The sequence below is a fragment of the Nocardia neocaledoniensis genome (assembly GCF_003182135.1).
Classification (GTDB): domain Bacteria; phylum Actinomycetota; class Actinomycetes; order Mycobacteriales; family Mycobacteriaceae; genus Nocardia; species Nocardia neocaledoniensis.
The window spans coordinates 681,348-794,323 of record NZ_QGTL01000002.1 but is presented as its reverse complement, the minus strand read 5'-3'; the positions used below and the strand labels follow the sequence as shown (position 1 = coordinate 794,323).

At 69.1% G+C, this 112,976-nt stretch carries 109 protein-coding genes, 1 tRNA gene and 1 riboswitch (2 of these 111 cut by a window edge); of the genes, 46 read left to right on the top strand and 64 right to left on the bottom strand.

Features of this window, described 5'->3' with window-relative positions:
- From DFR69_RS35115 to DFR69_RS33875, 4 genes are all read left to right on the top strand, one after another.
- The coding region annotated (locus DFR69_RS35115) for a tetratricopeptide repeat protein (RefSeq protein ID WP_146229225.1) crosses the window boundary (this coding region is incomplete at its 5' end): on the top strand, positions 1-210 show 210 of its 767 nt. Its footprint begins 557 nt before the window's first position.
- A gap of 1,139 nt (positions 211-1,349) precedes the next feature.
- Complete coding sequence (locus DFR69_RS33880; protein WP_146229224.1) at positions 1,350-1,904, top strand: hypothetical protein; 555 nt, start codon at positions 1,350-1,352, stop codon at positions 1,902-1,904.
- Between the two features lie 180 nt (positions 1,905-2,084).
- Complete coding sequence (locus DFR69_RS08025) at positions 2,085-2,705, top strand: alpha/beta hydrolase (protein ID WP_110036908.1); 621 nt, start codon at positions 2,085-2,087, stop codon at positions 2,703-2,705.
- A gap of 484 nt (positions 2,706-3,189) precedes the next feature.
- On the top strand, positions 3,190-3,378 hold the full coding sequence (locus DFR69_RS33875; protein WP_146229223.1) for a hypothetical protein: 189 nt from the start codon (positions 3,190-3,192) through the stop codon (positions 3,376-3,378).
- 465 nt (positions 3,379-3,843) lie between these two features.
- Here the strand turns inward: DFR69_RS33875 and DFR69_RS08020 are convergent, their stop codons facing one another.
- A complete protein-coding gene (locus DFR69_RS08020; protein WP_110036760.1) occupies positions 3,844-4,047 on the bottom strand; it encodes a hypothetical protein in 204 nt (67 codons plus the stop codon).
- A gap of 657 nt (positions 4,048-4,704) precedes the next feature.
- Between DFR69_RS08020 and DFR69_RS35510 the strand changes: the two genes are divergently transcribed.
- Together DFR69_RS35510 and DFR69_RS08005 are read left to right on the top strand one after the other, a co-directional pair.
- Positions 4,705-5,889 (top strand): hypothetical protein, encoded by a 1,185-nt coding sequence (locus DFR69_RS35510; RefSeq protein WP_110036758.1) that lies wholly within the window; start codon positions 4,705-4,707, stop codon positions 5,887-5,889.
- Positions 5,890-5,973: 84 nt separating this feature from the next.
- Positions 5,974-6,456 (top strand): hypothetical protein, encoded by a 483-nt coding sequence (locus tag DFR69_RS08005; RefSeq protein WP_110036757.1) that lies wholly within the window; start codon positions 5,974-5,976, stop codon positions 6,454-6,456.
- A gap of 90 nt (positions 6,457-6,546) precedes the next feature.
- Here DFR69_RS08005 and DFR69_RS08000 read toward each other — a convergent pair whose 3' ends face one another.
- The 6 genes from DFR69_RS08000 to DFR69_RS07975 all read right to left on the bottom strand — a co-directional run bounded on the left by DFR69_RS08000 (position 6,547) and on the right by DFR69_RS07975 (position 14,177).
- Positions 6,547-7,980, bottom strand: a complete 1,434-nt coding sequence (locus tag DFR69_RS08000) for a cutinase family protein (protein WP_110036756.1) — start codon at positions 7,978-7,980, stop codon at positions 6,547-6,549.
- Between the two features lie 29 nt (positions 7,981-8,009).
- Positions 8,010-9,017, bottom strand: a complete 1,008-nt coding sequence (locus DFR69_RS07995) for a C40 family peptidase (RefSeq protein ID WP_110036755.1) — start codon at positions 9,015-9,017, stop codon at positions 8,010-8,012.
- A gap of 7 nt (positions 9,018-9,024) precedes the next feature.
- Positions 9,025-9,927 (bottom strand): replication-relaxation family protein, encoded by a 903-nt coding sequence (locus DFR69_RS07990; RefSeq protein ID WP_167456189.1) that lies wholly within the window; start codon positions 9,925-9,927, stop codon positions 9,025-9,027.
- 107 nt (positions 9,928-10,034) lie between these two features.
- Positions 10,035-12,473, bottom strand: coding sequence for a type IV secretory system conjugative DNA transfer family protein (locus tag DFR69_RS07985; protein WP_110036753.1), 2,439 nt, complete (start codon positions 12,471-12,473; stop codon positions 10,035-10,037).
- Positions 12,470-13,486, bottom strand: a complete 1,017-nt coding sequence (locus tag DFR69_RS07980) for a TRM11 family SAM-dependent methyltransferase (protein WP_110036752.1) — start codon at positions 13,484-13,486, stop codon at positions 12,470-12,472. Before DFR69_RS07980 ends, DFR69_RS07985 begins: the two co-directional genes overlap by 4 nt.
- Before the next feature lie 49 nt (positions 13,487-13,535).
- On the bottom strand, positions 13,536-14,177 hold the full coding sequence (locus DFR69_RS07975) for a hypothetical protein (protein ID WP_146229222.1): 642 nt from the start codon (positions 14,175-14,177) through the stop codon (positions 13,536-13,538).
- A 490-nt stretch (positions 14,178-14,667) separates the two neighbouring features.
- Between DFR69_RS07975 and DFR69_RS07970 the strand changes: the two genes are divergently transcribed.
- Both DFR69_RS07970 and DFR69_RS07965 read left to right on the top strand, forming a co-directional pair.
- A complete protein-coding gene (locus DFR69_RS07970) occupies positions 14,668-15,585 on the top strand; it encodes a hypothetical protein (protein WP_146229221.1) in 918 nt (305 codons plus the stop codon).
- Positions 15,582-15,974, top strand: a complete 393-nt coding sequence (locus DFR69_RS07965; RefSeq protein WP_244198142.1) for a pilin — start codon at positions 15,582-15,584, stop codon at positions 15,972-15,974. Before DFR69_RS07970 ends, DFR69_RS07965 begins: the two co-directional genes overlap by 4 nt.
- Here the strand turns inward: DFR69_RS07965 and DFR69_RS33870 are convergent.
- Complete coding sequence (locus tag DFR69_RS33870) at positions 15,961-16,317, bottom strand: hypothetical protein (RefSeq protein WP_146229220.1); 357 nt, start codon at positions 16,315-16,317, stop codon at positions 15,961-15,963. The two genes, DFR69_RS07965 and DFR69_RS33870, sit on opposite strands and share 14 nt — an antisense overlap.
- Between DFR69_RS33870 and DFR69_RS07960 the strand changes: the two genes are divergently transcribed.
- The 4 genes from DFR69_RS07960 (at position 16,307) to DFR69_RS07945 (ending at position 22,768) form a co-directional block, all read left to right on the top strand.
- On the top strand, positions 16,307-17,845 hold the full coding sequence (locus tag DFR69_RS07960; protein WP_146229219.1) for a TrbL/VirB6 family protein: 1,539 nt from the start codon (positions 16,307-16,309) through the stop codon (positions 17,843-17,845). The genes DFR69_RS33870 and DFR69_RS07960 overlap by 11 nt on opposite strands.
- A complete protein-coding gene (locus DFR69_RS07955; RefSeq protein ID WP_110036748.1) occupies positions 17,842-20,787 on the top strand; it encodes a PrgI family protein in 2,946 nt (981 codons plus the stop codon). The genes DFR69_RS07960 and DFR69_RS07955 overlap by 4 nt, the downstream gene beginning before the upstream one ends.
- A gap of 411 nt (positions 20,788-21,198) precedes the next feature.
- The gene (locus DFR69_RS07950; RefSeq protein WP_208643926.1) at positions 21,199-21,438 is read left to right on the top strand and encodes a helix-turn-helix domain-containing protein; all 240 of its coding nucleotides are present in this window, start codon (positions 21,199-21,201) and stop codon (positions 21,436-21,438) included.
- Positions 21,439-21,466: 28 nt separating this feature from the next.
- Positions 21,467-22,768, top strand: a complete 1,302-nt coding sequence (locus DFR69_RS07945) for a tyrosine-type recombinase/integrase (RefSeq protein WP_167456188.1) — start codon at positions 21,467-21,469, stop codon at positions 22,766-22,768.
- A gap of 104 nt (positions 22,769-22,872) precedes the next feature.
- On the opposite strand, the gene DFR69_RS07940 is transcribed toward DFR69_RS07945, so the two are convergent.
- The 3 genes from DFR69_RS07940 to DFR69_RS07930 form a co-directional block, all read right to left on the bottom strand.
- Positions 22,873-22,949, bottom strand: a tRNA-Leu gene (locus DFR69_RS07940).
- A 104-nt stretch (positions 22,950-23,053) separates the two neighbouring features.
- The gene (locus DFR69_RS07935; protein ID WP_110036746.1) at positions 23,054-24,559 is read right to left on the bottom strand and encodes an amino acid permease; all 1,506 of its coding nucleotides are present in this window, start codon (positions 24,557-24,559) and stop codon (positions 23,054-23,056) included.
- Between the two features lie 49 nt (positions 24,560-24,608).
- On the bottom strand, positions 24,609-26,096 hold the full coding sequence (locus DFR69_RS07930; RefSeq protein WP_244198141.1) for a peptide MFS transporter: 1,488 nt from the start codon (positions 26,094-26,096) through the stop codon (positions 24,609-24,611).
- A 160-nt stretch (positions 26,097-26,256) separates the two neighbouring features.
- Here DFR69_RS07930 and DFR69_RS07925 point away from each other — a divergent pair, with 160 nt between their 5' ends.
- Positions 26,257-26,697 carry an SRPBCC family protein gene (locus tag DFR69_RS07925; protein WP_110036745.1) on the top strand — a complete coding sequence of 147 codons (441 nt, stop codon included), beginning with the start codon at positions 26,257-26,259 and terminating at the stop codon, positions 26,695-26,697.
- Position 26,698: 1 nt separating this feature from the next.
- On the opposite strand, the gene DFR69_RS07920 is transcribed toward DFR69_RS07925, so the two are convergent.
- The 3 genes from DFR69_RS07920 to DFR69_RS07915 form a co-directional block, all read right to left on the bottom strand.
- A complete protein-coding gene (locus DFR69_RS07920; RefSeq protein WP_110036744.1) occupies positions 26,699-26,914 on the bottom strand; it encodes a hypothetical protein in 216 nt (71 codons plus the stop codon).
- A 27-nt stretch (positions 26,915-26,941) separates the two neighbouring features.
- Entirely contained in the window at positions 26,942-27,097 is a 156-nt protein-coding gene (locus tag DFR69_RS34370; RefSeq protein ID WP_167456187.1) for a DUF6131 family protein, read from the bottom strand.
- 117 nt (positions 27,098-27,214) lie between these two features.
- Complete coding sequence (locus DFR69_RS07915) at positions 27,215-27,799, bottom strand: TetR/AcrR family transcriptional regulator (protein WP_110036743.1); 585 nt, start codon at positions 27,797-27,799, stop codon at positions 27,215-27,217.
- 63 nt (positions 27,800-27,862) lie between these two features.
- Between DFR69_RS07915 and DFR69_RS07910 the strand changes: the two genes are divergently transcribed.
- Entirely contained in the window at positions 27,863-29,431 is a 1,569-nt protein-coding gene (locus tag DFR69_RS07910) for a GMC oxidoreductase (protein WP_110036742.1), read from the top strand.
- 21 nt (positions 29,432-29,452) lie between these two features.
- Entirely contained in the window at positions 29,453-30,274 is an 822-nt protein-coding gene (locus tag DFR69_RS07905) for a hypothetical protein (RefSeq protein ID WP_110036741.1), read from the top strand.
- Positions 30,275-30,332: 58 nt separating this feature from the next.
- Here DFR69_RS07905 and DFR69_RS33865 read toward each other — a convergent pair whose 3' ends face one another.
- From DFR69_RS33865 to DFR69_RS07865, 8 genes are all read right to left on the bottom strand, one after another.
- The gene (locus DFR69_RS33865) at positions 30,333-30,617 is read right to left on the bottom strand and encodes a hypothetical protein (RefSeq protein WP_146229218.1); all 285 of its coding nucleotides are present in this window, start codon (positions 30,615-30,617) and stop codon (positions 30,333-30,335) included.
- Between the two features lie 63 nt (positions 30,618-30,680).
- Entirely contained in the window at positions 30,681-31,412 is a 732-nt protein-coding gene (locus DFR69_RS07895) for a GntR family transcriptional regulator (protein ID WP_110036739.1), read from the bottom strand.
- A 166-nt stretch (positions 31,413-31,578) separates the two neighbouring features.
- Positions 31,579-31,953 carry an SHOCT domain-containing protein gene (locus DFR69_RS07890; RefSeq protein WP_110036738.1) on the bottom strand — a complete coding sequence of 125 codons (375 nt, stop codon included), beginning with the start codon at positions 31,951-31,953 and terminating at the stop codon, positions 31,579-31,581.
- A gap of 170 nt (positions 31,954-32,123) precedes the next feature.
- Positions 32,124-33,452: a serine hydrolase domain-containing protein gene (locus DFR69_RS07885; RefSeq protein ID WP_244198140.1), complete on the bottom strand. Its 1,329-nt coding sequence runs from the start codon at positions 33,450-33,452 to the stop codon at positions 32,124-32,126.
- 64 nt (positions 33,453-33,516) lie between these two features.
- Positions 33,517-34,035: a hypothetical protein gene (locus DFR69_RS07880; RefSeq protein ID WP_167456186.1), complete on the bottom strand. Its 519-nt coding sequence runs from the start codon at positions 34,033-34,035 to the stop codon at positions 33,517-33,519.
- A 165-nt stretch (positions 34,036-34,200) separates the two neighbouring features.
- Positions 34,201-34,824 (bottom strand): DUF305 domain-containing protein, encoded by a 624-nt coding sequence (locus tag DFR69_RS07875; protein WP_110036736.1) that lies wholly within the window; start codon positions 34,822-34,824, stop codon positions 34,201-34,203.
- A gap of 77 nt (positions 34,825-34,901) precedes the next feature.
- Positions 34,902-35,654, bottom strand: a complete 753-nt coding sequence (locus DFR69_RS07870) for a DUF6153 family protein (protein ID WP_110036735.1) — start codon at positions 35,652-35,654, stop codon at positions 34,902-34,904.
- A 60-nt stretch (positions 35,655-35,714) separates the two neighbouring features.
- Positions 35,715-36,293: an AMIN-like domain-containing (lipo)protein gene (locus DFR69_RS07865; protein ID WP_110036734.1), complete on the bottom strand. Its 579-nt coding sequence runs from the start codon at positions 36,291-36,293 to the stop codon at positions 35,715-35,717.
- Positions 36,294-36,694: 401 nt separating this feature from the next.
- Here DFR69_RS07865 and DFR69_RS07860 point away from each other — a divergent pair, with 401 nt between their 5' ends.
- Both DFR69_RS07860 and DFR69_RS07855 read left to right on the top strand, forming a co-directional pair.
- Positions 36,695-37,843 carry a class I SAM-dependent methyltransferase gene (locus tag DFR69_RS07860; RefSeq protein WP_110036733.1) on the top strand — a complete coding sequence of 383 codons (1,149 nt, stop codon included), beginning with the start codon at positions 36,695-36,697 and terminating at the stop codon, positions 37,841-37,843.
- Positions 37,844-37,995: 152 nt separating this feature from the next.
- Complete coding sequence (locus DFR69_RS07855; protein WP_110036732.1) at positions 37,996-38,853, top strand: Bax inhibitor-1/YccA family protein; 858 nt, start codon at positions 37,996-37,998, stop codon at positions 38,851-38,853.
- Between the two features lie 59 nt (positions 38,854-38,912).
- Here DFR69_RS07855 and DFR69_RS07850 read toward each other — a convergent pair whose 3' ends face one another.
- Both DFR69_RS07850 and DFR69_RS07845 read right to left on the bottom strand, forming a co-directional pair.
- Positions 38,913-40,133 (bottom strand): acetyl-CoA C-acetyltransferase, encoded by a 1,221-nt coding sequence (locus DFR69_RS07850; protein WP_110036731.1) that lies wholly within the window; start codon positions 40,131-40,133, stop codon positions 38,913-38,915.
- A gap of 58 nt (positions 40,134-40,191) precedes the next feature.
- Positions 40,192-41,061, bottom strand: a complete 870-nt coding sequence (locus DFR69_RS07845) for an SGNH/GDSL hydrolase family protein (RefSeq protein WP_110036730.1) — start codon at positions 41,059-41,061, stop codon at positions 40,192-40,194.
- Positions 41,062-41,288: 227 nt separating this feature from the next.
- On the opposite strand from DFR69_RS07845, the gene DFR69_RS07840 reads away from it, so the two are divergent.
- Positions 41,289-42,671 (top strand): cystathionine beta-synthase, encoded by a 1,383-nt coding sequence (locus DFR69_RS07840; protein WP_110036729.1) that lies wholly within the window; start codon positions 41,289-41,291, stop codon positions 42,669-42,671.
- Between the two features lie 47 nt (positions 42,672-42,718).
- On the opposite strand, the gene erm is transcribed toward DFR69_RS07840, so the two are convergent.
- From erm to DFR69_RS07825, 3 genes are all read right to left on the bottom strand, one after another.
- On the bottom strand, positions 42,719-43,459 hold the full coding sequence (erm, locus tag DFR69_RS07835) for an ErmE/ErmH/ErmO/ErmR family 23S rRNA (adenine(2058)-N(6))-methyltransferase (protein ID WP_373866992.1): 741 nt from the start codon (positions 43,457-43,459) through the stop codon (positions 42,719-42,721).
- A gap of 321 nt (positions 43,460-43,780) precedes the next feature.
- Positions 43,781-44,959: an FAD-dependent oxidoreductase gene (locus DFR69_RS07830; protein WP_110036727.1), complete on the bottom strand. Its 1,179-nt coding sequence runs from the start codon at positions 44,957-44,959 to the stop codon at positions 43,781-43,783.
- A complete protein-coding gene (locus DFR69_RS07825) occupies positions 44,956-45,627 on the bottom strand; it encodes a TetR/AcrR family transcriptional regulator (RefSeq protein ID WP_110036726.1) in 672 nt (223 codons plus the stop codon). The genes DFR69_RS07830 and DFR69_RS07825 overlap by 4 nt, the downstream gene beginning before the upstream one ends.
- Positions 45,628-45,793: 166 nt before the next feature.
- Here DFR69_RS07825 and DFR69_RS07820 point away from each other — a divergent pair, with 166 nt between their 5' ends.
- A complete protein-coding gene (locus DFR69_RS07820; protein WP_110036725.1) occupies positions 45,794-46,645 on the top strand; it encodes a mechanosensitive ion channel family protein in 852 nt (283 codons plus the stop codon).
- A 56-nt stretch (positions 46,646-46,701) separates the two neighbouring features.
- Here the strand turns inward: DFR69_RS07820 and DFR69_RS07815 are convergent, their stop codons facing one another.
- The gene (locus DFR69_RS07815) at positions 46,702-46,983 is read right to left on the bottom strand and encodes a DUF6401 family natural product biosynthesis protein (protein ID WP_244198139.1); all 282 of its coding nucleotides are present in this window, start codon (positions 46,981-46,983) and stop codon (positions 46,702-46,704) included.
- A 190-nt stretch (positions 46,984-47,173) separates the two neighbouring features.
- Here DFR69_RS07815 and DFR69_RS07810 point away from each other — a divergent pair, with 190 nt between their 5' ends.
- Complete coding sequence (locus tag DFR69_RS07810) at positions 47,174-48,460, top strand: NtaA/DmoA family FMN-dependent monooxygenase (protein WP_110036723.1); 1,287 nt, start codon at positions 47,174-47,176, stop codon at positions 48,458-48,460.
- A gap of 3 nt (positions 48,461-48,463) precedes the next feature.
- Here DFR69_RS07810 and DFR69_RS07805 read toward each other — a convergent pair whose 3' ends face one another.
- Both DFR69_RS07805 and DFR69_RS07800 read right to left on the bottom strand, forming a co-directional pair.
- The gene (locus tag DFR69_RS07805; protein ID WP_110036722.1) at positions 48,464-49,228 is read right to left on the bottom strand and encodes a maleylpyruvate isomerase family mycothiol-dependent enzyme; all 765 of its coding nucleotides are present in this window, start codon (positions 49,226-49,228) and stop codon (positions 48,464-48,466) included.
- A complete protein-coding gene (locus tag DFR69_RS07800) occupies positions 49,225-49,839 on the bottom strand; it encodes a TetR/AcrR family transcriptional regulator (protein ID WP_167456185.1) in 615 nt (204 codons plus the stop codon). Before DFR69_RS07800 ends, DFR69_RS07805 begins: the two co-directional genes overlap by 4 nt.
- Before the next feature lie 160 nt (positions 49,840-49,999).
- Here DFR69_RS07800 and DFR69_RS07795 point away from each other — a divergent pair, with 160 nt between their 5' ends.
- Entirely contained in the window at positions 50,000-50,317 is a 318-nt protein-coding gene (locus DFR69_RS07795; protein ID WP_110036720.1) for a hypothetical protein, read from the top strand.
- Positions 50,318-50,327: 10 nt separating this feature from the next.
- Here the strand turns inward: DFR69_RS07795 and DFR69_RS07790 are convergent, their stop codons facing one another.
- The gene (locus DFR69_RS07790; RefSeq protein ID WP_110036719.1) at positions 50,328-51,509 is read right to left on the bottom strand and encodes an acyl-CoA dehydrogenase family protein; all 1,182 of its coding nucleotides are present in this window, start codon (positions 51,507-51,509) and stop codon (positions 50,328-50,330) included.
- 100 nt (positions 51,510-51,609) lie between these two features.
- Between DFR69_RS07790 and DFR69_RS07785 the strand changes: the two genes are divergently transcribed.
- Entirely contained in the window at positions 51,610-52,752 is a 1,143-nt protein-coding gene (locus DFR69_RS07785; RefSeq protein WP_110036718.1) for a cystathionine gamma-synthase, read from the top strand.
- Between the two features lie 85 nt (positions 52,753-52,837).
- On the opposite strand, the gene greA is transcribed toward DFR69_RS07785, so the two are convergent.
- Together greA and DFR69_RS07775 are read right to left on the bottom strand one after the other, a co-directional pair.
- Complete coding sequence (gene greA / locus DFR69_RS07780; RefSeq protein WP_110036717.1) at positions 52,838-53,329, bottom strand: transcription elongation factor GreA; 492 nt, start codon at positions 53,327-53,329, stop codon at positions 52,838-52,840.
- A 237-nt stretch (positions 53,330-53,566) separates the two neighbouring features.
- Positions 53,567-54,025: a DUF4307 domain-containing protein gene (locus DFR69_RS07775; RefSeq protein ID WP_110036716.1), complete on the bottom strand. Its 459-nt coding sequence runs from the start codon at positions 54,023-54,025 to the stop codon at positions 53,567-53,569.
- 121 nt (positions 54,026-54,146) lie between these two features.
- On the opposite strand from DFR69_RS07775, the gene mca reads away from it, so the two are divergent.
- Complete coding sequence (mca, locus tag DFR69_RS07770) at positions 54,147-55,007, top strand: mycothiol conjugate amidase Mca (protein WP_110036715.1); 861 nt, start codon at positions 54,147-54,149, stop codon at positions 55,005-55,007.
- The gene (locus DFR69_RS07765; protein ID WP_110036714.1) at positions 55,007-55,273 is read left to right on the top strand and encodes a hypothetical protein; all 267 of its coding nucleotides are present in this window, start codon (positions 55,007-55,009) and stop codon (positions 55,271-55,273) included. Before mca ends, DFR69_RS07765 begins: the two co-directional genes overlap by 1 nt.
- Here DFR69_RS07765 and DFR69_RS07760 read toward each other — a convergent pair.
- From DFR69_RS07760 to DFR69_RS07720, 9 genes are all read right to left on the bottom strand, one after another.
- Positions 55,270-55,470: a hypothetical protein gene (locus tag DFR69_RS07760; RefSeq protein WP_110036713.1), complete on the bottom strand. Its 201-nt coding sequence runs from the start codon at positions 55,468-55,470 to the stop codon at positions 55,270-55,272. The genes DFR69_RS07765 and DFR69_RS07760 overlap by 4 nt on opposite strands.
- A 74-nt stretch (positions 55,471-55,544) precedes the next feature.
- Positions 55,545-55,949 carry an NUDIX hydrolase gene (locus DFR69_RS07755; RefSeq protein ID WP_110036712.1) on the bottom strand — a complete coding sequence of 135 codons (405 nt, stop codon included), beginning with the start codon at positions 55,947-55,949 and terminating at the stop codon, positions 55,545-55,547.
- 77 nt (positions 55,950-56,026) lie between these two features.
- Positions 56,027-57,289 carry a haloacid dehalogenase-like hydrolase gene (locus tag DFR69_RS07750; RefSeq protein WP_110036711.1) on the bottom strand — a complete coding sequence of 421 codons (1,263 nt, stop codon included), beginning with the start codon at positions 57,287-57,289 and terminating at the stop codon, positions 56,027-56,029.
- Position 57,290: 1 nt separating this feature from the next.
- Complete coding sequence (gene eutC, locus DFR69_RS07745) at positions 57,291-58,067, bottom strand: ethanolamine ammonia-lyase subunit EutC (protein WP_244198163.1); 777 nt, start codon at positions 58,065-58,067, stop codon at positions 57,291-57,293.
- Between the two features lie 86 nt (positions 58,068-58,153).
- A complete protein-coding gene (locus DFR69_RS07740; protein ID WP_110036709.1) occupies positions 58,154-59,566 on the bottom strand; it encodes an ethanolamine ammonia-lyase subunit EutB in 1,413 nt (470 codons plus the stop codon).
- A gap of 33 nt (positions 59,567-59,599) precedes the next feature.
- Positions 59,600-61,027: an ethanolamine permease gene (gene eat / locus DFR69_RS07735; protein WP_110036708.1), complete on the bottom strand. Its 1,428-nt coding sequence runs from the start codon at positions 61,025-61,027 to the stop codon at positions 59,600-59,602.
- A gap of 163 nt (positions 61,028-61,190) precedes the next feature.
- The gene (locus DFR69_RS07730) at positions 61,191-61,586 is read right to left on the bottom strand and encodes a DUF779 domain-containing protein (protein WP_110036707.1); all 396 of its coding nucleotides are present in this window, start codon (positions 61,584-61,586) and stop codon (positions 61,191-61,193) included.
- Positions 61,586-63,103 (bottom strand): aldehyde dehydrogenase, encoded by a 1,518-nt coding sequence (adh, locus tag DFR69_RS07725; RefSeq protein WP_110036706.1) that lies wholly within the window; start codon positions 63,101-63,103, stop codon positions 61,586-61,588. The genes DFR69_RS07730 and adh overlap by 1 nt, the downstream gene beginning before the upstream one ends.
- A gap of 86 nt (positions 63,104-63,189) precedes the next feature.
- Positions 63,190-64,404: a transcriptional regulator gene (locus tag DFR69_RS07720; RefSeq protein WP_110036705.1), complete on the bottom strand. Its 1,215-nt coding sequence runs from the start codon at positions 64,402-64,404 to the stop codon at positions 63,190-63,192.
- A gap of 140 nt (positions 64,405-64,544) precedes the next feature.
- Here DFR69_RS07720 and DFR69_RS07715 point away from each other — a divergent pair, with 140 nt between their 5' ends.
- From DFR69_RS07715 to DFR69_RS07695, 5 genes are all read left to right on the top strand, one after another.
- Positions 64,545-65,552, top strand: coding sequence for an Lrp/AsnC family transcriptional regulator (locus DFR69_RS07715; RefSeq protein WP_110036704.1), 1,008 nt, complete (start codon positions 64,545-64,547; stop codon positions 65,550-65,552).
- A gap of 83 nt (positions 65,553-65,635) precedes the next feature.
- Complete coding sequence (locus tag DFR69_RS07710) at positions 65,636-66,883, top strand: alpha/beta hydrolase family protein (protein ID WP_110036703.1); 1,248 nt, start codon at positions 65,636-65,638, stop codon at positions 66,881-66,883.
- Positions 66,884-66,926: 43 nt separating this feature from the next.
- Positions 66,927-67,199 carry a type II toxin-antitoxin system Phd/YefM family antitoxin gene (locus DFR69_RS07705; protein WP_110036702.1) on the top strand — a complete coding sequence of 91 codons (273 nt, stop codon included), beginning with the start codon at positions 66,927-66,929 and terminating at the stop codon, positions 67,197-67,199.
- A complete protein-coding gene (locus tag DFR69_RS07700; protein ID WP_110036903.1) occupies positions 67,196-67,600 on the top strand; it encodes a type II toxin-antitoxin system VapC family toxin in 405 nt (134 codons plus the stop codon). Before DFR69_RS07705 ends, DFR69_RS07700 begins: the two co-directional genes overlap by 4 nt.
- A gap of 142 nt (positions 67,601-67,742) precedes the next feature.
- Positions 67,743-68,558 (top strand): CPBP family intramembrane glutamic endopeptidase, encoded by an 816-nt coding sequence (locus tag DFR69_RS07695; RefSeq protein ID WP_167456184.1) that lies wholly within the window; start codon positions 67,743-67,745, stop codon positions 68,556-68,558.
- A 34-nt stretch (positions 68,559-68,592) separates the two neighbouring features.
- Here the strand turns inward: DFR69_RS07695 and DFR69_RS07690 are convergent, their stop codons facing one another.
- From DFR69_RS07690 to DFR69_RS07650, 9 genes are all read right to left on the bottom strand, one after another.
- Complete coding sequence (locus DFR69_RS07690; RefSeq protein WP_110036700.1) at positions 68,593-70,227, bottom strand: dipeptide ABC transporter ATP-binding protein; 1,635 nt, start codon at positions 70,225-70,227, stop codon at positions 68,593-68,595.
- Positions 70,224-71,084 (bottom strand): ABC transporter permease, encoded by an 861-nt coding sequence (locus DFR69_RS07685; protein WP_110036699.1) that lies wholly within the window; start codon positions 71,082-71,084, stop codon positions 70,224-70,226. Before DFR69_RS07685 ends, DFR69_RS07690 begins: the two co-directional genes overlap by 4 nt.
- Positions 71,081-72,106, bottom strand: a complete 1,026-nt coding sequence (locus DFR69_RS07680; protein ID WP_208643925.1) for an ABC transporter permease — start codon at positions 72,104-72,106, stop codon at positions 71,081-71,083. The genes DFR69_RS07685 and DFR69_RS07680 overlap by 4 nt, the downstream gene beginning before the upstream one ends.
- Positions 72,107-72,259: 153 nt before the next feature.
- Positions 72,260-73,894, bottom strand: coding sequence for an ABC transporter substrate-binding protein (locus tag DFR69_RS07675; RefSeq protein ID WP_110036697.1), 1,635 nt, complete (start codon positions 73,892-73,894; stop codon positions 72,260-72,262).
- Positions 73,894-75,828 carry an acetyl/propionyl/methylcrotonyl-CoA carboxylase subunit alpha gene (locus DFR69_RS07670; protein ID WP_167456183.1) on the bottom strand — a complete coding sequence of 645 codons (1,935 nt, stop codon included), beginning with the start codon at positions 75,826-75,828 and terminating at the stop codon, positions 73,894-73,896. The genes DFR69_RS07675 and DFR69_RS07670 overlap by 1 nt, the downstream gene beginning before the upstream one ends.
- The gene (locus DFR69_RS07665; RefSeq protein WP_110036695.1) at positions 75,825-77,390 is read right to left on the bottom strand and encodes an acyl-CoA carboxylase subunit beta; all 1,566 of its coding nucleotides are present in this window, start codon (positions 77,388-77,390) and stop codon (positions 75,825-75,827) included. Before DFR69_RS07665 ends, DFR69_RS07670 begins: the two co-directional genes overlap by 4 nt.
- A complete protein-coding gene (locus DFR69_RS07660) occupies positions 77,387-78,616 on the bottom strand; it encodes an aminotransferase class I/II-fold pyridoxal phosphate-dependent enzyme (protein WP_110036694.1) in 1,230 nt (409 codons plus the stop codon). Before DFR69_RS07660 ends, DFR69_RS07665 begins: the two co-directional genes overlap by 4 nt.
- Positions 78,617-78,645: 29 nt before the next feature.
- Positions 78,646-79,830, bottom strand: coding sequence for an MFS transporter (locus tag DFR69_RS07655; RefSeq protein WP_110036693.1), 1,185 nt, complete (start codon positions 79,828-79,830; stop codon positions 78,646-78,648).
- 135 nt (positions 79,831-79,965) lie between these two features.
- Entirely contained in the window at positions 79,966-80,709 is a 744-nt protein-coding gene (locus tag DFR69_RS07650) for a TetR/AcrR family transcriptional regulator (RefSeq protein WP_208643923.1), read from the bottom strand.
- A gap of 106 nt (positions 80,710-80,815) precedes the next feature.
- Here DFR69_RS07650 and DFR69_RS07645 point away from each other — a divergent pair, with 106 nt between their 5' ends.
- Positions 80,816-82,006: a DUF418 domain-containing protein gene (locus DFR69_RS07645; protein WP_110036692.1), complete on the top strand. Its 1,191-nt coding sequence runs from the start codon at positions 80,816-80,818 to the stop codon at positions 82,004-82,006.
- Positions 82,007-82,070: 64 nt separating this feature from the next.
- Complete coding sequence (locus tag DFR69_RS07640) at positions 82,071-84,122, top strand: thioredoxin domain-containing protein (RefSeq protein ID WP_244198138.1); 2,052 nt, start codon at positions 82,071-82,073, stop codon at positions 84,120-84,122.
- Between the two features lie 69 nt (positions 84,123-84,191).
- Here the strand turns inward: DFR69_RS07640 and DFR69_RS07635 are convergent, their stop codons facing one another.
- Positions 84,192-85,757 (bottom strand): adenylate/guanylate cyclase domain-containing protein, encoded by a 1,566-nt coding sequence (locus DFR69_RS07635; protein ID WP_244198137.1) that lies wholly within the window; start codon positions 85,755-85,757, stop codon positions 84,192-84,194.
- Positions 85,758-85,794: 37 nt separating this feature from the next.
- A complete protein-coding gene (trhA, locus tag DFR69_RS07630) occupies positions 85,795-86,472 on the bottom strand; it encodes a PAQR family membrane homeostasis protein TrhA (RefSeq protein WP_244198136.1) in 678 nt (225 codons plus the stop codon).
- Positions 86,473-86,554: 82 nt separating this feature from the next.
- On the opposite strand from trhA, the gene DFR69_RS07625 reads away from it, so the two are divergent.
- From DFR69_RS07625 to DFR69_RS07615, 3 genes are all read left to right on the top strand, one after another.
- Positions 86,555-87,334 carry an isoprenyl transferase gene (locus DFR69_RS07625; protein WP_110036690.1) on the top strand — a complete coding sequence of 260 codons (780 nt, stop codon included), beginning with the start codon at positions 86,555-86,557 and terminating at the stop codon, positions 87,332-87,334.
- Positions 87,334-87,930 carry a hypothetical protein gene (locus tag DFR69_RS07620; RefSeq protein ID WP_110036689.1) on the top strand — a complete coding sequence of 199 codons (597 nt, stop codon included), beginning with the start codon at positions 87,334-87,336 and terminating at the stop codon, positions 87,928-87,930. Before DFR69_RS07625 ends, DFR69_RS07620 begins: the two co-directional genes overlap by 1 nt.
- Positions 87,931-88,009: 79 nt before the next feature.
- Positions 88,010-89,125: a hypothetical protein gene (locus tag DFR69_RS07615; protein ID WP_146229217.1), complete on the top strand. Its 1,116-nt coding sequence runs from the start codon at positions 88,010-88,012 to the stop codon at positions 89,123-89,125.
- On the opposite strand, the gene coaA is transcribed toward DFR69_RS07615, so the two are convergent.
- Entirely contained in the window at positions 89,122-90,054 is a 933-nt protein-coding gene (gene coaA / locus DFR69_RS07610; protein ID WP_110036687.1) for a type I pantothenate kinase, read from the bottom strand. The two genes, DFR69_RS07615 and coaA, sit on opposite strands and share 4 nt — an antisense overlap.
- Positions 90,055-90,254: 200 nt before the next feature.
- Between coaA and DFR69_RS07605 the strand changes: the two genes are divergently transcribed.
- On the top strand, positions 90,255-91,460 hold the full coding sequence (locus DFR69_RS07605) for a DUF885 domain-containing protein (RefSeq protein WP_110036686.1): 1,206 nt from the start codon (positions 90,255-90,257) through the stop codon (positions 91,458-91,460).
- On the opposite strand, the gene DFR69_RS35505 is transcribed toward DFR69_RS07605, so the two are convergent.
- Positions 91,450-91,572 carry a hypothetical protein gene (locus DFR69_RS35505; RefSeq protein ID WP_279629843.1) on the bottom strand — a complete coding sequence of 41 codons (123 nt, stop codon included), beginning with the start codon at positions 91,570-91,572 and terminating at the stop codon, positions 91,450-91,452. The genes DFR69_RS07605 and DFR69_RS35505 overlap by 11 nt on opposite strands.
- A gap of 138 nt (positions 91,573-91,710) precedes the next feature.
- Between DFR69_RS35505 and glyA the strand changes: the two genes are divergently transcribed.
- Positions 91,711-93,006: a serine hydroxymethyltransferase gene (glyA, locus tag DFR69_RS07600; RefSeq protein WP_110036685.1), complete on the top strand. Its 1,296-nt coding sequence runs from the start codon at positions 91,711-91,713 to the stop codon at positions 93,004-93,006.
- Positions 93,007-93,057: 51 nt separating this feature from the next.
- Here glyA and DFR69_RS07595 read toward each other — a convergent pair whose 3' ends face one another.
- The gene (locus DFR69_RS07595) at positions 93,058-93,681 is read right to left on the bottom strand and encodes a Uma2 family endonuclease (protein ID WP_110036684.1); all 624 of its coding nucleotides are present in this window, start codon (positions 93,679-93,681) and stop codon (positions 93,058-93,060) included.
- A 60-nt stretch (positions 93,682-93,741) separates the two neighbouring features.
- Positions 93,742-94,299 (bottom strand): hypothetical protein, encoded by a 558-nt coding sequence (locus tag DFR69_RS07590; protein WP_146229216.1) that lies wholly within the window; start codon positions 94,297-94,299, stop codon positions 93,742-93,744.
- Between the two features lie 133 nt (positions 94,300-94,432).
- Between DFR69_RS07590 and DFR69_RS07585 the strand changes: the two genes are divergently transcribed.
- The gene (locus tag DFR69_RS07585) at positions 94,433-94,813 is read left to right on the top strand and encodes a hypothetical protein (protein ID WP_146229215.1); all 381 of its coding nucleotides are present in this window, start codon (positions 94,433-94,435) and stop codon (positions 94,811-94,813) included.
- A gap of 119 nt (positions 94,814-94,932) precedes the next feature.
- Here DFR69_RS07585 and DFR69_RS07580 read toward each other — a convergent pair whose 3' ends face one another.
- From DFR69_RS07580 to DFR69_RS07570, 3 genes are all read right to left on the bottom strand, one after another.
- The gene (locus DFR69_RS07580) at positions 94,933-96,015 is read right to left on the bottom strand and encodes an RDD family protein (protein WP_167456182.1); all 1,083 of its coding nucleotides are present in this window, start codon (positions 96,013-96,015) and stop codon (positions 94,933-94,935) included.
- A gap of 397 nt (positions 96,016-96,412) precedes the next feature.
- Positions 96,413-97,396, bottom strand: a complete 984-nt coding sequence (locus tag DFR69_RS07575) for an LLM class F420-dependent oxidoreductase (RefSeq protein WP_110036680.1) — start codon at positions 97,394-97,396, stop codon at positions 96,413-96,415.
- Positions 97,397-97,429: 33 nt separating this feature from the next.
- Positions 97,430-98,602 carry an FAD-dependent monooxygenase gene (locus DFR69_RS07570; protein WP_244198134.1) on the bottom strand — a complete coding sequence of 391 codons (1,173 nt, stop codon included), beginning with the start codon at positions 98,600-98,602 and terminating at the stop codon, positions 97,430-97,432.
- A 115-nt stretch (positions 98,603-98,717) separates the two neighbouring features.
- On the opposite strand from DFR69_RS07570, the gene DFR69_RS07565 reads away from it, so the two are divergent.
- Positions 98,718-99,431, top strand: coding sequence for a TetR/AcrR family transcriptional regulator (locus tag DFR69_RS07565; protein ID WP_110036678.1), 714 nt, complete (start codon positions 98,718-98,720; stop codon positions 99,429-99,431).
- A gap of 46 nt (positions 99,432-99,477) precedes the next feature.
- On the top strand, positions 99,478-99,897 hold the full coding sequence (locus DFR69_RS07560) for a limonene-1,2-epoxide hydrolase family protein (RefSeq protein ID WP_110036677.1): 420 nt from the start codon (positions 99,478-99,480) through the stop codon (positions 99,895-99,897).
- A 1-nt stretch (position 99,898) separates the two neighbouring features.
- Here DFR69_RS07560 and DFR69_RS07555 read toward each other — a convergent pair whose 3' ends face one another.
- Positions 99,899-100,171 carry a hypothetical protein gene (locus DFR69_RS07555; RefSeq protein ID WP_110036676.1) on the bottom strand — a complete coding sequence of 91 codons (273 nt, stop codon included), beginning with the start codon at positions 100,169-100,171 and terminating at the stop codon, positions 99,899-99,901.
- A 299-nt stretch (positions 100,172-100,470) separates the two neighbouring features.
- On the opposite strand from DFR69_RS07555, the gene phoH2 reads away from it, so the two are divergent.
- The 3 genes from phoH2 to DFR69_RS07540 all read left to right on the top strand — a co-directional run bounded on the left by phoH2 (position 100,471) and on the right by DFR69_RS07540 (position 103,550).
- The gene (gene phoH2 / locus DFR69_RS07550; RefSeq protein ID WP_110036675.1) at positions 100,471-101,814 is read left to right on the top strand and encodes an RNA 5'-3' helicase PhoH2; all 1,344 of its coding nucleotides are present in this window, start codon (positions 100,471-100,473) and stop codon (positions 101,812-101,814) included.
- Positions 101,815-101,996: 182 nt separating this feature from the next.
- Positions 101,997-102,626: an LGFP repeat-containing protein gene (locus tag DFR69_RS07545; protein ID WP_167456181.1), complete on the top strand. Its 630-nt coding sequence runs from the start codon at positions 101,997-101,999 to the stop codon at positions 102,624-102,626.
- A 69-nt stretch (positions 102,627-102,695) separates the two neighbouring features.
- Positions 102,696-103,550 (top strand): acyl-ACP desaturase, encoded by an 855-nt coding sequence (locus DFR69_RS07540; protein ID WP_110036673.1) that lies wholly within the window; start codon positions 102,696-102,698, stop codon positions 103,548-103,550.
- Between the two features lie 49 nt (positions 103,551-103,599).
- Here the strand turns inward: DFR69_RS07540 and DFR69_RS07535 are convergent, their stop codons facing one another.
- Positions 103,600-105,006, bottom strand: coding sequence for a class II fumarate hydratase (locus DFR69_RS07535; protein WP_110036672.1), 1,407 nt, complete (start codon positions 105,004-105,006; stop codon positions 103,600-103,602).
- A gap of 117 nt (positions 105,007-105,123) precedes the next feature.
- Positions 105,124-105,220: riboswitch (TPP riboswitch) on the top strand.
- On the opposite strand from DFR69_RS07535, the gene DFR69_RS07530 reads away from it, so the two are divergent.
- From DFR69_RS07530 to DFR69_RS07515, 4 genes are all read left to right on the top strand, one after another.
- Positions 105,214-105,918, top strand: a complete 705-nt coding sequence (locus DFR69_RS07530) for a TenA family protein (RefSeq protein ID WP_110036899.1) — start codon at positions 105,214-105,216, stop codon at positions 105,916-105,918. It overlaps the preceding riboswitch by 7 nt.
- Positions 105,915-106,937 (top strand): ABC transporter substrate-binding protein, encoded by a 1,023-nt coding sequence (locus tag DFR69_RS07525; RefSeq protein ID WP_110036671.1) that lies wholly within the window; start codon positions 105,915-105,917, stop codon positions 106,935-106,937. The genes DFR69_RS07530 and DFR69_RS07525 overlap by 4 nt, the downstream gene beginning before the upstream one ends.
- Complete coding sequence (locus DFR69_RS07520) at positions 106,915-107,712, top strand: ABC transporter permease (RefSeq protein ID WP_110036670.1); 798 nt, start codon at positions 106,915-106,917, stop codon at positions 107,710-107,712. The genes DFR69_RS07525 and DFR69_RS07520 overlap by 23 nt, the downstream gene beginning before the upstream one ends.
- Positions 107,705-108,511, top strand: a complete 807-nt coding sequence (locus DFR69_RS07515; RefSeq protein ID WP_110036898.1) for an ABC transporter ATP-binding protein — start codon at positions 107,705-107,707, stop codon at positions 108,509-108,511. The genes DFR69_RS07520 and DFR69_RS07515 overlap by 8 nt, the downstream gene beginning before the upstream one ends.
- A 94-nt stretch (positions 108,512-108,605) precedes the next feature.
- Here DFR69_RS07515 and DFR69_RS33860 read toward each other — a convergent pair whose 3' ends face one another.
- Together DFR69_RS33860 and DFR69_RS07510 are read right to left on the bottom strand one after the other, a co-directional pair.
- On the bottom strand, positions 108,606-109,307 hold the full coding sequence (locus DFR69_RS33860; protein WP_146229214.1) for a hypothetical protein: 702 nt from the start codon (positions 109,305-109,307) through the stop codon (positions 108,606-108,608).
- Between the two features lie 10 nt (positions 109,308-109,317).
- Positions 109,318-112,976: the 3' portion of a putative T7SS-secreted protein gene (locus DFR69_RS07510; RefSeq protein ID WP_110036669.1), read on the bottom strand. 1,873 nt of this gene lie beyond the right edge of the window; only the last 3,659 of its 5,532 coding nucleotides appear in the window; its start codon lies off the right edge, out of view; its stop codon occupies positions 109,318-109,320.

Genomic DNA, 112,976 nt, shown 5'->3' with positions numbered 1-112,976 from the left:
AACACGCTCGCGATGTACAACCTCGGGTGGCTACTCGAGGACCGCGGTGAGTTGGCCGAAGCCGAAACCTGGCTCCGCCGCGCCGCCGAGAGTGGCGAAGTGCTCGCGATGCGCCACCTCGCACGAACGCTTGAGCAGCGCGGCGAGTCGGCCGAGGCCGAAACTTGGCACCGGCGCGCCGCTGAAGCCGAACGCGCGTCAGGGCAGTGAGCGTCTAAGAATTGACTAGTTTTCAACAGCAACGCGACCTCGCCCGCCCGAGCCTGTCGGGACGTCGAAAAGTGTCGCGGATCCTGGCAGCGAGCGGATTCGTGTCGCACCCTGCTATCCGGTGCGTTGGCGGTCGGGCCGGAAACCGACCAGGACCATGCCTCCCAACAGGGATCCGGCTTCGACTACTGAACACCAGTCTCGAACCACTGCCTAGCAGCTCTGGAGGGCGCGCGGTTGGGTAAGCGCAGGCTCCGACTCGTGACGAGTCGGAGTTCGAAGATATAGCCGATGAAATGGGCTAATACGGTCACCCGAAGGTCGGAATGTTCGACAGTCGTCGACGGGTCCCGCTCTGCTGGAGGAGTCCCAGCACCCACCATCAGATCGGAAAGTCCATGGCCGACAACACCAGACCTGCGCGAGATGACGCGCAGCACCCGCTGCGAACCGAACTGGCCCGAGCTGGACGGTCCACGACCGCAGCGTCCCCGCGAGGTCGCGCTTTCGCTGAAAGCATGGTCGGCGCTACGCTCGGCCGACTGTTGGGCAAGTTGGGCGAAAGGTTTCTCGACCAGCACGACTGGTTCGATTTTAGCTAAGGGCGCTTCACAATGTCTGGAAAGTCCATCTCGGCGCGGGACAAGTACCTCGCGCGGTGGCGTGCGCTGTATTCGGCAGCTGGCAGCCCCTCACCGACGGTGATCGCCAAAGCGACTGGCGGGCAGGTGTCGGCAAGCACGATAGCGGGGTGGGTGGCCCTGGACGATTCCGTAGTGATCCCACGGGACCAGGCCGGATTCGAAAGGGTGCTGCTTGCTTTGTGCGCCATGGCCGGCACGACTCCGGCGGCCCGGACTCCCGATAGACGGACCCTCGCGACTTGGCAGACCCTACATCGCAACGCTCGCCGCAGCCGACCCCCAGAAGCGCCGACCACGATCGAAGATCCCGACGTGCCCGCAGATGGCCCGGGGGGTCAAGTTCATGTGTCTGAGCAATCGACCGCAGTACCACTGAGCGCTACCGATGGCATGTCTGGCCGCGGCCCTGGGGGGCCGCCCGCAGCCATTGCAGGCCCTCCTACGCGGCGCTCCGGGTGGAGGTACCTACTGCTCGTCGCTGCGGCATTCGTGTTGATGATCCTGCTCGCCGGGGGAGATCACCGCTCGTACCCCATTGAGATCCTAACGAACCAATCGATCGAACCTGAATCATCGAAGTCGTCGATGTCAAGCGATCAGGCTCTCGAACTCGCGGCTCGTCAACGAGGTGCCGAAGATCGCCGGTACTTGCCTGCCGTCGACCTCGTGGGACATGGCACGGTCGACTTCAGGGTCAAATACACAGCAGACGTCGATGTCAGCGGTGTGGCGATCAGGTTGTGGCTGCCCGATCAGCTCCAGCTTGAGCACTCGAACTTCGGCATTCTCAACTCGAACAACCCGGGTGGCGCGGTGCTCTCAGAGGCCTCCGTCAGCGAGTCCCTTCAGGAAGTACAAGTCGAGATCGGGAGCTACGTAGCCGGCTCCGATGCTCTTGTGGTGTTCCCTGTGAACCTACGTCGCCCGCAGGAGCTTCCATGCGGGACGAGTGTGTACATGGTCAGGGCAAGCGTAGGCCGCGCGACCACAACCGATCATTTTTCGAACGTAGTGCGACTGAGCTACCACCGGGACGGACCCGGCTGCTGAGTACCTGCCAGGTGAGGTGAGTCGGTAGACCGGCACCAACCCTCGATGGGCGGTTTTCCGAACGATTCGTCCCGGGGGGCTGCCTCCGAGCCCTAGCGAGTCGGTGTTCGGCAAACGGTCGTTTCCGAACATGGCGCTCGCGCCAGAATGGAGTTGCGCGACGTCCGTAGCCTTACTGGTATGTCGATACCGACACATACCCACCGCTTCATAGTCGGGACAGGTGCTGCCAGGCGACCGCTCGTTCTGCTGCATGGTTCTCATGGGAACGAATCCGACCTGATGGCTCTGGCCGCCGAGCTCGCGCCGGGCGCGGCACGGCTCGGAATCCGCGGAACTGTCGACATGAATCCCGGACATGCCTTCTTTCATCGCCGACCGGATCGCAGTGTCGACGAGGCAGACCTTGCCACCCGAGCGCCGAAGTTGGCGGAGTTCATCGCGACCGCTTGCGCAAGCTACGGGATCGCAAACCAGCCAGTGGCCGTTGGCTTCTCCAACGGAGCGATCATGGCTGCCGCACTGCTGATGACCCAGCCGGATCTCCTGGCGGGAGCGATCTTGTTCCGACCGCTCCTGCCCTTCAGCAGCGAACCGCAGTACCGCCTGGACGGCACGCCTGTGCTGATAGTTGACGGAGCGAAGGACACCCGCCGGTCCCCAGGCGATGGTCTGCAGCTCGCCCGCCAGCTACGCCATGCCGGCGCGGCCGTCACGTACCACCTGCTGCCAGTCGGTCATGCAGTGACTGCCGAGGACTCAGCAATCGGAAGCGGATGGCTTCAGGTACTCGACCTGTGATCGAAGGAGATCGGGAACTCACGCAAGCCGCTCCCGACGACGCGGGTTCACCAACGGGTGGCCGGAAGTCAGCACATGCAGACGGTCGTTTTCCGAACACCCGCCGCGAACTTCTTGTCAGCCAGCTTCCTCGGGGTTGCCCTCGGCCTCCTCGTTGAGTGTGATGCTGGTCTCTCTTTTGGGTTGCCGACTGCTGTCGTTCGATGCAAAGAATTATCAGCGATTATCAGCGATTGTCGTTTGGGAGCGATTTCGGCGATCGCTACCGCGCTGGGTTCTCACCACAGGTTTGCGCGGTGACATAGACTCTGTCCGGGAGTTCGATCGTGGACGGTTCCACGGGAAAACTCCTGCCGCATCTGTGATCTCGCACCGCCGATACTGCGGGTGGCGAGCTCCGGCCATGGGCCGTAGCTTCCCGTCCTCCGTATCCACCGTGAAGGACAACTTCGCGTACGTGAGGCAGTGAGGAAGGTGAAGGCCGATGGTCGGTCGCCACCGTCGCAGAGCCGCTGGCATGATCGTGCGGACATGGAAGAAGGTTGCTCCGGCAACCCAGTTCATCCGGAACACCGTCCAGATCGTCGCTGGGTGCCTCGTCGTAAGAGACGAAGCCGCCAGCATGATCGAGATCATTGCTGACGGCATCGCGGCTATGTTGTTGTTGCCCTGACGAGTTCCTGATCTAGGGGCAACGTATGGACAGGGCCCTCGTGTGAGCGCTGCAACGCTCGGGCGAGGGCTTTGTTCTGTCCGATCAGTAATCTACACGTTTTACGTCTCAAATTATACCGATGACAAGCCCCTGGCACGTTTTTCCCTTGTCAATCAGCAAGGGTCGAGTCCGTGTCGGGCTCGGTAGCCCGTCCAGCCGCGTGCGGCCCGGACGTGAAGTGCGTTGGCCTACTTCGCGGCGGTGAGGTCGACGACCGAGTCGCCGGCGGCGTTGGTCTGGACCGGGGCGATCCCGAGGGACGACGGACGAGGAAGTCGCGGAGTTCGTCGGGTGGCCCGTGGACAAGGTCAGTGCCTGTTGAAGTGAGTGAGCGCGTCGGCGCCTGCTGTCCCAGGAGAGTCTCGGGTCGGCCTTAGCCCGTGGTTGCGGGACATCCGGCCTGTGTCACGGGAGCCTCGCCGATCAGGGAGAAAGCTGATCGGCGAGGCCGGGGTGACTGGTGCATCCCGGTTCCGCCGCGGGCGTCGCCCGCTCGGCGGCCGGTTCGCGACTGCGCAGGTGCTTGGTCTGGTCGAGTACTTCGAGCGCGCCTTCGCGGCGGGCCTTGTCGGATGTGCTGGCCGCGACGAACTGCGCGGCACCCCAACCGAACCCGAACAGGAGCACTCCGTGAAAGACACTCGCACCCACGACGAGGACGCCGTCATCAAACCGGGAGCCAAACTCAGCGGCAACGATTACGTCGTGGCGACAGCGACGACCCGCCCGGCCGAATCCTGTTGGTAGGCAGAACGTGGCGCTGCGCGCACGGCTGCACCATCTGCGTCGAGTGCGCTGAAAGCTGGGAACTCGACCACCATGTGGACTACGAGCTGACTGGCGGCGAGCGACGACTTCGCGAGGCCCTCGACACCCAACCCGCCACCGGCAACACAGAACGTGCCGAGGCCGACTCCGGCGAACCCGGCACCGACACGGCCGACTTGCCTCTGGCGCACCCGCGACCGGCTCGTGCGTCGAGTCCGCGGCTCGCGTGCCACGCGCCCGCGGCGAGGTCGCCGGCCTGAGGCGCCTCGCCATCCCTGAGTCAACACCGGCGACTCGAATTCCGCTCGCGTCGAGGCTATTACGGAATCGGACGAGAGTAATTCGCGACCGGAACCAATTTCCACATTCCGCTTGACATCACACGCCCTATCGAGCGGTCATGGAAACCGGAACGGCACCGACCGCCCGGGGAAATCGCCCCGACCGGCGCGCATTCCGTCCCCCACTCGGGGACATCACCGAATTCACCAAACCCATTTGTTGGAAGGAACCCCCATGTCGAAAACCAAGAACGCCGCCGGGGCCACCGAAACGGCCGTACCCACCCCGGAAAACGGTTCGCGGTCGGTGCCAGTGCCGCGCCGCGACAGCACCTGGGCGTTGTGGGCGGCGCTGCGCGCCCACCCTGACAACACCACCGCCGCGCTGGCCGACATCGCCGGGATCGGCCAGTCCACCGCGCGGCGGCTGCTGCCCCAGTGGGAAACCGCCGGGTGCGCCCACTCGCACACCGACCCCGCATCGCCCCGCGCGGCCAAGACCTGGACCCAGGGCACGGGCACACCCGCCACCATCGAACCGGACCCGGCCCCCACCGCGCCCGCCGATCCGTGCCCGGCCGAACCCACCGACGCGGGCCCGGCCGAACACACCGATCCGAGCGCGGTGTCTCCTGAGACGGCCGAACCGGGCGGATCGTCGCCCGAAACCGCCGACCCCGCAACCGAATCCGCCACCGTGTCGGCGGCGGAGGTGCCCGCGTTGCACAGCGCCGAAGCTCGGGCGCTGTGGAAGGCGCTGGAAACCCACCCCGGCAGCACCACCGCCGATCTGGCGGAAATGGCGGCCATCGGGACCATCGCGGCGCGGCATCTGCTGACGGAATGGGAACTCGCCGGGGCCGTGTGGGCGGCCACCGATCCGGGCAAGCCCCGGGCTGGGAAGAGCTGGACCGTCGGAGCGAAACCCGAACCGTCCCCGGCCCCGGCCGCGCCGGAAGCGGCGGCCACCACACCCGCCGAACCGGAGCCCGCACCGGCCGACCCCGTGACTCCGGAACCCGTTGTGGCCGAACCCACCGCGCCCGAACCGGCCACCCCCGCCGAACAGGCGGCCCCGGCCGACCCCGCGCCCGGCACCACCCCGGAGACGGCGGCAGCCGCCCCCACGGGCGACGATCCCGCCACCGTGGCCCCACAATCCCCGGCGGCGGCCCACAGCGGCGCTGCGGGCGACGCGGAGTCGACGGTCGAACGCCTGCCCGCCGGTGCGCTGCGCGGGCAGGTCGAGGACTTCCTGCACGAAAACCCCGGAAAGGAGTTCACCCCACACCAGATCGGCAAAGCCCTGAACCGGTCCAGCGGCGCGGTCCACAACGCCCTGGTCAAGTTGACCGATGGCGGGACCGCGCGCCAGACCAGCACGGCCCCCAAGAAATTCACCCTCGCGTCCCGAATCTGAGCGATGCCGGAATCCCCGGAGATGGTAGCTCCGGGGAGTCCGACACCGCCCTCTCAATCTAACCTTTGAGAAAGGTGCTCGACTATGTACTCCACCCCAACCCCCGCCATCCTGGGTGCGGCCCTGTACCGGGTGTTCGCCGACTCCAGCCAGGCACCCGACGGTCTCGAGCTGTGGATCTCCATCGCCGAGACGGCGGTGCGGGAGCTGCAGATGCCCGTGCTGGCCTCGCTGGTGCCGTGGGTGCCGATCGCGTTGCGCTACGAGCAGGTGAGGACCGACGGTGAGTTCTTCCCGCACAGCGGTGCGGTACGTGTCATGACCGGTCCGTTGACCGGCACCCTCTACGGCGACCTCGAGACCGCCGCCCGCGAGGTGGTCGTGGCGACCCTGGACCAGCTGCCCGAACAAGACAGCGGGGACAGCAGCGACGGCGGCAGTGACGGCGGCAATGACGGTGACGAGCAGACTGTCAAGGTGTACAGGGCGTTGCCGTCGTGGCGGTTCCGCAACGGCGGGGGCCCGGCCGCGCCGGGCCTGCGCGCGGTGCCGCCGCTCATCTCCTGACCCGCCTACTCGCTGAAACGGCCCGTGGTGCCGAGCATTCCGCTCGGCACCACGGGCCGTTTCCTGTGCGCTGTACGTGGACGGCGCGGGCTACTTGCTGCGGTCGATGGCCTGGGCGATCCAGTCGGTCAGTACGGGGGCGGCGGTGTTGTAGCCGGTGGCGTCGAACGGGGCCGTGTGGCCGTCCTGGGTGGCCGGAACGGCGGTGCCCGTAGCGGTGCCCGCCGTGCCCGTCCCGCTGGTGGTGGCGGTGTAGGTGTTGGTCAGGGTGGGGAACTGCCCGCCGGTGAACGCTGCGGCGGCGGCCGAGACGAGATCGGCGGCGACCGGTGCCAGCCCGGTCAGCGCCTGCACCGCCGCGACCGGATCACCCTCGGCGAGGGATTCCACAGCGGTCCAAGCGATCTCCTGCGCGCGGCCGACATCGGTGGCGATACGCGAGATGTCGAGTCCGGCCAGGACACCAACGATCTCGGCAGCGATCGCCGCGACCCCGGTGGTGTCCAGTGGCGCGGCCAGCGCCAGCGCCCGCGCGACCAGGCGCAGGTCGAGTCCATCGGCGAGCTCGATCAGCGGGGCGAACTGGTTGTTCAGGTCGCCGGAGACGCGGTGCACGCCGCGCACGTCTCCAGCGGTGACCAGTCCGGTCAGCTGGGCGAGGTCGTTGATGATCGCGGGCACGTTCGCGGTGAAACTGGCAAGCCCGTTCAGAACGGTGACGACCTGGGCCAGGACCTGGGACACGCTGATCTGCCCGGTCGAGTCCGACCCGATGCTGATGATCGGTGTGCTCGTCGTGGTGGCTGGGGCTTTCGTCGTGGTGGTGGGCGAGGCGCTGCTGGTCGGGGCCGGTGGGGTGGTGGTTGTCGTGGTGGCGGTGGTGAGGGCGCGGCTCACCGCGGCGAGGACGGGCGAGGACTCGGTGGTGGTCGAGCAGTAGCTGTCGCCTTCGAGGCACAGGGTGCGGACCCGGTCGGTCAGCTCGCCGAAGCCCTGCGCGCGTGGCCCGGTGACGCCCTGGCCGGAGACCGGGGTGCCGAGCTGGGCGGTGGCCGGGTCGCGGCGCGGGTCCGAGACGAGTGCGACGGCGACGACGCGGGAGACAGGGATCGGGCCGCCTCGGTTGCCGAGGGTGGTGGCGAGGTCGCCGGCGACCTCGGCGCCCTGGCCGTAGCCGGCCAAAACGACTCGCGTGTCCGAGCACAGCCCCTTCACCGCCGCGGTGAGGTCGGCTTGGCTCACCGAACCCGCACCGGCGGAGGGCGCGAGTGTGCGGACCTCGATATCGGTGCCGTAGCGGGTGGTCAGTGAGTCCCCGAGCTGGGTGAGGATCCCGATTGTGTTCTGCCCGCTGGTCGAGGTTGTCTCGTAGGTGCCCGGTGTCAGCAGCGCGGTCCAGCGCGGGCACTGGGCTGTGGTCTGGCTGGGGGTGGGTTCTGCGGTGACGACACCGGCCGTCATGGTGGTCGCGGTGACGGCCGCGCACAGGGCGATGTGCACGGTTCGAGAGTGGTTGTGGCGCATGGAGGTTCTCCGTTCGACGGTGGTGGTGTTCAGGGCGCGGCGGGCGAGGTGTTGTTGTGGGCGGGGGTGGGTCGGGTGGCGGTGTAGTAGTCATCGCCGTCCCACCGGTAGGGCGAGACCTGGACGGGTTCGTTGAAGGTGGGTGCGTGCACCATCTGGCCTGCGCCGAGGTAGATGCCGACGTGGTGGACATCGCCGCCGGTGCTGTAGAAGACGAGGTCTCCGGGGGAGAGCTGGTCCTCGGGTATCGGTGTGCCGGTGTGGACCTGGTCGTAGGTGGTGCGCGGGATGGAGATCCCGGCTGAGCGGTAGGCGGCCTGGGTGAGCCCCGAGCAGTCCCAGCCGCCGTTCACCTCGGGCCCGTTACCGCCCCACACATACGGCAGGCCGAGCTGCGCGCAGGCGAACGAGATCACTTGCGCGGCTGTCGGGTTCGGCGGTGAGGCGGTGGCGCAGTCGCCGCCGGAGGAGTCGGGTGTGGTGGTGCGGTAGCGGACCGCTTGGTCGAGGACCTGGTTGACGTACCAGTCGGCGTGGTTGTAGGCGAAGATCGCGCTGTACATGTCCTCGGGCGCACCGGAATCGCACAGGTAGAACGCGGCGGCATGGATGGCGTCGGACGGGTTGTAGCGCGAGGGTGGGCTCGCCCCACCAGTGGGAAGGGGATGGCGCGAGACAACGGAGTCGAACGTCGGGGCGAGGAACTGCATCGGGCCGCCAGCCCCGGAGGCGTTCTCGCCGGAGGACACCCCCGGCAGGGTGGAGCGGCCGTGGTCGGTCTCGATCTTGCCGATCGCGGCGAGCACCGACCAGTCGAGCCCGGGGCAGTCCCCGGCGGCGGCTTGGTAGAGCACGAGCATCTCGGCCGGGATGTCCTGGACGGCTTCGGGACTCGGGATCGAACCGGTGCCGGTCGAGGCACCCGGGGCAGGGGCGAGCGCCTGGTCGAACACCACGACGGCGCTGACCACGGTCGCGATGACGACCGTGAGGAACACAAACCCGGCGAACCCTGCCCCGAGTGCCTTGACCAGCATCGCTAGCTCACCAGTCCTCGATAGCCGGTGGCCGGGGCGAGGGCGGGGCCAGCGCGACTACCCCGGCCGAGGGTGCCCAGGTCGGTTCGGACTCGTCGCCGGTCTCCGGGGCGGTGCGCGTCGGCCAGACGCCGGTGAGCCCGTGCAGGGGCTGGCGGCCGGTGTCGGTGTGCAGTGGCAGCCACACCGCTTCGGCCGGGCTCGCGGTGAGACCGGATGCGAGGAGGTCGGCGGCAGCGGTGGCGACGGGTACCGCGCCGGGGTCGGGCAGCCGCTCCCACGTCCGGCGCAATGCCGCGCGGGCGTTCGCCTCACGGTTGGTGGTCGGCACCCACAGCAGCACTGGTGTCACGACGCCGGTGGTGCGGGCCAGCTCGGCGAACCCGTGCAGTTTGGCCGCGACACGTGACAGGGCGGTGGAGCCGAGGTCGTATTCGAGGTAGAAGTCGAGGAGGTCCTCGCCGCGGGTGTAGCGGCCGAAGGCGTCGGGTCGGGCGAGATCACCCCAGAGGCGTTGGCAGCGGGTCTGCGACCACCACCGAGACACCTGCCCGCCGCCGGGCCGGGTGATGAGGGCGGTGAACCAGTCAGCGACGCCCAGGGCGTGCTTCAAATGCAGGCTGTGGGCAACCGCGAGCGCGGTCTGATGGTTGTAGCCGAGTTCACGGACCTTACTCCCGGCCTCGCCGGCCAGCACCGAGGCTCCGGCGGGGGCGAGGGTCCAGTGGTAAGGCGAGCTGCCCTTGCTGCGCCAGGGCCGGAACCGGTCCAGGACTCCGTAGTCGTAGAGGACGGCCAGGCGGCGGCGGGCGAGTTTGGCGGTCGGGAACGCGAGCGCGGCGAGGTGGTCGGTGGTCAGGACGCGGTGTTCGTGGACCATACGCAGGATCCAGCGGTCGCGCCCGGTCAACCCACCTACGATCGGGCGCGGTTCGCGCGCCCGGTGGGGGCGAGGCTCACGGGTGTCAGCCTGGCGTTCAGGCTTGGGGATGGAGATCATCAGTGCGGCAACCTTTCTCAGAGACGGGCGCGGGCAGCGGCGGCGATCTCGCGGGCACGGCCCGGGATCGGCGGGTCCAGTGGCCGGGTGGTGAGGGTGAACGGGCGCGCGTTGCGGCCGTCGACCAGCAGGCGGGCGGCGGCGTGAAAGGCGTCCAGGTGCGACAGGTCGTGCTCGGACAGCCACGGCTCTGTGTGTCGGGCCAGGTCCCGGGCGTCGTCGGGTGACACGGCGAAGATCACCTTGTTGCGGGCATTGGCCGAGATGCCGTCGCGCAGTTCGCGCGAGAGCTGGCCAAGGTTCTGGTGCGCCAGCAGCAGCGACAGGCGCAGTCCTCGGGCTTCGGCGAGCATGTCCTCGATCGGTGTCGACAGGTTGAGGAAGTTCTGGGCCTCGTCGAGCACGAGCGCGGCGTCGGGCCGGTCGGCAGACGGCACCCGGGCGCGGGCGGTGACGGCTTGCCAGGTGCGTGCCACCAGTAGCGACCCGACCAGGCGCGAGGTTTCTTCGCCGAGTGAGCCTTTCGGCAAGCGTGCGAGGCAGATGCCGCCGTTGTCGAGGATGTCGGCGAACTCGACCGTGGAGGGTCCGCCCGCGATGGCTGCGCGGACGAACGGTCGCAGCAGGAACGCGCGCAGCTTGTTCAGTAGTGGGCCGGTGAGTTGGGCGCGGCCGGTGTCGGAGAGCTGCTCGTAGGAGTCCCAGAACCCGCGAAGGACGGGGTCTTTGGCGGTTTGGGTGATGCGGGAGCGGAAGGCGGGCTCGGTGAGCAGGCGGGGCAGGTCGGCCAGGGTCGCAGTGCCGGGTTGCGCGCAGAGGGTGAGCAGGCTGGCGCGCATGATGTCGTCGGTGCGCGGCCCCCACCACTGGTGAAAGATCCGGTGGAAAACGGTGACGAGGTTGTCGACCGCGAGGTCCATTCCCGCGCGCCCGATCCGGCCGATATCGAGCGGATTCACGCACGGCGGCGGGGCGGGGGAGTCGGCATCGAACAGCACCACCCGCTCACCCATCCGCGACGGCAGCCGCGACAAGACATCGGTGACGAGGTCGCCTTTCGGGTCGATGACGATCACTCCGCGCCCGGCCTCGGCGTCATCGAGGATCGTGCGCGCCAGCAACGTCGACTTGCCGACACCGGTGGGGCCGAGGATGTGCAGGTGATGGCGTGCGTCGGAGACTTTGACCGCGACCGGGCGGCGAGTACCGGTGTCCGCCATCCCCAGCGGCTTCGTGTGTTGCCCGCCGACCGGGATCTCCGGGGCCGGGGGCAGGGCGCGAGCCCCGGCGCGCTGCAGACCGGGTAGCCCGTCGTCGGTGGGCAGATGCGCGATCGTGGCCAGCTCCGGCACCGACAGCACGTCTCCACGCCCGAGACGCCGCTGCCGGATCAACCGCTCCAGTCGGAAGGGGCGACGGCGACGCCGGTAGTAGTTGTGATCGGTGCAGGCCCCGAACACCGTGGCCAAAGCATCGGCGCGCCCACGTGCTACTGCCCGTGCCTGCGCGGTCGAGTCGATGTCGCCGGGATCGTCGGAGACCGGGATCGAGGCGGCGTAGCGGACGACCGTCTCCCAGTGCGCGCCTCGGGCTTTGGCCGCTGCCGCGCGTGCGGCGGCACTGTACTCCAGCGACGTCTGACGGTCGGTCGCCCGCCCGCCGCCGACACCACCGGCGGCGGAGCGTGAGCGGGCGCTGCTCGCACCGGGCGTGAGCAGGTTGAGGGCCTCGCGCAGCAGTCCCGCCACGACCCCGGCCCGAGCACCCGTGCTCGCCGCGGCACGGGTGGCTCGGGCGACGCGGCGGCCGGTGACCGGTCGGGCGAGGATCTGCACGCAGGTGGCCTGGCCGGGACCGAGGTCGTCGGCGGCGGTGATCAGCTGGCGCACCAGATCACCGGTGTGATCGGTACTCAAGGGGAGCCCTTCGCGGCGCCCGAGCCGCAACTCGCCCCCGGCCACCACCCGCCGCACCCCCTTCACCGAGGTCGGCAGCGGTGGTCGGGCGGGTTCGAGGGTGTCGGTGTGCGCGCCGGGCCACGCCGAGGCGATGGCCCGTTCGATCAACCCGGGTGGGACCGCGCCCGGCACCCAGAGCCGGATCGCCGCGCCTTCCTCCGGGGTGACGGTGTACTCGAACCCGATATGCGGCTGCCCCAACACCACCCGCGCCCAGGCCGGACGGAGCTGCCCGATGAGGTGCGCCCAGAAGGTGAGTGCGCCTTTGGCATCGACCTCCGGTGGGGTGAGCACGGTGATCTGGCGAGCCCGTGCACTCAGCCGGCGTCGCCGCCACCGGAGCGTGAGATGTGCCGCGGCGAGCACCGTGACACCGGCTGCGATCACGACCAGCCCATCGGTGGGCACGAGCGCGTGGTCGAGGGTTTCGCGGAGGTCGGCCAGGGCCCGGCCGGGCGCGAGAAGCGCCCGGCCCAGCCATCCCTGCTCGGGATTCACGCGGCCACCGATCCCGGGCCGGTGATCTCGGTGGTCGGCAGCGTCGCCGCGCTGCCGAACGGGAAACGGCCCGCCGCGCGGTGGCGTGCGGTCGCCTCCTCGGCCTCGGGTTTGCGCAGGATGATGACGTCCTCGTGGGCGATGAGGTGCATCGGCAGCCCGGCCGCGCGTTGCTTGACGATGAAGTCGCGCTGGAAGAACGAGCTGCGGGCGACGAGTTCGCCCTCGGTGAGACGCCCGAGTAGCGCCACGCACCGCTCGACCGGCACCAGTCCGGCGAGCTCGCCGCAGGTGTAGAGGTGGGCGGGCAAAGGTACGAGCTCGGCGTGCTGACGCCACGGCCGCGCGGTGATCACCACATACCCGCCCGGCGCGAGGTATTCGGCGGCCCCGGCCAGGATCTTGGTGAACCCCGAGAGCAGGCGGCCGAGGCCGACGTTGGCGAGATTGCCTCGGTCCAGGAGCTGGCCGTAGCGGTGGTTCTTCTTGAGCACCGGGTCTTTGCGGTTGGCGCGCACATGCCCGTGCAGAGAATCGCCGTACGGCGGAGAGGTGATGACCAGGCGCGCCTGCCCACGGAGCTCGGCCGGGATGAGATCACCGAGTTTGCGGGCGTCGCCGTGGAAGACGTCCGCGGCGAGATCGATCCCAGCCTGGCGGGCGAGCTCGATGTTGGTGCGCGCCAACTGCGCCCACTGCGACTCGTATTCCACACCGACCGCGCGGCGGCCCAGGTGCAAGGACTCGACCAGGGTGGTGCCGATCCCGCACATCGGATCCAGGACGAGGTCCCCGGGCCGGGTGTAGGTGTTCACGGCGTGGGCGACGATGGCGGGAAACATCTTGGCCGGATGAGCGGTGCTGTCGGGGTGATACCGGCCCCGGCGCTGCGCGGTGGGCGCGGTCTGCGCGATGGCCCACACCGACACCGGCGCGACGGCCGGGCCGGTCTGTGCGGGGCTGCTGGAGTCGATGGCGGTGGTGGCGGTGGTGGTGGTCGGTTCGAGCGTCATTCGGGTGTCCTTCACGTGAGAGTTCCGGTGGGGTGCAGAGCGTGTGGGTTCAGCCGTGGGCGGGCTGGAGGAAGACGAAGACGTCGGTGTGCGCGACGGCGTGACGCGCGGCCCCCGACGGTGTCGGCGAGGCGGGCGCGGTGATCTGGTGCCCGGCGATCGGGGCGGCGATGATGTGCTGGAGATAGAGCAGATCGGCGGACTGCGCGGCGGCCACGACCGACCCGGCCGGGTCGAACAAGGTCCCGGAGTCGCTGTGTCGGCAGCGGGAGAAAACGACCAGCAACCCACCCAACGCGAGGACTTCGGTCGCCAGCGCGGTGATGTGTTCGGCGGCGGCGATCGGGTCGAGCTGATCGGCGAGCAGGCTCGCGACAACCAGATCCACCGGCTCCCCGGACCATGTCCGGCCGGTGGGTGCGTCGAGACCGTGACGGCCCAGATCCCCGACCGTCGACAGTGCGGCGGCGGTGTCGGACTCGATGATCCGCAGCGTGCCGCGCCCGGTGGGGGCGGGCCAGCCCAGCAGCATCACCCTCGCGCCCGGCGCGGAGAATTCGGTGATCGTGTGGACCAGAGCACGGTCGGGCCAGCGGTCGTCAGGGTCCAAGGGTTCAGACCCCAGCGCCCACAGAGTCGAGGGGATCGCCACGGCGGCGGTGGAACGGGGTCGGCGGGAACTGGCGGGCATTGCGGCCTCCTGTGAGAGAGCGGTGTGTACTCGCTTACTTCCGCCAAAAAGCCGAAATCGGGACACCGAACCCGAAACTTTTTCCTGAGAATTTCGTGAGCGACAATCGGTCGCCGAGATGCCTCTGAGAAGGGAACGGTCGAGAATTTTTTCGAGATTTTTCGCCACTGTTTGCCGCGCCGGATGTTGATCTATCCGCACCGCATCCGCGCCACACCCGGATCGCACCCGCAGCGCACCCAAACCACACCCAAACCACATCCGTACGCGGATATACACAGGTAAGGCGTGGATGTGCGCGACATCCGCTGTGCGGCCGGAGCCGGCTCTCCGGTGATTGCTACAGGTTCGCTGTGTAGGTGCGGATGTGTTTTGGGTGTGGTTCAGGTGTTTCGCGGGTGTGTTTTGGGGGTGGTTTGGGTGCGTTTCGGATATGGGTGCGAGCTGTCCTTGGGAGGTCGGAACTTTCGATCGATCAAGGAGATTTGTGGTGACGAATTCACGCGTCGCGAATTATCGGGGGCCTGCCGGTATATCGGGCTCGCCGTTGGCGGTGGCGTGGGCGGGCTTCGACCGGCTCGCCCACCAGACCCTGCCCGCCGATCCGCACCCGCTGCCGCCCGCCCTCGTCGCCCCGATACGGACGTGGGGGCAGTTGCGCGAGCAGCTGTGGGATCCGGCGACGCCGATGGCCGAGGTCGACGCGATCTGGGTATGGCTGCTGCGCCGAGTCCGCGCCGAGGGCGACGACGCGATGCTGGTGTGCGCCGGGCTGGCCGCGCCGATGCTGTCACGGACCGCCAGCGAGTACGTCGGCGTGACCAACACCGCCCGCCACGACATCGAGTCCGAAATCCTGACCGCTTTCCTGACCCACCTGCCGCGCGTGGGCCTGGACGAGCCCGGAGTCTGGCATCGGCTGCGGTGGGGTGCCTACCGCGCCGTCCTCAAAGCGGCAACCCAACAGCGAACCGGCGCGACGGTCGTCGGAGACATCGACGCCGACCTCGCTGGAGCGGGGCAGCAGGTCCGGGCTATCGGAGCCGGGCCGGGCCATCCCGAGGCAGTCCTGACCCAAGCAGTAGCGGCCGGGGTGATCTCTGCCGATGCCGCCGAACTCATCGCCGCGACGCGGTGGGAGGGCCGGTCACTGACCGCGCTGGCCGCCGAACGTGGTGTGTCGCTGTGGAAGTTGCGCAAGGCGCGGCCCCGCGCCGAGCGTGCACTGCTGGCGTGGCTGTCCGATCGCGCCCGCGACATCGACCCGGACCGCACCAGCACGGTCGAAGCCGAGGCGGTCACCGCCCTCACACCACCGGATAGGTCACCGCGGCGAGGTCGCCGGCCGAACCGGCACTCGGTCACTCCGACACCGTCGAGCACCGAGCACGGGCAGGTCGCGGCATGAACACCAACCACGGACACCTCAACCAGACACCACAGTCGCCTCGGCACGGGCGGCGTTGGCTGCGGATGCTCGCGGCGGCGACGAGCGTGGCGCTGCTGGTCCTGCTCGCCGGATCCGCTTCGGCGACACCACCACACACCGAGGTGCTGGCCATCGCCTCCTCTCTGGGCGAGGTGATCGACAACGCCCGCAACTGGTTAGTGGGCATCCTGGCCGGGCTCGCGACCTTGTTTCTGACCATCGCAGGAGCCCGCTATCTGCTCGGCGGCGGTGATCCCAGCGAGATCGAGAAGGCCAAAACCGCCTTCCGCGCCGCGTGCGTGGGATACGCGCTGGCGATGCTGGCACCGGTCATCGTCGCGGTCCTGAAGTCCATCATCGGAGCCTGACCGTGACCACCTCGGCCCAGACACCACCCGCCCCCACCCGGTTCACACCGGCCGCGCGCCTCGCTGCCGCCAGCACAACAGCGGTGCTCGCCGCCGTCCTGATCGTGCTCACCGGTTCCGGCGGGGCCACCGCCCAACCCACCACGCCGACACCGACTCCGCCGGTGACCACCGCACCGGCGACACCCGCGCCGACCACCACGCCACCGCCCACGACAACGCGCCGATGGGTGACACCACCCTCGACCACCGCCCCGCCGACAACGACCGCGCCCGGCACAACAGCGCCAGCACCGGCACCCGGATCTGGGTCGGGCTCGGCGGAGTGCGGGGTGACCAACATCAATAAGTGCGTGGAGAACGCCGTCGACGGATTCTTCCGGCGCATCGTGGAGACCTCACTCAACCCGCTGCTGGAACTGCTGTCGCAAACCCTGCTCACCACACCAGAACCCGGGCAGATCCCCGAGATCGGGGTGTTGTGGAACCAGTCGTGGCAGATCGTGCTCGCCCTCTACGTGCTGGTCGTGATGGCTGCCGGGGTGCTGCTGATGATGCGCGAGACCGTCCAAACCCAATGGTCGATCCGCGACCTCGCCCCCCGCCTGGTCGTCGGATTCGCCGCCGGGGGGTTGAGCATGATGATCGCCACCGCCGGAATCGGTTTCGCCAACGCCCTCGCCGGTGCCCTCGCCGGAGACGGTGTCGACTCGGGCTCGGCCGCCGACGCGCTGGCCGAGTTGGCGTTCACCAGTACCCAGAGCCTCGGTGTCCTCGTTCTGTTACAGCTGGCGCTGTCGGTGATGCTGCTCGTGCTGATCATCAGCTACCTCGTGCGGGTGACGATCACGATCTTGCTGATCGTGGGCGCACCGCTGGCGTTGATGTGTCACGGGCTGCCTGGCCTCGACGGTGTTGCGCGCTGGTGGTGGCGCTCGTTCGCCGCCTGCCTCGCGGTCCAGGTGGTGCAATCACTGACGTTGGTGACCGTGCTGCGGGTCATGCTCCGTCCCGGCGGCTGGTACGTGTTCGGGCCCGACGCCAACGAGATCGCGGACCTCACTGTCGCTTTGGCGTTGATGTTCGTGTTGATCAAGACCCCGATGTGGTTGCTGTCGGTGCTCAAGATCGGGCAGGGGCGCAGCTTCCTCGGGTCGATCGTGCGCGGGTTTCTCGCCTACAAGACCCTCGGGATGCTCAAAGGTGCCACCGCGAGCAGTGCCCGCACCGCTGCCTCGGGGACATCGGCACGGCGAAGTACGCGACCTGTCCGTGCCCCACGAGCACCTCGCAGTGCCGCCAGCAGTGGGCCGCCCGATCCGTACGCGCGGGTGCGTTCGACCCGCGACGGGCAGCTCATGCTGCCCCTGGAAGGTGTCCGCCGGGTTGCCCGGCAACCCAGCCAGACACCGGTCCAGGCGAGTGGCACGCCACCGCCGCGCCCGAATCGGTCGGCGAGGGGACGGCAGCTCGCGTTCGACTTCACCCCGCCGGACCCGTATCGGGGCATCCGCGCCGGGGCCGGGGGACAGTACCCGCTCCCGATCCCGGTGCGCCGGGTCCGCCCAACACCACCGCCACCCGAGCTGCCGCCGCAGCGGCCCGGTCGCCGGGCGACACCGCAACAGCTCGCCTTCGACTTCTCCGAACCCAGCCCGCCCGACCCGTACGCGCGTGTTCGCCCGAACCGTAGCGGCCAGTACCCGCTGCCGTTCCCGGTCACCCGGGTCAGACCCGTTGCACCGCCACCGAACCCACCACAACCACCCGCACCGGCACGTCCAGCAGGACGGCAGCTGCATCTGCCCATGCCGGATCTGCCCGTGCGCCGCCGAGCGCCCCGCGCACCGAGAGGAGGAACCCTGAAATGAGCACTATCGTGCGCATCCCTGCCGACGTCGACCGCTCCGACCGGCTGCTGGGCCCGTTCACCGCCCGCCAGCTCACTGTCCTGGCCACCACTGCCGCGCTGTTGTATTCGACCTGGACCGCGACCCGAACCGTGGTGCCTCTGCCGGTGTTCGCCGCCACTGCTGCCCTGGTGTTCGTCGTTGTCGCGGTCGCGGTCCTCACCCGCCGCGATGGCCTGTCGGCGGATCTGCTGCTCGTGGCTGCCGTTCGTCATCGCCTGCGCCCACGCCACCTCGTCCGGTCACACGGCACTACTCGGGCCCACGCACCGCGCTGGATCACTACCCGCACCAACAGTCGACGTCCCCGGCTACCAGTGTCCTCGGAACTGTCGGCGACTCAGGCCCGCCTGCCCGAGTCGGTGTCGAGCAGCGGCAGCGGCGGGGTCGGGGTGATCGACCTCGGCGCCGACGGCCTCGCCGCCATCGCCGTCGCCGGAACCCTCAACCTGTCGCTGCGGACCCCGGCCGAACAAGACAGTCTCGTCGGCCAGCTCGCGGGCTGGCTGCACACCCTGCGCCAACCCGTACAGATCCTCATCCGCTCGGCCCGCCTGGACTTGACCGAACACATCACCGGCCTGCACACCGCCGCCACCCAGATGTCGGCCGACCTCGCCGCGGCAGCCCTCGACCACGCCGACCACCTCGCGACACTCGCCGCCCACGAAGACCCGGTCCACCGGCAGGTGCTGCTCGTCTGGCGCGAACACACCGAGACCGTGGCGACCAGCGGGCTGCGTGCCCGGCTCCCAGGACAGCGCCGCGCCCGGTCCACGCTCTCCGGCGGTGCGCGCCGCGCGGCCGAGTCCCGGTTGCTGCGCCGGATGAACGAGGCCGCCGACGTGCTGTCGCCGCTGGGGATCTCGGTGACCGCCCTCGACCACGACGCCGCGACCGCTGTGCTGGCCAGTTGCACCAACCCCGGGGGGTTGGTCTCGGCCGCCGCAGACATCACCCCCGCCGACACTGTCATCAGCACCGACCCAGATACTCCGACGCCGGACCCGTTTGCCGGGGACGGGCTCGACCGGTTCGCCCCGGAATCTCTGACCATCGGCACCCGGCACCTCGAGATCGGCTCGGATTGGAGTGCGACTCTCGCGGTGACCGGCTACCCGCGCGAGGTGACGGCCGGCTGGCTCGCGCCCCTGCTGTCGCACCCGGGCAGAGTCGAGGTCGCCGTCCATGTCGAGCCGGTCGACCCGGCCACCGCCGCGACCCGACTGCGCCGCCAGCAGGCCCGCCTCGAATCTTCCCGAATGCACGACCTGGGCCGAGGCCGTCTCACCGATCCGCAGGTCGATGTCGCGGTAGAGGACGCCGCCGACCTTTCCGCGCGCGTCGCCCGCGCCGAGGCCAGGCTGTTCCGCGTCGGGGTGTACCTGACCGTGCATGCCGCCTCGGAATCCGAGTTGGCCGACGAGGTGGCTGCCGTTCGCGCGTTGGCGGCGAGTCTGCTCGTGGATACCTGCACGCTGTCCTACCGGGCAGCGCAGGCGTGGGTGACGACGTTGCCGCTCGGACTCGATCTGATCCGGGTCCAGCGGACCTTCGACACCAGCGCCCTCGCCGCGGCGTTCCCCTTCGACTCCCCGCAACTGCCCGCCGCCGACCCCGCCCAGGCCGAACGCCCGCAAGGTGTGCTCTACGGCCGCGACGCCGCCTCGGGACTGTTGTTCGTGGACCGATTCGGGACCGAGGCCCACAACCACAACCTCGTCGTCCTCGGCCGCTCGGGCGCGGGCAAGTCCTACCTGGTCAAAACCGAGATACTGCGGGCGTTGTATCGCGGGATCGAGCAGGTCGTGATCGATCCCGAGGACGAATACCGGCGCCTGAGCGAGGCCGTGGGCGGCACCAACATCCGCCTCGGCGCACCCGGAGTCCGGCTCAACCCGTTCGACCTGGAAGTCCACACCCGCCCCGACGGCCGACGCAGCGCCCCAACCGACGCTCTCGTCCGCCGGAAGCTGTTTGTGCACACCCTGATCCAGGTGCTGATGGGGGACCAGAGCGCCGCGCAGCGCGCCGCCCTTGACGCCGCCCTGGCGGCCACTTACACCGCCGCTGGGATCACCGACGACCCCGCCACCTGGACCGGACCCGCGCCGACCCTGAGCGACCTGCGCGACCAACTCGACCAGTTGGCCTCGCCCGCCGCCCTCGAGCTGGCCGCCGGGTTGCACCCCTACGTCGGGGACGGCGCGTACGCGGGGTTGATCGACGGGCCGACCACGACCGAACCCGAGGGCGGAATGATCGTGTTCTCGCTCCGGGAGCTGCCCGACGAGCTGAAAACCATCGGCACCCTCCTCGTGCTGGATGCCACCTGGCGGCGAGTGGCGAACCCTGGCCTGCGGCGGCCCCGCATGATCACCGTGGACGAGGCATGGCTGCTGCTGCGCCAACCAGCCGGAGCCGCGTTTCTGTTCCGGGCAGCCAAGAGCTTCCGCAAGCACTGGGCCGGACTCACCGTCGCGACCCAGGACTGCGCGGACGTGTGCTCGACGGAGCTGGGGCGCGCGATCATCTCCAACGCCGCGACCCAGATCCTGCTGCGCCAGGCACCTCAAGCCATCGACGAGGTCGCCACGGCCTTTCACCTCTCCGACGGTGAGCAACAGTTCCTGCTCTCCGCCGCACGGGGTTCGGGACTGCTCGCCGTCGGCGGCACCGACCGCGCGGTCTTCGGATCTCTCGCCTCACCCACCGAGAACGCCCTCATCACCACTTCTCCGGAGTTCCTGGCCGCCCTAGCCGACGACCGCGACACCGACATCGATATCGACTCACCACCGCTACGACCGAGGAACGGGTCCAGTACCTCGACCCGTGAGCGCGATGAGCCGATTTCTCACACGCCGCCCGTCGATTCGGCCGTTAACCATCTCCTCGGATGACGGCAACCCCGGCCGCGATCGCCACGCCAAGTCACCACGTACGCCCCGCCAAGCTTGGTATCTACCACCGCTAGTGAACCTGCCAATGCGCGTCCACCCCTTCAGATCGGCCCCTATCCGCCGAATCGCACACCGGTCGGCCCAATAGCTAGAACATGCCGTCGGTCCGGCAGAAGCATAGGAGGAGAAGGCATTTGACGATATGCCCGTCATGGAGCGTTCATGGACCATTGTTGGCATTCCGGCCATCGCTCCACAACGTCAGAATTCAGGAATAGCGAAACCTGTCATATCACCAATTATCCGGTTGGTGAGATGACTTGAACGAAAGGCAAAGTGTTGAGGGACAATGCACACTCCAGTCGAACGGTAGTCACGGGGCTACGTCAGGCAAACGGCCAGCGGCGATCAGTGACTGACGAGGATGAGCCGATTTCCTTGGATTCCGACTATCGGCCCTGGCTCACCCGCAAAGAAGCTGCTGTTTACATGGGAATTCACCCTCGCACGCTGGCGAACTGGGCCGCCACAGGGCGCGGTCCACGCTACTCGAAGCCATCAGGCAGCTCGTGCATGTACCGGCTCGATGACCTGGATGCGTTCCTCGAGTCGCGCTTGGTGCACACCTACGACCAGCCCGAAGCCGCCTGACTCTCATCGCAACGAATGGAGAACGCCCGTGCCGCGACCAGCAACCGAACTCGGCAGTTATGGCGACATCGGAACCAAAGAACAGCCCGACGGGAATTGGCGAGCATGGGCCACATTCCGTGGATATGACGGCAAAGGAAGGGTGGTCGACGCCTATGAGAAGACAGAGAGCAAAGCTAAATCGGCGCTGCGGAAGAAGTTGGCAGCTCGGCAGAAGCAGTACAAGGGCCAAGCGCGTGCGAAGGTCACGCGTGACACCCGACTCTCGGCTTTGATGGACATGTGGCTCGCCGAAGTGCGACACGATGAGGGTGTCGATCAGCAATCATATGACCGATACGAGGCGGAGATAGAAGCCAGCACCGACAAACGCGCGAAGAAGGACGCGATCAAACTCCGCCCTGCCTTGGGCAATCTGCGTGTCTGGGAAGCGGACACAGGTCGACTCGATGAGCATATCCAGTCCGTCGTGGCTGCGGGTCTGATTCCGAAGGCTCGCCGTCAGAAGACAATCCTGAGCGGGATCATGGGTCTCGCAGTGCGATACGGTGCCCTGCCCGAAAATCCAGTACGCGATACGTCTCGCCTGCGCAGGCGCACACCCAAGCCCCAGATCATCGATCGGGAACGTCTCGACGGCCTTCGTGGGCAACTTCGAGAGTGGTTGGCAGGAAAAGATGTTCCGGGAACCCCGAAGTACACGCACGGACCGAGACGTGATCCGCTCATCGTGGATATCGCTGACCTGATCCTGGGCTCGGGGATCCGCCCCGGTGAGGCACTAGCGGCTTCCTGGGATCAGTTCGACCTCGAAGCGAACCCTGCGACGTTCACCATCACAGCGACCGTGGTGAGACTAAAAGGCAAAGGGCTATTCCGGCAGGAATGGACCAAGTCCGACGCGGGTCGGCGAATCGTCACCCTGCCCGCGTTCGCCGTCGACATGCTGAAGCGGCTGCAAGCCGACCACGCCCACGGACGGATGTGCGCGGTGAAAGGGCTTCGAGAGGTGGGCGGCAAAGTCGAGGAGGTAGACGACAAGACGGCGCTCGTGTTCCCTGGGCGCGGTGGCGTACTGCGCGATCCCCACAACTTCAACCGGACGTGGCGGGCCGCGCGCGGCACCGTCTACAAGGACATCACCCAATACACGTTCCGCAGGACGGTCGCCACCTTGATCGCCGAGGAAGCGGACGCGAAGACCGCCGCCAAGCAACTCGGCCAATCCCGGGAAGCGGTCACCGAGCGGCACTACATCGCGTCGGCGGAGCTGGCCCCGGACTCGTCGGCTGTGTTGGAGAAGGGACTGGGTAGGGGTTCCGCCGCATGATCGGGCGGATGACGGCCGATCCCCGGGAATTCTTGGCGTATTTTTGGTCGCAGCCCGTGGCTTGCGGGATTTCGCCGCAGGCGACCGGTGCTGACCAGGCATGTTGGTGCCCCCACAGGGACTCGAACCCTGACTTGGCGGATTTTAAGTCCGCTGCCTCTGCCAATTGGGCTATAGGGGCGTCTCGGACAGCCTAGCGACTCGTACGGGTGTACCGGAATTTTGGCAGGGAACCCGGTCGGTCCGGCGTGTCGCGGGGGACCACGCCGGACCGACCGGGCGGTACTAGTCGGTGGTGCGCTTGCCGAGGAGGGAGTGGCGGCGGCCGTAGGCGAAGTAGACGGCGATGCCGATGGCCATCCAGACGATGAAGCGGATCCAGGTGTCGACCGAGAGGTTGACCATCAGCCAGAGGCAGGCCAGCACGGCCAGGATCGGGATGACGGGAACCCACGGCACGCGGAAACCGCGGGGCAGGTCGGGGCGGGTGCGCCGCAGCACGAGCACGCCCACCGAGACCAGCACGAAGGCGAACAGGGTGCCGATGTTCACCATCTCCTCGAGCGTGCCGAAGTCGACGAAACCGGCCAGCACGCAGCAGATCACGCCGACGATGGCGGTGAGCCGCACCGGGGTGCCGCGCTTGCCGGTGTGGGCCAGCCAGCGCGGCAGCAGCCCGTCGCGCGACATGGCGAACAGCACGCGGGTCTGGCCGAGGAACAGCACCATGACGACGGTGGTCAGGCCGGCCAGCGCGCCGATGGAGATGATGTTCTTGGCCCAGTGCACGCCGTGTAGCTCGAAAGCCGTTGCCAGCGTGGCATTCTCGCCGGCGAGGTCGGTGTAGGGCACCATGCCGGTGAGCACCAGGGTCACCGCGACGTAGAGCACGGTGACGATGAGCAGCGAACCGAGGATGCCGCGCGGCACCGCCTTCTGCGGGTTCTTGGTCTCCTCGGCGGCGGTCGCGACGACGTCGAAGCCGATGAACGCGAAGAACACCAGGCTCGCGGCGGCGAGCAGGCCGTACCAGCCGAAGTTGGTGTCACCGGCGCCGGTGACGAACGAGAACAGCGACTGGTGCAGGCCGCTGGCGCCGTCCTCGGCGGGCTGCGACGGCGGGATGTAGGGGCTCAGGTTCGACGCCTTGAAGTACGTGATGCCCAGCACCAGCACCAGCGCGATGACGCCGAGCTTGATCGCCACCGCGATCGCCGACACGCGCGAGGACACCTTGGTGCCGATCGCCAGCAGCACGCCGAGCACGGCGAGCAGGGTGACGGCGCCCCAGTCGAAGGTGACCGAGCCCAACTGCACGGTGGCCGTCTCGAACCCGAAGACCGTGCCGAGGTACTGCGACCAGCCCTTGGCCACCACCGAGGCGGCGAGCGCGAATTCGAGGATGAGGTCCCAGCCGATGATCCAGGCCACCAGCTCGCCGAAGGTCGCGTAGGAGTAGGTGTAGGCACTACCGGCCACCGGCACGGTCGAGGCGAACTCGGCGTAACAGACCGCGGTGAGGCCGCAGGCGATCGCGGCGAACACGAACGCCAGCGAGACCGACGGGCCTGCCACATTGCCCGCGGTGCGCGCGGTCAGCGTGAAGATGCCCGCGCCGACAACCACCGCGACGCCGAAGATCGTGAGATCCCAGGCCGTCAGATCCTTGCGGAGTTTGGAATCGGGCTCGTCGGTGTCGAGGATGGACTGCTCGACGGATTTCGTTCGGAACAACCCGCTCGCGCGGGTCGATGGGCGACCCACCCCAGGTGTGGCTTCCGGTGTCGGCACGGTCTTTCTCCTTCTGTGCGAACGTCTTCGGGGAGTACCCGGACGCAGGTCAGTGCACGCCCTGCATGTGGCGTTTGATCCAGGGCGCGCACGCGACCACGACGAGGCCCGCCGCGATGGCGGCGGCGCCACTGATGCCGAAGTAGGCGCTCTCGCTGTCGGGGCTGTAGTAGCGGGCCAGGGTACCCGCCATCGAGGTGCCGATGCCCACCGAGAAGAAGTACAGCGCCATCATCTGCGAGCGGAACGCGGCGGGTGCGAGATGGGTGGTGACGGCGAGGCCGATGGGCGAGAGCAGCAGTTCCGAGACCGCGAAGCCGCCGAGGATGGCGAACACCGCGAGCACCGGCACCGTCTTGCCGTCGAAGCCGCTCAGCAGCGCGAACAGCCAGAACGCGATGCCCATGCCGATGACGCCCAGCGCGAACTTGATCGGCGTGCTCGGCGCCCGGTTGCCCAGCTTGGTCCACATCAGCGCGAACAGCGGCGAGAGCGTGATGATCCAGACCGGCTCCACCGAGCCGATCCAGCTGGCCGGCGCCTCCCAGCCGAAGATGCGCCAGTCGACGCGCTCGTCGGAGTACACCGCGAGCATGGTGAACATCTGCTGGAACAGCGACCAGAACACCGCGTTGGCGAGGAACAGCGGGATGAACGCGCGCACCCGCGTGCGCTCGAGCTGGGTCACCTTGGCGCTGGTGAGCATCACCGCGAAGTACACGATCGAGGCGACGACGATGACGCCGGTGGTGACGTCGGAGAGGTTGTCCAGGGTGATCAGCCCGGCCAGCGCGGCGACCACCACGACGACCGCGGCGACGGCGACACCGATCAGCACCGGCGTCAGCTCGCGGCGGGTGATCGGGTTGGGCACCTCGCGTCCGTGCGTGCCGAGATTGCGCCGGAAGACCGCGTACTGGGTGAGTCCGAGCGCCATGCCGACCGCGGCGGCGCCGAAGCCCACGTGGAAGCCCCATTCGCGCTGCAACAGGCCGGTGAGCAGCGGGCCGACGAACGCGCCGAGGTTGATGCCGAGATAGAACAGCGTGAAGCCGCCGTCGACGCGCGCGTCCGAGGGCGCGTAGAGCGTGCCGAGCAGCGAGGAGGCGTTGGCCTTCAACGCGCCGCTGCCGAACGCGACGAGCACCAGACCGACCCCGACGCCGGTCAGTCCGGGCAGGATGGCCAGCGCGAGGTGACCGGCCATCACCACGACACCGCCGTAGAAGACGGTGCGCTCCATGCCCAGCACCCGGTCGGCAATCCAGCCGCCGACCACGGTGGACAGGTAGACCAGGCCGCCGTAGGCGCCCACGATGCCGAGCGCGGTGCTCTGTTCGAGGCCGAGGCCGCCGTCGGTGGTCGAGTAGTAGAGGTAGTAGCCCAGGATCGTGAGCATGCCGTAGAAGGAGAAACGCTCCCACAGCTCGACGCCGAACAGGTTGGTCAAACCGATCGGGTGGCCGAAGAAGGTGTGTTCGGCCGCCCTGTCGGCGGGGCCGGGCGGGTCGCTCAGCCGCGTTTCTTCCGTGGACATAGGGGAACGATCCCACGTCGGCTCGGTGTACAGCAATTTTCCCGCATCTTTACGATGTCGGCGTGCCGTGTCGCTCACCCCGGCGCGCGCGCCGGGCGCGGGTGGCACGCGCCGATTACGCTGGAGTGGCCGCACTTCCGCGACCGACGAGGATTCAGACATGCTGACTGCCGAGGTCACCGTGCCGGTGGACCCGTCGGCCGCGTTCGCCACGCTGGCCGACGGGTGGCTCTACGCGAGCTGGGTGGTCGGCGCCTCGCACATCGGCGAAGTGGACCCGGACTGGCCCGCGGTGGGCAGCCGGATCCACTATCGCTTCGGGCTCTGGCCGGTGCTGATCAGCGACACCACGGTGGTGCGCGCGGTCGACCCACCGCACCGCCTCGAGTTGGAGGCGCGGCTGTGGTCGGTGGGCTCGGCCTGGATCCGGCTCACCCTCGCCGAGGCCGAGCCGGGGCACACCACCATCAGGATGACCGAGCGCGCGTCCGGCGGACCAGCTCAGCTGATCCCCGGACTGGCCCAGGACCTCGTCTTCGCCGCCCGCAACCAGGAGTCGCTGGACCGGCTGGCGAACCTGATCAGGGCCCGCGCTCAGTGACCTACTGGCTGGGCTCCGGCAGCGCGCAGTCGTCCACCTTGGGATTGACGCCCATATAGTTCAGCGGACCGGCGATGATCGTCACCGCGATGGTGCCGAGCGTCGCGCAGTTCTGCTCCCGATCGGTGTAGTAGCCGCGCTGCCCACCGGCGACGACGCCGATGATCAGCCACAGCAGCACGAGGATCGAGACTATTCGGGGCACATTCGCCGTCATGACACTTCCTCCTGGAGTCGAGCTGGGTCAGAAGTAGTGACGGCGGCCGCCGACCGGGCGTCCCACGCTGCCCGCGAGGGCCAGGACGACACCGATCACCAGCAGGATCACGCCCACGGTGGAGAGCAAGGAGATGCCGAAAACGAGTCCGGCGATGAGGAGTACTGCGCCGAGAAGGATCATGGAACTCACCTGTTCGCTATGGGATCTACGTCGAGATCGCGGCGGAACCTCCGTCGCATGGTGCGTATGCCCCGCAATTCCGAGGCGAAACAGGTATCGCTTGCGCGGGAACGGATGTCAGCGTCCGCCGCGGCGTGCGGCGCTCGCGTTGTCGGCGGTCATCCGGTAGGCCGTGCGCTCCATCGTGGAGCGGATCTCGGTGATCGGCAGGGTGCCCGCCGCGAACCGCCCGATCAGCGCCAGCGCCATGTTTCCCATGATCAGACCCAGGTCGGCGAGGTAGTCGGAGTCGAGTCCGCGCAGGGCGGCCTCGGCGGCCGGGAGCACGGCGAGCAGACCCTGGGTGTCGAGGCGCTCGCCGCCGGGACCGGTGCGCGCGTGGTGGTAGGCCTCGAGCATCTTGGGATTGCGCTCCCACGGCTCGAAGACGCTGCGCAGCACCCGGATCAGGGTCTCGCGCACGGATTCGCCGGGCTCGGGTGGGGCCACGTCGGCGTAGGCGTTGGCATCCATCCACTGGGCGAGCGCGGTGATGATCAGCTCGTCCCTGGTGCGGAAGAGCCGGTAGATCTTGGCCAGCGACACGTGGGCGCGCGCGGCGACGGTGCGCAGCTGGACCGCCTCGTACCCCTCGGTGTTCAGCAGGTCCAGCACCACCGCGACGATCTTCGCCGAGGCGTCGGAATCGGTCTCCCTGGCCACCGGTGAATGGTAACGTCGCCGACCGGTAACACGGTTACCACTCCTCTGACGAAGGTTTCCCGCATGTCGAAATTGAGCCGCCGCGCCCTGCTCACCGGGGCTGCCGCCGCAGGTCTGACCCTCGCCACCACTCGGACAGCCGCCGCGCGCGTCCCGAGTACCACCGAGGAACACCGCGTGGTGGTGATCGGCTCCGGCTTCGGCGGCGGCGTGACCGCCCTGCGCCTGGCCGAGGCCGGCGTGCCGGTGCTGCTGCTCGAGCGCGGCAGGCGCTGGCCGACCGGTCCCAATGCTCAGACCTTCCCCCTGGCCACCAACCCCGACAAGCGCATGCTCTGGTACCGGTCCGACCCGATGGTGTTCGGCCGCCCGCTGGTCTTCGAGCCGTATGCCGGTCTGGTGGAAGCCGTTCCGGGCGCCGGGATGACCGCGCTGTGCGCCGCCGGCCTCGGCGGTGGCTCGCTGATCTACCAGGGCATGTCCCTGCAACCGACGCGTGAGGTGTTCGAGACGCACTTCCCGGCCGGGCTGGACTGGGACCGGATGGACCGGGTCCACTACCCGCGCGTGGCCCGCATGCTCGGCCTGGCCACCGCGCCGGACGAACTGGTCAACCACGAGAACTACACCGCGGCACGCGTTTTCGCCGAGCGCGTGCGCGCCGCCGGACTGCCGCTCGCCAAGATCCCGATGCCGATCGACTGGAACTACGCCCTGGCCGAACTACGGGGCGAGATGGCGCCGTCCTACACCAACGGTGACGGTGCGATGGGTGTGAACAACGGCGGCAAGCATTCCGTCGACGTCACCTACCTCGCCGCCGCCGAGGCGACCGGCCTCGTGGAGGTGCGCACGCTGCACGAGGTGACCGACATCGAGCGCGCCGCCGACGGCCGCTGGGTGGTACGCGTGAACCGCATCGACACCGCCGGAAACGTGCTGGAGAACAAGGTGATCGCCACCAAGGCCCTGGTTCTCGCGGCAGGCAGCCTCAACACCACCCGCCTGCTCGTGCGCGCCGGCGCCACCGGCGGGATCGCCGACCTGCCCGACGAACTCGGCCGCGGCTGGGGCACCAACGCCGACCGCATCTACGTCTGGCGCGACCCCGCCGCCGGATTCGGTGCGGCCCAGGGCGGCCCGGTCGTCTACGGCAGCAAGAACTGGGACGACCCGCATTCCGCCTTCACCGTCATCCAGGCATCGATCCCGTCCCTGCCCGTCGACCCCGGCGCCACCATGCTCGTCGGCTACGGAGTCAGTTCCAGCCGAGGCGAATTCGTCTACGACTCCCGCACCGACGCCGCCACCCTGCACTGGCCAGGCGACGGCGACCACGCCATCCAGAACAACCACATCGACCCCACCGTCCGCCGCATCGCAGGCCCCGCCAGCACTCTGATCGACACCAACACCCTGTTCCCCTCCACCTGGCACCCCCTGGGCGGCGCCAACATGGGCACCGTCTGCGACCTCGACGGCCGAGTCCACGGCCAACGCGGCCTCTACGTCCTCGACGGCGCCCTCATGCCAGGCAACACCGCCGCCTGCAACCCGTCGATGACCATCGCCGCCCTCGCCGAACGGGCCTTGGAAAACCTGGTCCGCACGGACGTGGGCACAATCATCTGACCGATCGATAGGCTGGCGGCTATGAATCCGGGTTCGCGCTCGCTCCCGACTCGCGATGAAGCGCTGCGGATCGCACGCGACCACGCGAACGATCCCGACTCCCTCGTCCCTTATCCGCATCCGGGGCTCGAAACCGCCCGCCACGGCGGCGGTTTCGCATACCTGCAAACGATCCGAACCGATGACGGTGACCTCGACGGCTACGTTCTGGTGACCACGGAAGGACGCGGCAGCGGACTGCTGTCGCGGGCCGAACGCACCATCGACATGGTGATCGATGAACATCTGGCGCGCGCCGAACACGCCAACAGATACATCGCCGACAGTGAGCTCTCTGTGGCACACCGCGCGGCGATGGCGGCGTACGACGCCGGGCTCACGCGGATCGACGAGTTGCCGGGTCGAGACGCGCTCGACCCCGAGACCGCCGACCATGCCGAGTACCTCCTCATCGCCCTGCGCAGGTACAAGATCGCGGGCTCCGCACGGAGTTTCTTCGCCCGCGACGATCAGCTGATGCGCGAACGGGAAGCCGGACGTCGATACACGCAACCCTGCCCGCTCTGCGCGCGAGCCGCGGTCCACGACCCGCGATATCCGCGCGCGGTCTGTGACCACTGCCGAGGTCGCACCACCGACCGTGCCGGTCGACGGGTGACCGGCTTCAATGTCGACTTCTCCGGCGGCATGATCGCCTACTTCACGGGCGACAGTGGTGCCCAGCGAGAAGAATGCGTCGAGGTCACCCGCACTGGTAGGTGTTTCATCGATGGCCGTCCGGCGACCATGCGGGAAGGCCGTTTCGGGGGGATCGTCATCGAAGCGGCGACCGAGGAGAGCTAGGGGTTCAGCGGACTGAGCCGAGGCCGCGGCGCGCAAACGTGCGCGCCGCGGCGGGCGATCAGCCGACCGAGCCGGGGAACGGCGGCGGGAAGACGGCGGAGCCCGTGCCGGGGAGGGGTTGGGGGGCCGAGGAGCCGAGGTCGGCGTCGAAGGAGCCGGCGCCGCTGCCCACGTCGACCGAGCCCGCGCTGCCGGTGGGTGGGCCGATCTGGACCGAGCCCGAGGGGAGCAGGTCCCAGTCGAGGCCGCCGATGGCGTTGGCGGTGCCCGCGGCGCCGAGGACGGCCGCGGCGGCGATCAGGGCCGAAAGCCCCGCGCGCGTGGTGGATCTGGGGATGGACATGGGGGGATACCTCCGAGCACTTCGCTGTGATAGCGCCCATACAGTATCTGAAATATGACTATTTCATACCGGTGATCGCTCACCGACTTCCATCTGCACGCGATAGCGGTCGGAGCGGTACCAGCTGTGGGTGTGCTCGATCGGCACCTCGGCGCTGAACGACACCCGGTCGAAGTGCAGGACCGGGGCGCCCTTGCGCACGCCGAGCAGCATCGCGACGCCGGACTCGGCGGCCTGCGCGTCCACGGTCTGCACGGCCCGCTCGATCGGCCTGCCGTAGCGGTCCGCGGTGGTGCGGTAGATCGAACTGGTGAGGTCGTGCGAGATCAGGCCGGGCAGCAGCTCGGGGTTGAACCAGGCGTCGTCCACGCTCACCGGTTCCTCGTCGGCCAGGCGGAGTCGGCGGACGTGGTAGGCGGCCGTGTCGGCGGGCAGTCGCAGTGCGCGGGCGGTGGCCTCGGGCGGCACCGCCTCCTCGGCGACCAGGACCAGTGTGGTCGGGTCGTGGCCGAGCGCGCGCATCTCCTCGGTGAACGAGGCCAGATGCAGTCGCGACTGCACCGGTCGGTGCGCCACGAAGGTGCCCTTGCCGCGCACCCGGACCAGGTAGCCCTCGTTGACCAACTGCCCGATCGCTTCGCGCACGGTGATCCGGCTGACGCCGTAGTCCTGCATCAGATTGCGCTCGCTGGTCATGAGGTCGCCCGGCTGGAGCTCGCGCGTGCATTTCTGCAACAGGATCGCGCGCAGCTGTTCGTGTTTGGGCACTGCGCTGTCGCGCAGCGGTGCGGGCATGAGGGCGGCTCCTTCTCGCGAGCGGTGCACCGGTCCCTACTGGTCCTGTCCGGTTGCTTCGAGAATACGCGACGAGGAGTCACGCGCCCAGGGCCTTTTCCCTGGCGAACGAGGAGGGTCCCGCGCACCGAGGGTAATGGTGGGCGGGACCTTCCGGAGAACGGGATCAGGCGAGCGCTTTGTTCTTCAACTGATCGAACTCGGCCTGCGTGATGGACCCCTCGTCGAACAGCTTCTTCGCGTCCGCGATCTGCGCGGCCGGGCTGGTACCCGCGGTCTCCCTGATGTAGGAGTCCTGCGCCTGTTTGATCTGCTTCGCCTCCGCGCTCGACCGCTCAGCCATGCCCTGACCACGCGCGATCAGGTACACCAGGGCGGTGATGAGCGGGAAGAAGATCAGGCAGATGATCCAGACCGCCTTCGCCCAGCCCGAGGTGTTCTTGTCCCGGAACAGGTCCCCGACGATCATGAACAGCATCATCAGATAGGCGACAAAAGCGAAGCTCACAATGATGAGCCATAGCACTTCCCAGAATGACATGACGACACACCTCGCGTTCGGGCACTCGATCGATTCGCCCCGGGTCGGGCGATCGATTGAAGCACGCGTATTGCTGGAAACTTGCCGGTCTTCGGGATGTTTCACCCACCCTGTTCAGGGCAGGTACCTGTCAGCGTAGGCGTGCGGCCGCGGAAGGGGAACCGGCGCGCTCAGCGAATGCCGGGCGTCGCCGGGTTGGTGCCGACGCACCCCAGGACCACACAGCCGGGCGGCCAGTCGGAGAACGGCGGCTTGGGTGTCTCGCCGAGGCAGTCGACGAAGCTGCAGCCGGGGTAGGCGTACGGGCCGATGCCGAAGGTGCCGAGCAGGGCGTCGGGGCGCGCGATCATCGGATCGGTGACGCTCACATCCGGCCGCTCCTGGTACGGGCCGGGATCGGGCACGTGCGTGTCGAGGAAGGCCGAGCCGAGGGTGCGCATCACGTTGTGGGTGTAGGTGGAGGAGCCGGGCGTCGCGACGCCGGTCCAGTTCACCATCAGGCCGAGGCTGGGCACGATGTAGCTGTCGTTGCGCAGCATGCCCGAGATCTTCACCGCGTCATAGGGAAGGCCAGGGAACTCGAGCCGGCAGGGTTCGCCGTTGATCACGAACAGGAAGCCGTAGCAGGGCATGCTCGCCGAGGGCGACAGCGCCGCGCGCATGTAGTCGTCCGAGATCACCTGCAGGTCGTTCCATTTACCTCGATTGCCCACCAGCAGGCCGATTTTCGCGAAGTCGTCCGGCGGCAGGATGAGATGCGCGTGGCCGTAGGTGTTTCCGGCGCGGTCGCGGGCCCAGAAGTAGTCGCTGCGCGGGATGCCCAAGGGGTCGAACAGCTTTCGCTGGGCGTAATCCTGGAAGTCCTCGCCGATGGCCTGCTGGATCACGTAGACCAGCAGGTCGACGGCGCGCTGGCTGTAGCGGAACATGGTGCCCTGCGGGCGCTCGATCGGCATGGCCAGCGCCTGGGCGACGACATTGGGATCCAGCGCGGCCAGTCCGGTCGCGCCCTCGGCGGCGACCGCCACCTCCATCCCGGAGGACTCGGTGAGCAGATTGCGCACCGTGATCGCCCGGTGCGCCTCGTCGCCGAGACCCGCGGGCAGATAGGCGCCGATCGGTTCGTCGACGCGCAGGCGGCCGTCGTCCACCGCGAGGCCCGCGACGAGCGCGACAACGCTCTTGGTGCCGCTCCACAGATTCCAGGCCACGCCACCGGATTCGGCATTGCGCGGTCCGACGCCGACCAGGCAGTTGTTGCGATAGATCTGGATGTTGAAGCGGGTGGCGTTCGTCGCCAGCTGCATCGCCTCGCCGAGCCGGGCGGGATCGAGCGCCGCCTCGACAGGCGTCGCCGACTGGGGCGTGCGCCCCGAAGTGACCTCACACTGCTTGGCGGTGACCGGTTCGGCCCGCGCCGGACCGGGCAGCAGTGCGCCCGAAGACAGCGTCAGCGCGGTAACCGCCGCTGCCACAAGGTATTTCACATAGCCGTGCACGTCGCCCTCCAGAAAGAATGTCCGGGAGGGAATCGTGAACGATCACGTTCTTGTTACGGCGGGCTCAGTTGCCGTACGGCTCGCAGACGTCGATCGCGGCGTCCTTGGCGGCGTTGAAGGTGTCGATCACGCCGTTGAGCTCGTCGGTGGGAGCGCGGCGCTCGAGGGTGTCGGCAAGGGTGTTGGTGTTGTCGCGGTAGGCACGCAACGGTTCCGAGAGCGCGGGGATCACGTCGTTGGTGAGCTTGCGGGCGAAGTCCTTGGCGTTGTTGCGCAGGGTCGTCACCGCCTCGTTCGCCTTGGTGTCGGTGTCGGGCGCCCGGTTGTTGCTGGCCTCGATGTAGGCGTTGAACGAGGCGACCGAGCTCTTGTTGGCCGCGCGCAGGCCGTCGCAGGCGTCGTCGTTGGCCTTCTGCACCCGCGCCGCCGACGAGGCCGCCACCTCGGAGGTGTAGGACGCGAGGTCGGTTTGGTTGGCCTGGGCGTCACCGGGTACCTGCTTGGTGCAGGCGCCGATCAGGACCATGCCGGTCGCCGCGGCCGCGAGTGCGGTGGCGACCCCCACTCGTTCCCGTTGTCTCATGTCTGTCTCCTCCCTCACCGACAGCCGACGCCGGTTTGCGCCCGACGCCGAACATATCGACCGTACTGGCTGCGCGCCGGTGACGTCAGCTCGCGGCGGCGATTTCGATGATCAACCGAGACGTCGGGAGCGGCGCCGGAGCCGAGGCCCCGGCGCCGCGCGTGATCAGTTCTGGCCGAGCATGCCGCGCATCGTGCTGATCTCGGCCTCCTGGGCGGACACGATCGCCGTCGCGAGCTGCTTGGACTCGGCGTTGACGCCACCGGTCAGCTCGGTGTTCGCCATGTCGACCGCGCCCTCGTGGTGCTCGATCATCATCTCCAGCCACTGCCGGTCGAACTCGGCGCCGGTGGCTGCCTCGAGCGCCGACATCTGCTCGGCGGTCATCATGCCGGGCATGCCGTGGCCCTCGTGCCCACCGCCCGTGGTCGGCGCGGGCTTGCCGAAGCTGGTCAGCAGGGTGGTGATCTGCTGCATCTCCGGCGCCTGGGCCTGCTCGACCTGCGCGGCGAGCGCGATGAGCTGCTCATTCTGGGTGCGGCTGGGCACCATCTTCGCCATCTCGACGGCCTGCGCGTGATGCGGGTACATCATCTGCAGGAAGGTCACGTCGGCGTCGTTGAAGTCGGTGCGGGCACCGGCCGTCGCGCTGGTCGGGCTCGCCGACGTGGTGGTCGAGGAGTGGTGGGCGGGGGCGTCGGAGCTGTCGTCGCTACAGCCGGCGGCGAGTAGCAGCGAGCTCGCGGCGGCGAGGGCGACGATGGTGGCACGGGTACGGGTGATGAACACGGTGATCCTCCTGGGGATGCTGGGATGAGGTGACGAGAACTGGCCGCCCGCCGGGGACACCGGGGGCGGCTGACCTGTCAGATCCGCAGGATCGCCAGTTGCGCGAGGGAGAGCACCGTCCACGGCGGCGGACGTTCGCGCCTGCCGCGCCAGGGGCGCGCGGCCGCGGCGACGATCGCGGCGAGGTCATCGGTGAGGCGGTAGAGCAGCACCAGCGCCATCGCGGCGGCCAATGCGACGAGCACGAAAACGCATGAATGCACGGCGGCGTGTTCATCGCAGCCCGCAGAGCCGCAGCCCGAACCCGCGTGCGGGTCGCCGGCGGGTGCGGTGGTGTTCGGCGTAGCAACCGGCATCATGCCGACGGCCGATGCCGTCGCCGAACTCGGCGCGACGGCCGCGTGGTCGTCCACGACGGTGCCCGTGGCGGATGGCGTCGGCCAGATCATCGGCTGGGTATCGGCACTGCCCGCGGGCGGGGCGCTGGCGGGTCCTACCGGCGAGGTCGTCGGCTGGGTGTCGGCACTGCCCGCGGGCAGGGTGGTGGCCGCCGCGGTGAGTGCTGTGTCGGAGACCGATTCGGAATGCGGACGATGGTCGGTGGCGGTGCCCGCCTGGATCGCGGGAGCGGGGAGAGCGGCCGGGCGAGTTTCCGTTTCGGCGGGAGCACCGACGGCATGGGTTCCCGCGGCGTGCTCGGGCCCGCCCGCGGACGCGTGGGCGGTGCCGAAGACCGCGGAGTGCATGGCGACGATTCCGGCCATCAGAACCAGCACCGTGAGCGCCCAGGCGAGGCCAGGGGCGCGGCGGTGTGGTGGCCGGTTGATCACGGCGCCCAGTGTAACCAGCGCGATCAGCGCGGAACGAATACCCTCACGCCGTACGGGTAACTAACGATTCGCGATGTCGACGACCAGCCGGGTCGGGTTCGTCAGCGTGGTGACGGCGAAGGCGGGCTCGGCGGCGGTGACGCCGACGAACGACTGCGTGCTGCCCTCGTAGACCAGCGCCTCGTAGACCCCGGTGATGCCGGGCACGCTCGGGTCGGTGACCGGGTCGGGTCCCGCGTACGGGGGCACGGTCGAATCGAACGGGTAGGCCGAGCCGAGAATGCGGACCTCGAGGATCGAATTGCCGTCCACCTCGACCGGCTTGCCGCTGCCGTCCTGGACCGCGCTGCCGGTGTACTCGACCTGCCAGCCGGGCGTGCCGGTGCCGCCGAGCGTGAAGACCACCCGGTCGAAACCCTCGTGATGGCCCAGCCGGATATCGGTGACGGTCAGCGCCGCGCCCGCCGACGCCTCGCCGGACTTGGGCGTGTTGTCGCGTGGCGCCGCGCCGGTGGCGTCGGTGAAGGTGCTGGTCGTGCTGGTCGACGGTGGGGTGGCGGCGGGTGTGCCGTCGGTGCCGCAGCCGGACAGCGTCAACGCGGCGATGGCGGCGAGGCCGAGCACTAGAGCGTTACGCATGTGACTGATGGTACTCAGCGTGTCCGCTCGGGGCGGCCAAGCGAGGTGGGGCGTGTTCGGGCTACGGCAAGTTTGCTGGCGCTCGCGTCGGTGGCCTGGTCCGTGAATTCGGCCCCGGTGCGCCCTGGGCCCGCTGAAGATGCGCGCATTCCGGGCGATGTGACCCAGGTCGCGGCAGCGCGGGGGAGCGTCGGTGTCGGTGACTCGTCAGCCGAAGCGCTGGGAACCAACGGGATTGGCGTGATCTGCGGATTCAGGCCCATCTGCAAGGGTGTCGCAAATCGATGGAAGCTGTTCGAGCCCATCGGAATACATGCCACGACTACCCACTGTGAGCAAGGCCACCGCCCGATCTCAGGGCCGGATGTGACGGTGGGGCAACGATCTAGCACACTTGTCGCGTGGACAGAGTCGAGGACGTACTCACCCGGCTGCGCCGGTATCCGGACGTGGAGGCGCCGAACCTCTATGCCGTCGACGCGGCCGACCGATTACTCCTCGATACCGCCGTCGACGCGCTGGCGGCGGCGGGTAGCGGTGAGGTTGCGGTGATCGGTGACGCGTACGGCGCGCTGACCCTCGGCGCGGCCGCCCGCCACGATCTCACCGGCCTGCGCGTGCACCAGGACCTGCTCACCGGCGAACTCGCGCTGGCGGGCAACGCCAAGAACCTCGGGCTCGCCGATCGCTACACCGCGCACGAACTCGACGCCGGGTTGCTGGCCGGTGCGCGGGTCGTGCTGATGCGACTACCCAGGATGCTGTCCGGCCTGGCCGAGGCGGCCGAGGCCATCGCGCGCTACGCGGCGCCGGACGTCGTGGTGTTCGCGGGTGGACGCGACAAATACCTCACCCCGGCCATGAACGAGGTGCTCGCCGAGTCCTTCGCCAGCGTGCGCGCGGGCCGGGGTAGGCAGAAGTCGCGGGTGCTCGTCGTCGGTGAGCCGCTGCCGGTCGGTGAATCGCGATTCCCGGTGGCCGAGCGGATCGACGAGATCGACGGCGACGTGGTGGCCTACGGCGCCGCGTTCTCCGGCCCGCGCCTCGACATCGGCACCCGCTTCCTGCTCGAACATCTGGACCGGATGAAGCCCGACGCGCGCGAGGCCATCGACCTCGGCTGCGGCACGGGCATCCTCGCCGTGGCGCTGGCCAAGTCGCGCCCGCACATCCGCGTGGTCGGCACCGATCAATCGGCCGCCGCCGTCGCCTCCGCCAGGGCCACCGCGGCCGCCAACGGCGTCGCCGACCGGGTGACCGTGGTGCGTGACGACGCGATGTCCTCGGCGGCCGACAACAGCGCCGACCTGGTGCTGTGCAATCCGCCGTTCCATGTCGGCGCCGCCGTGCACACCGGCTCGGCGATCAAGATGTTCGCCGAGACCGGCCGGGTGCTGCGCCCCGGCGGCGAACTGTGGACGGTGTACAACTCGCACCTGAACTATCGCGGCGTCGTCGAGCGGATGGTCGGGCGCACCGACGTGATCGGGCGGAACAAGAAGTTCACGGTCACGAGGTCCGTTCGTGGTCTGCGTGACGTACAACGATAGGGACCGCCGAACGCGGTAGAGTCCGATTTGTCCGACCGGACACGATCTCGGTGACGGGAACTTTGTCCGGTCACGGCACGTTGAACAGGGCAAGTTGGAGCTGTGGCCCGCCGTCAGGCGTACAGCGACTATCACTCCAAGAAAGGCGCACGGTGCGTACCTCATCGAATCCGGTGTTCAAGAACTTACCTCGCCAGGAGGGTGTCGGCGGTTACGCGAACTTCGGTTCGGGCGTCGCCGGCGCCGGCCAGCTGGGCAACCAGCAGTACGGCGAATACGGGCAGCAGTACGGCCAGCAATTCCAGCAGGCCCCCGCCACCCGCGCGATGACCATCGACGACGTGGTCACCAAGACCGGCATCACCCTCGCGGTGCTGACCGTCACGGCGATCATCTCGTTCGCGCTGTCCTCGGCGAACCCCTCGCTCGCCCCGCTGTTCGTCATCGGCGGCGGCCTGGTCGGCCTGGTGCTGGTCCTGGTGGCGAGCTTCGGCAACAAGATGGACAACCCGGCCATCGTGCTGTCCTACGCGGCGTTCGAGGGCCTGTTCCTCGGCGCCCTGTCGCTGATGTTCACCGACGTCACCTTCGGCGGCGTCGGCGGTAGCGCCCTGATCGGCCAGGCGGTGCTCGGCACGTTCGGCGTGTTCTTCGGCATGCTCGTCGTCTACAAGACCGGCGCCATCCGGGTCACCCCGCGCTTCACCCGCATGCTGCTGGGCGCCATGGTCGGCGTGCTGGTCCTGATGGTCGGCAACCTGATCGCGAGCTTCTTCACCGACGGCGGCTTCGGCCTGCGCGACGGTGGCGTGCTGGCGATCGTGTTCAGCCTGGTCTGCATCGCCATCGCCGCGTTCAGCTTCCTGCTGGACTTCGACGCCGCCGATCAGCTGATCCGCGCCCAGGCGCCGGAGAAGGCCGCCTGGGGCGTCGCCCTCGGCCTGACCGTCACCCTGGTCTGGCTCTACGTCGAGATCCTGCGCCTGCTGAGCTACTTCCAGCGCGACTGATCACCGACACGAAAGAGCGGCCCACCGGATTCGGTGGGCCGCTCTTTTCATTGCCTATCTCAGCTGAGGCGCTCGATGACCAGCGCCATGCCCTGGCCGCCGCCGACGCACATGGTCTCCACGCCGAACTGCTTGTCGTAGGTCTGCAGGTTGTTCAGCAGGGTCGCGGTGATGCGAGCACCGGTCATGCCGAACGGGTGGCCCAGCGCGATCGCGCCGCCGGAGACGTTGAGCTTGTCCTCGTCGATCTTCAGCTCGCGGGCCGAGCCGAGCACCTGCACCGCGAAGGCCTCGTTGATCTCGAACAGGTCGATGTCGGAGACCGACTTGCCCGCCAGGGCCAGCGCCCGGGTGACGGCCTCGACCGGGCCGAGGCCCATGATCTCCGGCGACAGGCCGGACACGCCGGTGGAGACGATGCGGGCCAGCGGGGTCAGACCCAGCTCCTTGGCCTTGGTGTCGCTCATGATGACCAGCGCGGCCGCGCCGTCGTTGAGCGGGCAGCAGTTGCCTGCGGTGACGGTGCCGTCGGGACGGAACACCGGCTTCAGCTGGCTGACGGCCTCGTAGGTGACGCCGGCGCGCGGGCCGTCGTCCTTGCTGATGACGGTGCCGTCGGGCAGGGTCACCGGGGTGATCTCCCGCTCGAAGAAGCCGTTCTTGATGGCCTCCTCGGCGCGGTTCTGCGAGCGCACGCCCCAGTGGTCCTGGTCCTCGCGGGAGATGCCGGTCAGCGTCGCGACGTTCTCGGCGGTCTGGCCCATCGGGATGTAGACGTCGGGCAGCAGGCCGTCCTCGCGCGGGTCGTGCCACTGGCCCTTGCCGCCCTCGGCGGTCTCCTTGGTGCGGGCCTCGGCCTGCGCGAACTCGGGGTTCTTGGTGTCGGGCCAGCTGTCGGCCGAGCCCTTGGCGTAGCGCGAGACAGTCTCCACACCGGCGGAGATGAACACGTCGCCCTCGCCGGCCTTGATCGCGTGGAAGGCCATCCGGGTGGTCTGCAGCGACGACGCACAGTAGCGCTGCACGGTGGTGCCGGGCACGGTGTCCAGGCCCAGCTGCACGGCGACGTTGCGGGCCATGCCGAAGCCGCCCTCACCCGCCGGGGAGCCGGTGCCGAGCATGATGTCGTTGATCGTGCTCGCGTCGAGCGCGGGGACCTTGGCCAGCGCCGCGCGCACCATCTGTGCGGTCAGGTCGTCCGGACGCATACCCGCCAGGGACCCCTTCACGGCACGGCCGATGGGAGAGCGGGCAACGGAGACGATTACGGCCTCGGGCATGAGGACTCCTTTTCGGATGGTTCAGTGAACGGCGTTCACAAGCCGGTCTTTCTGGAATCTACGTCTCGCTGTGCGCGACCGGTAGACCAGGTCGGGTCTGCACCGCTTCGACGAGGACCGGCAGCAGCTGAGCCGCCGCCAGTTCGTACCCCGCCGCGGAGGGGTGGAATCCGTCGGTGGCGAAGAGGATCTCGGGGGCGGCGCGGAACTCCGAGGCGACCAACGGCGAGCCCATGGCCACCGGGATTCCGCCCGCGATGGTGGTCGCCACGGTCTGCGCCTTCGCCAGGCGCACGCTCCAGTTCGCGACCACGGTCCGCAGCGGCTGCGGAATCGCGGTGACGGTGCCCAGATTCGGACAGGTTCCGACGACGACGAGCGCGTCGGCCTCGCGCAGCCGCGACACCGCGGCGGCCAGCCTGCGCGCCGAGGCACGGATGGAGTGCTTCTTGGTGATGTCGTTCCCGCCTACCAGGATCACCGCGGCGTCCGGCGGCGGGCCCGCGACGAACATCGCGTCGACCTGACCGGCCAGCCCCTTGGAGGTGGCGCCGGAGATCGCCTTGGTGCTGAGCCGGATCCGCAGCCCGGTCGCGTCGGCGAGGCCGCGGGCCAGCCGTACGCCGGGCACGTCCGCGGCGCTCAGGCAGCCGAGTCCGGCGGCGGTGGAGTCGCCGAAGATCATCAGGTGCAGGTCGCTGGGCACGCCCTTGCGCCACGGTTCGGGGAGCTGCGCGCCCGGCGCGTAGACCCCGTCGGCCTCGGGCGGCTTGGAGGTGTCGCGCCCGATCACCGCGCGCGCCGCGCCCGCCTGCGTCATCAGCAAGCGGTAGGTCGCCCAGGAGACGGTGCCAGCACCCGAACCGGCGAGCACGGTGGTGGCGCCGGTGACGGCGGCGGTACGCCAGCTGATTCGTGGTGCGCTCACATCCGAAAATTGTACGGCGGGAATCGGCCGCCGGGCAGGCGCCGTGCCCACTGAGCGGGCGGCTCGCGCGGTGCCACGAGAGCCACCGATCCCACCGCGCCGCGCCGCCGAGCTACCCTCGCGCGCACGAAATCAGGGGTGCGGTGGTCGCGGCACCCACCGGTGCCCTGGGCCACATCGTCGGACCACGTCGCGCCGCGGACCCAGGGTTCTGCAACGATGGGGCTATGCGCATCGCGGATCATGTCGTCGACCTCATCGGCAACACGCCCCTTGTTCGGCTGAACTCGGTGGTCGGCCCGAACGCGGGCCTGGTCGCCGCGAAGATCGAATACCTCAACCCCGGCGGCAGCTCCAAGGACCGCATCGCGGTCAAGATGATCGACGCCGCCGAAGAGGAAGGGCTGCTCAAGCCGGGCGGCACCATCGTCGAGCCCACCTCGGGGAACACCGGCGTCGGGCTCGCGCTGGTCGCCCAGCAGCGCGGCTACAAGTGCGTGTTCGTCTGCCCGGACAAGGTCAGCGAGGACAAGCGCAACGTGCTGCGCGCCTACGGCGCCGAGGTCGTGGTGTGCCCGACCGCCGTGCCGCCGGAGCACCCCGACAGCTACTACAACGTCTCCGATCGCCTGGTCCGCGAGATCGACGGCGCCTGGAAGCCGAACCAGTACGCCAACCCCGGCGGCCCGGACAGCCACTACGAGACCACCGGTCCCGAGATCTGGGCCGACACCGAGGGCAAGATCACCCACTTCGTCGCGGGTGTGGGCACCGGCGGCACCATCACCGGCACCGGCCGCTACCTCAAGGAGGTCTCGGGCGGGAAGGTGAAGATCGTCGGCGCCGACCCGGAGGGCTCGGTCTACTCCGGCGGCACCGGCCGTCCGTATCTGGTCGAGGGCGTCGGCGAGGACTTCTGGCCCTCGGCCTACGACCCGAGCGTGCCCGACGAGATCATCGCCGTCTCCGACGCCGACTCCTTCGAGATGACCCGCCGCCTTGCCCGCGAGGAGGGCCTGCTGGTCGGCGGCTCCTGTGGCATGGCCGTGGTGGCCGCGATCGAGGTGGCCCGGCGCGATCCCGACGCCGTGGTCGTAGTCCTGCTGCCCGACGGCGGCCGCGGTTACCTGTCGAAGATCTTCAACGACAAGTGGATGAGCTCCTACGGCTTCCTCACCACCCCGCTCGAGGCCGGGCCGGAGCCGCTGGTCGGTGACGTGCTGCGCGGCAAGTCCGGCGCCCTGCCCGACCTGGTGCACACCCACCCGTCGGAGACCCTGCGCGACGCCATCGAGATCCTGCGCGAATACGGCGTCTCGCAGATGCCGGTCGTCGGCGCCGAGCCGCCGGTGATGGCGGGCGAGGTCGCGGGCAGCGTCACCGAGCGCGACCTGCTCTCGGCCGTCTTCGAGGGCCGCGCTCAGCTCACCGACTCGGTGGCCCAGCACATGAGCCCGTCGTTCCCGCTGATCGGCTCCGGCGAGCCCCTCTCGACGGCCACCAAGGCCCTCTCGGACTCCGATGCCCTGATGGTCGTCGAAGACGGCAAGCCCGTCGGCGTCATCACCCGCCACGACCTCCTCGGCTTCCTCAGCACCGGCTCGATCTAGCCGCCGGGCCGCGGCGCCGCCCGGGGTGGGCGACGCCGCGGAACCCGCTAGCTCGCCAGGGCCGAGTGCAGGGTCACCCACTGTTCCGGGTGGACGTAGGCGACCACGGTGTCGTCGGCGATGCCTGCGCCGCGTAGGGCCTCGTCCACGCCCTGGTAGCGGGTGCGCAGGGAGGCGCGGACGGTGCCGCCGATGCCCGAGAAACCGGTGCGTACCAGTTCGGCGTACGAATCCCGCTGGGTGACCAGGGGATTCGGGCGGCGGTCGATCCGCAGGACGGCGGAGTCGACCGAGGGGATCGGGCGGAAGCTCGTCCGGGGGACCTGGCCGCGCAGATGCCAGTCGAACCACGGCCAGTGCAGCACCGTGGTCAGGCTCCAGCGGCCGTAGTCGCCGGTGCGTTTGCGCGCGTACTCACGCTGGGTGAGCAGGGTCGCCGAGGTGAGCGCCGGGGCGTTCAGGCACCAGGCGACGATCTCCGAGGTGGCCGAGTACGGGATGTTCCCGACCACCGCGAACGGTTCTCGCGGTGCCCTGGCTTTGGTGAAATCGCCACGCACCACCTGGATTCCGGCCTCGTTCCTGGTCCGCGCCGAGAGTTTGGCCGCCAGCAGCGGGTCGATCTCGTACGCGGTCACGCGCGCGCCACGCTCGGCCAGCGCCCGCGTGAGCACGCCTTCGCCCGCGCCGGGTTCGAGCACGACACCGGCCGGATCGGCGACGGTCATCAGCAGGTCGACCGCGTGCCGATCCACCAGGAAGTTCTGGGAGAGGGTACGTCGCGCCAGGTCACGCGCGGTACGGGGACCGCGGCTTCCGGTGACCTTGCGCTGGGTATGCGAATAGTTCTTGTGTGAATGATCCTGCGCCACAGCAGTTGCCCTTCCGGGTCATCGAGTCGAATGAAAGCTCGATGGGCCCTGGGCACGCCGGTGGACGCCGACGATGAGATCCGCGTCCGCTAGCGGGCCAGAGCCCGGGCGTGGCGGAGACGGATGAACATGCAGCACGACATGCGAATCACCTTAGGAATCGGCGGATCGTCGGCGCAACCGATTTTCGGGCACCCCGATCCGGCCCTTCGCCGACCGGATCGAGACGCCGTGCTGTCAGGCGGATTCGGTCCGGGCGCGGGCGGCCTTGCGCGCGTCGGCGACGGCCGCGGCGGCCGCGGCGATGGCGCTGTTGATGGAGATCTCCCCGCGCATGCCCGGCGCCGCGACCATGTCACCGGCCAGGTAGACCCCGTCGCCTCGATCGACCGCGGGCCGGTCGCGCCAGGTCGTGCCGGGCAGGTCGAGCGCGCCGGTGCGCTTCTTGGAGGTCGAGGTGCGGTGGAAGGTGTTGCGGGAACGCCAGTCCGGGACGGCGAGGTCGGCGAACGCGCCGAGTCGCTGCTGGGCCGCGTCCCTGGACTCGCCGACGCGCACCGGCATCTGGAGCTGGAACAGCGACTCACCCGCCGGAGCGACGGAATCGTCCTGCGCGGAATAGCATTCGTGGAATCCACCCCCGTCCAGGTCGAAGACGAGGAACCGGTCGCGCCGGTCGCGGGGGACGGCGATGTCGAGCAGCGCGGCGAATCCGCTTGTGCCCTGGAGGGAGTCGTCACCGAGGAGGCGGCGCGCGGAGTCGAGGTCGGTGGCGACGATGACCGGCCCGTCCGTGGGCAGCGTGTCCACGCGTGCGCCGGTCTCGATGACGACGCCGAGTTCCCTTGCGCGGTCGGCCATTCGGTCGATCGTGCGCTGCCAGCCGCCCCGCACCCACCGGACCGCGGGCACCGCCGGACCGTACACCCGCTGGAACAGTCCCCAGACGAAGGCGGCCGAGAGCCTGCCGGTGTCGGCGTCGTAGGTGGTCACGCTGATCGCGTTGGCCAGCTGGGTGGCGGTGCGTTCACCCCAGTGTCCGGTGGCCCAGGTGTGGAAGTCGAGGTCGACGGGCGCCGTCATGCGCTTGCGCAGCTGTGCCCGCAGCATGCCGATCGGCGGGAGCCGCCGCAGCTCGCCGTCGGCGCGAAAGCACGCAGTCACCGCGTCGCCGAGGCCCGGCCAGCCGAGACCGGCCACGAAGCCGCGCTCCTTCAGCCAGGTGTAATGCGGCCCGTCGGCGTAGAACACGTGCGCTCCCTCGTGGGCGACGTGCGGCGGCTGGGTCGCCCGACCGCGTCCGCCCAGGGTCTGATGCGCCTCGTGCAGCCGCACCGGCACGCCGGTCTCGGCGGCGGCGATGGCGGCGGTGAGGCCGGCCAGGCCTCCTCCGATGACGGTGATGGGATTGTTCATCGTCGGTCCTCTCCCTCGGTGCCCGCCCAGTCCAGCCGGGCGGCGGTCATCTGCGCGGTCGCGATGAGATAGCGGTCGGTGTCGATATCGGCGGGGTGGCCGCCGTCGAAGATGTCGCGCATCATCCAGAAGTGCGCGAGCGCGCCGACGAGCACGGCGGCGGTGGCATCCCAGTCCTGGGTGGGCGCGTGCGGACCGGCGAGTTCGCGCAGACCCTTGGTGACGGCGGCCATGACCACCGCGTACTCCTGCTCGCGGAACACCTCGAGCAGTGCAGCGGGAATCGAATTGTCCCGCAGCAGTATTCGGGTCACATCGCGGTCGTGGTCCAGGCGGGTCAGGCCGATCCGGCACAGCGCGACGAGTTTGTCGACGAGGCCGCCGCCGGGGGTGATCGTGTCCAGTACCGCGGCGAGGGAGAACTCCGGCGCCATGAACCGGTCCCATTCGCCACGATCGACGAGCCGCGTCCCCACTGCCTGCACCAGGAGCTCGTCCTTGGACTTGAAGTGCCGGTAGAGCGCGCCCGACCCGCCGGAGAGTCCGGCCGCCTGCTCGATCTGCGCGATCGAGGTCTTGGCGTAGCCCTGCTCGCCGAACAGCCGCAACGCCTCGGTGATGATCCGGTCGCGGGAGGAGGTCGGCGGGTCGCTGGGGTAAGTAACCACTTACTTACCGTGCCTCGAGCTGGACGAAAAGGCAAGACCTGCCGGTCAGCGCGACGTAAGCAAATCCTTCGCTAATTTCCGATTCAGTCGGCGAATACGGGGGAACACCGCTTCATAGACGCTTCGGCTAATCGGCCGCAGCCGGAACGAGCGAAAGGAAAGTGCTGTGGATACCTCCGTCGTGGCGATAGATTTCCAGCAGGGCTTGACCGACGCGTGGAGTTCGGTCGCACAATTCCTTCCCAAAGCGGCCGCGTTCCTCGTCATCCTGGTCGTGGGTTGGATCATCGCGAAGGTGGTCGCCAAGATCGTGAACGCGGTGCTCGAGCGCGTCGGCTTCGATCGGCTGGTCGAACGTGGCCAGCTGAAGCAGATGATGTCGCGCAGCAAATACGACGCGTCCGACCTGTTGGCGAAGCTCGCCTACTACGCGATCCTGCTGATCGCGCTGCAACTCGGCTTCGGTGTGTTCGGGCCGAACCCGGTCAGTGATCTGCTCAACGGCATCGTGGCCTGGCTGCCCAAGGCGGCCGTGGCGATCATCATCGTGGTGATCGCGGCAGCCATCGCCTCGGCGGTGAGCGACCTGGTCACCAACATGCTGGGCGGGATGTCCTACGGGCCGATGCTCGGCCGCATCGCCGCGGTGTTCATCTGGGGCATCGGCATCATCGCCGCGCTGAACCAGATCGGCGTCGCCACCTCGGTGACCACGCCCGTCCTGATCGCGGTGCTCGCCACCATCGGCGGCATCCTGGTCGTCGGTGTCGGCGGTGGCCTGGTCCGGCCGATGGAGCAGCGCTGGAACAACTGGCTCGGCAACCTGGAATCGGAGATGCCCGCGATGAAGGGGCAGGCCGAGGCCTACCAGCGCGGTCGTGAAGACGCCGCGCGCGTGAGCGGCCAGGGGCAGGCTGTCCCCGGCGCGCACGCCGAGAACGCCCAGCAGTGGGTCGCGCCGGGCGCGGGCTACCCGGAACCGGGTCGTCCGGAGTGGGGCGGTGACACGCCTCGTTGACCAACCGGCGCCGGCGCTTCGTCACCGTTTCGGAGGCGAAGCGCCGATTCCGGTGTTCAGGCCGGAACGGCGTGGCGGCAGACCGCGGCCAGCCGTAGCTGCAGCCAATCGGCCTCGGGCCAGGAGGACGGCGCGCAGGCCCGGAGGCCACCCGCGAACTCGGCGACCTGATCGAGCAACCCGCGCGCGTAACCGGCGAGCAGCACGGTGAGCGGGATTCCCGTCGATTCGCCGACGCCGAACGCGAGAATGTCGCGCACTGCCGCCGCGTGCTGATCGAGCTCGGCGCAGAGCCCGGGATTTTCCGCCGCGGCCAGCGCGGCGGGAATTCCGTACATCGTATTCAGTTTATGCATGTGACGTCGTGCCGAGATTTCGAGCAACGCGGGGCCGGGCGATAACACCACCAGATGGTAGCAACAGCGCCGAATCGCCCCATCGGCGAACTCGTCGCAACCCCGCATTCCGCTCGAATTTCGTTGAGCGCAACCATGGTCGGCCGCGCGGCGCACTGGTGGACTGGCCGACATGGCCACCGAACGCCGCAGATTGAAGACCGTCACCGGGGTGAGCGGCTCACCCGATGTGTACGCCGCCGCGCTCGACCCCACCCGGTCGACCCTGGACGAGGCGGTGCGGATCGCCCGGATCGCCGAGGACAACAAGGTCGGGGCCGTGTTCGCCGCCGATCTGCTCGCCTTCGGGGCGCAGGGCGCGATCGGTGCGCAGGAGCCGATCGTGCAGCTGGCCGCGCTGAGCGCGGTGACCAGCCACGTCGGCCTCATCGCGACGGTCACCACCACCTTTCATCACCCGTACAACCTGGCCCGCCTGTTCGGCACGCTCGATCACGTGAGCAACGGGCGCGCGGCCTGGAACGCGGTGACCTCCTCGCTCGGCGAGGAGAACTACGGCGCCGACGACCTGCCGAGCCCGGAGCAGCGCTACGCCCGCGCCACCGAGGCGCTCACCGTCGTCAATGCCCTGTTCGACAGCTGGCAGCCGGGCGCGCTGCGACCCGACGGCCGGGGTGGGGCCGTCCTCGACCCGACGCTCGTACGACCCATCGACCATGCGGGGCAACACTTCTCGGTGCGCGGGCCGCTGAACATCCCGCCGCTGCCACAGGGACGGCCGGTGCAGTTCCAGGCCGGCCAGTCGGCGGGCGGCGTCGAACTCGGCGCCCGCTTCGCCGAGGTCGTCTTCACCTCCTTGCCGACGCTCGAGGACGCCGTCATCTACACGAAGCGGATCAGGACCCGCGCCGCCGAGCTGGGCAGACCCGACGGGCTGCCGCTGATCTTCAGTTCCTTCCACGCCACCTACGGCGCGACCGAGGCGGAGGCGCGCCGGCTGGTCCGGGAGGCCGCCGAGGCCACCGACTTCGTGGCGGGCCGGGCCCAGCTGGCCGACATGCTCGGCGGCGGGCTCGACCTGTCCGAGTTGCTGCTGGACAAGCCGCTCCCGGAAAGCCTGCTGCCCCAGCTCGATTCGGTACACCGACGGCGTGGCCGGGTGGAGATCTTCACCAAGCTGGCAGCCGGCGGCGCCACCCTGCGCGAGCTGATCGTGGCCGCCAAGGACACCGGCCACTGGGCCGCCGCGGGCACGCCGGAGCAGCTCGCCGACGCCATCGAGGAGCGCTACCGGGCGAACGTGCTCGACGTGATCTCCCTCGGCGGCCTCGCCGACGCGCGCACCGGCGACTTCGTGCTCAACGGCCTGCTGCCCGAGCTGCGCCGCCGCGGCCTGGTCGACACCGACTACCTGGGCGGGACCTACCGCGAGAACCTGGAACTGCCCGCGCCGAGCTGACGCTCAGAACGGCACCTCGGTGCCCAGCAGACCGGTACCGCTCGCGCGACCGGACAGGATGCGGCAGAACTCCATCGCGTCCAGCTCCAGCGCGGGTCCGTCACCCTCGGCCCAGGTGCCGCCCGCCGGGCCGTGCAGCGTCAGCCGGTAGGGGCCGCCGTGGCGCTGCGCCCATTCGCGCACCACGCCGTCGACGATGCGGCCGTCGTGCTCGGCGGTGATTTCGTGCGGTGTGCCGGTGGCGCGGCTCAGGTCGATCCGGTGCATCCACGGGTCGCGGGTGAGGATCACGTCGGTGAGGTAGCCGACCGTCCAGCGCTCGTCGACGCCGTTGACCTCCTCGGTGCCCGGCATCGCCAGCTTGCGCACGAAGGCGGGCAAGCGGCGGCGGGCGGCGGTGGCGCGCGGGGCCAGGCGCGCGATCATGGCGCGCAGTTCCTCGGGGGTGTGGGCGCCGTAGCGGGCGACCTGATGGGCGGTGAGTGCGTCGACTCGGCGTTCCTCGCCGCCGGGCCGACGATCGGCGATCCGGTTCTGCCGGATCATCTCGGGGATCGACGCCGTCATCGCCATCATGCCGACCATGTGCGCGACGAGCTGGTGCACGGTCCAGTCCGTGCAGTCGGTGGGGCGTTGCCAGTCCTCGGGCGCGAGCGCGGCGACGGCGCGTCCGACGCGCTCGTATTCGGTCGCGGCCAGGGCGACCGCCTCGGCGTGGGGTGTCGCGCTACGGCGCGGCGCGGTCGGTGTCGGGGTGGAGGTGGTCATCGGGGGGGCCTCGGTTCTGGCGGCAGGCCGACGCTGTCGGCCCACATGGTCATCGCCCGTTCGAGCAGCCGGCGCCTGCTGTCGCCGGTGGGATCGTTGGCGAGTTGTTGATCGATGAGGCCGCCGATCAGGCTGAACCAGATCTCGATGTCACCGCGATCGGTGACACCTGCCTCGGCGAAGAGGGCGAGGGCGTTGCCCATGACGCGCTGTGAGGGCTCGTACGCCTCGGGTGACGGCTCGAATCCGGCCACCGTGCGCTGGTTCATCAGCTGGTAGCGGGCCAGATCGGCGACTGCGAAATCGAAGAATCCGTAGGCCGTCGCGAGCAGCCGGGCACGCGGCGCGGCGGGCAGCGCCGCTGTCACCCGGACCGAGTAGGCCTCGAATTCCGTCCAGGCCTGCCCGAACATCGCGTCGTAGATCGCGTGCTTGGACGCGAAGTGTGTGTAGAGCGAGGGGGCCCGCATGCCGACCCTGGTGGCGACATCGCGCAGGGTGAACTGCGTGAGCCCGTGCTCCCTGGCGAGTTCCCACGCGACCTGCAGAATCTCCCGCCGCGTCGCCTCACGGCGTTCGGCTTGCCTATCGCGAGTAGTTTCACCTAACACGATTAGATTGTGACGCGGATCACTCACCAGGTCAAGGGGTTGTCGTGGCACGCGAGGCGCGGCGGAGTTGCGTGAACAACGCGCCGGGTGGATTCTGAGTGGGCAGTACCGACTCGAGACAACGTTCGGCTAATCGGCACGGCGAGCGGAGGGGCCCGTAGTGAATGTCACCGAACCGGCTATCCAGCTGCTCGGCGCGATCCCGGTGATCCCCGCTGCCGCAGGGTATCTGGCGCGCGAGGGAGTCGGCCGGACGTTGCGCCGGTGGCCGTACGCCCCGCTGTTCGGCCGGCTGGTGGCCGTGTTCGTCTGGGGCGCCGGTGGATTGGCGACGCTGACCGTGCTCGGCATCCCGACAGCGATCACGATTCCCCTCGCGATCGCCGTGGCCGCCGTGGTGCTCGGGACGTTGGCCGTCGCCTTCGCGGGCGGACTGATCCGCCCGGCGCCCGTGCCCGAGAACGTGCCGGTCGGCTGAACCGACCGGCCTATCGGAAGGCGTCGGCGTCGGTGAGCGCCTTGCCCAGGATCAGCTGGTGCACCTCGGCCGTGCCCTCGTAGGTGAGCACCGACTCCAGGTTGTTGGCGTGCCGCAACACCGGGTAATCGAGGGTGATTCCGTTGGCGCCCAGAATGGTTCGGCACTCGCGGGCGATCGCGATGGCCTCGCGGGTGCTGTTGAGCTTGCCCGCGCTGATCTGCTCGCCGGTGATCTCGTGCCGGTCCTTCAACCGGCCCAGGTGCAGCGCGAGCAGCTGTCCCTTGCCGAGCTCGAGGGCCATGTCGGCCAGTTTGGCCTGGGTGAGCTGGTAGCCGGCCAGCGGCTTGTCGAACACCTCGCGGGTGCGGGCGTAATCGATCGCGGCGGCCAGGCAGTCGCGGGCGGCGCCGAGCGCGCCGAAGACGATGCCGAAGCGGGCCTCGCTCAGACAGGCCAACGGTGAACTCAGGCCACGGGATTCGGGCAGCACCGCGTCGGCGGGCAGGCGCACGTCGTCGAAATCCAGTGCGGCCGTGAGGGACGCGCGCAGCGAGAGCTTGCGATGGATCTCCCTGGTGGTGAAGCCGGGTGTGCCCGCAGGCACCAGGAAACCGCGCACCCGCGGCCGGTCCTGGCCGGGCTCCTCGGCGTAGGCCCAGACCACGGCCACATCGGCGACCGCGCCGTTGGTGATCCACATCTTCGAGCCGTTGAGCACCCAATCGTCGCCGTCGCGCCTGGCTCTGGTGCGCATCCCGCCGGGGTTGGAGCCGTAGTCGGGCTCGGTGAGGCCGAAGCAGCCGATCGTCTCGCCCGCCGCCATCGCGGGGAGATACCGCTGCTTCTGTTCCTCCGACCCGTAGAAGTGGATCGCGGTCATCGCCAGCGAGCCCTGCACCGACACCATGCTGCGCACGCCGGAGTCGACGGCCTCGAGTTCCTGGCAGGCCAGGCCGTAGGCGGTGGCCGAGGCGCCGGCGCAGCCGTAGCCCTCCAGGTGCATGCCGAGCAGGCCGAGCTTGCCGAGTTCGGGGGCGATCTCCCTGGCCGGGAAGGTGCCCTCCTCGAACCAGTCCGCGATGTGCGGGCGCAGCCTGCGCTCGCCGAACGCGGCCACGGTGTCGCGGATCTCGCGCTCCTCCGGCGAGAGCAGCGGATCGATCGCGAACAGCTCTTCCACAGTCACCATGGCGTCAGCCTAACCGCCGCCCGCGCCCCGAATCCGGCACTTCGCGCACGGCCGATACCCCAGCATCGGGCCACGGAACGAGCCAACTAGTCTGAGGCCCATGAGTGAGCTGGGATTCTCGACCAGGGCCATCCACGCCGGATATGAACCCGATCCTCAGACGGGTGCGGTCAACGTCCCCATCTACGCGAGCTCCACCTTCGCCCAGGACGGCGTCGGCGGGATGCGCGGCGGTTACGAATACGCGCGCACCGGCAACCCGACCCGCACCGCGCTCGAAGCCAACCTCGCCGCCCTCGAATCGGGCGCCTACGGCCGGGCTTTCGCCTCCGGCATGGCCGCCACCGACTGCGCGCTGCGCGCGGTGCTGCGGCCCGGCGACCACATCGTCATCCCCGACGACGCCTACGGCGGCACCTTCCGCCTCATCGACAAGGTGTTCACCCAGTGGGGCATCGAGCACTCGCCCGCCCACATCGCCGACCTCGACGCGGTCCGCGCGGCCATCCGGCCCAACACCAAGCTCGTGTGGATCGAGACGCCGACCAACCCGCTGCTCAGCATCGGTGACATCCCGGCGCTGGCCGACATCGCGCACGAGGCCGACGCCAAGCTCGTCGTCGACAACACCTTCGCCACCCCGTACCTGCAGCAGCCGCTGCTGCTCGGGGCCGACATCGTCGTGCACTCGACCACCAAGTACCTGGGCGGTCACTCCGACGTCGTCGGTGGCGCGCTGATCACCAACAGTGAGGAACTCGACAAGGCGTTCGCGTTCCTGCAGAACGGCGCGGGCGCCGTGCCGGGCCCCTTCGACGCGTTCCTCACCCTGCGCGGCATCAAGACCCTGGCCGTGCGGATGGAGAAGCACTGCGACAACGCCGAGGTGATCGCCGAGTTCCTCACCAACCACCCGGCCATCTCGCAGGTCATCTACCCCGGCCTGCCCACCCACCCCGGCTACGAGATCGCGCAGAAGCAGATGCGCCGCAGCGGCGGGATGATCTCGGTGCGCCTGGCCGGTGGCCGCGAGGCGGCGCTGAAGTTCTGCTCGCGCACCGAGATCTTCACCCTGGCCGAGTCGCTGGGTGGTATCGAGTCGCTGATCGAGCACCCCGGCGCCATGACCCACGCCAGCACCGAGGGCTCGGAGCTGGAGGTACCCGCCGATCTGGTCCGGCTCTCGGTCGGCATCGAGGACATCAGCGATCTGCTCGCCGATGTCGAGCAGGCCCTGAGCTGACGGGCACTCACAGATGACGAAGCGGCCGCATCCGGGATTCGGATGCGGCCGCTCGCGTTCGGGTTCGGGTGGGCCGGGCTCTGGCTCAGCCGTGGTACGGCTCGGCGCTGACCAGCGTCACCTTCATGGTGTTGCCGTTGGGCAGCGTGTACTCGCGGGTCTCGCCCACCTTGGCGTCGATCAGCGCGCCGCCCAGCGGCGAGTTCGGCGAGTAGGTCTCGAGGTTGGTGGCGCCGAGGCCCTCTTCGCGGGTCGCGATGAGGAAGGTCTCGGTGTCGTCGGAGTCGCCGTCGTAGTACACGGTGACGACCGAGCCGGGCAGGGCAACGCCGGATTTGGTGGGGGCGACGCCGACCTTCGCGTTGTTCAGCAGTTCCTGCAGCTGGCGGATGCGCGCCTCCTGCTGGCCCTGCTCTTCGCGCGCGGCGTGGTAGCCGCCGTTCTCCTTGAGGTCGCCTTCTTCGCGGCGCTCGTTGATCTCGGCGGCAATGACCGGACGATTGGCAATGAGCGAGTCCAGCTCGCCCTTGAGCCTGTCGTGCGACTCCTGGGTAAGCCAGGTCACATTCTCGGTCATCTCGATCACTCCCTAGTAGTTGTTCCCGGCGCACCGGGATTCCCTGAAACCCGCGCGTTACCGACGAAGCGAAGGCATGCGCGGGCCCGACGGCTGGAGCGATCCTGGGGGTGAACCCGTAACCCGGAACAGCATCGCTGGCCGCCAATGCAGCAAACACGGCTCCGAGCCCCGGAACCGTGTATCAGGCCATTTTAGCATGTCTCATAAATATGCAGGTCAGGCTAGGCGAGGCCGCTATCCGAGGCGCAAATAGCCTGGAACATCCTCGGTACAGCCGTAGATGTCGCCCGCCGAGGCCCTGGACGAGGACTTGACCGTGGTGGTCACCTCGAGGCTGGGGTGTTCGGAGCCGGGCACCAGCACTTCGCGCCTGCCGACCTCGGCGGTGTCGCGGTCCATCGCCCGGACGATGCAGACCACGTCGCGCTGCGGGTCGTCGCGGGTGATCTTCATCCGCACGGTGAGGGTGGAGTCGTCGACGACCACGTAGCCGAGCTGCTCGGTCTCGATCGCCTTCGGGCCGTACTTCTGGAAACCGAGATAGGCCACGCCCAGGCCCGCGACCAGCACGCCGACGCCGAGCAGGGCCAGCAGCCATCCTCGACGCGCCGGTGGTTTCCTGCCGTAGCGGTCGGCGTGTCGGGCAGCGGCGGCGGCCGAGGCCGCGGCGGAGTCCGGTGCGGGCTCGGTCATCGGTTTCTCGCTCCCGGGGGTGGTCGGAACAAACAGGGGGTCGGATGGAACTATAGGGAACGTAGTTCTGACACCCGCGAGCGAGAGCGATGGTGAACGAGACGTGAGTGGCCTTCGCCTCATGGCGGTGCACGCACACCCCGACGACGAATCGAGCAAGGGCGCCGCGACCATGGCCAGGTACGCGGCCGAGGGCGTCGACGTCCTGGTCGTGACGTTGACCGGCGGCGAACGCGGCAGCATCCTGAACCCGGCCATGGACACCCCCGGTGTCCTCGACCGGATCGAGGAGGTCCGGCGCGAGGAGATGGCCGCCGCCGCGCACGCGCTCGGCGTGCGCCAGCACTGGCTCGGCTTCGTCGACTCGGGTCTGCCCGAGGGCGACCCGCTGCCCCCGCTGCCGGAGGGCTGCTTCGCGCTGGTTCCGCTGGAGGAGTCCACCGAGGCGCTGGTGAAGGTGGTGCGCGACTTCAAGCCGCACGTCATCACCACCTACGACGAGAACGGCGGCTACCCGCATCCGGACCACATCCGATGCCACGAGGTGTCGGTGGCGGCGTACGAGACGGCCGGTGACCCCACGAAGTTCCCCGAGGCGGGCGAACCGTGGACGCCGTCGAAGCTGTACTACGACCACGGCTTCAGCATGAAGCGCCTGGAGACCTTCGCCGAGGAGTACGAGCGCATCGGCGAGAAGTTCCCGCTGCAGGAGTGGCTGGACCGGATGCGCGAGTACCGGCGCGGCGACACCTGGAGCCGGGTGACCACGCAGATCGAGTGCTCGAAGTATTTCCCCCAGCGTGACGACGCCCTGCGCGCGCACGCGACTCAGATCGATCCGAACGGGGCGTTCTTCGCGATCCCGTTGGAGATGCAGCAGCGGCTCTGGCCGACCGAGGAGTTCGAATTGGCCAAGACGAGGGTGCGCACCGCCATCCCGGAGACCGACCTGTTCGCCGGCATCGAGGACGCCGACCGGTGATGTTGGTTCTCCTCGCGCAAAATCCCGGCACCCCCACCGGTCCCGAGTTCGGCAAGGCCTCGCCGCTCGGCCTGCTGGTGATCCTGATCCTGCTGGCGGGCACCGTGCTGCTGGTCCGCTCGATGAACAAGCACCTCAAGGGGCTGCCCGAGACCTTCGAACCCGAGCATCCCGAGCCGGATCAGAAGGCCGACGAGGGCACCGAACCCGGCGCCATCCCGGCCGAGAACGAGGGCTCCGACCCGCCGAAGCCCACGGCGACCTAGCGGGCCGCGGCCAGATCGGCGACGAGCTCGCCCACCAGATCGCGTGCGGCGGTGGCGTGTTCGGCCACCGACCGCGGCGCGCCCTGGGCGCTCAGTTCGATCATCGTGTTCATCAGGCCGAACAGCGCGACTAGTCGGCGCAGCGCGGCCTTGCGCTCGGCAACGGTCATCGGGGCGGTGGAGATCGGCACATTCACAGCTGTACCATCGGCCCCTCCCGTTCGTTTGTTTCTCCGTGCACCGAATCGTTACCTCGGCGAACGATCTCGGGCTACCAGTCGATGAGGTCCAGGGCGTGCAGCCGCTGGAAGACCATGAGGGAACCCGGCGCGACCTGCGGCATCGCCGCGTACTCGGCGCCGGTGAAGTAGCGGAATTCGGCGATCTCGCCGGTCGCGCGTGGTTCGCCGGTGAAGTCGGCGAGGAAACAGGTCATGTGCAGCGGGGTGTCCCTGCCGTGGCCGAACGCCTCGGCCTCGAAGATGCCCAGTTCGGCGACGCCGGACAGGCCGACGCCGAGTTCTTCCTCGATCTCACGATGTAGCGCCTGTAAGGGAGTCTCGCCCGGGTCGATCTTGCCGCCCGCCATGTAGAAGACGTCCTTGCCCTCCGGGCGCGTCTGGATGAGCCTGCGGTCGCGGACATGGGCGAGGGCGGCGGTGCGGATCATGGGCATCACTCTATGGAGCGATCGCCGCCTGCTCATCTCGAACCGCTGGTGGCCTGGGTCGCATCCGCACCGCACGCCGGGGATCACCCGAACACGAGGTCCTGCTGGTCCGGGACCACGCTGCCGTCGGGGCGGCGCAACGGCGCGCCGGTGCCGGCGGGTGTGATGAATCCCGCTGTCGCGCAGGGATACGGATCGGACCTGCGCGGCTTGGGGTCGAGGAACATCGGGTTCACCACCCATGTGCCGTCGCCGGAGCCGTAGGCGTTGCACATCAGTTCCGTCTTGTTGCGGTTGATGACCAGGCGCAGGCCGGTGGCGTCGCCGAGGAACACCACGTCGGTGTCGGAATCGCCCGCGGCGAAGGCGGCTCTGCGGTCGGCGGGCAGCTGCTGGAAGGCCGCGGCGCCCCGCACGCCGAAGACCTGCTCGTTGATCCGGCACCGCTTGCCGTCGATGTAGGTGATCACCTGGTCGGTCCCGGCATCACCGCAACCGGGCAGGTGCCCGGTGTACACGCCGTTGTCGCTCAGCTGGGGAACACCCATCACGCGGTCACCGGTGATGTCCAGTTCCTCGGCCCACACCCGGACCACCGGTTCGGCCGAGGCGGAGATGATGCGCACGTCGAATCCGTTGTCCCGCAACACCCGGACGAGGTCGGTCATCTGGGGGTAGTAGCGCACCCAGCCGTCCACCTTCGTGCTGCCGATGGTCTGCTCGGTCCCCTCGGCCGCGGCGAGGTTCTGCGCGCGGGCGGCGCGCGCGTACTCGGTGATCCGGGCCTCGGTGTGGCCGCGCATCAGCTGGACCACGAACGCGTACCCGGGTTCGGTGCGGCGGTGGTCGTATCCGGTGAAGGCGGCCTTGCCCGCCGTGGTCTTCCCGCTGTCGGCCACCGCGACCAGCTCGTCGGCACAGTCGGCGTCGGTCGAGGTGGGCAAGGGCGTATTCGGTTCGGCGGCGCCGCAGGCTGCGGCGAGCGCGTCGGCGGCCTCGCGGGTGAGATGCGCCCCGACCGTGGTCCAGTCCCGGCCCTGCGGCTGTAAGACCTTGTCGTTGGCCAGCATCCAGTAGAACGTGGCGACGCCGATGTCGTTCTTCACGATCGTGTTGTCCCAGTCGAACAGCGCCAGGGGTGCCGCGCCGGAGTCCGCGGCGCCGCAACGCCCGGTCTCTTCGATGAACCGTGCGAGGCGGTCCCTGTTGTCGCCGTACCAGACCTGGCTCGCGTCGAGGGTCGAACAGCTCTCGGATGCCGCGCCGGGTTCGCCGGTTCCGCAGGCGGTCGACGTCATCAGGGCAGCCGTCATCGCCACCGCCGCGAGGGCGGAGATCTTCTTCATGTCAGTGGTCCTGATTCTCCAGCGCCGCAGCGATGGTCGAGGTGTCGGCGGCGAGGCCGACGGCACGGGAGGTGTCCTTGAGGTCGACGCCGGAGCGGCCGAGCTTGCGCGCGCCTGCCACCAGTCCGGCGACCACGCGGGCGGCGTCGGTGTAGGTGAGGCCGTCGGGCGGGTGGATGTTGGAGATGCAGTTGCGTTCGGCGTCGGCGCGGCCGGGGCGGGGGTTGTGGGTGAGGTAGATGCCCAGGCTGTCGGCCACCGAGAGGCCGGGGCGTTCGCCGATGATCACCAGTACGGTCCGCACGCCCATCGTCGCGGCGATGTGGTCGCCCAGCGCGACGCGTGCCTGGGTGGCGATCACCGGCGGCGCCAGGGTGTACCGGTCGCCGAGTTCCTCGGCCAGTGCGGCGAGCAGGCCGGCGCCGTGATCGGTCAGGGCGCGGGGAGACAGTCCGTCGGCCAGCACGAATCCGATGTCGGCGCTGTGGTTCTCGACGCCGGACAGGTCTGCGGGCAGTCTGCCGAGATCGGGGCGGCGCAGATATTCCGAGCGGTCGGCGGCCTTGCTCGTCACCGTCACCGGGTCGCCGAGGCCCATACTCGCGATCTGTTCGGCGAAGATCTCGACCTCGAGCGGGACGTGCACCGCGTCGCGGGCGGCGGCGTGCGCGGCGCGCAGGGCGAGGACCTCGCTGGTCGGCAGCGCGTCACCGGTGCGGCCGAGCCCGATCCTGGCCTGGGTGTTGCGCCGTAGATCCCGCCAGAACTCCTGGGCCACCGCGTCTTCGGCACGTTCGTCGGGTGTCCGCTCGTTCACCGTGGCTCCGTTCCGGTCGTGGGATCGCACCAGGTGCAGCCCGGGCCTCATCGGTTCGCCGCCAGTGCGCGCAGGGGCGAGGACAGCGGCGGCACCTGGCGCACCCGGCCCTTCGCGTCGAGCATGCCGAGCCCGGACAGCCACGCCTCGAATTCCGGTGCGGGGCGCAGGTTCAGGACCTGGCGGGCGTAGAGCGCGTCGTGGAAGGCCAGGCTCTGGTAGCCGAGCATCACGTCGTCGGCGCCGGGCACCGCGATGACGAAGGCGCACCCGGCCGCACCGAGCAGGGTGAGCAGGGTGTCCATGTCGTCCTGGTCGGCTTCGGCGTGGTTGGTGTAGCACACGTCGACGCCCATCGGCAGGCCGAGCAGCTTGCCGCAGAAGTGGTCCTCGAGCCCGGCGCGGATGATCTGCTTGCCGTCGTAGAGGTATTCGGGCCCGATGAACCCGACCACGGTGTTCACCAGCAGCGGGCTCAGCTCGCGGGCGACCGCGTAGGCCCTGGTCTCCAGGGTCTGCTGATCCACCGGCCGATCACCCACGCCCAGATGGGCGTTCGCGCTCAGCGCCGATCCCTGACCGGTCTCGAGATACATCACGTTGTCGCCGACGGTGCCGCGCGCGAGCGAGCGCCCGGCCTCGTTGCCCTCGCGCAACAGCGAAAGGTTCACGCCGAAGCCGGAATTGGCACCCTCGGTGCCCGCCACCGACTGGAACACCAGGTCCACCGGCGCGCCCGCCTCGATCAGGCCGATGGTGGTGGTGACGTGCGAGAGCACACACGACTGGGTCGGGATGTCGAAGCGCAGACGCACCTCGTCGAGCAGGTGCAGCAGGTCGGCGGTGGCCTGGGGTGAATCGGTGGCCGGGTTGATGCCGATCACCGCGTCACCGCAGCCGAGCAGCAGCCCGTCGAGGGTCGCGGCGGCGATCCCGCGGGGATCGTCGGTCGGGTGGTTGGGCTGCAGGCGAGTGCTCAGCCGGCCGGGCAGGCCGATGGTGGTGCGGAAGCCCGCGGTCACCACGGTCGCCTTGGCCACGGCGATGAGGTCCTGGTTGCGCATGATCTTGCTGACCGCGGCCACCATCTCCGGGGTGAGTCCCGGGGAGACGGCGGCCAGGGTGGCCGCCGCCTCGTCGGTGGCGGCCACCGCGAGCAGCCAGTCGCGCAGCCCGCCGACGGTGAGGTGCGCGATCGGCCCGAACGCGGTCCGGTCGTGGCTGTCGATGATCAGCCGGGTGACCTCGTCGGTCTCGTAGGGCACGACCACCTCGTCGAGAAAGGTGGTCAGCGGGACGTCGGCCAGCGCCCACTGCGCGGCCGCCCGCTCGGCATCGGTCGCCGCCGCGCACCCGGCCAGCTGGTCGCCGCTGCGCTCGGGGGTGGCCTTGGCCAGCAGATCGACCAGGCCGTCGAACAGGTAGGTCGTGACGCCGACAGAACTGCGGTACACGGTCATCGGGTGCCGCCTCCTTTCGCGAGGTCGTCGGGGTTACTCGAGTTCTTGTTCGGCCTTCGCCAGCGCGGCGAATTCCTCGTCGGGCGACTTGGCGACCAGGTGATGGCGACTGTAGAGGCCGAAGTAGGCCATGAAGGCGCAGAACACACCGAGGGTGAACAGCGCGGCCTTCGGGTCGACCAGGAAGGTCGCCGCCACCGACGCGGCCGCGATGACCAGTGCGAACGCCGTGGTCGCGATGCCGCCGGGGGTGCGGTAGGGGCGCGGCATGTTCGGCTCGCGGACCCGGAGCACGATGTGGCTCACCATCATCAGCACATAGCTCACGGCGGCGCCGAACACGGCCATGTTCAGCAGCATGGCGCCCTCGCCGGTGAGCGAGAGGGCGAAGCCGACGAGGCCGGGCACGATCAGCGCGAGCACGGGCGCCTTGCGCGAGTTGGTCACCGAGAGGCTGGTCGGCAGGTAGCCGGCGCGCGAGAGGGCGAAGGTCTGCCGGGAGTAGGCGTAGACGATGGAGAAGAAGCTGGCGACCAGACCAGCCAGGCCGATGTAGTTGACCACCTTGGCCGCCGGGCTGTCGCCGAGCGCCTCGACCAGCGGGTTGCCCGAGGCCGACGCGTCCTGGGCGCCGAGCGCGCCGGTGACCAGGAACAGCACCACCGCGCCGGTGACCACCAGCAGCAGCATGGCGACGATGATGCCCTTGGGCACGTTCTTCTCCGGCTCGGTGGCTTCCTCGGCGGCCAGCGGCACACCCTCGACGGCCAGGAAGAACCAGATGGCGAACGGGATCGCGGCCCAGATGCCCATGTAGCCGAACGGCAGGAACGACGATGCGCCGGTGGCGTCCGGATCCGGCGCGATGTTGGTCAGGTTGGCGACATCGAACTTGCCGAGCGCGGCCACGGCGAAGATCGCCAGACCCACCAGCGCGATCGCGGTGATCACGAACATCGCCTTGAGCGCCTCACCGGCGCCGCCGAGATGGATGCCGATGAACAGCGCGTACACCGCCAGATACACCCACCACCCGTCGGTGATCCCGAACAGGTTCAGCGACTCCACGTAGGCGCCGATGAAGGTGGCGATGGCGGCGGGGGCGATCGCGTATTCGATGAGAACCGCTGTGCCGGTGGCGAATCCGCCCCACGGGCCGAGCGCGCGCCGGGCGAAGGTGTAGCCGCCGCCCGCGGCGGGCAGCGCCGAGGACAGTTCGGCCATGCCCAGCACCATGGCCAGGTACATGCCGGCGATGACGACCGCGGCGATCAGCAGACCGCCGAATCCGCCTTCGGCGAGGCCGAAATTCCAGCCGGAGTAGTCACCGGAGATCACGTAGCTCACGCCGAGGCCGGCCAGCAGGACCCAGCCCGCCGAGCCGGAGCGCAGGGTGCGTTTGGCGAGATAATCGTCGGCGGGGGTGTCCGCGCCGGCGGCGGGGATCGCGTCGGTACTCACAGGGGTAGCTCCTCATCAACAAACAAGCGCGTAGCGACGGCAACGGTGATCGTCGAGGGTTGAAGAATGGTTGACGACTGTTACGGCCGTGGATCCCGCAGGTCAGCGGCGCGTATCGAGCGCCGCCGACCTGCGGGAACAGTGTGATAGTGGGTGTTTCACATCACTGGGGAACGGTGTCACCGGTGGGTGGCGGGGGCTGGGATTCCAGCGCGGCCACCTCCTCGTCGGTGAGCAGGCGGGAGCGGATCAGGAACCGCACGCCTTCGGGGGCTTCCAGCGAGAAGCCGCTGCCCCGGCCGGGCACCACGTCGACGGTGAGATGGGTGTGCTTCCAGTATTCGAACTGGTCGGCACTCATCCAGAACGGGGTGTCGTCGGGCAGATGTCCGAGCAGCACGTCCGAGCGGCCCACGCGGAATTCACCGCGTGGGTAGCACATGGGGGAGCTGCCGTCGCAGCAGCCGCCGGACTGGTGGAACATGACCGGGCCGTGTCGCCCGGTCAGGTCCCGCAGCAGCGTCGCCGCCTGTTCGGTGAGGTCGACGCGCTGCCCCATCAGAAGAAGCCGAGCTTCTGCGGCGAGTAGCTGACCAGCAGGTTCTTGGTCTGCTGGTAGTGCTCGAGCATCATCTTGTGGTTCTCGCGGCCGATGCCGGACTTCTTGTACCCGCCGAAGGCCGCGTGTGCCGGGTAGGCGTGGTAGCAGTTGGTCCACACCCGGCCCGCCTTGATGCCGCGACCCAGGCGGTAGGCGGTGTTCATGTCGCGGGTCCACACGCCGGCGCCGAGGCCGTAGAGGGTGTCGTTGGCGATTTTCAGCGCCTCGTCGGTGGAGTCGAAGGTGGTCACCGCGACGACCGGGCCGAAGATCTCCTCCTGGAACACGCGCATGTCGTTGCTGCCCTTGAAGATCGTCGGCTCGATGTAGAAGCCGTCGCCCAGGCCCTCGACATTGCGGACCGCGCCGCCGGTGAGCACCTCGGCACCTTCCTTCTTGCCGATGTCGATGTAGGACAGGATCTTCTCGAACTGGTCGTTGCTGGCCTGCGCGCCGATCATGGTGGCCTCGTCGAGCGGGTTGCCGCTCACGATCGCCTTGGTGCGCTCCACACAGCGGGCCATGAACTCGTCGTAGATCGACGACGCGATCAGCGCGCGCGACGGACAGGTGCACACCTCGCCCTGGTTCAGCGCGAACATCACGAAGCCCTCGATCGCCTTGTCGAGGAAGTCGTCGTCGGCGGCCATCACATCGGGCAGGAAGATGTTGGGGCTCTTGCCGCCCAGCTCCAGCGTCACCGGGATGATGTTCTCGCTGGCGTACTGCATGATCAGGCGGCCGGTGGTGGTCTCGCCGGTGAAGGCGACCTTGGCCACCCGCGGGCTCGACGCCAGCGGCTTGCCCGCCTCCACGCCGAAACCGTTGACCACGTTGAGGACTCCCGGCGGCAGCAGATCCGCGACGAGCTCGACGACCTTCATGATCGAGGCCGGGGTCTGCTCGGCGGGCTTGAGTACCACCGCGTTGCCGGCGGCCAGCGCGGGCGCGAGCTTCCAGGTGGCCATCAGGATGGGGAAGTTCCACGGAATGATCTGGGCGACGACGCCGAGCGGCTCGTGGAAGTGGTAGGCGATGGTGTCGTTGTCGACCTCGCTGATGCCGCCCTCCTGGGCGCGCAGCACGCCGGCGAAGTAGCGGAAGTGGTCGACTGCCAGCGGCAGGTCGGCGGCCAGGGTCTCGCGGACCGGCTTGCCGTTGTCCCAGGTCTCGGCGACGGCGAGGGCCTCGAGGTTGGCCTCGATCCGGTCGGCGATCTTGTTCAGGATGTTGGCGCGCTCGGCCGCCGAGGTGGCGCCCCAGGCGTCGGCGGCGCGGTGGGCGGCGTCGAGCGCCAGTTCCACGTCGGCGGCGGTCGATCGCGCGATCTCGCAGAAGGGCTGTCCGTCGACCGGGGAGGTGTTCTCGAAGTACCGGCCCTCGACCGGCGGAACCCACTTCCCGTCGATGAAGTTGTCGTACCGCTTGGCGTAGCTGACGATGCTGCCCTCGGTGCCCGGCTTGGCGTAGATCATGTGCGGAGGCTCCTCGCTGATTCCGGTGAAGCGTGACGCCCATCACTATCCGCCGCGAGGGTTGATGAAACGTTGAAGCCGACCGATCAGGCGCGAAGTGCGCTGTGCAGGCGGGCGGCGGCGACCGCGCGCCGCGTGTCGCGCGGGGGCAGCAGCGCCATGGCGTGCTCGTGGACGGCGATGTCGTCGGGGGCGGCCTCGCCGTAGGTGAGCGCGTGCTCGGCGTCGGGGCTGGCCAGGACCGCGTTGCGCAGGGCGACGGCGAGGTAGTCGCGCCATTCGCTGATGCCGGGCGTGTCCGAATCCGGAAGCAGCGGACCGTGATACAGCCGCACGGCGGTGTCGACGTCGCCGGATTCCAGGGCGCGCAGCACGTCGACGGCGTCGCAGGACAGGGCGGTGGTGAACCGGTAGACGCGGCTGGTGATGTCGCCGCCGGTGGCCCGGCGCAGGTACGACATCTCCGATTTGAGGGTGCTCGCGCCGACCGCGCGGTCGCCGTAGACGGCGTAGTGCAGGCGCTCGTGGCTGTAGCCGTCGTCGTCGAGGGCGAGCAGGGTGAGGATCTCGAGCTGGCGGGGACGCAGCCGGATGGGAGTGCCGTCGCGCGTCAACCGGCCGGTGCCCAGGCAGGTCAGCCGCATGCCCGCCGGTGCGGGCGCGGCCGCGTGCAGCTTGGCCTCGATCGCGCTGGTCATGGTCCGCACGGTGGCCATGGCCAACGGGTGGGAGCGCTTCCAGGTGGTCGAGAGGTCGAGCACGCCGAGCAGGGTCCCGTCGGCCGCGCGGATCGGCGCGCAGTAACAGACCCAGCCGTGCAGCGCGGCGACCAGATGTTCGGCGGAGAACACGGTGTGCGGTTGATCGGTGCGCAGGGCCAGCGAGAGCGCGTTGGTCCCCATGTGCGCCTCGTCCCACCGCCCACCCGGCGCGAAGTTCACCTGCTCGGCCCTGCGCCGCATGACCGGGCCGCCGTAGGTCCACAGGATCGTGCCGGAGGCGTCGGTCACCGCGGCGACATACCCCGCGTCGTCGGCGACGCTGTGCAGTTGATCCTTCAACTCCGTGACGGGCCCACGCAGCGGCGACTCCGCCCAGCGCGGACCGATGTCGCCGGCCTCGCTCTCCGGCGCGTGGTCGCGCGCCGGATCCACCGTCCGCAACGACCGCAACCACGACTGCGCCACCTCGGTCCGCACCGACGAACTCCGCCCGAGTGCCGACTGCCCCGCGGGCACCCACTGCGCCCACTCCCGCTCCAGCGCGGCGCGCTGCGCGGAGAGCGTCAGCTGCGGTGCCATGGCGGTCCTGTTCGGTAGCGATCCGGGGATTTCACCCCTAATAATGCCCCACCGGCGCGCCCGCAACGGAGGTTTCGCCAGGCGGTGGCATCGCGATAGACGGCCGCGGTCTACGTTGGCCGGATGAGAGGGATCCGCGTATGAGCGTCGACGAACTCGACCTGGCGCTGATCACCGCACTGCAGGTCGCGCCGCGCGCGTCGTGGACCAGGCTGGCGGGCCCGCTCGGTGTCGACGCGTCGACGCTGTCCCGGCGATGGTCGGCGCTGCGGGAGAGCGGGACGGCGTGGCTCACCTGCTATCCGGGGTCGGGCTTCGCCGCGGTCGGAGTGCTGGCGTTCGTCCAGGTCGACTGTGCGCCGAGCGACCTCGCCGCGGTCGCCGCGGCCTTCGCCGAACTGCCCGCGGTGTTCAGCGTCGAGCTGGTCACGGGCACGCACCCACTGCTGCTCACCGTCGGCGCCGCGTCAGGGGCGCTGTTCACCGAGCAACTGCTGGCCTTCGGTCGCGTTCCCGGGGTGCGCGTGCTGCGGACGCACCCGGTGCGGCGATTGCATCGCGAGGGCAGCAGGTGGCGATTCGACGCGCTCGCGCCGGGACAGCAGCGCGAACTGGCCGTGGCCACGGTGCCGGGAGACGATGAGCCCGCGCCCCTGTCCGCGCGGGAACGCGCGCTCATCCTGGCCCTCGGCGCCGACGGCCGGCGCACCGTCGCTGCGCTGGCCGCAGACCTGGATCGCCCGGAGGCCACGGTGCGCAGGCTGCTCGGCAAGGTGCTCGACGGCGGCAGAGCAGTGCTGCGCTGCGAGGCCGCGTTGCCGGTGACCGGTTGGCGCACCACGGCCACACTCTGGCTGAACATGCCCGCCGCCGAACGTGTTCCGGTGATGGAGGCGATCGAGGGGCTGCGCGACACCCGGCTGTGCGCGGCCACCGTCACCGATGCCGACGCGATCGCGGTGACGTGCTGCCGAGGACTCGACGACCTGGCCGAATACGAGGCGCGGCTCGGCGCGGTCGCGCCAGGGCTGCGGGTGCTCGACCGCGCGGTGACGCTGCGCTGGGTGAAGCGGATGGGCAGGCTGCTCGGCGAGGACGGTCGCGCCACCGGGTACGTGCCGATGGATGTGTGGGCGGCGCCTACCTGACGGATTCGTGCACGAGGGCTCCGAATGCGCCGGAAACCCGCGTTTGCGCGGCGTGACACCAGGCCGCGAGTACGACAGAGCCCATGTTCCTCACGAAGACGTCACGTTCCGCCGTTCTCGGTGCCGCGGCGCTGCTCACCGCCGGTTCCCTCCTGCTCGGGTGCTCCTCCACCGACACCGTCGCGGCGCCGCAGGCGCCGGCCGGACTCGACTTCTACACACCCCAGGCTGAGACCGTCCCGGGCGAACACGGTTCGGTGATCTGGTCGCGTCCGCTCACCGGCATCCCCGGACTCGCGAACGCCGACAACCACCTGGTGCTGTACCGCTCGGTCGACCCGAAGGGGGAGAGCGTCGCGGTGTCGGGCGTGGTCGCCGTGCCGCGCGGCGAGGCGCCCGCCGGTGGCTGGCCACTCATCTCCTGGGCCCACGGAACCACCGGCATCGCCGACGCCTGCGCCCCGTCGCGCGACACCGACGAGAGTTACCCCGCGCATGCCTACATCGCGCGCACCCGGGTGGTCCAGCAGCGTCTGCTCGACGCCGGATACGCCGTCGCCATGACCGACTACCAGGGCCTGGGCACGCCGGGTCGGCACAGCTATCTCATCGGCGAAGCGCAGGCGCGAGCCGTCACCGACATCGCGCGCGCAGCGCGTGAACTCGCGCCGAGCATCAGCACCCGCTGGGCCACCATCGGTCATTCCCAGGGCGGCCAGGCCGCGATCTTCACCAATGCGATCGGGCCGACCTGGGCTCCGGAGCTGCAACTGGTCGGCGCGGCCGCGCTGGCTCCCGCCAACAACAACGGGTCGCGCCTGGCACTGCTTCGCGCCGCCGCGGAACTCGGCCCCGCCGCCGACGCGCCAGAACGGCGGGCAGCGCTGCCGTTCGCCCCGCTGGTGATCGCGGGCGCCGAGACCGCGGGCGGATTCGATCCCGCCGCCTTCCTGACTCCCCATGCGGTCGACAAGCTGAAGCTCGTCGACGACAACTGCATTCCGGCCCTGTCCACCCGTGAGCAGTGGACCGGCATCGGTGTGCACGAGGTGGTCGAGCCCACGGGTGACCTCTCCGGTATCCGCGCCGTCCTCGACGCAAACGAGCCGACCGCCGTCCGCTCCGGCCTGCCGTTGCTGGTTATCCAGGGCAGGCGCGACGTCATCGTGGTCCCCGAGGGCACCGACGCCATGGTCGCCCAGCTCCGCGCCGCAGGCACGCCGGTGGACTACCGGACCGACGAATACGCCGACGCCGACCATCGCGCAATCCTGGAATCCGGCCTGGACACCCTTCTCACCTGGACCGACACCCACTTCGGCCGCGCCTGATGCGAGTGTAGCCCGCTGTAGCACAGCGGGCTACACTCGGTCTATGAGGCAGATCAGTCAACGGGAGCTGCGGAACAACTCGGCGGCGGTCATGGACGCGGTGGAAGCGGGTGAGACCATCCGGGTGACCCGCAACGGCGTCGAGATCGCGGAAGTGCGGCCTGTCAGCCGTCGCCGGCGCCGGAGCGCGGAAGAACTGGTCGCCCGGCATCGCGCCCTGCCGCGAGTGGACTACGCGGTGATGCGACAGGAAGCCGACGACTTCTTCGGATCCGAGGACAGAATTGGTGACGAGGACCCGTGGGGCGGCCGATGAGCGTCAGGCATCCGGCGGGCGTGCTCGACACGTGCACCTATCTCGACCTCGGCTCGCTCGATCCGGGCGCCCTGCCGGAAACTCCCGAGATCACCGCGATCACGCTCGCCGAGCTGAACCAGGGCGTCGCGATGGCGAAGGACCCTGTGCGCCGGGCGGAGCGATCGGAGCAACTCGGCGCCGCGATCGTCGAGTTCGACCCACTGCCCTTCGACGAAGCCGCGGCGACTCGATACGGCACTCTGGTCGCGTTGACGCTGGCCGCGAAGCGGGATCCGCGCCCTCGACGGATGGACCTGCTCATCGCCGCGATCGCCTCGGCCAACTCCCTCCCGCTCTACACCCGCAACGCCGCCGACTTCAAGGGGCTGGAAAGCATGCTCGAGGTCGTCGCTCTCTGAGAGTGTCCGCATTCGGGGTGGGGCGTGCGGCGTCGCGGCCGAACAGTGCCGTCGGAATGATCGACCTGCCGGGTGGGGTACAACGCCATAGCGAGACCGCAGAGTGATGTGCGCCAGATGCTCGCGCGGCAAGGTTGGACGGGTGAGTTCCGCCGACATCGACCTCGCCGCGTCCGACCGAGCCGCCGCGGTGCGGGCCCCGGCGGCCGCGCGGGTGTGGCTCGCACTCGGCGTCTATGTGCTGTCAACCCTGGCTGCTTCGGGGATTCTCCTCGCGGTGCAGCGGCCTTCCGGGATCGATCCGGCGGCGTTGTCGCTGGTGCAGTTCGGGCCGGCGGTCGGGGCGCTGGTTACGTGGCTGATGTTTCGGCGGACTGTGGTCCGGGTGCTTCCCACGGCGGTTTCTCGGCGGTGGGTGGGGGTGAACCTCGCGGGGATCGTCGCGGTGTGCGTGGCCTATTGGCTGTTGATCACGGGGGCGGCGGTCGTCTCGGGTACGGCCATCGTCGGGCCGGCGGCGGTTGGGGGCGTGCCGTTCGTGGTGTTCGTGGTGTTGCAGTTCGTCGGGGCCGGTGGTGAGGAGGTCGGGTGGCGGGGTGTGATGCAGCCGATGCTCGAGTCTCGAATGGCGAAGGCCGCGGCGGTGTCGGTGACCGGGGTGACCTGGGCGCTGTGGCACGTGCAGGCTTTCACCGCGGGGGCGGTGGTCACTGTCTGCTTCTTCGTCGCGACGATGGCGTTCGCCGTGGTGCTCGGTTATCTGGGCACCGGCAGCTGCTGGCAGCGGGTGCTGGTCGCGGCGGTCGGGCATGGGCTGATCAATGTCGCCGGGTATCTGCTGGCGGGTGACAGCACGCTGGACCGGCCACAGATCGTGTTCGTCGCCGTGGCCGCCGTCCTGGTCGCCGCGGGCTCGATGGGGATCCGGGCGCTGGGGCGTTCGCGGCCCAGCGCGTGAACCAGCGCCGAAGCACCGGATTCTGCCGGGCCGATCACGCACCGTCGACCGGCTCCGGCAGGCGCGGGACCGACGCGACGAGGCGTCGGGTGTAGTCGTGCTGCGGCGCACGCAGTACCGATTCCACGTCGCCGGATTCGACGACGCGACCGTCTTTCATCACCAGGACCCGGTCGGCCAGGTGCTGGACGACGCCCAGGTCGTGGGAGATGAGCAGCAGGGCGGTGCCGAAGTCGGCGCGCAGGTCGGCGAGCAGGTCGAGGATCTGGGCCTGGACCGAGACGTCGAGGGCGGAGACCGGTTCGTCGGCGACGAGCAGCGCGGGGCTCGGGGCCAGCGCGCGGGCGATGGCGACGCGTTGACGTTGGCCGCCGGACAGGGTGCGGGGGTGCCGGTCGAGGACCTCGCGGGCGAGGCCGACCGCGTCGAGGCTCTCCCGCACCCGTCTCGCTCGGGCGGTGCCACGCACATCGACGGTGTCGAGGCTCTCGCCGATCACCCGCTCGACGGTGTAGCGCGGATCGAACGAGCTGAGTGGGTCCTGCGCGATCAGCTGCGCCGCACCCCGCAGGGGCCGCAACTCCCGCTCGGAGAGTTCGCTCCACGGCTTGCCGTCGACGAGTACGCGACCGGATGTCGGCGCCACCAACCGCAGCGCCAGCCGCGCGGTGGTGGTTTTGCCCGACCCGGATTCGCCGACGATGCCGAGGGTCTCACCCGCGAACAGATCGAAGTCGACGCCGTCGACCACCGTCCGCGCGGCCTGACCCGATCCGTAGGTCTTGCGCAGATCCCGCACCGAGAGCACCACATGACTCGCGTCGACAGAGCGCGGGGGCAGGGGCCGACGCTCCGCCGAGGGCGGTTCGCCGGCGACAGAGAGCCGGGATCCCCGTGACGCGGCCGACGGCACCGCCGCGAGCAGCTTCTTCGTGTACGGATGCGTCGGCTGGGTGAGCACGTCGAGGGTGCGGCCCTGTTCGACCACCTCGCCCGCGCGCATCACCAGCACCCGATCGGCCACCTCGGCGACCACCGCGAGATCATGGCTGATCAGCAGCAGCGCGGTACCTGCGGCTTTGCGGGCGCGCAGCAGCTCCAGGATCTGTTGCTGCACAGTGACATCGAGCGCCGTGGTCGGCTCGTCGGCGATGATCAGGTCGGGGTCGCCCGCGATCGCCGTCGCGATGAGGACGCGTTGACGGAGTCCGCCGGACAGTTCGTGGGGGTATTGGCGCAAGCGGCGTTCCGGCTCGGGAACCCCGACGGCGGTGAGCAATTCGACGCTGCGCGCGGTGCTCGCCCGCCCGGTCACCGCGCGCTGAACCTCGGCCAGCTGCGCGCCGACCGAGCCGAGCGGGTCGAGGGAGACGAGCGCGTCCTGGAGCACGAATCCGATGGCGCTGCCGCGGATCCGGCGCCACTGTCGTTCCCGATGAGCGCGCGCGTCCTGGCCGAACAGGTCGAACGTGTCGGCACTGACGCGCGCACCCGCGCCTGCCAGCCCGACCAGCGTGCGCGCCGTCACCGACTTGCCCGAGCCCGACTCGCCGACCAGGGCGACCGCCTCGCCCGGCTCGATTCGCAGATCGACGCCGTGAACCACCTCGCGCGCACCGTCTTTCGACGGAAACCCGATCCGCAGATTCTCGATCGCGAGCAGACTCATGCCGCGGGCCTTCCGTCGTAGTGCCGTTGCCAATGCCGTCCCAGCGAGCTCACCGCGATCACCGTCGCCGTCACCGCCACACCGGGCAGGACGCCGATCCACCAGGCATTGCGCAGATAGTTGCGGCCCTCGGCGAGCATGGCGCCCCATTCCGGTTCCGGCGGTTGCGGTCCCATGCCGAGAAAGCTCAGGCCCGCCGCGCCGAGGATGGCGGTGCCGAGGCCGATGGTGGCCAGGATGGGGACCTGCGCCACCGCGTGGGGCAGGACGTGCCGCCACACCAGCGTCGCCCTGGTGAGCCCGAAAGTCCGTGCCTGCTCCACATATCCGGATTCCTGCACGACGAGCGTCTGCGCCCGCACCACCCGCGCGAACCGGGGGATCGAGGCGATGCCGAGCGCGACGATCAGGTTCGCGGTGCCGGGTCCGGTGAACGAGATCAGCACCAGCGCCAGCAGCAGGTCGGGAAACGAGGAGACCACGTCGAGGAACCGGGTGATCAGCTCGTCGAGCCGCCCGCGCGCCAACCCGGCCAGCAGCCCGAGGACGGAGCCGGCCACCACCGCGATGGCGACCGCCGTGACGCCGATGAGCAGCGAATACCGCGCTCCGTGCACGACGCGGCTGAATACGTCGCGCCCGAGATGATCGGTGCCGAACCAGTGCTGTGCACTCGGCGGGAGCTGGGCGGTGAGTGGATCGGCCGCGAGCGGGTCGCTCCCGGCGAGCACGCCCGGCGCGGCCACCGCGAGCGCGACGAGTCCGATCGTCAACGCGGCGATCACGACACCGGGCGCGACGCCGAAACCGTTCGCCTGGTCGGCGACCCGCGCTCGCAGCGAAAGAGCCGCCGTCATGACGCACCTCCGGAGATCTGCCCGCCTCCCGCGGAGTCGCGGCGCAGCCGGGGATCGAGGACCAGGTACAGCAGGTCGACGGCGGTACTGATCACCACGTAGACGAAGGCCGACAGGATCGCTACGGCCAGCACCACCGGAAGATCCTGGGCCAGTACCGCTTCCACGGTGACGCGGCCCAGCCCGGGGCGGCCGAACACCTCCTCGATGATCACCGCCCCGCCGAGCAGTCCGCCGACGAGCCAGCCCGTCAGGGTGACGGCGGGCAGGGCGGCGTGGCGCAAGCCGTGCCGCACCCGCAGCTGGGTCTCGCTCACCGACCAGGAGCGCACCGTCACCGCGAACGGCTCGTCGAGGGCTCGCTCGAGCCCGTCGCGCAGCACCTGCGAGATCACCGCGCCGAGCGAGAGGCCGAGTGCGAGCGCGGGCAGCACCAGGGCGGCGAGTCCCTTGTTCGCCGCCACCGGGAAGATCTTCAGCTGGAAGCTGAACAGCGAGAGCAGCACGATGCCGAGCCAGAACGCGGGCGTCGAAACCAGGGCCAGCTCAACGGCATTGGCGACGGACCGCGCTCGGCGCCGCCGCGCGGTGGTCGTCGCCACCACGACGGCGAACACCAGCGCCACGACCAGCGCGGCACCGGTGAGCGCGAGCGTCGGACCGGCCTGCGAGCCGATGACCTCCGCCACCGGTCGCTGCAACACATACGACCGCCCGAAATCGCCCTGCGCCACGTGCCACAGGTAGCGGAAATACTGCACGATCGCCGGGCTGTCGAGCCCCCATTCGGCGCGGATGGCGGCCTCCACCTCCGGCGTGCGCGGCTGCTCGCCGAGCAGCACGTCGACTGTGTCACCCGGCGCCAGCCGCACGCCGAGAAACGACAGCGTGATCGCGCCCCACAGCACACCGATTCCCGTGAGCACACGCAGCGCGATCCGGCCGACGGTGCCGGCCCGCGCACCACGCACGGCGGTGTCTACCGGTGCCGTCGCCTCCTGCGCCAGCGCTTCGGCCGTCACGACCGCACCGATCCCGTACATCCGCCCGCGGCAGACCTCGCCCCGGTGGCCCGGCCACCGCGGCGGCGGACCCCGTCGACGCAGCGTCCATAGCCGGACCTTCGCGCCCGGCCGCACACTGGCACGAGCCCGGTCCGCCGACGGGAAAGCCCCTTATCCACGATCGACCCAGATGTCGTAGGCGTTCTCCGGAAGCTGCTTGTACGGCCGGTACCCCGCGCCGTACACGTGGGCGCCGGTCGCGATCTGGTTCTCGGGGATGTAGAGCGGCAGACCGTACGCCTTGTCGACGAGCGCGAACCGCTGCAGCTGCCCGTACTGCTTGGCCCGCTCGGCGTTGTCGGTGGTCGAGGCGGCGGCCTTCAGCCACGCGGACAGTTCGGGATCGGTCGCGCGGCTGTAGTTGAGCGTGCCGAGCGGGGTCGGCGGGTACCAGTGGTTCTCGATGTCGATGCCGCCAGTGATGGTGTCGGAGTTGGCGATCGCGCCGAAGGCGTTCTTCTTGCGCAGTTCGCTGTAGGTGCCCAGGTCGACGTAGGACAGCTTCAGGTCGATGCCCGCGTTCTGCTTGGCCTGCGCCTGCACGGCCTGCAACAGCACCTCGCGCTGGTCGCGCAGCGTCGACTGCGCCTGCACCAGTTCGATGGTCAGCCGCTGACCGTCCTTGGTCCGGTAGCCGTCGGCGTCCTTCGCGGTCCAGCCCGCCTCGTCGAGCAGCCGGTTGGCCGTCGCCTTGTCGGCGCCGTAGGCGCCCTCGACGCTCTTGTCGTAGAACAGCGTGTCGACGCTGGAGGCGATGCCCCAGCCGCGGGTGCGCTGGCCGCGGTAGATCGACTCCAGCACGGCATTCACGTCGACGGAGTTGTTGAGCGCCTTGCGGACTCGCTCATCGGTGGTCGGCCCGAAGGTCGAGTTCCAATACAGCGTGTACGGGCTGCCGTTGTTCAGCGCGGTCGCATAGGTGAAGTCGGGGTTGTCGCGGAACAGCGAGGCGTCGTTGCCGGACACGCCCTCGATCAGGTCGACCTGACCGGAGGTGAGCGCGCCGGTGCGCACCGACGACTCGGGCAGGAACCGGTAGGTCACCTCGTCGAGGTAGGCGGGCCCCTGGTGCTTGGCGTTCTGGGGCGCCCAGTTGTAGTCCGGGTTCTTGCGGAAGTGCAGTTCCTGACCCTTCACATAGCGGTCGAGGATGAACGGTCCGGTGCCCGCGATCTCCGGGCCGCCGGCCTTGAGCTGCGGCTTGTCCCACGCGGCCGGGGAGATGATGGGGAAGCCGGCGGCGAAGTCGAGGAACGGAGCGTACGGGTCCTTCAGGGTGAACACCACGGTGCGCTCGTCGCGGGCGGTCACCGCGGCCAGGTGCGACAGCGGTCCGGCGGACCAGCCGCCGGAGTACGACACGTCCTGCATCGTGGTGAAGTTGCGCGCCACGGCGCTCGCGGTGAGCGGCGAGCCGTCCGTGAACTTCACGCCCTCGCGCAGCGAGAAGGTGTAGGTGAGCCCGTCGGGGGAGATCTCGTGGCCGGTCGCCAGCCACGAGACGAAGCCGCCGTCGGTGGTGCGCGCCAGCAGCGACTCGAAGACGTTGCGCAGCATCAGGTGGGTGTTGCTCTGCCCGTTGAGGTGGGGGTTGAGCGTGGTCGGCTCGGTCTCCACACCCCAGGTCAGCGAACCGCCGCTGACGGGTTGCGCGGAGTCGCGTGCGGCGGTGTCGGTTCCGCCGCATGCGGTCACCAGCACGGCCGTCGCCGCGACCAGTGCTGTCAGTAGTCGGCGTGTCCGCATCACAGCGCGGCGCCCCTCTCCTCGATGAGAAACAATGGTTGATCCGTGGTGACCACCGCGCCTTCCGCGGCGTTCACCGTGACGATTCCGGCGTGCGAGGCCGTGAGTTCGTGCTCGAGCTTCATGGCCTCCACCACGCCGAGCAGCTGTCCTTCCTCGACCGGTGCGCCCGACTCGACATGCAGCCGGACGAGCGTTCCCGGCATGGGCGAACGGATTTCGGGTCCGGCCGCCGCGCCGCCCAGTGCGCGGTACTCGGCGTAGCGCACCTCCCGGGTGACGCCCGCGACCTGACATTCCCAGCCGGCGCCCCGCCTGCGGACCACGGCGGGGAGCGTGTCGACGGTGACGGTCTCGCCGTCGATCAGCACGCGGTGCGCCTGATCATCGGACGGCACCCGCACCAGCACGTCGTCGCCGTCGTAGCCGCGCACCCGCACGGTGAACGGTCGCCCGTCGACGGTCAGGTCGAGGCCGCCGAGATCGCCGTCGTCGGGATCGAGCCAGCTCCGGTCGCCGGTGGGCGCGCCGGGCGACCAGGGCGTCGCCGGGTCCGGCGCGCTGAGCAGGCCGCCGACGGCGAGCGCCGCGATCTCGTCCGGGTCACCGAATTCGGTGACGGGGTCGATCCGATCGAGGTAGGCCGTGTCGTGTTCGGCCGCGGCGACGATCGGCGCCGCGAGCACGCGCGCGGCGAAGCCGAGATTGGTCGAGATGCCGTTCCAGCGCAGGTCCAGGCTCGCCTGTCGCGCGGCGGCCAGCGCCTCGTCCCTGGTGGCGCCGGTCGCGACGAGCTTGGCGATCATCGGGTCGAAACCGCCTGTCACCCGGAGCTTTCGGGTGAAGGCCCGCTCGACGCGCACGGCGGGCCAGTGCGTCACCTCGAGGTCGCCGGGGCACGGCAGGAACGAGCGGAACGGGTCCTCGGCGTACATCCGCACCTGCACCGAGGCGCCGGTGTGGCCGATCTGGTCCTGCCGGGCGGGCAGCGGCTCGCCCGCCGCCACCCGCAGCTGCCATTCCACCAGGTCGACGCCGGTGATCTCCTCGGTGACCGTGTGCTCCACCTGCAGGCGGGTGTTCATCTCGATGAAGAAGAACTCCTCGCCGATCAGCAGGAATTCGAAGGTGCCCGCACCCACGTACTGCAGGGCCTTCGTGCCCTGGACCGCCGCGGCGAACATGGCCGCGCGCACCTGCTCGGCGATGCGTGGGGCGGGAGCCTCCTCGATCACCTTCTGGTGCCTGCGCTGCAGCGAGCAGTCGCGGTCGAAAAGATGGACGGCGCCGCCGAATTCGTCACCGAACACCTGCACCTCGATGTGGCGCGCGTGCTCCACATAGCGTTCCAGGTGCAGGCGGCCGTCGGCGAAGGCGGCGATCGCGGTGCGCGAGGCCGAGGCGAGTGCTTCGCGTAAGCCGTTGGGAGAGTACAGCACCGACATGCCTTTGCCGCCGCCGCCCCCTGCGGGCTTCACGATCAGCGGGTAGCCGATGTCGGCCGCCGAGGCGACCAGCGCGTCGACGTCGGCACTGGCGTGCGTGGTGCCGGGCAGCACGGGCACGCCGGCCTCGGCCATCACCCGCCGGGCCGAGGCCTTGTCGGCCATGGACTCGATCACGCGGGAACTCGGCCCGACGAAGACCAGACCCGCCGCCCGAACAGCTCGGGCGAACTCGGCATTCTCGGACAGGAATCCGTAGCCGGGATGAACGGCGTCGCAGCCGGTTTCGATGGCCGCGCGAATCAGCGCCGCCGCGTCGAGGTGGCCGCCGGTGGGCAGCTCCACGGTCGACACCGCTGCGGCGTGATAGGTGAGGTCGCGGTCCTCGGCCACGGTCACCGTCACGTACTCGATGCCGAGCCGGTCGCAGGTGCGTGCGATCCGGGCGGCGACCTCGCCCCGGTTCGCGATGAGCAGACGCGCGATCACAGCCGGAACACCCCGAACTTCGCTGCCGCAGGGGCGGTCCGGTCCCAGCGTTCGTGCGACAGCGACAGGCAGCGAGCCAGCCAATCGCGCGTGTCCTCCGGTTCGACGACCGCGTCGATCCACATGCGCGCGGCGATGTAGGTGGGCAGCGACTGGCGTTCGAAGCTGTCGATGATCGGCTGCTTGATGGCGGCCTCGGCGGCGGGGCTGAGTTCCTTGCCCTCGCGGCGCAGCCGGTCGCGCTTGAGGATCGCCATCACCGCGGCCGCCTGCTCGCCGCCGACCCCGGTGGAGCGGGCATTGGGCCACATCGCCATGAACTGCCCGCCCATCGACCGCCCTGACATCGCGAAATTGGCGGCTCCGAAGCTGCCGCCGATCACCAGCGAGATCTTGGGCACGCTCGCGCAGGAGACGGCGTTGACCATCTTCGCCCCGTGCTTGGCGATCCCGGCCCGCTCGTACTCCTCGCCGACCATGAACCCACTCACGTTGTGCACGAACAACAGGGGGATGCGTCGCTGATCGCAGATCTGGATGAAGTTGGTGGCCTTGAGCGCGCTGTCGGGGAAGATCACGCCTTGATTGGCGATGATCCCCACCTCGTATCCGGCGATCCGCGCGGTGGCGCACACGATGGTGATGCCGTAGTCGCGGCGGTACTCGACCCAGGAGCCCGCGTCGACGACGCAGCGCAGGATCGCCCGGACGTCCATCTCCTTCTTGGTGCTCGTCGGGATCAGGCTGGGCAGGCGGGCCGGATCGTCGGCGGGTTCGAGGGCGGCGAACGCGGGCGGCCGGACCGCGTCGCCCGGGGTGCGGGCGACGATGTCGCGCACCATGGCCAGCGCCTCTTCCTCGTTGACCGCGAGATGATCGGCCACCGCGGTCTCGCGCACGTGCAGGTCGGCGCCGCCGAGGGTCTGCGCGTCGACGCGCACGCCGGTCGCGGCCTCCACCAGCTGCGGGCCGCCGAGGAACACGGTGCTCAGGCCCTGCACCATCACGGTCTCGTCGCTCATCGCCGGGATGTAGGCCCCGCCGGCGGTGCAGATGCCGAGCACCGCCGAGATCTGCGGCAGGCCCATCGCCGACATCTCCGCGATGTTGCGGAACATCTTCCCGAGGTGTTCCTCGTCCGGGAAGATCTCCTCCTGCAGCGGCAGATAGATGCCGCCCGAATCGGCGAGATACACACAGGGCAAGCGGTATTCGCGCGCCAGCTTCTGTCCGCGCAACTGCTTCTTGATGGTGAGCGGATAGTAGGTGCCGCCCTTGACGTGCGGGTCGTTGGCGAAGATCATGCACGGCCTGCCGTGGATGGAGCCGATGCCGACGACCAGCGCCGCGGCGGGCAGATCGGTGTCGTACACCTCGTGCGCGGCCAGCCTGCCGATCTCCAGGAACGGCGTGCCCGGGTCGAGCACCCGGTCGACCCGCTCGCGCACGGACAGCTTCGTGTCGTCGGGCCGACGACGTGAGGTGACGATCCCGGCCGTGTGCTCGCGCAGCAGCGTGCGCTGGGCCTCGAAGCCCAGGGTGTTCTCGATGGTGACGGTCATACCGGCAGCTCCTCGCGGTGCGCGGCCAGGCTCGCGGCGAGGGTGTCGGCGAACCGGCGGATGGTGTCGGGATCGAGGTCGGCGCGCAGCATCAGGCGCAGGCCCGCGCTGCCGCGGCGGATGATCGGGAAGAAGATGGGGGAGGTGTAGAACCCGGCGTCGAGCATGTCGCGCGCCACCGCCACGGTGACGTCCTCGCGGCCGAGCTCGACGAACCGGATGGGCAGCCCGTCCCCGGCCAGCTCCGTGTCGACGAGTGCGTCGAACAGCCGGACCCGCTCGCGCAGATCGGCCTGCAGCCGGTCGACGGTGCCGTCGTCGTGCAGGTCGCACGCGGCGACGATCGCGCCGAGGCCCGCGGTGTTCACCCGCTGTGACCACATCAGCGGACCACTGGTGCGCAGCAGGGTGGCCTTGCGGGAGTCGTCGTCGGCCGCGCCGAAGAAGATCACGCCGCCGCTGGCGCCGAAGCCCTTGTTGAGCGAGGCGATCACGAGCGTGCGCTCGCGCCAGCCCTCGTAGGCGCCGAGCACGTAGCCCCGCCCTCCCCGGCCGAGGGTCGAGATGCCGTGCGCCTCATCGAAATACAGGAACAGGCCGTAGGTGTCCTGGAGCCGGTGCAGTTCGGCCAGCGGCGCGCCGCCGCCCGTGCTGTAGACGCCGTCGGCGACGTAGGCGACCACGGGGTGCTCGCGGCACAACGCTTCGAGCGCCTCGATGTCGTTGTGCGCGATGGTGACCAGCTCGGTCTCGTCGGCCACCAGCGGCTTCATCGCGTTCAGGCAGAAGTGCGCGTTCTTGTCGAACACCATCAGCGGCGCCTTGCCGTCGGTGAGCTCGCCGGAGGCGAGCAGCGGCAGAGTCGCCCAGGCGGCCGCCGCACAGGACGACACGGTGACGGCGCTGGCGCCGAAGGTCCGCGTCAGCCGCTGTTCGGCCTCCTCCAGCAGGCTGAGCCGGATACGCATGCGGGAGATGGAGGAATTGAGGGTCGCGGTCTCGTCGAGGCCGCGGTGCGCGCCGGCGACGATGCGCGGATCGCTGTCGAGGCCGAGGTAGGAGTACGAGGAGAAGTTGACGATGGCGCGGCCGTCGCGGTCGTGCACCGTGCCGTCACGCATGTCGGTCGCGACGATGTCGACCAGGCCGTGCGCGGTGCTGTCGTCCCAGAAGGTGTTACTCGTGTGCAGCTGCCTACGGATATTGGCGAAGTGATGACTGACCACTGGCGTTGTTCCTTTGCTGGCGAGGTACGTCAGGGAGTGGATTCGGGGGCCCGCACGAGCGCGACGTTCACGGCGGCGAGCAGGGTGAGGACGAGCGACCAGGCGAGCAGCCCGGACAGCGCGGGCCCGGCCAGCGAGGCGATGCCCGCCAGGCCCTGCTGGATCAGCGCGCACCAGGAGACCGCGATCGCGGCGCCCGCGGTGAGATGGCTCACGGCGTGCGCGGCGCTGTTGGGGAACAGCGTCGCCTGCCCGAAGGTCGTGGTGACGTATCCGGCCAGGAACAGCGGCAGCGCCAGCGCCTTCGGCAGCTCGACCACCCAGGCGGCGGCGATCAGCGCGCAGCCGGCCACCATGATCCAGGCGCCGTGGCGCATCATCGCCTGGGCGCCCACCCGCCGCACCGAGCGGCGCACATAGGTCGCGCCGCCGAGGTACGCGGCGCCGTAGAGCACCCCGAACAGGCCGAAGACCCAGGGCGGTAACGCGAACACGCCGGCGAACACGAACGCGGACTTCTGCTGGATCAGCACCACGATCGCGAAGCCGATCCCGCCTGCCACCGCGCTGGTGCGGAACACCCGGTCACCGAGGAAACGCCGGGCCGGGATCCGCTGCGCCGGTGGTGGTTTCGGCAGCGAGATGCGCAGCGCGAACAGCACCGGGATCGCGGCGAGCACGGCCAGTACGGCGAAGCCGTACCGCCAGCCGACCGTCGAGGTGACGATGCCGCCGATCACCTGCCCGCCGCCGAGCGCGACGACGAAGGCCATCGACAACAGCGCGAGCTGGCGCGCGAGGTCGGCGCCGGTGAAGAGGTCCTTGACCATCACCCGTCCGATCACCGCGATGCCGCCGGCGCCGATGGCCTGCGCCACGCGCAGCCCGAGCAGCTCCGGCGCGTTCGTGATGAACGCCAGGGCCGCGCTGGCCAGCACGAACACGGCGCCCGCCGCGACGAACGCGGGGACCCGCCCGAACCGCTCGGCGGCCCTGCCCCAGGCGACGACCGGCAGCGCGGCGAACACCACGAACACCGCCACCGACAGCTGTAAGACGCCTTCGTCGGCGCCGATGTCCGCACCGAGCGCGGGCATGCCGGGCAGGTAGATCGTTGTCGCCATCTGCGCGGCCACCACGGCGCCGCACGCGGCGGTGACGACGGCCCGCTGCGTCGCTGTCGACGCCACGGCGGTCTCCTGTCCCACGGTCACTGCGCCCCCTCAGCTGAACCGCGCCACGGTGCGGCGCGTGTATTCCGGGTTACAGATATACGGACCGGAGACAGCGCCGGACATGGTTGCGATCACGCTGATTTCGCGTGCGACAAGACTTTTCGGGATGCGGTACTACGCGGTGGCGGCGATCTCGGCGGCGACGCCGTTGAGGATGAGGTCCAGGCCGAAGACGTAGTCGGCGTCGTCCGGGACATCCGGCGTGTGGAACACCGGGGCGGCGAGGAGCTGGGCGACCTCGGGGAAGCGCTGCGGATCGACCAGCTCGGCCAGCGCCCTGCCGTAGTTCGCGTTGACCTGCGCCTCGTCCAGGCCGGAGCCCAGCCTGGCGTCGGTCAGCTGCTGGGTGAGCAGACTCGATTGCCGCACATGCATGCTCACCAGCATCACGATGCCCAGCTTGGTGCCCCAGTCCAGGCCGGTCGCCGCCAGGGTGCGCAGCCCGGCGTCGAGCCAGCCGATCGCGTGCGGTCCGCGTGGCGGTCCGGTGATCGGCAACTGCGGGACCCAGGGATGCTCGGCGAAGCCCGCCCTGAGCGCGTCGGCCCATCGGCGCAGCCCTTCGCGCCACCGGCCGGGTTCGGTGGCGAGGTCCGGCGCCGGGCCGAGCGCCAGGTCCGACATCAGCTCGAACAGTTCGTTCTTCGAGCCCACATAGCGGTAGAGCGCCATCTTCGTGAAGCCGAGGGCGGCGGCGACTTTGGGCAGGGTGACTTCGTCGAGTCCGGCTCGGTCGGCCAGGTCGACGGCCGTGCGGACGACGGTGTCGACGTCGAGTTCGGCGGGTCGGCCGAGCCGGGTCGCGGCCGGAACCCGCCAGAGCCTGCCCAGGTCGGTGGGCACCTCGTCGGCCGTCACGGTCACTCCCTCCTCGCGGTTCGGCGAATACTATCGCCTGCATTAGTATCCTCGAGATAGTATCCAATGGATAGTAATTGTTATCGCAGGTGGAGAAGGCAACGGCATGACTGATCAACTGGTGGTTCCAGGATCTCGGGTGCACGACGTGGACGCCCTGCGCGGCTTCGCGTTGCTCGGGATCTTCCTCGTCAACATCACCTTCATGGCCTCGGGATATCCGGGGAACCTGGTGACCGACCCGGCCTACGCCTCGACCGTCGACGACATCGTGCGCGGGGTGTCGTCGGTCCTGGTCGACATGAAGTTCTACGTGCTGTTCTCGTTCCTGTTCGGCTACAGCTTCACCCTGCAGATGACCTCCGCCGCCGCGGCCGGGGCCGCCTTCGCGCCGCGCATGCTGCGGCGCGTCGCCGGGCTGTTCGTGCTCGGCGCGCTGCACATCGTGTTCCTCTACGGCGGCGACATCCTGACCACCTACGCGCTGGCCTGCCTGGTGCTGTTCTGGATGCGCGGCTGCCGCGACCGCACCGCCTTGCGGGTGGCCGCCGCGCTGTACGGCGTCGTGGTGCTGAGTCTGGTGCTGAGCGGGTTGTTCCTCGACGCGTCGGCCGTGCTGCCCTCGGCCGAGGAAGCGCGGGCCAACGCCGAGCGGTCCACCGCGGCGATGCTCGGCGGTTGGGGTGAGGTCATCGGCCACAATCTCGGCGGCCTCGGCCTGCTGATCCTGCAGGCCGTCAGCATGCAGGGGCCGACCGCGCTCGCGATGTTCCTGCTCGGCATGGTCGCCGGACGCAGACGGCTGCTGGCCGGCGTCACCGGCGATGAGCCGATCCTTCGCCGGATCCAGTGGATCGGCTTCCCGGTCGGCCTCACGGGTGGGCTGCTGTACACCTTCGGCGGCGGCAACGGGCACTCGCTCGCCGTCGCCGCCGGCGTGGCCACCGCGCCACTGCTCGCCGCCGCGTACGTCGCCACACTGCTGCGCCTCATGCACAGCCCGCGCACGTCCTGGCTGCGCTCGGCGCTCGCCCCGGCGGGACGCATGGCCCTGACCAACTACCTGGGCCAGTCCGCGATCGGTCTGCTGATCTTCACCGGCGTCGGATTCGCCGCGGCGGGCCGCATGTCGCCGGGCCAGACCATGCTGGTGGCGGTGCTCGTCTTCCTCGCACAGCTGTGCGCGAGCGCGTGGTGGCTGCGCCGGTTCCGCTACGGCCCAGCGGAGTGGCTCCTGCGCTGGGTGACGATCGGCCACCCGCCCGCGTGGCGGGCAGCGGCGGATCGGGTCGGCTGAATCCCTTCGGCGCGCGGTGCATGGGGTGTCGCAGTGGTCTCGCGGGTTGTGGCACGCTGGCAGCGTGAACCGGTTGGGTAGCGCGACTTCACCGTATCTGCGTCAGCACGCCGACAACCCGGTGCATTGGCGGGAATGGGACGCCGATGCGCTGGCCGAGGCGGCCGCGCGGGATGTGCCGATTCTGCTCTCGGTCGGGTACGCGTCGTGTCACTGGTGCCACGTGATGGCGCACGAGTCGTTCGAGGACGCCGCGACCGCCGAGCAGATGAACGCCGGATTCGTGTGCGTGAAGGTCGACCGGGAGGAACGGCCCGACCTGGACGCGGTGTACATGAACGCGACCGTCGCCATGACCGGGCAGGGCGGCTGGCCGATGACGTGCTTCCTCACCCCCGACGGCGCCCCGTTCTACTGCGGCACCTACTACCCGAAGCAGCCGCGCGGCGGGATGCCCTCGTTCACCCAGCTGCTGAGCGCGATCACCGACACCTGGACCACCCGGCGCGCGGACGTCGACCAGGCCGCCGTCCAGGTCACCGAGGCGCTGCGCGGACAGGCCACCGGCCTGCCCGACGCCGAATTCGCCGTGGTACCAGAGCTTCTCGAACGAGCGGTCCTGGCGATCGCCGCCGACGAGGACCGCGGGCACGGCGGTTTCGGCGGCGCGCCGAAGTTCCCGCCCTCGGCCATGCTGGAGGGGCTGCTGCGGCACTGGGAGCGCACCGGCGACCAAGCCGTGTTCGACCTGGTGGAGCGCACCGCGGAGGCGATGGCCCGCGGCGGCATCTACGACCAGCTGCGTGGCGGCTTCGCCCGCTACTCCGTCGACGCGGGCTGGCTGATCCCGCACTTCGAGAAGATGCTCTACGACAACGCCCTGCTGCTGCGCGCCTACGCGCACCTGGCCCGGCGCGTGCCCGCGACGCCACTGGAATCGTTGCCGCACAGGGTCTCTCGCGAGACCGTCGAATTCCTGCTCGCCGACCTGGCGACGGCCGAGGGCGCGTTCGCCTCGGCGCTCGACGCCGACACCCAGCTCGAACCGGGCGGCCCCGGCGTCGAGGGCGCCACCTACGTGTGGACGCCCGCCGAGCTCGTCGGCGATCTCGGCCCGCTCGACGGGGTCTGGGCCGCCGAGGCTTTCGGCGTCAGCACCGGTGGCAACTTCGAACAGGGCACCTCGGTGCTCACCCGCCGCAGCGACCCGGTCGACGTCGAACAGTCGGCCCGGTTCGATCGGCTGCGCACTCGGCTGCGGGAGCTGCGTGACCAGCGTCCGCAGCCCGCCCGCGACGACAAGGTGGTCACCGCCTGGAACGGCATGGCGATCACCGCCCTCGCCGAAGCCGGTGCGGCACTGGAGGAACCGTCGTGGGTGGCGGCCGCCGTGCGCTGCGCCCGGTTCCTGCTCGACGTCCACCTGGTCGACGGACGCCTGCGCCGCGCCTCCCTCGACGGCGTGGCCGGTGCCCCGCCCGGGGTGCTCGAGGACTACGCCTGGCTCGCCACCGGCCTGCTCGCGCTGTACCAGGCCACCGGCGAGGCCGACTGGCTCGCCGCCGCCCAGGTGTTGCTGGACAGCGTGATCGAGCACTTCGCCGATCCCGAACGGCCGGGCAGCTGGTTCGACACCGCCGACGACGCCGAGACCCTGGTGGCCCGCCCGCGCGACCCGATCGACGGCGCCACCCCGGCCGGCTCCTCCGCCCTGGCCGAGGCCCTGCTCACCGCCTCCGCCGTGGCCGAGACCGACCGCGCCGTCCACTACCGCGAACTCGCCGACCAGACCCTCGCCCGCGGCGCCGTCCTGCTCGCCCGCGCCCCGCGCACGGCCGGTCACTGGCTCGCGGTCGCCGAAGCCTCGGTCCGCGGCCCGCTCCAGGTGGCCATCACCGCCACCGAGAAGTCCTCTGCCGCCACCGAACTCCTCGCCACCGCCCGCACCAACGCCCCGGGCGGCGCCATCGTCCTCGCGGGCCCCCCGAACACCGCCCCGCTGCTGACCGACCGCCCCCTGGTCGGCGACGCCCCCGCCGCCTATGTCTGTCGAGGCTCGGTCTGCGACCTCCCGGTCACCGACCCCGCCGCCCTCGCCATCGCCCTGCGCGGCTGACCCGCACGTCGTCCGCGGCCGCGCGGACGGATCAGCGCCCTGCTCCGACGGCCCGCGCGTAGACGGCCGTCAGCGCTCGCGGCCCGGTCTGATATCTGTCCAGGTTCGGGTGCGGCCGGGGATGCCGCGCAGGCGCAGGTCCTTGTGGCGCTGCCAGTGGGCGCGTTCGGAGGCGGTCGCCGCCTGGATGACCGAGTCGCTCACCAGGACTCGGCGCGGCACCTCCTTGGCGACCGTGGTCAGGCGGGCGGCCTCGTTGACGGCGTCGCCGATGACGGTGAATTCCAGGCGGGTGTCGGCGCCGACGTCGCCGGCGAAGACCTGGCCGCGGGCGACGCCGATGCCGACGTCGAGTTCGCCGGTGGCGACCACCTCGTCGCGGATGCGGCGCGCGGCGCGCAGGGCGGGGGTGGCGTCGTCGGCCAGCCGCGACGGGGCGCCGAAGATGCACAGGGCGGCGTCGCCTGCGAACTTGTTGACCAGGCCGCCGTTGTCCTCGGTGGCCGCGACCACGGTCGCCAGCAGGCGGTTCAGCTTGTGCACGAACTGGTCCGGCGCCATCTCGGCCGACAGCTGCACCGACCCGGTGACGTCGACGAACAGCGCCGACACGATCCGCACGTCGCCGGTGAGGTCGCTGCCGCCCGAGAGCGCGCGCTCGGCCACGGTCGAGCCGACATGCCTGCCGAACACGTCCTCGGTGTGCGCCTGCTCGCGCAGGGTCGCCGCGAGCTCGTTGACCGAATGTTCCAGCCGCCCGATCTCACTCGCGCTGCCGACCGGCACGCGCACGTCGAGCTCGCCGCGGGTGATTCGTTCCAGCGCCCGGTACATCGTGCGCATGGGCGTCGCGACCGAGCGGGCCAGCAGGGCCGTGGCGAGCGCGCCGACGGCCAGGGCGACGATCGAGAAGATCCAGGCCGCGCGTACCCGGTCCTCGGCGGGCGTGGCCCGGTCGCTGAGGACGACGATGATGATCAGTCCGGGCAGCGCCGCGGACACCGCCCAGGTGACCAGCACGCGCACGAGCACGGTGGCGGTCGGATGCACGGTGGGCCCGAGGACCGCGGTGATGATCGGGACGGCGGGCCGGATGAGCCGGTCCAGGATCAGGTAGGTGGTGCCCGCCGATTCGAGGGCGCCGAGGGCGAATCCGGCGATCACCACCGCGTCGTTGTCGTAGTCGGTGAACCGGTCGACCAACCACACCGTCAGCGCGATGCCGGGAATCCACAGCACGATCGCGCGCAGGGTGATGGCGGCGGGCAGGCCGAGCAGCCTGCGCGCCTCCTCGGTCGTCGGTTTGCGTCCGGCGTCGAGCCAGCCCAGATAGCGTCGCCGGTCGTAGATGGCCATGGCGATGCCGAGGCCGACGGCGAAGGCCGGATAGATGCCGAGCAGCGACGCGGCTTCGCGCCAGTTCGGGCCGACCCGGCCGAAGACGCCGTCGGCCCAGGCGACGAGGAAGATGGCGCCGAGCCCGATCAGGTTGGCGGTGATGACCACCAGGGCGAGTCCCCAATAGCTGCGCAGCGCCCAGCGGAGCAGCGCGTTCACCGCGCGCGCCCCGACCACCGGCAGGGAGGCGCCGTGGTATCGCTGGCCGCGCTGACAGGTGACACGAATATCGAGCATAGAAGGCCGTACCGACGCCGCCGCGCGCACGCGCCGGTCAACCGAGCAGCACGAACCAGATCGCGATGTAGTGGCAGACCGCGGCGACCACCGTCGCCGCGTGGAAGAACTCGTGGTGGCCGAAGTGCTCGGGCCACGGATTGGGCCACTTCGTCGCGTAGAGAACGGCGCCGACGCTGTAGATGACGCCGCCCACCGCGAGCAGAACCATCGGCCACACCCCGACATTGCGCAGCAGTTCGGGCGCGACCGGCACGATCGCCCAGCCGAGCAGCAGATAGAGCGGAACGCCCACCCAGCGCGGCGCGGTCGGCCACAGCATCTTCAGCGCCACCCCGGCCAGCGCGCCCGTCCACACCACGATCAGCAGCGTGCGGCCGGTCGAACCGGGAAGGCCGAGCAGCGCGAAGGGCGTATAGCTGCCCGCGATGAACAGGAAGATCATCGAGTGGTCCGCCCGCTTCATCCGCACCCTGGCGCGCACGCTCCGCCAGGTCACCCGGTGATACACGGCACTGATCCCGAACAGGGCGATCACCGACACCCCGTACACCAGCGTCGACCAGCCCGCGGTCGCCGATTCCGAGAACCCCACGCCGACGAGCACCGCCACCGCCACGGCGGCGACCCCGACTGCCCAGGTGTGGATCCAGCCACGGAACCGCGGCTTCCCCAGGCCGACAGCCTCGCCGATCCCCACGGTGACAGCGTCCACGAAACCCTCCAATGTCAGAACCTACGGTACCGTAGGTTACGCCCCCAACGTTACGTCGGTCGGACCGCGCTAGGGTGCGTGGGTGGAGTTCTTTGGTCGGGTGCGTGGACTGCCGTATCGCATCTACGAAGCCAGACTGTCCAAGCAGCTGGCCGACAAGCAGCATCCCCGCCATGTGGCGGTGATGTGTGACGGCAATCGCCGCTGGGCGCGCGAGAACGGCTTCACCGACGTCAGCCACGGCCACCGGGTCGGCGCGCTGAAGATCGCCGAACTGGTCGGCTGGTGCGCCGACGCCGGCATCGACATGGTGACCGTCTACCTGCTCTCCACCGAGAACCTGCGCCGCGATCCCGACGAGCTCGAGACCCTGTTCGAAGTCATCACCGACGTGGTGGAGGAACTGTCGGCGCCCGAGCAGAACTGGAGCGTGCGGATCGTCGGCTCGCTGGCCGGCTTCCCGGAGCTGATCGCCAAGCGGCTGCGCACGGCGGCCGAGCGGACCAGCGGCCGCGACGGCGTGCACGTGAACGTGGCGGTCGGCTACGGCGGCAGGCAGGAGATCACCGACGCGGTGCGTTCCCTGGTGCGCCAGGAGATCGCCGCGGGCGAGTCGGGTGAGGACCTGGTGCAGTCGATCACCGTCGACGCGATCGGCCAGCACCTCTACACCTCCGGTCAGCCCGATCCCGATCTCGTGATCAGAACCTCTGGTGAGCAACGGCTTTCGGGCTTCCTGCTGTGGCAGAGCGCTTACTCTGAGATCTGGTTCACCGAGGCGTATTGGCCGGAGTTCCGGCGCGTCGACTTCCTGCGCGCACTGCGCGACTACGCCGCACGGCACCGCCGTTTCGGCGTGTGATGTCACCGGGCTCGCGTACTCTGCGGGCAGTGCAGCCCGATCAGTCTTCTTACATCAGCTACGAGGAATTCGGCAGGCGTTTCCTGGAATACGCCGTATCCGAGCAGCGGATCGCCGAGGCTTTCGGTGAACTCACCGGCGCCGCTTTCGATTTCGGCCCGATCGGGGTCGGCCCCGGTCGCCTGGCGAAGGTGACCGCGCAGGTCGAGCTGGGGCAGCCACGCATACTGCGCTTCGTCGACGCCTACATCTCCTTCGAGCTCACCATTCCGTTGCACGTCGATCTGGTGGTCGACCTGGCGGTGGACCGGTCGCGGTTCCAGGTGGACGGCACCGTGCACCTGCACCTCACCGCGCGCACCGCCGACCCGCTGCGCGTGGTCATCGACATCGCCGAACCGCGCCCGAGCGACGTGCGGGTGAACGTCGCCAGCGCGACCAAGCGCGGCCAGTTGCTGCGCGTGCTGGCGAGTGTCGACCACGAGATCCGCCGCTTCGTGGCCCGCTACATCGCCCAGGAGATCAGGAAGCCGGAGATCGCGGCGGTCCGCAACATCGACGTGGCGACCAGGTTGGACGCGGCCTGGAAGTTGTAGGTGAGTCGCCGCGATCGCGGCCGCACGCGCAGTAGGCTGCTGCGCGAGACGAGCCCGACGACACGTGCAGGGGTGAGCTGTGGGAGTTGCGATCGAGCCGGGGCGGGGCAGACGCGCGGTGTTCGCCGCACTCGGCGCGGTGTTGCTGGTCGCGGGATGCGGCGCCGACCCGACCGCGCTGCCCGCGATGACACCGGCCGCGCAGCCGGACGCCGCGGGTGCCGTGTTCGCCTACCGCACCGCCGGTGAGCTGGCCGTGGTGCGCGGCGCCGAGACCGTCCGCGCGCCCGGCAGTTTCGGCTACTCCTCGGCGGCGGTGAACTTCACCGGCGACGGCCGGTACGCGTTCGCGGTCGAGACCGACTCCAAGACCCTGGTGGCGCTGCGGGTCAGCGACGGCGCGGTGACGCGCACCGAATGCGATTGCGCCGACGCGGTGGCCCTGCGCGACGCGGTGGTCGCCTGGTGGCGCGAGCCGGGCCAGATCATGACGATCGATCTGGCGGGCACCACGCCCGCGGAACCACGCCGCGAGGTCGACCTGCCGGAATCGCCGACCCCGCGCTCCGGCGGTGGCTGGGACGGCGCCCGGCTGGTCGCGGCCACCGACGAGTACCTGCTGCTGGCCCGGGTCGAGTCACGGGGGCTGTGGTGGGAGAAGACGCACCTGTACGCGATCGGCGAGGACGTCATCCTGCCGCTGGGCCGGGTACCCGGGCTCGACGCCGAACTGTCCGCGGCCGCCGGACCCGACGGGCACACCTTCGTGCTCGCGGGCTCGACCGCGCGCAGCGCCTCCTGCGGGACCGGACATGTCGCGTCGATCGACGTCCGCACCAACGCCGTCACCGAACTGCCCGCGCTGCCGGGCGAATGCTCGGTCGCCTACAGCCCGCGCTGGGGCGCGGACGGCACCATCACCGTCACCACCAGGAAGTGGGCCGATCAGCCCGGCGCGGCCGGCGCGGTCGACCGGTTGCAGTCGGCGGCGCAGGGCTGGGCGCCGGTCGGTGAGCAGCCGGTCGTCGACATGCTGCCCCGGGTGCGCGAATCGCTCGTCCAGGTCGTCGCCGGTGATCCGGCCGACGCCCGCGACACCCCGCGCGGCGTCCTCGTGGTCGAGAAGGACGGCACCCGAACGGAATTGGCCACCCAGGTGGTCTCCCTCGGCGCCCCGGTGGCGCGCGCCGGTTAGAGCTTGCGCAGGCGCAGCCGGTTGATGGTGTGGTCGGAGTCCTTGCGCAGCACCAGGGTCGCGCGCGGGCGCGTCGGCAGGATGTTCTCCACCAGGTTGGGCCGGTTGGTGGAGTTCCAGATGTCGCGCGCGGCCGCCGTGGCCTGCTCGTCGTTGAGCGCGGAGTAGTGGTGGAAGTGCGCCTCTGGGTCGGCGAAGCCGGTCTTGCGCAGCGCGAGAAAGCGCTGCACGTACCAGTTCTCGATGTCCTCGATCCTGGCGTCGACGTAGATGGAGAAGTCGAACAGGTCCGACACCATCAGCCGCGGACCGGTCTGCAGCACGTTGAGGCCCTCGACGATGAGGATGTCGGGCTGGCGCACGCAGTGCTTCTCGTCGGGCACGATGTCGTAGGAGATGTGCGAATACACCGGCGCGCACACCTCTTCGGCGCCCGACTTCACCTCGGTGACGAAGCGCAGCAGTTTGCGCCGGTCGTAGCTCTCCGGAAAACCCTTGCGGTGCATGATGCCGCGGCGGGTGAGCTCGGCGGTGGGGTAGAGGAAGCCGTCGGTGGTCACCAGATCGACCCGCGGATGGTGATCCCAGCGGGCCAGCAGCGCCTGCAGCACGCGCGCGGTGGTCGACTTGCCGACCGCCACGCTGCCCGCCACGCCGATCACGAACGGCACCTGCTTGTCCGGGTGCTTTTCCCCGAGGAAGGTCGCGGTGGCGGCGAAGAGCCGCTGCCGCGCGGCTACCTGGAGGTGGATGAGCCGGGCGAGCGGCAGGTAGACCTCGGCGACCTCCTCGAGATCGATCTGCTCGCCGAGACCGCGCAGTCCGGTGAGTTCCTCCTCGGTCAGGACCAGGGGAGTCGACTTGCGCAGGGTGCGCCACTGCTTCCGGTCGAACTCCACATACGGGCTCGGCTCGCTCATCCGTGCCACTTACCCGACGCTCCGTCCGGGCGCACACGCACAGCTCGGCTGCCCGTCCAGTGAGATCCGGGATAACTCTGACCGCATGCCGCGATTGTGCTCCGTCCCGGCCGTCCGCGCGCAACAGGGGGTTTGGCTACCGGTCGGTAACGAGTCACAACACCGAGGTAGGGCCCGCTTTTCGGATTCACCCCGTAAGGTCGGACGGCATGGGGTCACATCCACTTGTCACTGAATACCTGCGGCTCGGACTGGCTTTCGACCGGCTCGAGGAGGGCTTCGTCGACGCCTACACCGGCGACCCGCAGCTGCGCCGCGACAGCGAGAACGCGCCCGCCCCCGAGCCCGCCGAGCTGGCGCGGCGCGCGGTGAGCCTGCGCGCCGAACTGCCCGACGCCGGGCTCTCCGCGCGGCGCACCGAGTTCCTCGACGCCCACCTGGTGGCGATGGAGTGCTCGGCGCGCAAGTTCGCGGGCGAGGACATCGGTTTCGTCGACGAGGTCCGCGCCTACTTCGATGTCGACATCGCCCCCGGCGACCCCGACGACTACCGCGAGGCGCACCGGCAGATGGACGAGGTGCTCGGTGGCGAGGGCCCGCTGGCCGAGCGCGCCGCCGCGTACCGGCGCGGCGACGAGATCCCGCCGGAGCGGCTCGCGGTGTGCGTCGAGGCGTTCTCCAGCGCGCTGCGCGAGCGGGTGCGTGCGCGCTACCCGCTGCCGGACATCGAGACCGTCACCTACGAGGTGGTCGGTGACAAGCCGTGGTCCGGGTTCAACTACTACCTGGGCAACTACCACTCCAAGGTCGCGATCAACTCCGACCTCAAGCAGCACATGGGGCACCTGCCCGCGCTCATCGCGCACGAGGCCTACCCCGGCCACCACACCGAGCACTGCCGCAAGGAGGCCGGGCTGGTCGCCGCCGGCGAGGACGAGCAGACGCTGTTCCTGGTCAACACGCCGCAGTGCCTGATGGCCGAGGGCCTGGCCGACCTGGCGCTGCAGTCGATCATCGGTCCGGGCTGGGGTGTGTGGGCGCAGGAGATCTACGCCGACCTCGGCCTGCGCTTCGACGGCGAACGAGCCGAGCGGTTCTCGACCGCGTCGGCCAAGCTGCTCAGTGTCCGGCAGGACGCGGCGCTGCTGCTGCACGATCAGCGTCGTGGCGAAGACGAGGTCGCGGCGTTCCTGCAGCGCTGGAGCCTGGCCACGCCGGAGCGGGCGCGCCAGTCGCTGCGGTTCCTGTCCTCGCCGCTGTGGCGGGCCTACATCAGCACCTACGTGGAGGGCTACCGCCTGCTCGGCGGCTGGCTGGACCAGGCGGTCGACCCGCAGGATCGGGTCGAGCGGTTCGGTCGGTTGCTCGACGAGCCGCTCACGCCGGGGGCGATCCGGCGGATGCCTATTGGATGACGGCGCAGCCGCCGGGATTCAGCAGCGAACAGACCAGGTAGCCGATCTGCAGCAGCAGCGCCTCGATCGGGTTCGACGGTGCGATGGCCGGTGTCACGGGTAAGTGGTTCATGTCTGTGTCATCGGTCACCCCTCGGGTGCCTGTTACCGGCCGCGAGGGCTGTGAGCTGCGTCTCCCGGGTGGCGACCGCGGCCGTGTTGCGCTATCCCCGTGCTCGGGCGTCCACGCGCGGCCCATAGACTGAGGGTCGTGACGCAGACGACCGCTTCGGTGAATACCCAGTCTCTCGGTGAGCTCGATCCCGAGTTGGCCGCCGCGATGGCGGGCGAGCTCGCCCGCGAGCGCGACACCCTCGAGATGATCGCCTCGGAGAACTTCGTGCCGCGCGCGGTCCTGCAGGCGCAGGGTTCCGTGCTCACCAACAAGTACGCCGAGGGCTACCCGGGCCGTCGCTACTACGGTGGCTGTGAGGCCGTCGACGTGGTGGAGACCCTGGCCCGCGATCGCGCCAAGGAGCTGTTCGGCGCCGAGTTCGCCAACGTGCAGCCGCATTCCGGCGCGCAGGCCAACGCGGCGGTGCTGATGGCGTTGATGAACCCGGGTGAGACCCTGCTGGGCCTGGACCTCGCGCACGGTGGTCACCTCACCCACGGCATGCGCCTGAACTTCTCGGGCAAGCTGTACGACGTCCATTCCTACGGTGTGTCGAAGGAAGACCACCGCATCGACATGGACGAGGTCCGCGACATCGCCAAGGCGGCCAAGCCGAAGGTGATCGTCGCCGGCTGGTCGGCGTATCCGCGTCACCAGGACTTCGCGCGCTTCCGCGAGATCGCCGACGAGGTCGGCGCCTACCTGTGGGTCGACATGGCGCACTTCGCCGGTCTGGTCGCCGCGGGTCTGCATCCCTCGCCGGTGCCGTATGCCGACGTGGTGTCCTCCACCGTGCACAAGACTCTGGGCGGCCCCCGTTCCGGTCTGATCCTGGCCAAGCAGGAGTTCGCCAAGAAGCTGAACTCGGCGGTGTTCCCCGGTCAGCAGGGCGGCCCGCTCATGCATGTGATCGCCGCCAAGGCCGCCGCGTTCAAGATCGCCGCGACCGAGGAGTTCAAGGACCGTCAGGTGCGCACCCTGTCGGGTTCGCGCATCCTCGCCGAGCGCCTCACCGGTGCCGACGTCAAGGACAAGGGCGTCTCCGTCCTCACCGGCGGCACCGATGTGCACCTGGTCCTGGTGGACCTGCGCAACTCCGAGCTCGACGGCCAGCAGGCCGAGGACCTCCTGCACGAGGTCGGCATCACTGTCAACCGCAACGCGGTCCCGTTCGACCCGCGTCCTCCGATGGTCACCTCCGGCCTGCGCATCGGCACCGCCGCTCTGGCCACCCGTGGCTTCGGTGACGCCGAGTTCACCGAGGTCGCCGACATCATCGCCGCCGCGCTGGCGGGTACCTCGGACACCGAGACCCTGCGCGCCCGCGTCGCCAAGCTGGCCCAGAGCGTCCCGCTCTACCAGGGCCTCGAGGACTGGCGCCTGCTCGGCTGATCCCGAAACCGCACTGGCCCCGCTCGATTCGTTCGGCGGGGCCGGCGGTCTTCAGAGCACCAGATCAGTGAGCTGATCCCAATCGATCTGGATTCGCACCGGCAGTTCCACGGCGAAACCGGTGCCCGGCTTCAGGATTCGCGCGAGCCGATAGTGCCCGACACCGTGGTCGAGGGCGTAGGTCTCGATGGTGGTGACATCGGAGTCGGAGACGCTCACCAGCCAGTACCAGGGAATTCCGGCGGCCGCGTACTCGCTCATCTTCTCGAGCCGATCGGTCTTCACATGGCTCGGCGAGATCACCTCGACTGCGATCTTCAGGTGCCGGGCGGGCACCGGCCGGACCTCGGACGGCACGCATTCGAACAGCGCGATGTCCGGACGCCGAATCGTCGCCCGGGGCACTTCCCAGAGCACCACATCGAAATCGTGGTTCGCGTCCAAGCACGCTGACGGGTCCTCGACCATGTACTCCTTCGCGGCGGCCTCCAGCATGCCGAGCAGCCGATGGACAGCCTTCTGATGCGCACGGGTCGGTGACTCGCAGCGCACCGCATCGCCGTTGACCACCTCGACCAACCGGCAGAACTCCTCAGGGAGCTCCCGCCAGATGTCGAGCGTGATCGGTTCGGGCTGGACATTGTCCGGCCGCGCCCAGTCGAAGATGGCTGACATGCTCCGAAGTCTATCGACCGTGTTCCGCGCCCGCCCTGTGTGCGCCGATCGCTGGCCGGGTCATTCGAGCAGTTCGGAGACCTGACCGCCGAGTGTGGCGGCGTGGGCGCGGCAGGTGGCTTCGTCGGTGCCCGCCGCCGCGGTCCAGACGACGTCGATGTAGAAGATGCCTTGGGTGGCTATCAGGTTGCAGGCCGGGGCGATCTTGCGGCCGCACCAGGCGGAGCGGTCGGAGATGCCGATCGGGTCGATCTCCTCGCCGGGACACAGCATCAACATGTTGGTGAAACTGGCGTTGACGAGCGGTGGCTTCGCGTACTCCCAGACGCTGATCTGCGCACCGGTGTCACCGCCACGCCATTCGCATTTCACGGGGTTGTCCTTGGTCTCCGGCGCGGGTACCGCCTCGGCCCCCGTCGGCAAGCCGGGCAACGCACCGAGTTCGGCGCAGGTCGGCAGCACCTCGCTCGTGTCGGGGCCCAGCGTGATCACGCCCGAGCTGGTGGTCGGCGCAGCGGTCGAGGTCGGCGCGGGCACCGGGACCTTCTGATCCGGCACACACCCCGTCACCGCCATCGCGATCATGAATCCGGCGACACCCGCCGACAACCCCCGCATGAAGAACCCTCCCCTGTACGTCGAACGCGCCCCGACGTCGGGTGCGGGGCGTGTTCAACCTATCCCGGTCGCATTGTCGGCCGGTGCCGGGGCCGCTATTCTGCCGATGAACCAACGACATCGGGGGGGAACGATGACATCGAGAGCGATTCGCGCCGCCCTGCTGGCCGGAACGGCCTGCACGGCAATGATTCTGGCGGCGCCGACCGCCGCCGCCGTCGAGTTGGCGCCCGGCGTGCGGTGTGACGGCGCGGAGTGCGTCAACGACAACGACGAGGCCTATGTCGTGTACGGCCAGGTCACCTGCTCGGTGCTCACCACGCCGCCGTGGACCGATCTGAGCCAACCGGCGCCGCCGCCGACGCCGACCGTCCAGTATCAGGGCTGGTCGATGGTGCTCGAGCCGCACACGACCGGAACCGTTCGCGCCGGCTGTGCCGGTGGGCTGGACATGGGCTGGACCCTCGGTGGCGCCGATCCGCAGTCACGCCCGCCCACCGGCTCGGCGGGCTAGCCGACCAGGAGATTCAGCGCCCGGCCCGCCGCCTCGATGACGCCGGGTTCGTGACCGTTGGCCATCACGCCGTCGATGCCGTGGCCGACATCATCCAGCCGGCGAGGGCTTTCGTCGTCTCAGGCAGGCTGTCCGAGCACCCGTCGGGCATCGGTGCGACGCACCGCCGGGAGCAGATAGCGCTCGGGACGTTCCGGCACGGAGCTGTCGCCGAGGAGCAGCAGCGGCATGATCACCCCGATCAGCCAGGCCGCCAGCAGCCGGCGCGCACGGGGATAGCGGCCCGTCTCGCGGTCGATGACGACCAGCCCGAAAACGGCTTTGCCGAGCGTTGTTCTCGTGACGGATTGGAGGACGACCCGGTCGACGAACGACGCGAGCAAGAAGTATCCGATCACCGCCCACCACGCGAGCTGGGGACTGTTCCATTCCCGGTGCGTCACGGCATGACGCGTCGCCTCGTCGCTGAAGAACACGACACCGATACCGATCGCCACATGGAGGGCGATGTCGAGGGCGTAGGCCAGTGTTCGACGAAGCTTGCGCGGTGAGGGGAACGCGGAATCGTCCAATCCGCCGTGCTTACCGGCAGGTTCGGAGGATGGCGCCGAAGAGGTGCCGCGCGGCCGCGGAGACGGGGCAGAAGGATCGTTCTTCACGAACAGCGAGGTGCCGAAGCGCGGCGGCGTGTAGAAGAGCGAACGGTACGCCAGCTGGGTGTCGGCTCCGCCCGGTTTCGCGATGAGGCCCGCCTTGTTCGGCGCCCCGGCGAACCACACCAACCTGTCGTCGCCGCTGAACGTGCGCGATGTCCACTTCCGTAGCACCACCGTGCCGGCGATGGTTCCCCGGTCATCGATCAGATGGACCCATTCCTGGATTCCGGTTCGAAGCGACTCGATGTGCCACACCTGCCAACGATGCCGGGCCGACAACCACCGTCGAAACGCGGTTCGGGTCATGACGATTCCCGTCACGGTGAGCGGCAAGACTGCGAAGAAGCACAGTAGCGCCAGCCGGTCGGCGTCCTTCGCCGTCCGCCCTTTCTCCGTCTGCGACACGTCGACGAAGTGGACGAACGCCACCGCGCATCCCACGCCGAGCCCGAGCACGACCAGCGCGTGCACGGTCGTCCAGAGGAGTGTCCAGCGGGTTCGCGGCGTGCTCCATGCCCGCGCCCCGCGAACGTCGGTTCCGGTCACAGCGCGAGCGTGAATTGTTGATGGACAACGGTGTCGAAGGTGATCGAGCCGGCGAGCAGCACCATCATCGCGCCGAAGTCGGTTCCGTACTCCGCATCGGCGGTCGACAGCACGGTAACGATGTCGGCATTCCCGTTCTCGGACAGGGCGTCTCCGTTCCCCGCAGCAACTGGACGGTCTTGCCCAGGACATCGATGTCGACCTGGAGAATCCCGGTCATCTACCCTCCCCGTTTTCTCGCTCTGTTGGTTGGACGCACGAATCGTCTCTTCGGTTCCCTCGTGTTCTGGCGACGAACCGACGGGTCGTGTGATCCAGGGAGCCAACATAGCGGGAACCCGCGGTACCGGCTGCCGGTACCGCGAGTAGACGGCCCCTCGGAGCGAGAAGGGGGAGGTCAGCTGACCAGGGGCTTCAGCGCCCGGCCCGCGGCCTCGATGACGCCGGGTTCGTGACCGTTGGCGATCATGTTGACGATCACGCCGTCGATGCCGTGGTCGAGGACGCGCTGCTGGATCTGCTCGGCGACCTCGTCGGGGGTGCCGACGAACTGGCGGTCGGCTGGGGTGTTGCGGATCTCCTCGGGGGAGAGGGCGGACAGGTCGATGCCGGCGCGGGCGAGCATGTCGGACTGCAGCTTTCGGGCGCGGTCGCCGTCCTCGTCGGCGATGACGAAGGCCAGGAAGCTGGTCTCGAGGGTGGCCGGGTCGCGGTCGACCTCGGCGCAACGCTGGTGCAGCGCCTCGACCTTGCGCGGCAGTTCGGAGGCATTGCTGATGATGTTGAGGTGGTCGCCGAAGCGGGCGGCCAGCCCGAACGTCTTCTTCTCCCCGCCGCCGCCGAGCATGATCGGCAGGTCGTCGCGCACGCGCGGCTCGTTCATCGCGTTCTCGGTGTGGTACCAGCGGCCGTCGAAGGTGGGACGCTGCCCGTGCAGCATCGGGGCGATGATCTCGAGCGCCTCCTCCAGCCGCTGGAAGCGTTCGGTGAAGGTGCCGAACTCGAACCCGTACTGCTGATGCTCGAGCTCGAACCAGCCGGCGCCGATCCCGAGCACGGCCCGCCCACCGCTGACCACGTCGAGGGTGGTGACCGTCTTGGCCAGCAGCGCCGGATTGCGATAGGTGTTGCCGGTGACCAAGGCGGACAACTGGATTCGCTCGGTCGCGGTGGCCAGCCCGCCGAGCGCGGTGTAGGCCTCCAGCATCGGCTCGTCCGGCCGCCCGATACCCGGCAGCTGATAGAAGTGGTCCATCACGAAGGCGGCGTCGAATCCCGCCGCCTCCGCCGCTCTGGCCTGCGCGATCACCGTGGGAAACAGCTCACGCACCGAGTCGGTGTTACTGAAGTTGGGCATCTGGTAACCGAGGCGAATGCTCATGCGAAAAGCGTATGACTTGGAGCGCACTCCAGGTCAAGCGCGGATCAGGGACGGGTAGTCGACGAGGTCGATGTCGTTGGCGGCCTTGTCGCCGTATTTCATCATGAGGGTGAACAGGCGGGAGCCGAGGAACCAGTTGCGGGCCCGGATGCCCGCGGCGGTCTTGGGGGCGAGGAAGGGGCCCGCGTTGGAGTTGCCCGCGATCTTGGCGTAGCGGCGCATGACGCGGTCGTAGGCGGCGAAGGCGGCGACGTGATCGCCTGCGGCGGTGGCGAGTTCGCCCGCGAGGACGTAGGCGCCGACGACGGCCAGGCCGGTGCCGAAGCCGGCCAGGGTGTTGCCGTAGGCGGAGTCGCCGACCAGGGCGACGCGGCCGCGGGTGTACTCGCCGTGCATCCGGACCTGGCTGATCGAGTCGAGGTAGATGTCGTCGCACTCGGCCAGTTCGGCGAGCATGCGCGGGGCGTGCCAGCCCATGTCGGCGAAGGTGGTCTCGATGATCCGGCGGGCCGCGGCGGTGTCCTCGCGCGCGTAATCCAGTGGGGGACTGGTGAACATGTACATCTGCTGTGCCTTGGACCCGCCGTCGACGGCGAGCTTGCCCGGCGTGTTGTGGGCGAATCCGCGTGCTCGTTCGCGCGGCAGGCTCGTGTCGGTCCACCGGCTGGCGCCGGCCACGCAGTAGTAGCGGCCGAGGTGATGGACGAAGTCGGCTTCCGGCCCGAACGCGAGTTTCCTGACCCGCGAATGGATTCCGTCGGCGCCGAGCACCAGATCGAAGGTGCGCGCCTGGCCGCGTTCGAACTCCACCCGTACCTCGTCGCCGGTGTCGGTGAGTGCGGTGATCGTGTCGCCGAAGACGTACTCGACGGCGTCCGCGGTCCGGTCGTACAGGATCTCGGCGAGGTCGCCGCGCAGGATCTCGACGTCGCCGCCGGAGAACTCGCCCGACATCACCGCGAGCTCGCGGCCCGCCTCGTCGACGAACGCCAGGTCGGTGGTGCCGGTGCGGCGGGCGCGGACCGCGTCCAGTACGCCCATGCGCTCGAGCACGGTCAGGTGCGTACGGCCCTTGAAGTCGACGGCCTGGCCGCCCGGCCGGAGCGCGGGCGCGCGCTCGACCACGGTGGCCTCGAAGCCGTATCGGTGCAGCCAGTAGGCCAGGGACGGCCCCGCGATGCCGGCGCCGGAAACGAGTACGCGCATGGTTCTCTCCTCGATCGGAATCTGTGTCCAACGGAATCTGTATCCGGTGGACGCGGATTAGAGTATGGTAGACACAGTTCGAGTGTCAATCGGTGATTTTTCGAGAGGACCGACGATGCCGACCACCGTCGAACTGCTGTGGGGGACCGCGCAGCGCCCCACCCGCGGCCCCAAGCCGGCCCTCACCCTGGACGGGATCGTGGCCTCCGCGATCGCGCTCGCCGACGCCGAAGGGCTCGCCGGACTGTCGATGCAGCGCCTCGCGCAGAGTCTCGGCTTCACCAAGATGTCGCTGTACCGGTATGTGCCGGGCAAGGAGCAGCTCACCGCCCTGATGCTCGACACGGCGATGGGGGAGCCGCCCCAGCTGGACGGCGCGTCCTGGCGCAGCGGACTGCGGCAGTGGATCGAGGCGATCTTCGCGCGCTACCGCGCCCACCCGTGGACCATCGAGCTCACCCTCGGGATCCGGCCGCTCGGACCGAACGAGATGGGCTGGACCGAGGCGGCCGTCGCCGCGCTGGCAGGCACCGGCCTGACCGGCCCCGAACGGCTCGACACCATCGTGCTGCTCAACGGGCACGCCCGCAGCCTGGCCCAACAGGTCGACTCGGTCGGCGACGGCGACGCGGCCATCCAGTTCACCGAGCAGTTCACCGCCATGATGGCCGCGGCAGGCGGCCGGTTCCCCGCCGTCGAGGCGGCCTTCGCCGAGGAGTCGGCGGCCGTCGGCGCGGGCGCCGCGCCCGGCGCGGCCTTCGACTACGGCGTCGACCGGATCCTGGACGGGCTCGCCGTGCTCATCGACCGGCGCGCTGGGCGCGGGTAGCGCGCCGGGTCTGGTCTGGCGCGGGCGAACGCCCTAGGCTCGCAGCATGAACGACCAGCCGGAACTGCCGGAGAACGCCGTCACCGTCGTCCGCGAATTCTTCGCCGCCATGGAGGTCGGCGCCGTCGACGAGGCGCTGGAGCTGCTCGACCCGGAGATCGTCTGGAAGAACGCCGGCCTGCCGACCGTGCGCGGGAAGAAGCGGGTCGCCGGCTTGCTGCGCGGCCTGGACCGGCCGCAGCTCGCATTCTCCGCCGACATGCACCACATCGCGGGCGACGGCGACATCGTGCTCACCGATCGCACCGACTTCCTGCGCCTCGGACCGGTGACGATCGAGTTCTGGGTCACCGGCACCTTCGAACTCCGCGCGGGCCGAATCGTCCTGTGGGACGACCGCTTCAGCATGGGCAACGTGCTGCGCGGCACCGTCGTCGGCGCCGCCCGCGCGATCCTGCGCCGCTGACCTACCGGTGCTTGTTCAGGTACTCCAGATACGTCGGCCGTAAGACGTCGGCGAGTTTGCCGTCGCCGGCGTGGAAGTAGTCGTCGATCATCGGCAGCACGTACCGGATGTCGGCCTCGCTCTCGCCGAGGTCGCCCGCCTCGGCCTGGGCGGCCGGGATCGATTTGAGCAGCTCCCACAGGAAGCGCACGTCACCGTGCCGAACGGCCGTCTTCACCGCCCGGTCGTGCAGTTCCTTCGACGACAGCTTCTCCAGATCCTGCTCCTGCGTCATGTTCCGACTCTAGCGCTCGGCACCGACATCGCGCCCGATCCGGGCCGACGGTGCCGGTTAACGACAAATTCACGGACACGTCCGGTCGTCCGGCAGCGCGCACGGGGTGTCGACCGGTAGCGTCGGTGATGCGGGTCGCGTCGGTGTGACTCGTACGGGAGGTCCTGACCGTGACTGAGCTACTCAGTGCGAGAGGGCCGGCGCCCGGCCCTAGAGGTGGCTGACCAGCCACCTACAGGACGGACCGGTCCAGCGAGATCGTTCGCGCGGGTGCCGTGCGAACACATAAGGAGCCCACCGTGACTGCTGCACGCTCCGTTTCCGCCCCCGCGATGCACACGGCCTCGGCCTCGAAGAAGACTTTTGTCGTGGACACCTCGGTCCTGCTCTCGGATCCCTGGGCTGTCACCAGGTTCGGCGAACACAAGGTGGTACTGCCGCTGGTCGTCATCAGCGAGCTGGAGGCCAAACGGCACCACCACGAACTCGGCTGGTTCGCCAGGGAAGCCCTGCGCATGCTCGACGACCTGCGTGTCAAGCACGGCAGGCTCGATCAGCCGTTGCCGATCGGCACCGAGGGCGGCACCTTGCAGGTGGAGCTCAACCACACCGATCCGTCGGTGTTGCCCGCCGGATTCCGTTCGGAGACCAACGATTCCCGCATTCTCGCCTGCGCGCTGAACTTCTCGGCCGAGGGCGAGGAGGTGGTGCTGGTGTCCAAGGACATCCCGCTGCGGGTCAAGGCGAGCGCGGTCGGCCTGGCCGCCGACGAATACCACGCCCAGGACGTGGTGACCTCCGGCTGGAGCGGCATGGTCGAACTCGACGTCGCGAGCGCCCAGATCGACCAGCTCTACACCGATTCGGTGATCGACCTGGACGAGGCCCGGGAACTGCCCTGCCACACCGGCATCCGGCTGCTCGGCAGCAGCTCGAGCGCGCTGGGCCGGGTCACCCCGGACAAGCGGGTCCAGCTGGTGCGGGAGCGGGAGGCCTTCGGCCTGCACGGCCGCTCGGCCGAGCAGCGCATCGCCCTCGATCTGCTGCTCGACGAGAGCATCGGCATCGTCTCGATGGGTGGCCGAGCGGGCACCGGCAAGTCGGCGCTCGCGCTGACCGCCGGGCTCGAGGCCGTGCTGGAGCGGCGGACCCAGCGCAAGGTGGTCGTGTTCCGGCCGCTGTACGCGGTGGGCGGCCAGGAACTGGGCTACCTGCCGGGTTCGGAGAGCGAGAAGATGGGCCCGTGGGCGCAGGCCGTCTTCGACACGCTCGACGGGCTGGCCAGCCGCGAGGTGATGGAGGAAGTGCTCAGCCGCGACATGCTCGAAGTGCTGCCGCTGACCCACATTCGCGGCCGCTCGCTGCACGATTCGTTCGTGATCGTCGACGAGGCGCAGTCGCTCGAGCGCAATGTGCTGCTCACGGTGCTGAGCAGGCTCGGCACCGGCTCGCGCGTCGTCCTCACCCACGACGTCGCCCAGCGCGACAATCTGCGGGTCGGCAGGCACGACGGCGTGGCCGCGGTGATCGAGAAGCTCAAGGGTCACCCGCTGTTCGCGCACATCACGCTCACCCGTTCCGAGCGCTCGCCGATCGCGGCGCTGGTGACCGAGATGCTCGAGGAGTACGGACCGAACGCGTAATCACGGCAATCGGGTCGCGTCGCGGCCCGTAATCCGTTTGATTACCGCGAACTGTGGGTATTATCCGCGGCGACACCAATCCAGCAACGGCTCGGCGAACAACGTTCCGCCGGGCCGTTGCGGATGTCGGCCAGGCTCCATTCCGGGGTGTGCCCCGGGGGGCTACTCGCGAGAGGATGGATATGAACCACTTCGCTCGACGTACTGCCGCCGGAGGCGCCGCCGTGCTCGCCGCCGCCGCACTGCTGCTCGCCGCGGGCTGCAGCGACGAGGATCAGGACAAGGCCAAAGACACCATCGCCAGCGTCACCTCCAACATGAGCGGTCCCGACGCCACCACCACCGCCCCCGGCGGCATGGGCGGTTCGGCGACCGAGACCACCGAGCCGAACGGCACGGAGGGCTCCGCCACGGCGACCCCATCGGGCACCGCCGGCATGGGCGCCGGTGACTCGACCACCATCAACACCCCGAACGGCGAGATCACCGTCTCCGGCGAGGTCTACAAGAAGTACGTCGCCGCCGGTGGCGCGTCGAGCCCGCTCGGCGCACCGGAGGAGGCCCAGGAATCGGGCCCCAACGGCGGTCAGTACCAGGACTTCGAGGGCGGCACCATCTACTGGAGCAGCGATTCGGGCGCCCACATCGTCTGGGGCGACATCCGCGAGGCGTGGGAGGAGAACGGCGGCGCCAACGGCACCCTCGGCTACCCCACCAGCGACGAGAAGGACATCCCCGGCGGTAAGCAGAGCGACTTCACCGGCGGCACCATCACCTGGGTCAACGGCCAGACGACCGTCACCCCGAAGTAGTCCGACGACGTGCCCGGCGTGGGGACCCGAAGGTCCCCGCGCCGGCGGTCGAGGGACTAGGTTGTCCTCGTGCAGAAAACTTTGACCGACCGCGAGTTGCTGGATTCGCTCGCGGACGTGGTGGAAACCAACCTGGCCAGGCACATCGAGGCCGCCGAGGGCTGGCAGCCGCACGATTTCGTGCCGTGGTCCGACGGCCGCAACTTCGCCTTCCTCGGTGGCGCCGACTGGACCCCGGAGCAGTCCGAGCTGAGCGAGACCGCGAAGCTCGCACTGACCGTGAGCGTGCTGGTCGCCGACAACCTGCCGTCCTACCACCGTGAGCTCGGCAAGCATCTGCGCACCGGTCCGTGGTGGCGCTGGGTCGGCCGGTGGACGGCGGAGGAGAACCGCCACGAGATCATGATCCGCAACTACCTCATGGTGACGCGCGCGGTCGACCCGGTCGCGCTCGAGCGGGCCCGCATGGCCCACATGACCACCGGTTTCAACCGTCCGCCGCTGCACCTGATCGACGTGCTGGCGACCTGCGCCTTCGAGGAGCTGGCCGCCGCCATCCGCCACCGCAACACCGCCGCGCTCGGCGAGAATCCCGTCGTCACCGCGATCGCGGAGAAGCTGGCCGCCGACGACGAGCTGCAAGCCGAGTTCTTCGCCGTGCTGGTCGAGGCCGCTTTCGAGCTGGTCCCCGACCAGGCCGTCCGCGCCATCGCCGACCAGGTCGCGGCTTTCCGCGTCCCGCAGGTCGAGCTGCCCGGCGGCGGTTCCAGCGACGAGGCCCTGGCCCAGGCGGGCATCTACGACCCCGCCCGCGAAGGTGAGCTGGTGTTCAAGCCGCTGCTGCAGCGCTGGAACATCTTCACCCGCACCGATTTCAGCGAAGAGGGCGAGAAGGCGCGCGCCGAATTGGCGCACCTGGCCTGAGTTCCGCGCGAACGGCCGTCACTCCGCGAGGTGACGGCCGTTCGGCGTTTCAGGATTCGCGATCCACGTTGGCCATCGCGAGCACGTCGAGCTTGCGATCGAGTTCCTCGACGGAGAGCTTGTCCGGTGTGAGGCCGCGGTCGATCACGGTCTGGCGGATCGTCTTCTTCTCCCGCAGGGCCTGCTTGGCGACGGCGGCCGCCTCCTCGTAGCCGATGGCCGAATTGAGCGGGGTGACGATCGATGGCGACGACTCGGCGAGGGTGCGCAGATGCTCCTCGTTGGCGACCAGCCCGGTGACGCACTTGTCGGCGAAGAGCCGGGACACATTGGCCAGCAGGCGAATCGACTCGAGCAGGTTGCGCGCCATCACGGGAATGTAGACATTGAGCTCGAACGCGCCGCTCGCGCCGCCGAACGCGATCGCGGCGTCGTTGCCCACCACCTGCACCGCCACCTGCGTCACCGCTTCGGGCAGTACCGGATTCACCTTGCCCGGCATGATCGAGCTGCCGGGCTGCAGATCCGGCAGCTGCAGCTCGCCGAGGCCGGTGAGCGGACCCGAGCCCATCCAGCGGATGTCGTTGGCGATCTTGGTCAGGCTCACGGCGATGGTGCGCAGCGCACCGGAAGCCTCGACCAGACCGTCGCGCGCGGCCTGCGCCTCGAAGTGATCGCTGGCCTCGCGCAGCGCGTCGATTCCGGTGGCGCGCACCAGTTCCTCGACGACCTTGGCGCCGAAACCCGTGGGCGCGTTGAGCCCGGTGCCGACCGCGGTGCCGCCGATCGGCAGCTCGCCGAGCCGCGGCAGGGTGGCCAGCGCCCGCTCCATGCCGGCGGCGATCTGGCGCGTGTAACCGCCGAACTCCTGGCCGAGGGTCACCGGCACCGCGTCCATCAGGTGCGTGCGGCCGGACTTCACGACGGTGCGCCACTGCTGTGACTTGTCCAGCAGCGCCAGCCGCAGATGTTCCAGCGCGGGAACGAGATCGGTGACGACGGCCTCGGTGGCGGCCAGATGCGTCGCGGTGGGGAAGGTGTCGTTCGACGACTGCGACATGTTCACGTCGTCGTTGGGGTGCACGGTCACGCCGTTTCGCGCCGCGATCGAGGCGATCACCTCGTTGGCGTTCATGTTCGAACTGGTGCCGGAGCCGGTCTGGAAGACGTCGATCGGGAACTGATCGTCGTGCAGCCCGTCGGCGATCTCGTTCGCCGCCGCGACGATCGCGTCGGCCTTGCCCGGATCGAGCAGACCCAGGTCCTTGTTGACCTGCGCGCACGCGGCCTTCAGCAAGCCGAGCGCCCGGATCTGGGCGCGCTCGAGCCCGCGGCCGCTGATCGGGAAGTTCTCCACCGCCCGCTGCGTCTGCGCGCGCCACAACGCGTCGACCGGAACCCGAACCTCACCCATCGTGTCGTGCTCGATGCGGTACTGCACGTCGTCATCAGCCATGCCTCGACCCTAGGACGAGATCGCGGCGAATGGGGTCGCGCCGCCAGCGGAAAATCCCACAGCCCGGTGGGGAATAGGACGGTGTCCCCTTCGTCCGGATCGGCACTGCTATGGTCGGTCACGGACACGGGGTGCTCCGCCGACGCGGAGCTGAGAACACACCCGCGGAACCTGCTCAGGTAATGCTGACGAAGGGATGTCACGGCGTTGAGCGCGCACACCACCACGACGGGTCGGTTCACCGACCAGCTCTGGGACCAGACGAAGGTCCTGCGGGTCGCGATCGACGACCTCGAATTCCTGCGACGGCTCGGTGACGGCACGCTGCCGCCCGAGGTGTTCGCTACTTACATCGAGCAGGACTCGCTGTACCTGACCGGCTACGCGAAGGCCCTGGCCATCCTGGCCTCGAAGTCGCCCGACCCGCAGACCGCGGCGTTCTGGGCGAACTCCGCCGCCAACGCGGCCGCCGTCGAGTCGGCGATGCACGCCGAACTGCTGGCCAGTGGCGCGCTGCCGCCGCGCACGACCGCTCCGGAGCATTCGCAGACCTGCCTGGCGTACGTGTCGTACCTGATCGCCGCCGCGGCGACCGAGCCGTACGCCGTGGCCGCCGCCGCGGTCCTGCCCTGCTTCTGGATCTACGCCGAGGTGGGTCGCGACCTGGCCGCGAGCGCCGCGCAGGTCGTGGCCGCCGACCCGGGCCATCCGTACGCGCGCTGGGTCACCACCTACGGCGCCGAGGACTTCCAGGAGACCGCCGCCACCGCGCGGACCCTGGTCGACCAGGCCGCCGACGCGGCGACCGAGGCCGAGCGCGCGGCGATGGCGAGCGCGTTCACGCTGGCGACGCGCTACGAGTTGCTGTTCTGGGACACCGCCCTGCACCCGCAGCCCTGGCCCGCCGGATGACCGGCCGCTTGCGCCGCGCGCTCGCGGTTGTCGTCACCTCGGTCGCCCTGCTGTCGGCGCTCACCGCCTGCGCGTCGGGCGGCGACTCGGGCGACAAGATCCGCTTCGCACTGGACTGGACACCGAACACCAACCACACCGGCCTCTACGTCGCGATGCAGCAGGGCTTCTTCGCCGACGCGGGCCTGGACGTGGAGATCCTGCCGTACAACAACACCTCGGTCGACACGGTGATCGACGCCGGGAACGCGGAATTCGGCATCAGCACCCACAATTCCGCGACCTTCGCCCGCGCCGCGGGCGCGCACACCAAGTCGGTGCTCGCGCCGCTGCAGCACTGGGCGACCGGCATCGGCGTGCGCGCCGACCGGGCCGATCTCGCGAGCCCGAAGGACCTGGACGGCAAGACCTACGCCGGATTCGGCGACCCGGGTGAGAAGGAAGCCCTGCAGCAGGTCATCCGGAATGCCGGTGGCACCGGCGATTTCACCTCGGTGACCCTCGGCTCGTCGGCGTACGAGGCGGTCTACTCGGGGAAGGCCGACTTCACCGTCTCCTACCTGGCGTGGGAGGGCATCGAAGCCGAACACCACGGCACACCCATGAAGTACTTCCGCTACACCGATTTCGGCTTCCCCGACGCCTACGCCATCCTGATCAACGCCAACGAGGACTGGCTCACCGCGAACCCCGACCGAGCCCGCAAGTTCGTCCAGGCCCTGCAGCGCGGCTACCAAATCGCCGCCGACGACCCGGACGCGGCGGCCCGCGATCTCCTCGCCGCCAACCCCGGCGCCTTCAACGACGAGAAGCTGGTCTTCGAGAGCCAGCGCATGCTGGCCGAACAGTTCATGAAGGGCGCCGACGGCCGCGTCGGCGGCCAGACCCGCGAGCAGTGGGCGGCCAACTCCGGCTTCCTGTTCCGCGGTGGTCTGCTCAGCGGTCCCGACGGCGCCGCGCTGTCCACTGAGCCCGACTGGTCGAGCTATTTCACCAATGAGTACCTCACCAACCCGTGAGGTAGGCCCCCGCCTCCGCTGGGTGCTGCCGTCCGTGGTGACGGTGGCCGCGCTGGTCGTGCTCTGGCAGGTCTATGCCACCATCAGCGGCATCCGTCCCCAGGTGCTGCCCTCGCCCCTGCGGGTCGTGCGGCAGGGGTGGGCGCACCGCGAGGAGATCGGCGCGCACGCGGCGGCGACCCTGCAGGTGACGCTGCTCGGGTTCGCGGTCTCGCTGACCCTGGCCTGGCTGCTGGCGATCGTCGTCGACTTCTCGCCGTGGTTGCGTCGCGCGTTCGTGCCGCTGTTCGTCGCCTCGCAGACTCTGCCGATCGTGGCGATCGCGCCGCTGATGATCATCTGGTTCGGCTTCGGGCTGCTGCCCAAGATCCTGGTGGTCTCCCTGGTGACCTTCTTCCCGATGGTGATCGGCCTCATCGAGGGCTTCGCGGCGGCCGACCGGGAAGCCGGCGCGCTGCTGCGCAGCATGGGCGCGTCCCGGGTGCAGGAGTTCCGGTACGTGCGCCTGCCGTCGGCGCTGCCGCGCTTCTTCACGGCCCTGCGCATCGGCATCACCTACGCGGTGGTCGGCGCCGTGTTCGCCGAATATGTCGGCGCGAGTAAGGGTTTGGGTATCTACATGAGCCTGCAGAAGAACTCTTTCCGCACCGATCTGGTCCTGGCGGCCGTACTCGTGACCGCCCTGCTGAGCATCGTGCTGTACCTGGCGACCTTCGTCGTCGAACGTCTCGTCGCGCCGTGGGCGCTGGCCGAGGGGAGGAGTGGCCGTGCCTGAGGACCGCCTGGTCGTCGACGACCTGCGCAAGGCGTACCCCCGCGGCCGCCGTACCCCCGACCTGGAGGTACTCGGCGGGGTCTCGTTCACCGTCCGCCCCGGCGAGTTCGTCAGCGTCATCGGCCCCAGTGGCTGCGGCAAGAGCACCGTCTTCAACATGCTCGCCGGCCTCGAGACCCCCGACTCCGGCACCGCCGAATTCCGCGCCTCCGCCCCGGCCGCGCACTGTGCCTACATGCCCCAGCGCGACCTGCTGTTCCCCTGGCGCACCATCCTCGACAACACCATCCTCGGCCTCCAGGTCCAGGGCGTCCCACGCGCCGAGGCCCGCCGCCGCGCCGGCGAACTGTTCCCCGTCTTCGGCCTCGCCGGTTTCGAGAACGCCCGCCCGGCCCACCTCTCCGGCGGCATGCGCCAACGCGCCGCCCTCCTGCGCACCGTCGTCCAGGACCGCGAACTCCTCCTCCTCGACGAACCCTTCGGCGCCCTCGACTCCCTCACCCGCACCGAAATGCAAACCTGGTTGCAGGAAGTCTGGCAGCGGTACCGCTGGACGGTCCTCATGATCACCCACGACATCCGCGAGGCCGTCTACCTCTCGGACCGAGTCCTGGTCCTTTCGGCCCGCCCCGCCGTCGTTCGCCATGATCTGGCCATCGACCTGCCACGTCCGCGCGATCTGTCGATCATCACGAGCCCTGAATTCGCGGCTCTGGAGCAGGAGCTCCTGGAGATCCTGCACGAGGAGTCGCGTCGGGCGATGGAGGAACAGCAGGTTCCTGACGACGTATTGGGGTAATGATCGCGCAATACGTCACAGGGTGATGCTCCGAACATGCCCGGCGGTCTTTACGAGCCGTGCCGCCACCTGGTTCCTCGGTGGCGATCAGGTGCTAGCCAGTTGCATGGTGATGGCGGATGCGCGACCAAATGGCTTCCAACGCCGTCGGTGGAATTGTGGGAGCAAGCGACTCGTCAAGATGAGCAACCAATTCTCTGGCCGCAGATATTGTGCAACCATAGACTTCGTGTAAGACTTTTGTAAGAGCGATCTTCAATTGTGGGATGTTCTCGTCGCTCCGAAAGGTTGCTAGAATATCCGCGATGGTCGCGGTCTCAGTCGGTGGCCATTCGGTCATGCTGATCCAGGATTGCTGTTGGACTACGGGGTATACGCCTGTCGCGATCCAATACCCGTCTTCCTCTGTGGTGACCCCACAATAAGACTTGCCGTCGAGTGAGCGGGATACAAATTCTAAATCACCGCGGGCATCGGTAAGTGCGGTGAGGTCGACGGAATCGGTCAGTCGTACCGCGATCCATTCCAGCCTCTCGCCTTGATTTACCAAGGTTGGAGCTATCAGTAGTGCGCGATCGGCGGATAGTACGCCACTATGTCCGATGGCAATTTCCCAGGGTTCGGTTACTGATTCTGCACCCTCTGAATACGGAACAATTACGTCTGGAATTGTGGTGGAAGCTGCGACAAGCTGCCATGTTCGCGACACGCTGGGTCCATCTTCCAGTCGAGTGGATGAAACCGGTGTAAGCCCTGCTGCTCGCAGTCGCTCAGGTAGCAATCCCTTGGTATTCATGCGTATCCTTTTACTCGTAGAAGAAGTGATGGTCGCCGCGTGGCTTATCCATTTTCTGATAGCGCTCCAGCGGGTCAGCGTTCTTTGTGAGATCCCATCCGAAGTTGACGAAATTTCGGCTCGAATCTCCCTTTGGCATGCCTGCATGGAAGTGCGGCCCCGCAGGGTCATTAGTGTGCTCGACCACCACTCTGGAGCCCATGCCATCAAGTTCGAACTGTCGAAAGGTTCCCCAGTGGGTCGGGTTGTCCGAGTAGATATGGCCCGGAATGCCCTGGAGGGATCTATCGCTGGTAACAGACCACTCGAAGTCGGGATCCCTGCCATAGGGTACTCCGGCGAGCTCAAAGGCAGCTTGCTCGGCGGATTCTCGATCCGAAAATGGGTTCGAATGGTCACCCTTTGCGACATAATCTGGCTGGAGACCCAGTGGATCCGACCATACCGTCGGATTTCGTGGGTAAGTGTGTGGGTTGGGAGCGGGTGCACGACCCAGGGGGTCTATGGTGAGGTATCGGCCCGTTTCGGGGTCGTATGAACGGTGATTGTTGTAGTGTAAGCCTGTCTCCGGATCATAGATTTGTCCAGGGAATCGAATCGAGCTATCGGCGCTGCCCAACCAGACCGTCTTGCCCCACAGGTTTGTCGCGCTGCGGGCGGCAGAAACTGCGCTTTTTGGGTCTACGATCTCGGCGGGAGTGTCTGCGTTCACGCATGCGACCGCATAGAATTGGAGACCGCCGGGTCGCATTTCGGTTTGGCAGATAGGGGCAAACGAAGCTGGCCTGTATTGCCAGCGAGTCGAAGTCGTCGACCTTAACTCTTCGATTAGCTGGTAACCGTCCCAGTGGTACTGGGCTCGATTTTCGGCTGACGATAGATCGAATCGCCGATATTTGGCAGTCCGCCGGCCCCACCCGTCGTAAGAGTATTGCCACCACTCCTCCGTCGGTGTGTACACCTCAATTAGCTGGTCGAAGGCGTTGTAGCGGAAGTGCCAGACTGCGGGTTTGCGGGAGATTCGGGTGGTGACTTTGCGGATGAGGCGGCCGGCAGGGTCGTAGTAGTAGTGGTTGCGGCCGTCGCGGACCAAGAGGTTGTTGTGGTACTCGCGGCCCTCCATCTGGCGATGGGCTGGTGGGTCGGCGATTCCGGGGTCGGCAGCGGTGGGGAGACTGGCGGTGATGTTGGAGAGGGCGTCGTATTCGTAGGCCTCGGTGACGGCGTTGTCGCGGGTGATGGTGTTGACGCGGCCGATGGGGTCGAGAGCGTAGGTGGTGTGGGTGGTGCCGGTGTTGGGGCGGGTGGTGGCGTGGTGAGTGAGGTAGCCGTCGGGGCGGTAGGTGTAGTCGTCGCGGCGGATGGTGAAGGGGTCGGGGCGGTGTGACGCCGAGGGGCCGAAGTCGCCGAGGTCGAGGGTGAATTCTTGGGCGGGGAAGCCGGTGACGTGTTGGGAGGCGATGTTGCCGGTGGGGGTGAAGGTTCGGTCGATCTGGACTTCGCCGATGCGCCACCCGGTGAGGCGGCCTGCTGGGTCGTGGGTGAAGGCGATGTCGGTGCCGTCGGCGGTCATGGCGGTGACGTGGCCGAGGGTGTTGTGTTGCCAAGTTGTGACGCCACCGGTAGGGGTGGTTCGGCGGATGCGGCGCCCGCGGTGGTCGTGGTCGTTGACCATCGGCGGTTGGTCATCGAGTTGTTGGGTCGCGACTTGGCCGGTGGGCGTGTAGGTGAATTGCAGGGTGTGGGTGCGGGTTTCGTCGGTGCCGTTGATGGCTGTGAGGACTCGGCCTGCTGGGTCGTGTGTGTAGGCGAGGTATTCGCCGGTATCGGCGGTGATCGAGGTGAGGTTGCCGAGAATGTCGTAGCGGTGGTGGCGGGTGACGCCGGTCGCGGGGGTGACGGTGGCGATTCGGCCGGTGAGGGTGTGGGTGTAGCGGGTGGTGGCGCCGGTATAGTCGGTTTCGGCTTTCAAGCGGCCGTCGAGGCCGTATTCGTAGGTCCAGCGCTGGCCGAGCGGGTTGATGACGGCGGTGAGGGAGCGTTCGGTGTCGTAGAGGTATCGGTGGACCGATCCGTCGGGGTCGGTGCGGGTGGAGACCTTGTCGAAGCCACCGTAGGCGTAGTTGGTGACTCCACCGGCGCGGTCGGTGTGGGTGAGGAGGTTGTTCTCCCCGTCATAGGTCCAGGTTTCGGAGTGACCGTCGGGGTCGATACGCCGGGCTGGTTTGCCTTCGGGAGTCCATTCGTAGTGCGTGACGGCACCGAGTTGGTCGGTGAGCCGGCTCGGGCGGCCGAAGATATCGCGCTCGATTTCGGTGGTAGCGCCGTACGGGTCGGTCACCTTGACCGGGAGCCCCGCGTCGTCGACGTCGATGTGCGTGACGGCACCGTCGGGGTCGCGGATTTCGGCGACCGCGCCACATTCGTGGTAGCGGTATTCGGTGCGTGCGCCGGCTGGGTCGATGGTGGCGACGAGGTTGCCTGCCTTGTCCCACTCGCGGTGCTGGGTCGTGCCGTCGGCGTTGGTGATGGTGGACGGCCGGTTGGGGTAGGAGTAGTCGATCGTGATCTCGAGGCCGTCGGGGCGCGTGATGCTGGCGACGTCACCGTTGTCGGTGTAGGTGTATGTCGTTGTCGCGCCGTCGGGTTCGGTGACGGCGAGGGGTTTGCGCCCGACGTTGTAATCGATGTGGCGGTGACCGCCGTCGGCGGCTCGGACGTCACGTAGGCGCAGGTCGTTGTCGAAGCCGTAGCCGGTGACTGCGCCGCGGGAGTCGGTCATGCGGGTCAGGCGGCCGGTGCCGTTGCCGAATTCCAGGTATTCGTACTCGGCGTCGAAGACACCGTTGGTACCGCGCTGGAAGACGACGCGGCCGGATTCGTCGTAGGTGTTGGTGACCCAGCTGCCGTTGGAGTCGGTCCAGGACAGCATGCGGTGCTGTTCGTCGTAAGAGAATCGAGTGACGCCGCCGATGCCGTTGGTCACGGTCGTCAGTTCGCCGTTTTCGTAGCCGAATTCACGGACTCGGGTCGCGGTTTCGGTGCCGTCGATGTCGCCCACAACCGAGATCGCAGTTACACGGCCGTCGGACGAGTCCAGGACGACCCGGTAGCCGCCGGAGTGGGTCACCTCGATCGGATCACCGTTGCTGTTGTAGTGGAACCTGATTCGATTGTGGTGACGGTCGATGATCGCGGAGATCGCGAAGTTCCCCAGCAGCGTGTCCAGGCCGTCCAGCGATGGCTCAGGGGCGAAGTGCCATACCAATTCCCGGTCGGGATCCCAGAGTCGGTAGCCGCCGATTTCCGTCCGGGTCAGCGTCCAGCGCTGACCGCCGGTGATCGGTTCTACGCCGACACCGACCTCGGCGTGCGGGTAGGGAAGTAGCATGCCGTCTTCGAATACGACGGTGACACAGTCGTCTTCGACGACCACGCGCATGTCGAGGGTCGCCGACCAGGACGGGCCGAACCAGCGACCGAATCGATAGTTGGAGTGGTGCGCTCGCTTCAGAGCGAGGCGCAGGACGCCGGGTAGATCGAGGTCGGTGAGGGGGAGCAGGAATTCGCCGGTGGCGATATTGACCGGATCGCCACCTTCGGTGGTCTGATCCCGGGTGGAGTCGGTTTCCGGTGGGTTCCGTTGTCCGGCTTCGCCGGCGCTGGGCT

What these genes read in the sequence shown, in the direction of transcription:
- DFR69_RS33880 (WP_146229224.1), top strand. Translation starts at nt 1,350, where the DNA reads ATGATCCTGCTCGCCGGGGGAGATCACCGCTCGTACCCCATTGAGATC.
- DFR69_RS08025 (WP_110036908.1), top strand. Translation starts at nt 2,085, where the DNA reads ATGTCGATACCGACACATACCCACCGCTTCATAGTCGGGACAGGTGCT.
- DFR69_RS33875 (WP_146229223.1), top strand. Translation starts at nt 3,190, where the DNA reads ATGGTCGGTCGCCACCGTCGCAGAGCCGCTGGCATGATCGTGCGGACA.
- DFR69_RS35510 (WP_110036758.1), top strand. Translation starts at nt 4,705, where the DNA reads ATGTCGAAAACCAAGAACGCCGCCGGGGCCACCGAAACGGCCGTACCC.
- DFR69_RS08005 (WP_110036757.1), top strand. Translation starts at nt 5,974, where the DNA reads ATGTACTCCACCCCAACCCCCGCCATCCTGGGTGCGGCCCTGTACCGG.
- DFR69_RS08000 (WP_110036756.1), bottom strand. Translation starts at nt 7,980, where the DNA reads ATGCGCCACAACCACTCTCGAACCGTGCACATCGCCCTGTGCGCGGCC.
- DFR69_RS07995 (WP_110036755.1), bottom strand. Translation starts at nt 9,017, where the DNA reads ATGCTGGTCAAGGCACTCGGGGCAGGGTTCGCCGGGTTTGTGTTCCTC.
- DFR69_RS07980 (WP_110036752.1), bottom strand. Translation starts at nt 13,486, where the DNA reads ATGACGCTCGAACCGACCACCACCACCGCCACCACCGCCATCGACTCC.
- DFR69_RS07975 (WP_146229222.1), bottom strand. Translation starts at nt 14,177, where the DNA reads ATGCCCGCCAGTTCCCGCCGACCCCGTTCCACCGCCGCCGTGGCGATC.
- DFR69_RS07965 (WP_244198142.1), top strand. Translation starts at nt 15,582, where the DNA reads ATGAACACCAACCACGGACACCTCAACCAGACACCACAGTCGCCTCGG.
- DFR69_RS33870 (WP_146229220.1), bottom strand. Translation starts at nt 16,317, where the DNA reads ATGTTGGTCACCCCGCACTCCGCCGAGCCCGACCCAGATCCGGGTGCC.
- DFR69_RS07955 (WP_110036748.1), top strand. Translation starts at nt 17,842, where the DNA reads ATGAGCACTATCGTGCGCATCCCTGCCGACGTCGACCGCTCCGACCGG.
- DFR69_RS07930 (WP_244198141.1), bottom strand. Translation starts at nt 26,096, where the DNA reads ATGTCCACGGAAGAAACGCGGCTGAGCGACCCGCCCGGCCCCGCCGAC.
- DFR69_RS07925 (WP_110036745.1), top strand. Translation starts at nt 26,257, where the DNA reads ATGCTGACTGCCGAGGTCACCGTGCCGGTGGACCCGTCGGCCGCGTTC.
- DFR69_RS07920 (WP_110036744.1), bottom strand. Translation starts at nt 26,914, where the DNA reads ATGACGGCGAATGTGCCCCGAATAGTCTCGATCCTCGTGCTGCTGTGG.
- DFR69_RS34370 (WP_167456187.1), bottom strand. Translation starts at nt 27,097, where the DNA reads ATGATCCTTCTCGGCGCAGTACTCCTCATCGCCGGACTCGTTTTCGGC.
- DFR69_RS07910 (WP_110036742.1), top strand. Translation starts at nt 27,863, where the DNA reads ATGTCGAAATTGAGCCGCCGCGCCCTGCTCACCGGGGCTGCCGCCGCA.
- DFR69_RS07905 (WP_110036741.1), top strand. Translation starts at nt 29,453, where the DNA reads ATGAATCCGGGTTCGCGCTCGCTCCCGACTCGCGATGAAGCGCTGCGG.
- DFR69_RS33865 (WP_146229218.1), bottom strand. Translation starts at nt 30,617, where the DNA reads ATGTCCATCCCCAGATCCACCACGCGCGCGGGGCTTTCGGCCCTGATC.
- DFR69_RS07895 (WP_110036739.1), bottom strand. Translation starts at nt 31,412, where the DNA reads ATGCCCGCACCGCTGCGCGACAGCGCAGTGCCCAAACACGAACAGCTG.
- DFR69_RS07890 (WP_110036738.1), bottom strand. Translation starts at nt 31,953, where the DNA reads ATGTCATTCTGGGAAGTGCTATGGCTCATCATTGTGAGCTTCGCTTTT.
- DFR69_RS07880 (WP_167456186.1), bottom strand. Translation starts at nt 34,035, where the DNA reads ATGAGACAACGGGAACGAGTGGGGGTCGCCACCGCACTCGCGGCCGCG.
- DFR69_RS07865 (WP_110036734.1), bottom strand. Translation starts at nt 36,293, where the DNA reads ATGCGTAACGCTCTAGTGCTCGGCCTCGCCGCCATCGCCGCGTTGACG.
- DFR69_RS07850 (WP_110036731.1), bottom strand. Translation starts at nt 40,133, where the DNA reads ATGCCCGAGGCCGTAATCGTCTCCGTTGCCCGCTCTCCCATCGGCCGT.
- DFR69_RS07840 (WP_110036729.1), top strand. Translation starts at nt 41,289, where the DNA reads ATGCGCATCGCGGATCATGTCGTCGACCTCATCGGCAACACGCCCCTT.
- DFR69_RS07830 (WP_110036727.1), bottom strand. Translation starts at nt 44,959, where the DNA reads ATGAACAATCCCATCACCGTCATCGGAGGAGGCCTGGCCGGCCTCACC.
- DFR69_RS07815 (WP_244198139.1), bottom strand. Translation starts at nt 46,983, where the DNA reads ATGTACGGAATTCCCGCCGCGCTGGCCGCGGCGGAAAATCCCGGGCTC.
- DFR69_RS07810 (WP_110036723.1), top strand. Translation starts at nt 47,174, where the DNA reads ATGGCCACCGAACGCCGCAGATTGAAGACCGTCACCGGGGTGAGCGGC.
- DFR69_RS07805 (WP_110036722.1), bottom strand. Translation starts at nt 49,228, where the DNA reads ATGACCACCTCCACCCCGACACCGACCGCGCCGCGCCGTAGCGCGACA.
- DFR69_RS07790 (WP_110036719.1), bottom strand. Translation starts at nt 51,509, where the DNA reads ATGGTGACTGTGGAAGAGCTGTTCGCGATCGATCCGCTGCTCTCGCCG.
- DFR69_RS07785 (WP_110036718.1), top strand. Translation starts at nt 51,610, where the DNA reads ATGAGTGAGCTGGGATTCTCGACCAGGGCCATCCACGCCGGATATGAA.
- greA (WP_110036717.1), bottom strand. Translation starts at nt 53,329, where the DNA reads ATGACCGAGAATGTGACCTGGCTTACCCAGGAGTCGCACGACAGGCTC.
- DFR69_RS07775 (WP_110036716.1), bottom strand. Translation starts at nt 54,025, where the DNA reads ATGACCGAGCCCGCACCGGACTCCGCCGCGGCCTCGGCCGCCGCCGCT.
- mca (WP_110036715.1), top strand. Translation starts at nt 54,147, where the DNA reads ATGGCGGTGCACGCACACCCCGACGACGAATCGAGCAAGGGCGCCGCG.
- DFR69_RS07765 (WP_110036714.1), top strand. Translation starts at nt 55,007, where the DNA reads ATGTTGGTTCTCCTCGCGCAAAATCCCGGCACCCCCACCGGTCCCGAG.
- DFR69_RS07755 (WP_110036712.1), bottom strand. Translation starts at nt 55,949, where the DNA reads ATGCCCATGATCCGCACCGCCGCCCTCGCCCATGTCCGCGACCGCAGG.
- DFR69_RS07750 (WP_110036711.1), bottom strand. Translation starts at nt 57,289, where the DNA reads ATGAAGAAGATCTCCGCCCTCGCGGCGGTGGCGATGACGGCTGCCCTG.
- DFR69_RS07740 (WP_110036709.1), bottom strand. Translation starts at nt 59,566, where the DNA reads ATGACCGTGTACCGCAGTTCTGTCGGCGTCACGACCTACCTGTTCGAC.
- DFR69_RS07730 (WP_110036707.1), bottom strand. Translation starts at nt 61,586, where the DNA reads ATGGGGCAGCGCGTCGACCTCACCGAACAGGCGGCGACGCTGCTGCGG.
- adh (WP_110036706.1), bottom strand. Translation starts at nt 63,103, where the DNA reads ATGATCTACGCCAAGCCGGGCACCGAGGGCAGCATCGTCAGCTACGCC.
- DFR69_RS07720 (WP_110036705.1), bottom strand. Translation starts at nt 64,404, where the DNA reads ATGGCACCGCAGCTGACGCTCTCCGCGCAGCGCGCCGCGCTGGAGCGG.
- DFR69_RS07715 (WP_110036704.1), top strand. Translation starts at nt 64,545, where the DNA reads ATGAGCGTCGACGAACTCGACCTGGCGCTGATCACCGCACTGCAGGTC.
- DFR69_RS07710 (WP_110036703.1), top strand. Translation starts at nt 65,636, where the DNA reads ATGTTCCTCACGAAGACGTCACGTTCCGCCGTTCTCGGTGCCGCGGCG.
- DFR69_RS07705 (WP_110036702.1), top strand. Translation starts at nt 66,927, where the DNA reads ATGAGGCAGATCAGTCAACGGGAGCTGCGGAACAACTCGGCGGCGGTC.
- DFR69_RS07700 (WP_110036903.1), top strand. Translation starts at nt 67,196, where the DNA reads ATGAGCGTCAGGCATCCGGCGGGCGTGCTCGACACGTGCACCTATCTC.
- DFR69_RS07690 (WP_110036700.1), bottom strand. Translation starts at nt 70,227, where the DNA reads ATGAGTCTGCTCGCGATCGAGAATCTGCGGATCGGGTTTCCGTCGAAA.
- DFR69_RS07685 (WP_110036699.1), bottom strand. Translation starts at nt 71,084, where the DNA reads ATGACGGCGGCTCTTTCGCTGCGAGCGCGGGTCGCCGACCAGGCGAAC.
- DFR69_RS07675 (WP_110036697.1), bottom strand. Translation starts at nt 73,894, where the DNA reads ATGCGGACACGCCGACTACTGACAGCACTGGTCGCGGCGACGGCCGTG.
- DFR69_RS07665 (WP_110036695.1), bottom strand. Translation starts at nt 77,390, where the DNA reads ATGACCGTCACCATCGAGAACACCCTGGGCTTCGAGGCCCAGCGCACG.
- DFR69_RS07645 (WP_110036692.1), top strand. Translation starts at nt 80,816, where the DNA reads ATGACTGATCAACTGGTGGTTCCAGGATCTCGGGTGCACGACGTGGAC.
- DFR69_RS07635 (WP_244198137.1), bottom strand. Translation starts at nt 85,757, where the DNA reads ATGCTCGATATTCGTGTCACCTGTCAGCGCGGCCAGCGATACCACGGC.
- DFR69_RS07620 (WP_110036689.1), top strand. Translation starts at nt 87,334, where the DNA reads ATGTCACCGGGCTCGCGTACTCTGCGGGCAGTGCAGCCCGATCAGTCT.
- DFR69_RS07605 (WP_110036686.1), top strand. Translation starts at nt 90,255, where the DNA reads ATGGGGTCACATCCACTTGTCACTGAATACCTGCGGCTCGGACTGGCT.
- DFR69_RS35505 (WP_279629843.1), bottom strand. Translation starts at nt 91,572, where the DNA reads ATGAACCACTTACCCGTGACACCGGCCATCGCACCGTCGAACCCGATC.
- DFR69_RS07595 (WP_110036684.1), bottom strand. Translation starts at nt 93,681, where the DNA reads ATGTCAGCCATCTTCGACTGGGCGCGGCCGGACAATGTCCAGCCCGAA.
- DFR69_RS07590 (WP_146229216.1), bottom strand. Translation starts at nt 94,299, where the DNA reads ATGCGGGGGTTGTCGGCGGGTGTCGCCGGATTCATGATCGCGATGGCG.
- DFR69_RS07585 (WP_146229215.1), top strand. Translation starts at nt 94,433, where the DNA reads ATGACATCGAGAGCGATTCGCGCCGCCCTGCTGGCCGGAACGGCCTGC.
- DFR69_RS07575 (WP_110036680.1), bottom strand. Translation starts at nt 97,396, where the DNA reads ATGAGCATTCGCCTCGGTTACCAGATGCCCAACTTCAGTAACACCGAC.
- DFR69_RS07570 (WP_244198134.1), bottom strand. Translation starts at nt 98,602, where the DNA reads ATGCGCGTACTCGTTTCCGGCGCCGGCATCGCGGGGCCGTCCCTGGCC.
- DFR69_RS07565 (WP_110036678.1), top strand. Translation starts at nt 98,718, where the DNA reads ATGCCGACCACCGTCGAACTGCTGTGGGGGACCGCGCAGCGCCCCACC.
- DFR69_RS07560 (WP_110036677.1), top strand. Translation starts at nt 99,478, where the DNA reads ATGAACGACCAGCCGGAACTGCCGGAGAACGCCGTCACCGTCGTCCGC.
- DFR69_RS07555 (WP_110036676.1), bottom strand. Translation starts at nt 100,171, where the DNA reads ATGACGCAGGAGCAGGATCTGGAGAAGCTGTCGTCGAAGGAACTGCAC.
- DFR69_RS07545 (WP_167456181.1), top strand. Translation starts at nt 101,997, where the DNA reads ATGAACCACTTCGCTCGACGTACTGCCGCCGGAGGCGCCGCCGTGCTC.
- DFR69_RS07535 (WP_110036672.1), bottom strand. Translation starts at nt 105,006, where the DNA reads ATGGCTGATGACGACGTGCAGTACCGCATCGAGCACGACACGATGGGT.
- DFR69_RS07525 (WP_110036671.1), top strand. Translation starts at nt 105,915, where the DNA reads ATGACCGGCCGCTTGCGCCGCGCGCTCGCGGTTGTCGTCACCTCGGTC.
- DFR69_RS07520 (WP_110036670.1), top strand. Translation starts at nt 106,915, where the DNA reads ATGAGTACCTCACCAACCCGTGAGGTAGGCCCCCGCCTCCGCTGGGTG.
- DFR69_RS33860 (WP_146229214.1), bottom strand. Translation starts at nt 109,307, where the DNA reads ATGAATACCAAGGGATTGCTACCTGAGCGACTGCGAGCAGCAGGGCTT.